Origin of the sequence: Nonomuraea sp. NPDC050540 (assembly GCF_044457485.1) — a bacterium.
Lineage (GTDB): Bacteria > Actinomycetota > Actinomycetes > Streptosporangiales > Streptosporangiaceae > Nonomuraea.
Map to the genome: position 1 here is coordinate 56,457 of NZ_JBITHA010000021.1, position 115,343 is coordinate 171,799.

General features: G+C 71.9%; 80 protein-coding genes and 1 pseudogene (2 of these 81 cut by a window edge). 33 read left to right on the forward strand and 48 right to left on the reverse strand.

Annotation, left to right across the window (positions count from 1 at the left end; genetic code table 11):
* The 3 genes in view from ACIBI5_RS45960 to ACIBI5_RS45970 are tightly spaced (at most 11 nt apart) and all read left to right on the forward strand, a layout consistent with a single transcriptional unit that may run on beyond the window.
* A protein-coding gene (locus ACIBI5_RS45960; protein ID WP_397257045.1) for a hypothetical protein crosses the window boundary here: on the forward strand, positions 1 to 3,301 show its 3' portion. The gene continues 311 nt to the left of window position 1, outside the view; 3,301 of the gene's 3,612 nt are visible here — the last part of the coding sequence; the start codon falls outside the window, past its left edge; its stop codon occupies positions 3,299 to 3,301.
* A gap of 11 nt (positions 3,302 to 3,312) precedes the next feature.
* Positions 3,313 to 4,128, forward strand: a complete 816-nt coding sequence (locus tag ACIBI5_RS45965; RefSeq protein WP_397256843.1) for a PIG-L family deacetylase — start codon at positions 3,313 to 3,315, stop codon at positions 4,126 to 4,128.
* Entirely contained in the window at positions 4,128 to 4,670 is a 543-nt protein-coding gene (locus ACIBI5_RS45970; RefSeq protein ID WP_397256845.1) for an RNA 2'-phosphotransferase, read from the forward strand. Before ACIBI5_RS45965 ends, ACIBI5_RS45970 begins: the two co-directional genes overlap by 1 nt.
* A gap of 151 nt (positions 4,671 to 4,821) precedes the next feature.
* On the opposite strand, the gene ACIBI5_RS45975 is transcribed toward ACIBI5_RS45970, so the two are convergent.
* Positions 4,822 to 5,637 carry a sugar nucleotide-binding protein gene (locus tag ACIBI5_RS45975; protein ID WP_397256847.1) on the reverse strand — a complete coding sequence of 272 codons (816 nt, stop codon included), beginning with the start codon at positions 5,635 to 5,637 and terminating at the stop codon, positions 4,822 to 4,824.
* A gap of 93 nt (positions 5,638 to 5,730) precedes the next feature.
* Positions 5,731 to 6,603 carry an RNA polymerase sigma-70 factor gene (locus tag ACIBI5_RS45980; protein WP_397256849.1) on the reverse strand — a complete coding sequence of 291 codons (873 nt, stop codon included), beginning with the start codon at positions 6,601 to 6,603 and terminating at the stop codon, positions 5,731 to 5,733.
* A gap of 142 nt (positions 6,604 to 6,745) precedes the next feature.
* Here ACIBI5_RS45980 and ACIBI5_RS45985 point away from each other — a divergent pair, with 142 nt between their 5' ends.
* The 5 genes from ACIBI5_RS45985 (at position 6,746) to ACIBI5_RS46005 (ending at position 12,969) form a co-directional block, all read left to right on the forward strand.
* Positions 6,746 to 8,476: an L-aspartate oxidase gene (locus ACIBI5_RS45985; protein WP_397256851.1), complete on the forward strand. Its 1,731-nt coding sequence runs from the start codon at positions 6,746 to 6,748 to the stop codon at positions 8,474 to 8,476.
* A 99-nt stretch (positions 8,477 to 8,575) separates the two neighbouring features.
* The gene (locus tag ACIBI5_RS45990) at positions 8,576 to 9,334 is read left to right on the forward strand and encodes an SDR family oxidoreductase (protein ID WP_397256853.1); all 759 of its coding nucleotides are present in this window, start codon (positions 8,576 to 8,578) and stop codon (positions 9,332 to 9,334) included.
* A gap of 185 nt (positions 9,335 to 9,519) precedes the next feature.
* A complete protein-coding gene (locus tag ACIBI5_RS45995; RefSeq protein WP_397256855.1) occupies positions 9,520 to 10,173 on the forward strand; it encodes a hypothetical protein in 654 nt (217 codons plus the stop codon).
* Positions 10,174 to 10,795: 622 nt separating this feature from the next.
* Entirely contained in the window at positions 10,796 to 11,248 is a 453-nt protein-coding gene (locus ACIBI5_RS46000) for a DUF485 domain-containing protein (RefSeq protein ID WP_397256857.1), read from the forward strand.
* Complete coding sequence (locus ACIBI5_RS46005; RefSeq protein WP_397257047.1) at positions 11,248 to 12,969, forward strand: cation acetate symporter; 1,722 nt, start codon at positions 11,248 to 11,250, stop codon at positions 12,967 to 12,969. The genes ACIBI5_RS46000 and ACIBI5_RS46005 overlap by 1 nt, the downstream gene beginning before the upstream one ends.
* Positions 12,970 to 13,080: 111 nt before the next feature.
* Here the strand turns inward: ACIBI5_RS46005 and ACIBI5_RS46010 are convergent, their stop codons facing one another.
* Entirely contained in the window at positions 13,081 to 14,211 is a 1,131-nt protein-coding gene (locus tag ACIBI5_RS46010; RefSeq protein ID WP_397256859.1) for a methyltransferase, read from the reverse strand.
* Positions 14,212 to 14,258: 47 nt separating this feature from the next.
* On the opposite strand from ACIBI5_RS46010, the gene ACIBI5_RS46015 reads away from it, so the two are divergent.
* From ACIBI5_RS46015 to ACIBI5_RS46025, 3 genes are read left to right on the forward strand one after another with little or no spacing between them, the layout of a single operon-like run.
* Positions 14,259 to 15,656: a dihydrolipoyl dehydrogenase family protein gene (locus tag ACIBI5_RS46015; protein ID WP_397256861.1), complete on the forward strand. Its 1,398-nt coding sequence runs from the start codon at positions 14,259 to 14,261 to the stop codon at positions 15,654 to 15,656.
* Between the two features lie 41 nt (positions 15,657 to 15,697).
* Positions 15,698 to 16,549, forward strand: a complete 852-nt coding sequence (locus ACIBI5_RS46020; RefSeq protein ID WP_397256863.1) for a PmoA family protein — start codon at positions 15,698 to 15,700, stop codon at positions 16,547 to 16,549.
* 5 nt (positions 16,550 to 16,554) lie between these two features.
* Positions 16,555 to 16,980 (forward strand): hypothetical protein, encoded by a 426-nt coding sequence (locus tag ACIBI5_RS46025; RefSeq protein ID WP_397256865.1) that lies wholly within the window; start codon positions 16,555 to 16,557, stop codon positions 16,978 to 16,980.
* On the opposite strand, the gene ACIBI5_RS46030 is transcribed toward ACIBI5_RS46025, so the two are convergent.
* The 12 genes from ACIBI5_RS46030 to ACIBI5_RS46085 all read right to left on the reverse strand — a co-directional run bounded on the left by ACIBI5_RS46030 (position 16,977) and on the right by ACIBI5_RS46085 (position 49,243).
* Positions 16,977 to 17,975 carry a T3SS effector HopA1 family protein gene (locus tag ACIBI5_RS46030; RefSeq protein WP_397256867.1) on the reverse strand — a complete coding sequence of 333 codons (999 nt, stop codon included), beginning with the start codon at positions 17,973 to 17,975 and terminating at the stop codon, positions 16,977 to 16,979. The genes ACIBI5_RS46025 and ACIBI5_RS46030 overlap by 4 nt on opposite strands.
* 31 nt (positions 17,976 to 18,006) lie before the next feature.
* Positions 18,007 to 30,555 carry a hemopexin repeat-containing protein gene (locus tag ACIBI5_RS46035; RefSeq protein ID WP_397256869.1) on the reverse strand — a complete coding sequence of 4,183 codons (12,549 nt, stop codon included), beginning with the start codon at positions 30,553 to 30,555 and terminating at the stop codon, positions 18,007 to 18,009.
* A gap of 76 nt (positions 30,556 to 30,631) precedes the next feature.
* Positions 30,632 to 31,294 (reverse strand): potassium channel family protein, encoded by a 663-nt coding sequence (locus tag ACIBI5_RS46040; RefSeq protein WP_397096177.1) that lies wholly within the window; start codon positions 31,292 to 31,294, stop codon positions 30,632 to 30,634.
* Positions 31,287 to 32,651 (reverse strand): TrkH family potassium uptake protein, encoded by a 1,365-nt coding sequence (locus ACIBI5_RS46045; protein ID WP_397256871.1) that lies wholly within the window; start codon positions 32,649 to 32,651, stop codon positions 31,287 to 31,289. Before ACIBI5_RS46045 ends, ACIBI5_RS46040 begins: the two co-directional genes overlap by 8 nt.
* A gap of 85 nt (positions 32,652 to 32,736) precedes the next feature.
* Positions 32,737 to 33,969 (reverse strand): MFS transporter, encoded by a 1,233-nt coding sequence (locus ACIBI5_RS46050; protein WP_397256873.1) that lies wholly within the window; start codon positions 33,967 to 33,969, stop codon positions 32,737 to 32,739.
* Between the two features lie 43 nt (positions 33,970 to 34,012).
* Positions 34,013 to 35,239, reverse strand: a complete 1,227-nt coding sequence (locus ACIBI5_RS46055; protein ID WP_397256875.1) for a hypothetical protein — start codon at positions 35,237 to 35,239, stop codon at positions 34,013 to 34,015.
* Positions 35,236 to 36,213 carry a methyltransferase gene (locus ACIBI5_RS46060; protein ID WP_397256877.1) on the reverse strand — a complete coding sequence of 326 codons (978 nt, stop codon included), beginning with the start codon at positions 36,211 to 36,213 and terminating at the stop codon, positions 35,236 to 35,238. Before ACIBI5_RS46060 ends, ACIBI5_RS46055 begins: the two co-directional genes overlap by 4 nt.
* A gap of 11 nt (positions 36,214 to 36,224) precedes the next feature.
* Positions 36,225 to 36,956 (reverse strand): thioesterase II family protein, encoded by a 732-nt coding sequence (locus tag ACIBI5_RS46065; protein ID WP_397256879.1) that lies wholly within the window; start codon positions 36,954 to 36,956, stop codon positions 36,225 to 36,227.
* On the reverse strand, positions 36,953 to 37,987 hold the full coding sequence (locus tag ACIBI5_RS46070) for a Gfo/Idh/MocA family oxidoreductase (RefSeq protein WP_397256881.1): 1,035 nt from the start codon (positions 37,985 to 37,987) through the stop codon (positions 36,953 to 36,955). Before ACIBI5_RS46070 ends, ACIBI5_RS46065 begins: the two co-directional genes overlap by 4 nt.
* On the reverse strand, positions 37,984 to 38,979 hold the full coding sequence (locus tag ACIBI5_RS46075) for a saccharopine dehydrogenase (RefSeq protein ID WP_397256883.1): 996 nt from the start codon (positions 38,977 to 38,979) through the stop codon (positions 37,984 to 37,986). Before ACIBI5_RS46075 ends, ACIBI5_RS46070 begins: the two co-directional genes overlap by 4 nt.
* Positions 38,976 to 44,339, reverse strand: a complete 5,364-nt coding sequence (locus tag ACIBI5_RS46080; protein WP_397256885.1) for an amino acid adenylation domain-containing protein — start codon at positions 44,337 to 44,339, stop codon at positions 38,976 to 38,978. Before ACIBI5_RS46080 ends, ACIBI5_RS46075 begins: the two co-directional genes overlap by 4 nt.
* A gap of 50 nt (positions 44,340 to 44,389) precedes the next feature.
* Complete coding sequence (locus tag ACIBI5_RS46085) at positions 44,390 to 49,243, reverse strand: amino acid adenylation domain-containing protein (RefSeq protein ID WP_397256887.1); 4,854 nt, start codon at positions 49,241 to 49,243, stop codon at positions 44,390 to 44,392.
* Between the two features lie 141 nt (positions 49,244 to 49,384).
* Between ACIBI5_RS46085 and ACIBI5_RS46090 the strand changes: the two genes are divergently transcribed.
* The 5 genes from ACIBI5_RS46090 to ACIBI5_RS46110 are packed head-to-tail and all read left to right on the forward strand — an operon-like array spanning position 49,385 to position 56,451.
* Positions 49,385 to 50,935: a (2,3-dihydroxybenzoyl)adenylate synthase gene (locus ACIBI5_RS46090; RefSeq protein ID WP_397256889.1), complete on the forward strand. Its 1,551-nt coding sequence runs from the start codon at positions 49,385 to 49,387 to the stop codon at positions 50,933 to 50,935.
* On the forward strand, positions 50,935 to 52,296 hold the full coding sequence (locus ACIBI5_RS46095) for an isochorismate synthase MenF (RefSeq protein ID WP_397256891.1): 1,362 nt from the start codon (positions 50,935 to 50,937) through the stop codon (positions 52,294 to 52,296). The genes ACIBI5_RS46090 and ACIBI5_RS46095 overlap by 1 nt, the downstream gene beginning before the upstream one ends.
* On the forward strand, positions 52,293 to 54,053 hold the full coding sequence (locus ACIBI5_RS46100; protein WP_397256893.1) for an ABC transporter ATP-binding protein: 1,761 nt from the start codon (positions 52,293 to 52,295) through the stop codon (positions 54,051 to 54,053). The genes ACIBI5_RS46095 and ACIBI5_RS46100 overlap by 4 nt, the downstream gene beginning before the upstream one ends.
* Positions 54,050 to 55,762, forward strand: a complete 1,713-nt coding sequence (locus tag ACIBI5_RS46105) for an ABC transporter ATP-binding protein (protein WP_397256895.1) — start codon at positions 54,050 to 54,052, stop codon at positions 55,760 to 55,762. Before ACIBI5_RS46100 ends, ACIBI5_RS46105 begins: the two co-directional genes overlap by 4 nt.
* Before the next feature lie 14 nt (positions 55,763 to 55,776).
* Entirely contained in the window at positions 55,777 to 56,451 is a 675-nt protein-coding gene (locus tag ACIBI5_RS46110) for a TetR/AcrR family transcriptional regulator (RefSeq protein WP_397256897.1), read from the forward strand.
* Between the two features lie 360 nt (positions 56,452 to 56,811).
* Here the strand turns inward: ACIBI5_RS46110 and ACIBI5_RS46115 are convergent, their stop codons facing one another.
* Together ACIBI5_RS46115 and ACIBI5_RS46120 are read right to left on the reverse strand one after the other, a co-directional pair.
* Complete coding sequence (locus tag ACIBI5_RS46115; RefSeq protein WP_397256899.1) at positions 56,812 to 57,468, reverse strand: HAD-IA family hydrolase; 657 nt, start codon at positions 57,466 to 57,468, stop codon at positions 56,812 to 56,814.
* Complete coding sequence (locus ACIBI5_RS46120; protein ID WP_397256901.1) at positions 57,435 to 57,779, reverse strand: hypothetical protein; 345 nt, start codon at positions 57,777 to 57,779, stop codon at positions 57,435 to 57,437. The genes ACIBI5_RS46115 and ACIBI5_RS46120 overlap by 34 nt, the downstream gene beginning before the upstream one ends.
* A 186-nt stretch (positions 57,780 to 57,965) precedes the next feature.
* On the opposite strand from ACIBI5_RS46120, the gene ACIBI5_RS46125 reads away from it, so the two are divergent.
* On the forward strand, positions 57,966 to 59,177 hold the full coding sequence (locus ACIBI5_RS46125) for a helix-turn-helix domain-containing protein (protein WP_397256903.1): 1,212 nt from the start codon (positions 57,966 to 57,968) through the stop codon (positions 59,175 to 59,177).
* 51 nt (positions 59,178 to 59,228) lie between these two features.
* Here ACIBI5_RS46125 and ACIBI5_RS46130 read toward each other — a convergent pair whose 3' ends face one another.
* Positions 59,229 to 62,294: an amino acid adenylation domain-containing protein gene (locus ACIBI5_RS46130; RefSeq protein WP_397256905.1), complete on the reverse strand. Its 3,066-nt coding sequence runs from the start codon at positions 62,292 to 62,294 to the stop codon at positions 59,229 to 59,231.
* 85 nt (positions 62,295 to 62,379) lie between these two features.
* Between ACIBI5_RS46130 and ACIBI5_RS46135 the strand changes: the two genes are divergently transcribed.
* Entirely contained in the window at positions 62,380 to 65,307 is a 2,928-nt protein-coding gene (locus ACIBI5_RS46135; RefSeq protein WP_397256907.1) for a type I polyketide synthase, read from the forward strand.
* A 494-nt stretch (positions 65,308 to 65,801) separates the two neighbouring features.
* On the opposite strand, the gene ACIBI5_RS46140 is transcribed toward ACIBI5_RS46135, so the two are convergent.
* The 3 genes from ACIBI5_RS46140 to ACIBI5_RS46150 form a co-directional block, all read right to left on the reverse strand.
* On the reverse strand, positions 65,802 to 65,942 hold the full coding sequence (locus ACIBI5_RS46140; protein WP_397256909.1) for a hypothetical protein: 141 nt from the start codon (positions 65,940 to 65,942) through the stop codon (positions 65,802 to 65,804).
* A gap of 342 nt (positions 65,943 to 66,284) precedes the next feature.
* Entirely contained in the window at positions 66,285 to 66,530 is a 246-nt protein-coding gene (locus tag ACIBI5_RS46145; RefSeq protein WP_397256911.1) for a hypothetical protein, read from the reverse strand.
* A 168-nt stretch (positions 66,531 to 66,698) separates the two neighbouring features.
* A complete protein-coding gene (locus ACIBI5_RS46150) occupies positions 66,699 to 68,078 on the reverse strand; it encodes a MarR family transcriptional regulator (RefSeq protein ID WP_397256913.1) in 1,380 nt (459 codons plus the stop codon).
* 633 nt (positions 68,079 to 68,711) lie between these two features.
* On the opposite strand from ACIBI5_RS46150, the gene ACIBI5_RS46155 reads away from it, so the two are divergent.
* Positions 68,712 to 69,668: a helix-turn-helix domain-containing protein gene (locus ACIBI5_RS46155; protein ID WP_397256915.1), complete on the forward strand. Its 957-nt coding sequence runs from the start codon at positions 68,712 to 68,714 to the stop codon at positions 69,666 to 69,668.
* A 473-nt stretch (positions 69,669 to 70,141) separates the two neighbouring features.
* Here the strand turns inward: ACIBI5_RS46155 and ACIBI5_RS46160 are convergent, their stop codons facing one another.
* Together ACIBI5_RS46160 and ACIBI5_RS46165 are read right to left on the reverse strand one after the other, a co-directional pair.
* A complete protein-coding gene (locus ACIBI5_RS46160; RefSeq protein ID WP_397257049.1) occupies positions 70,142 to 71,212 on the reverse strand; it encodes a polysaccharide deacetylase family protein in 1,071 nt (356 codons plus the stop codon).
* Between the two features lie 222 nt (positions 71,213 to 71,434).
* Positions 71,435 to 72,094 (reverse strand): phosphotransferase, encoded by a 660-nt coding sequence (locus tag ACIBI5_RS46165; RefSeq protein WP_397256917.1) that lies wholly within the window; start codon positions 72,092 to 72,094, stop codon positions 71,435 to 71,437.
* A 308-nt stretch (positions 72,095 to 72,402) separates the two neighbouring features.
* On the opposite strand from ACIBI5_RS46165, the gene ACIBI5_RS46170 reads away from it, so the two are divergent.
* Together ACIBI5_RS46170 and ACIBI5_RS46175 are read left to right on the forward strand one after the other, a co-directional pair.
* Entirely contained in the window at positions 72,403 to 72,702 is a 300-nt protein-coding gene (locus ACIBI5_RS46170; protein ID WP_397256919.1) for a hypothetical protein, read from the forward strand.
* The gene (locus ACIBI5_RS46175; protein WP_397256921.1) at positions 72,699 to 74,825 is read left to right on the forward strand and encodes a carbon starvation CstA family protein; all 2,127 of its coding nucleotides are present in this window, start codon (positions 72,699 to 72,701) and stop codon (positions 74,823 to 74,825) included. Before ACIBI5_RS46170 ends, ACIBI5_RS46175 begins: the two co-directional genes overlap by 4 nt.
* Here ACIBI5_RS46175 and ACIBI5_RS46180 read toward each other — a convergent pair.
* From ACIBI5_RS46180 to ACIBI5_RS46195, 4 genes are all read right to left on the reverse strand, one after another.
* The gene (locus ACIBI5_RS46180; RefSeq protein WP_397256923.1) at positions 74,805 to 76,331 is read right to left on the reverse strand and encodes a glycerol-3-phosphate dehydrogenase/oxidase; all 1,527 of its coding nucleotides are present in this window, start codon (positions 76,329 to 76,331) and stop codon (positions 74,805 to 74,807) included. The two genes, ACIBI5_RS46175 and ACIBI5_RS46180, sit on opposite strands and share 21 nt — an antisense overlap.
* On the reverse strand, positions 76,328 to 77,764 hold the full coding sequence (gene glpK / locus ACIBI5_RS46185; protein WP_397256925.1) for a glycerol kinase GlpK: 1,437 nt from the start codon (positions 77,762 to 77,764) through the stop codon (positions 76,328 to 76,330). Before glpK ends, ACIBI5_RS46180 begins: the two co-directional genes overlap by 4 nt.
* A 74-nt stretch (positions 77,765 to 77,838) precedes the next feature.
* Positions 77,839 to 78,534, reverse strand: a complete 696-nt coding sequence (locus ACIBI5_RS46190; RefSeq protein ID WP_397256927.1) for an IclR family transcriptional regulator — start codon at positions 78,532 to 78,534, stop codon at positions 77,839 to 77,841.
* Positions 78,535 to 78,572: 38 nt separating this feature from the next.
* The gene (locus ACIBI5_RS46195) at positions 78,573 to 79,748 is read right to left on the reverse strand and encodes an erythromycin esterase family protein (RefSeq protein WP_397256929.1); all 1,176 of its coding nucleotides are present in this window, start codon (positions 79,746 to 79,748) and stop codon (positions 78,573 to 78,575) included.
* A gap of 78 nt (positions 79,749 to 79,826) precedes the next feature.
* Between ACIBI5_RS46195 and ACIBI5_RS46200 the strand changes: the two genes are divergently transcribed.
* A complete protein-coding gene (locus ACIBI5_RS46200; RefSeq protein ID WP_397256931.1) occupies positions 79,827 to 80,516 on the forward strand; it encodes a TioE family transcriptional regulator in 690 nt (229 codons plus the stop codon).
* Here ACIBI5_RS46200 and ACIBI5_RS46205 read toward each other — a convergent pair.
* The 6 genes from ACIBI5_RS46205 to ACIBI5_RS46230 all read right to left on the reverse strand — a co-directional run bounded on the left by ACIBI5_RS46205 (position 80,495) and on the right by ACIBI5_RS46230 (position 84,361).
* On the reverse strand, positions 80,495 to 81,148 hold the full coding sequence (locus tag ACIBI5_RS46205) for a hypothetical protein (RefSeq protein WP_397256933.1): 654 nt from the start codon (positions 81,146 to 81,148) through the stop codon (positions 80,495 to 80,497). The two genes, ACIBI5_RS46200 and ACIBI5_RS46205, sit on opposite strands and share 22 nt — an antisense overlap.
* Before the next feature lie 20 nt (positions 81,149 to 81,168).
* Positions 81,169 to 81,816: an HD domain-containing protein gene (locus tag ACIBI5_RS46210; protein ID WP_397256935.1), complete on the reverse strand. Its 648-nt coding sequence runs from the start codon at positions 81,814 to 81,816 to the stop codon at positions 81,169 to 81,171.
* The gene (locus tag ACIBI5_RS46215) at positions 81,803 to 82,069 is read right to left on the reverse strand and encodes a hypothetical protein (RefSeq protein WP_397257051.1); all 267 of its coding nucleotides are present in this window, start codon (positions 82,067 to 82,069) and stop codon (positions 81,803 to 81,805) included. The genes ACIBI5_RS46210 and ACIBI5_RS46215 overlap by 14 nt, the downstream gene beginning before the upstream one ends.
* A gap of 5 nt (positions 82,070 to 82,074) precedes the next feature.
* Positions 82,075 to 82,521 carry a hypothetical protein gene (locus ACIBI5_RS46220; RefSeq protein ID WP_397257053.1) on the reverse strand — a complete coding sequence of 149 codons (447 nt, stop codon included), beginning with the start codon at positions 82,519 to 82,521 and terminating at the stop codon, positions 82,075 to 82,077.
* Positions 82,522 to 82,656: 135 nt separating this feature from the next.
* A complete protein-coding gene (locus ACIBI5_RS46225; RefSeq protein WP_397256937.1) occupies positions 82,657 to 83,127 on the reverse strand; it encodes a MarR family winged helix-turn-helix transcriptional regulator in 471 nt (156 codons plus the stop codon).
* Between the two features lie 22 nt (positions 83,128 to 83,149).
* Positions 83,150 to 84,361: an acyl-CoA dehydrogenase family protein gene (locus ACIBI5_RS46230; protein ID WP_397256939.1), complete on the reverse strand. Its 1,212-nt coding sequence runs from the start codon at positions 84,359 to 84,361 to the stop codon at positions 83,150 to 83,152.
* A gap of 229 nt (positions 84,362 to 84,590) precedes the next feature.
* Here ACIBI5_RS46230 and ACIBI5_RS46235 point away from each other — a divergent pair, with 229 nt between their 5' ends.
* Positions 84,591 to 85,721: an MCE family protein gene (locus tag ACIBI5_RS46235; RefSeq protein WP_397256941.1), complete on the forward strand. Its 1,131-nt coding sequence runs from the start codon at positions 84,591 to 84,593 to the stop codon at positions 85,719 to 85,721.
* Here the strand turns inward: ACIBI5_RS46235 and ACIBI5_RS46240 are convergent.
* Both ACIBI5_RS46240 and ACIBI5_RS46245 read right to left on the reverse strand, forming a co-directional pair.
* Positions 85,718 to 86,158: a DoxX family protein gene (locus tag ACIBI5_RS46240; RefSeq protein WP_397256943.1), complete on the reverse strand. Its 441-nt coding sequence runs from the start codon at positions 86,156 to 86,158 to the stop codon at positions 85,718 to 85,720. The genes ACIBI5_RS46235 and ACIBI5_RS46240 overlap by 4 nt on opposite strands.
* Positions 86,159 to 86,347: 189 nt before the next feature.
* Positions 86,348 to 87,553: an MFS transporter gene (locus ACIBI5_RS46245; RefSeq protein WP_397256945.1), complete on the reverse strand. Its 1,206-nt coding sequence runs from the start codon at positions 87,551 to 87,553 to the stop codon at positions 86,348 to 86,350.
* A gap of 69 nt (positions 87,554 to 87,622) precedes the next feature.
* Between ACIBI5_RS46245 and ACIBI5_RS46250 the strand changes: the two genes are divergently transcribed.
* Entirely contained in the window at positions 87,623 to 88,216 is a 594-nt protein-coding gene (locus tag ACIBI5_RS46250) for a TetR/AcrR family transcriptional regulator (RefSeq protein WP_397256947.1), read from the forward strand.
* Here the strand turns inward: ACIBI5_RS46250 and ACIBI5_RS46255 are convergent.
* The 3 genes from ACIBI5_RS46255 to ACIBI5_RS46265 all read right to left on the reverse strand — a co-directional run bounded on the left by ACIBI5_RS46255 (position 88,204) and on the right by ACIBI5_RS46265 (position 91,165).
* Complete coding sequence (locus ACIBI5_RS46255; protein WP_397256949.1) at positions 88,204 to 89,139, reverse strand: glucosyl-3-phosphoglycerate synthase; 936 nt, start codon at positions 89,137 to 89,139, stop codon at positions 88,204 to 88,206. The two genes, ACIBI5_RS46250 and ACIBI5_RS46255, sit on opposite strands and share 13 nt — an antisense overlap.
* 81 nt (positions 89,140 to 89,220) lie before the next feature.
* A complete protein-coding gene (locus tag ACIBI5_RS46260) occupies positions 89,221 to 89,631 on the reverse strand; it encodes a hypothetical protein (protein ID WP_397256951.1) in 411 nt (136 codons plus the stop codon).
* 64 nt (positions 89,632 to 89,695) lie between these two features.
* Complete coding sequence (locus tag ACIBI5_RS46265) at positions 89,696 to 91,165, reverse strand: helix-turn-helix domain-containing protein (RefSeq protein ID WP_397256953.1); 1,470 nt, start codon at positions 91,163 to 91,165, stop codon at positions 89,696 to 89,698.
* A gap of 238 nt (positions 91,166 to 91,403) precedes the next feature.
* Between ACIBI5_RS46265 and aceA the strand changes: the two genes are divergently transcribed.
* Positions 91,404 to 92,693: an isocitrate lyase gene (aceA, locus tag ACIBI5_RS46270; RefSeq protein WP_397256955.1), complete on the forward strand. Its 1,290-nt coding sequence runs from the start codon at positions 91,404 to 91,406 to the stop codon at positions 92,691 to 92,693.
* Positions 92,694 to 93,192: 499 nt separating this feature from the next.
* Complete coding sequence (locus tag ACIBI5_RS46275; RefSeq protein WP_397256957.1) at positions 93,193 to 93,570, forward strand: response regulator transcription factor; 378 nt, start codon at positions 93,193 to 93,195, stop codon at positions 93,568 to 93,570.
* A gap of 586 nt (positions 93,571 to 94,156) precedes the next feature.
* Here ACIBI5_RS46275 and ACIBI5_RS46280 read toward each other — a convergent pair.
* Positions 94,157 to 95,950, reverse strand: coding sequence for an alpha/beta fold hydrolase (locus tag ACIBI5_RS46280; RefSeq protein ID WP_397256959.1), 1,794 nt, complete (start codon positions 95,948 to 95,950; stop codon positions 94,157 to 94,159).
* A 114-nt stretch (positions 95,951 to 96,064) separates the two neighbouring features.
* A pseudogene (locus ACIBI5_RS46285) lies at positions 96,065 to 97,108 on the reverse strand (IS5 family transposase).
* A gap of 474 nt (positions 97,109 to 97,582) precedes the next feature.
* Here ACIBI5_RS46285 and ACIBI5_RS46290 point away from each other — a divergent pair.
* The gene (locus ACIBI5_RS46290; protein ID WP_397256961.1) at positions 97,583 to 97,807 is read left to right on the forward strand and encodes a hypothetical protein; all 225 of its coding nucleotides are present in this window, start codon (positions 97,583 to 97,585) and stop codon (positions 97,805 to 97,807) included.
* A gap of 1,226 nt (positions 97,808 to 99,033) precedes the next feature.
* On the opposite strand, the gene ACIBI5_RS46295 is transcribed toward ACIBI5_RS46290, so the two are convergent.
* A complete protein-coding gene (locus tag ACIBI5_RS46295) occupies positions 99,034 to 100,248 on the reverse strand; it encodes a hypothetical protein (protein ID WP_397256963.1) in 1,215 nt (404 codons plus the stop codon).
* 434 nt (positions 100,249 to 100,682) lie between these two features.
* Between ACIBI5_RS46295 and ACIBI5_RS46300 the strand changes: the two genes are divergently transcribed.
* The 3 genes from ACIBI5_RS46300 to ACIBI5_RS46310 all read left to right on the forward strand — a co-directional run bounded on the left by ACIBI5_RS46300 (position 100,683) and on the right by ACIBI5_RS46310 (position 103,365).
* Positions 100,683 to 100,952, forward strand: coding sequence for a hypothetical protein (locus ACIBI5_RS46300; RefSeq protein WP_397256965.1), 270 nt, complete (start codon positions 100,683 to 100,685; stop codon positions 100,950 to 100,952).
* Between the two features lie 373 nt (positions 100,953 to 101,325).
* Complete coding sequence (locus ACIBI5_RS46305) at positions 101,326 to 101,565, forward strand: hypothetical protein (RefSeq protein WP_397256966.1); 240 nt, start codon at positions 101,326 to 101,328, stop codon at positions 101,563 to 101,565.
* Positions 101,566 to 101,655: 90 nt separating this feature from the next.
* Entirely contained in the window at positions 101,656 to 103,365 is a 1,710-nt protein-coding gene (locus ACIBI5_RS46310) for a chondroitinase-B domain-containing protein (RefSeq protein ID WP_397256968.1), read from the forward strand.
* 206 nt (positions 103,366 to 103,571) lie between these two features.
* Here the strand turns inward: ACIBI5_RS46310 and ACIBI5_RS46315 are convergent, their stop codons facing one another.
* The 3 genes from ACIBI5_RS46315 to ACIBI5_RS46325 all read right to left on the reverse strand — a co-directional run bounded on the left by ACIBI5_RS46315 (position 103,572) and on the right by ACIBI5_RS46325 (position 105,236).
* The gene (locus ACIBI5_RS46315; RefSeq protein WP_397256970.1) at positions 103,572 to 104,102 is read right to left on the reverse strand and encodes an IS5 family transposase; all 531 of its coding nucleotides are present in this window, start codon (positions 104,100 to 104,102) and stop codon (positions 103,572 to 103,574) included.
* 166 nt (positions 104,103 to 104,268) lie between these two features.
* Positions 104,269 to 104,619, reverse strand: coding sequence for a hypothetical protein (locus ACIBI5_RS46320; RefSeq protein ID WP_397256972.1), 351 nt, complete (start codon positions 104,617 to 104,619; stop codon positions 104,269 to 104,271).
* The gene (locus ACIBI5_RS46325) at positions 104,616 to 105,236 is read right to left on the reverse strand and encodes a PASTA domain-containing protein (RefSeq protein ID WP_397256974.1); all 621 of its coding nucleotides are present in this window, start codon (positions 105,234 to 105,236) and stop codon (positions 104,616 to 104,618) included. The genes ACIBI5_RS46320 and ACIBI5_RS46325 overlap by 4 nt, the downstream gene beginning before the upstream one ends.
* Before the next feature lie 72 nt (positions 105,237 to 105,308).
* Here ACIBI5_RS46325 and ACIBI5_RS46330 point away from each other — a divergent pair, with 72 nt between their 5' ends.
* The 3 genes from ACIBI5_RS46330 (at position 105,309) to ACIBI5_RS46340 (ending at position 106,787) form a co-directional block, all read left to right on the forward strand.
* Complete coding sequence (locus ACIBI5_RS46330; RefSeq protein WP_397256976.1) at positions 105,309 to 105,437, forward strand: hypothetical protein; 129 nt, start codon at positions 105,309 to 105,311, stop codon at positions 105,435 to 105,437.
* 14 nt (positions 105,438 to 105,451) lie between these two features.
* A complete protein-coding gene (locus tag ACIBI5_RS46335) occupies positions 105,452 to 105,631 on the forward strand; it encodes a hypothetical protein (protein ID WP_397256978.1) in 180 nt (59 codons plus the stop codon).
* Positions 105,632 to 105,926: 295 nt separating this feature from the next.
* Positions 105,927 to 106,787 carry a S1 family peptidase gene (locus ACIBI5_RS46340; protein ID WP_397256980.1) on the forward strand — a complete coding sequence of 287 codons (861 nt, stop codon included), beginning with the start codon at positions 105,927 to 105,929 and terminating at the stop codon, positions 106,785 to 106,787.
* Between the two features lie 297 nt (positions 106,788 to 107,084).
* Here the strand turns inward: ACIBI5_RS46340 and ACIBI5_RS46345 are convergent, their stop codons facing one another.
* From ACIBI5_RS46345 to ACIBI5_RS46360, 4 genes are all read right to left on the reverse strand, one after another.
* Positions 107,085 to 110,294, reverse strand: a complete 3,210-nt coding sequence (locus ACIBI5_RS46345; RefSeq protein ID WP_397256982.1) for a protein kinase — start codon at positions 110,292 to 110,294, stop codon at positions 107,085 to 107,087.
* A gap of 471 nt (positions 110,295 to 110,765) precedes the next feature.
* Positions 110,766 to 112,232, reverse strand: coding sequence for a hypothetical protein (locus tag ACIBI5_RS46350; protein WP_397256984.1), 1,467 nt, complete (start codon positions 112,230 to 112,232; stop codon positions 110,766 to 110,768).
* Positions 112,229 to 113,077: an OmpA family protein gene (locus ACIBI5_RS46355; protein WP_397256986.1), complete on the reverse strand. Its 849-nt coding sequence runs from the start codon at positions 113,075 to 113,077 to the stop codon at positions 112,229 to 112,231. Before ACIBI5_RS46355 ends, ACIBI5_RS46350 begins: the two co-directional genes overlap by 4 nt.
* Positions 113,078 to 113,088: 11 nt before the next feature.
* Positions 113,089 to 115,343 carry the 3' portion of an Hsp70 family protein gene (locus tag ACIBI5_RS46360; protein ID WP_397256987.1) on the reverse strand. 229 nt of this gene lie beyond the right edge of the window, so only the last 2,255 of its 2,484 coding nucleotides appear in the window; the start codon falls outside the window, past its right edge; its stop codon occupies positions 113,089 to 113,091.

Here is a 115,343-nt window from a genome sequence, read left to right on the forward strand (position 1 = left end):
GACCCCGGGCGCCCATCCGCTGCGCGAGTGCGCGACCGGGCTGGGCGCGATGCTCGGCGTCGCGCCCGGCGATCCGCACAAGGACCTGGGCGAACGGCCCGCCGGCCTCGGCCTGCTGACCCGGCAGGTCGTGGCCAAGGAGGGCTCGGAGCAGGACTTCGTGCTGGTCGCCGACCAGTTCGAAGAGGTGTTCACCCTGTGCCAGGATCCCGCGGAGCGTGCCGCCTTCATCGCGGCGCTGGTGGCCGCGGCGGGCGATCCCGGCAACCGCACCCGCGTGGTCATCGGCGTGCGCACCGACTTCTACCATCATTGCGCCCAGCACCCCAGCCTGGCCGAGGTGCTGCAGGACGCGCAGGTCCTGGTCGGCCCCATGACGGCGGAAGAGCTCCACCGGGCGATCACGCAACCGGCCGTCGACCTGGGCTACCGGGTCGAGACCGCGCTGGTCTCCCGGCTGGTCGCCGACGCCACCGGCCAGGCGGGCGTGCTGCCGCTGCTGTCCCACACGCTGCTGGAGACCTGGCGGCGCCGGCGCGGCAACACCGTCAGCCTGACCGGGTACGAGGCCACCGGCGGCATCGAACGCGCCGTCGCCCAGAGCTCGGAGGCCGTCTACAACGCGCTCGGCCCTGACGGGCAGGCGCTGGTCCGGCAGATCTTCCTCCGGCTCACCGCGCTCGGCGAGGGCACCGAGGACACCAGACGCCGCATCTCGCGCGGCGAGCTCGACCACCCGAAGGCCGCCGAGGTGCTCGAAGCGCTGGCCCGCGCCCGGCTCGTCACCCTGCACGGCGACGCCGTCGAGATCGCGCACGAAGCGCTGATCAAGTCGTGGCCCCGCCTGCGCGCCTGGCTCACCGAGGACCGCGACGGCCTGCGCGTCCACCGCCAGATCACCGAGGCGGCCGAGGCGTGGGAGGAGGAGTCCAGGGACCACGCCGCGCTGCACCGCGGCACCCGCCTGGCCGTCGCCCTGGAATGGGCCGCCGCGCACCGTCCGCTCCTGTCGCCGGGAGAACGCGACTTCCTGGCCGTCAGCGCCACCGCGGCGGCCGAGGACCAGGCCGCGGCGCGGCGACGGGCCCGGCGCCTGCGGCGGCTCACGGCGCTGCTGGCCGTACTGGTGATGCTGACCACGGCCACCACGATCTACGCCGTCCGCTCCGAGCAGGCCGCCACGCGCCAGCGCGACCTCGCCCTGTCGCAGAAGGTCGCCGCAGCGGCCGACCGGCTCCGCCAGACGGACCCGGCGCTGTCCGCGCAGCTCAGCCTGGCCGCCTACCGCCTGTCGCCCACCGAGGACGCGCGCAACAGCCTGCTGCGCGTCTTCGCCACCCCGTACGCCACCCGCCTCACCGGCCACAGCGACCGGGTCAACTCGGTCGCGGTGAGCCCGGACGGCCGCAGCCTGATCAGCGCGAGCCGCGACCGGACCGCGCAGCTCTGGGACATCACCCACCCGCACCGGCCGCGCCGGCTGGCCGTGCTGACCGGACACCGCGGCAACGTCAACGCCGCCGCCTTCAGCCCCGACGGCCGGCTGGCCGCCACGGCGAGCTGGGACCACACGGTACGCCTGTGGAACCTCGCCGATCCCGGGCGGGCGCCGGCCGTCCTGCCGCACGACGCCAACGTGAACGCGGTCGCCTTCAGCCCCGACGGCCGGCTCCTGGCCACGGCGGGCGACGACCGCGTCGCCCGGGTGTGGGACGTCGCCGGGCCGCGGGTCGCGGCGAGCCTGCGGGGTCACGGCGCCGCCGTCGTGTCGGTGGCATTCAGCCCGGACGGGCGCACGCTGGCCACCGGCAGCTTCGACCGCACCGCCCGGCTGTGGGATCTGGCCGACCCCGGCCGGCCGCCTTCCTCCCTGCGCGGGCACACCGGGCCCGTGGCCTGGGTGGCGTACCGGCCGGACGGGCGCCTGCTCGCCACGGCGGGCAACGACGGCGACGTCCGCCTCTGGCAGGTCGACGGGACTCGCGCACGGGCGCGGGCGCGGGCCGGCGACCACCAGGAGATCGTGCGCTCGGTCGCCTTCAGCGCCGACGGCCGCACGCTCGTCAGCGCCGGGCACGACGACACCGTGCGCCTGACCGACGTCACCGACCCGGACGAGCCCCGGGCCCTGACCGCGTTCACCGGCCACACCGGCAACGCGGTCTCGGCCGTGTTCGCCCCCGGCGGGCGCACGCTGGCCTCGGCCAGCGACGACTACACCGTCCGGCTCTGGGACCTGCCCCATCCCGCGCTGACCGGGCACACCGGCGGCGTCCACTGGCTGGCCTTCAGCCCCGACGGCCGCACGCTCGCGACGGTCGGCGAGGACCGCGCGCTGCGCCTGTGGGACGTCTCCGAGCCCGGCCGCACCCGGCAGCGCGCCGTCCTGACCGGCCACGACGCCGCCGTCTGGGCGGTGACGTTCAGCCCCGGCGGCGCCGTCGCCGCCACCGCCGCCTACGATCGCACCGTCCGGCTCTGGGACGTCGCCGCCGCCCGCCCCGGCCCCCTCGCGACGCTCACCGGCCACACCGCCAACGTCAACGCCGTCGCCTTCTCCCCCGACGGCACCACCCTGGCCAGCGCGAGCCTCGACACCACCGTGCGGTTCACGGACGTACGCGACCCCCGCCGCCCCCGCCGCGCGGGCGCCTTCACGGCCGACGCGGAAGGCGTCAACACACTCGCCTTCAGCCCCGACGGCCGCATCCTGGCCACCGCCGGCTGGGACCACGACGCCCGGCTGTGGAACGTCACCGACCTGAGCCGCCCCATCCCCCTGTCCACGCTGACCGGCCACGCCGACGGCATCAACTCCCTCGCCTACAGCCCCGACGGCCGCACGCTCGCCACGGCGAGCTTCGACCGCACCGCGCGCCTCTGGGACGTCGCCGACCCCGCGCACGCCCGCGCGCTGGCCACCCTCGGCGGTCACACCGGCAGCGTCTCCATGGTCGCCTTCAGCCCGGACGGCCGCACGCTCGCCACCTCGGGCAACGACCGCTCGCTGCGCCTGTGGGATCTCGCCGACCGCCGCCGTCCCGTGGAGACGGCCTCGCTGGGCGCGCACGCCGACGGAGTCTCCTCCGTCGCGTTCGGCCCCGACGGGCACACCCTGGCGACCGGCAGTCACGACCGCACGGCGCTGCTCTGGGAGACCGGCACGGTACGGCTGGCCGCCCGGTTGTGCGAAGCCGCCTTCCCCCGGATCACCACGGCGGAATGGGCGGTGCACTTCCCCGGCCTGCCGTACCGGCCGCCGTGTGAGACCGGCGCGGGATTTGTCGGGCTTGCCGAGTAGGCTCCACCCTCATGGACCAACTGACGCTGATGGCCGTACACGCCCACCCCGACGACGAGGTCCTGAGCACCGGCGGCATCCTCGCCCGCTATGCCGACGAGGGCATCCGCACCGTCCTCGTGACCTGCACCAACGGTGAGCAGGGCGACGGCGTGGGCGGGGTGAAGCCGGGCCAGGACGGCCACGACGCCGCCGCCGTGGCCCAGCAGCGGCTGGCCGAGCTGCGCGAGTCGGCCGGGCACCTGGGCATCACCCACGTCGAGCTGCTCGGTTACCAGGACTCCGGCATGGACGGCTGGGACGCCAACCATGACGCCTCCTCCTTCGCCAACGTGCCGGTCGAGGAGGCCGCGGCCAAGCTGAGCGCGCTGATCGAGCGGTACCGCCCGCAGGTCGTCGTCACCTACGACGAGAACGGCGGCTACGGCCACCCCGACCACATCCAGGCCCACCGCGTCGCGGTCGCCGCGGCGAAGAGCACCGGCATCCCGGCGAAGTTCTACTACACCGCCATCCCCCGCGCGCGGATGCGCGCGATGTTCGAGCAGATGAAGGCGGCCGGCGTCGACTTCGGCGAGGACTTCGACCCCGACGCCGACTTCGGCACCCCCGACGAGCTCATCACCTCCGTCGTGGACGCCTCCGCGGTGGTGGAGCGCAAGCTGAAGGCGCTGCGCGCGCACGCCAGCCAGGGCGACAGCATCTTCGTCCTGCAGATGCCCGACGAGGCGCAGAGGATGGCCTTCTCCCACGAGGCCTTCATCCGCGTCAGCTCCACGGTCGAGGCCCCCGACCACGAGGACGACCTGTTCGCCGGGCTGCGCTGATGGACGAGCGGCGGCTGGTGCGCGTCTCGAAGTACCTGTCCAAGCACCTGCGGCACGAGCCCGGCCGGATCGGCCTGGAGCTCGACCCCCACGGCTGGACAGATATCGGCACGTTCCTGGCCGCCGCCGCGGCCCACAACTTCCCGATCACCAGGCAGGAGCTCGACGAGGCCGTCGCCCAGAACGACAAGCGCCGCTTCACCGTCGAGGACGGCCGCATCCGCGCCAACCAGGGCCACTCGATCCCCGTCGACCTGGACCTGCCCGTCGCGACGCCGCCCGAGGTCCTGTTCCACGGCACGGTGGCCCGGGTGCTGCCGGCCATCAGGGCCGAGGGCCTGCGCCCCATGAACCGCCACCACGTGCACCTCTCCCCCGACCGCGAGACCGCCCGGCGCGTGGGCGCCCGCCGCGGCCGGCCGGTCGTCCTCGCCGTGGACGCCGCCACCATGCACGCCTCCGGTCATGACTTCCACCTGACCGCCAACGGCGTCTGGCTCGCCACGACCGTGCCGCCGGCCTACATCCGCTTCCCGGACTGACCCGGCGAAGGGCGGATCAGCGTCCGCGCGCGTCGTCGCCGTGCCGATCGGCCGGGCGACGGTCCGCCTCACCTGCTACGCCTGCTCCTCGGAAGGGGGGGACGGCTGAAAGACCTCGGCAGGCCGATCGAGGGGGTCGGCGGTTTCGGAGTCAGCTCAGGAACTCGCGGGCACCGCGCAGCCGGGTGCGCAGCCGCGCCTGCGTGACGCGGCAGTCCAGCCGCACGTCGAGCGGCCCGCCCAGGTCCGTGGCGGCACGGCTGCCGGTCGGCAGGCGGTCCGGATCGAGCCCGTCCCGCCGCGCGACCAGGCATCCCAGCTCGTAGCGGCTCACGGCGTCCGCACCGGCGACATGGTGAACCCCCGCCGCGTCGTGGCCCGTGAGCTCCAGCAGCGCCGCGGCGAGATCGCCGACGTGCACGGGGCAGCGCACGTCGTCGGTGAACAACACGCCCTCCCGCCCCGCCGCCAGCGCGTGTACGAACGCCTCGTGCGACGAACCACCGTCCCCGATGATCAGGGACGTCCGCACGATCGCCGCCGAGGGGACCATCGCCCGCACGGCCACCTCCGCCGCCGCCTTCGCCGCCCCGTACGGGCTGATCGGGTCGGGAACGCACGTCTCCGCGTAGACGACCGCCCGACCGGAGAAGACGGCATCGCTGGACACATGGACCAGACGCGCGCCACTCCCGGCCACCGCGCCGGCCACATGAGCGGCGCCCACCGCCGTCGTCACCCAGTCCGCCGGCCGGTAGGCCGCGTTGACCACCACGTCAGGACCGAACGCGGCGATCCGGCCGGCGACGGCGGCGCGGTCACGTAGGTCGAGCCGCAACCACTCGGCTCCCCCGCCCTGGCCGGGCCGGGTCAGATAGGTGGCGGCCACCTGATGCCCGCCGGCCACGGCCCGCCGCGCGAGCTGACCGCCGAGCAAGCCACTGCCGCCGACGATGACGATTCTCATGGCCGACCACCGTAGAACCACCGGCCCACCGCGGGCACCCACCTGCGCCTCATGGTCCCGATCCTTGATGATCGTGGTCAAAGGCGGCGCGGGCTAGGCTTTGGGCTCCACGCCGCGGAGCTTGGCGGGGTTCATCAGCCACAACACCTGGTCGATACCGTCCGGTGTGGCGTTGATCGTGAGGACCGTGAACACCTGGCCGTCGCGGATCAGCATGGCCGAGGTCTGGCCGTTCGTGTTCGCCCATGCCACCTCCACCCCCACCCAGAAGTGGCCGGCGAAAGCCTTGACGTACTTCGCCACCCGAGCCGCGCCCACCACCGGAAACCGGGACGCGCGCGCGGCCCCGCCCCCGTCGGAGTAGCTGGTCACGTCGGCCGCGAGCAGTTCCTCCAGCGCCTCCAGCTCCCCGGAGCGGGCGGCGGTGACGAAGGCCGCCAGCAGTCTGCGCTGTTCGGCCGCGGTGACGGCGGCGCGCCGGCCTTCGCGCAGGCGTTTGCGGGCGCGGCTGACGTGCTGGCGGACCGCCGGTTCGCTGAGCTCGACGATCTCGGCGATCTCCCGGTACGGGTAGTCGAACGCCTCGCGCAGCACATAGGCGGCGCGTTCGGGCGGCGAGAGCCGTTCCAGAAGCAACAGGACCGCGAACTCCAGAGCCTCGCCCCGCTCGGCGCCCAGGTAGGGGTCGGCGGTGGTGTCGACGGGTTCGGGCAGCCAGGGGCCGAGGTAGGTCTCGCGGCGTACGCGGGCCGACTGGGAGGCGTTGATCGCCAGCCGCGTGGTGATCGTCGCCAGGAACCCGGCGGGGCTCTCCACCGTGGAGCGGTCGTAGGCCTGCCAGCGCAGCCAGACGTCCTGGACCAGGTCCTCGGCTTCGGTGACGCTGGCCAGCATCCGGTAGGCGATGCCGAACAGGCGCGGCCGCACACCGTCGAACACCGCCACGGCTTCGTCGAGATCCTCCACTTTTCTCCCCTCGGCCGCAGGCTAGCACTCGCCCGCGACGGCCGAGTGTGACCGTTCTCACCAGCGCCAACGTCACACATCACGCCGGCGTCAAGTCATTAGGTTAGGAACTGTTCTTCGCAGATGCGGTTAAAGGAGCGCCATGTATTCGCCAGAGAACCGGATCGCCACCTCGGTCTTGGTCATCGGCACGGGAGGGGCCGGGTTGCGGGCCGCGATCGAGCTCGCCGAGCGCGGTGTCAGCGTCGTGGCGGTGGGCAAACGGCCGAAGGCGGACGCGCACACCTCGCTCGCGGCCGGCGGCATCAACGCGGCTCTGGCCACGATGGACCCCGAGGACAGCTGGCAGCAGCACGCCGCCGACACCCTCAAGGAGAGTTACCTTCTCGCCAACCCGCACACCGTCCAGATCGTCACGGAAGGGGCCGCGCGGGGCATCGAAGATCTTCAGCGGTACGGCATGCCGTTCGCCCGTGAGCAGGATGGACGCATCTCGCAGCGGTTCTTCGGCGCCCACACCTTCCGGCGCACCGCCTATGCCGGCGACTACACCGGTCTGGAGATCCAGCGCACCCTGATCAACCGGGCGGCGCAGCTCGACATCCCCGTCCTCGACACCGCCTACATCACCCGCATCCTGGTCAAGGACAACGCGGTCTTCGGCGCGTACGGCTTCGACCTGAACGACGGCATCCGCTACGTCATCCACGCCGACGCGGTCATCCTGGCGGCCGGCGGCCACACCCGCATCTGGCGGCGCACCTCCTCGCGCCGCGACGAGAACACCGGCGACTCCTTCCGCCTGGCCAGCCTCGCCGGGTGCCGTATCCGCGATCCCGAACTGGTGCAGTTCCACCCCTCCGGCCTCATCGCCCCCGAGAACGCCGCCGGCACCCTCGTCTCCGAAGCCGCCCGCGGCGAAGGCGGCATCCTGCGCAACCACCTCGGTGAGCGCTTCATGGCGCGCTACGACCCGGACCGCTTGGAGTTGTCGACGCGTGACCGGATCGCGCTGGCCGCGTACACCGAGATCAAGGAAGGACGCGGCACCCCGGACGGCGGCGTCTGGCTCGACGTGTCGCACCTCCCCCGACAGACGATCATGGAACGGCTGCCGCGCGTCTACCAGACGCTCATGGAACTGCAGATGCTCGACATCACCAAGGACCCGATCGAGATCGCGCCCACCGCGCACTACTCGATGGGCGGCGTCTGGGTGCGGCCCGAGGACCACGGCACCGGGGTCGACGGCCTGTACGCGATCGGCGAGGCCGCCAGCGGGCTGCACGGCGCCAACCGGCTGGGCGGCAACTCGCTGATCGAACTGCTCGTCTTCGGCCGCATCGTCGGCCAGGAGGCGGCCGCCTACTCCGCCGGCCTGGCCGCGCAGCGCCGTTCGGCCGAGGCGCTCGACGAAGCGCGGACAGAGGTGGACACGCTTCTCGCCGCCGACGGACCCGAGAACGTGCGGGCCCTGCAGCGCGCCCTGCGCGACATCATGACCGAGCACGCCGGCGTGGTCCGCGACGAGGCCGGGCTGCTGAAGGGCCTGGACGAACTCGCCGCGCTGGAGGCGCGCATCGGCGAGGTCGGCGTGCACCCGGACATCGCCGGCTTCCAGGACCTGGCCCACGCCTTCGACCTGAAGTCCGCCGCCCTGTCCGCCCGCGCGACGATCGAGACCGCGCTCGAACGCCGCGAGACCCGCGGCTGCCACAACCGCTCCGACTACCCCGACCTCGACCCGGCCCTGCAGGTCAACCTCGTGTGGTCCGGCCCCGGATCGGTGGAGAGGGAGGCCATCCCCGCGACTCCCACCGAGATCGCCGCGCTCATGCGCGAGGTCTCCAGCGAGGGGAAGCTCGTCGAATAGAAGAAGATTCTTCGCGGCGGCTGTCACAACGCCGGAGGCTGCCCGGTCTTAGCCGGTGACCGGGGCGACGGGCGCCTCCGGCGTACAGGAAGGCGTGCCATGAAGATCGTGGTGATCGGCGGGACCGGGCTGATCGGGTCCAAGGTCGTGACGAGGCTGACGGAGCACGGCCACGACGCGGTGGCCGCGTCGCCGGGCACCGGGGTCGACACGCTCACCGGGGAAGGGCTGGCCGAGGTGCTGGCCGGTGCGCGGGTGGTGGTCGACGTGTCGAACTCGCCGTCGTTCGAGCGGGCGGCGGTGATGGAGTTCTTCGAGACCTCCACCCGCAACCTGCTGGCCGCGGAGGCGGAGGCGGGCGTCGGCCACCACGTGGCGCTGTCGGTGGTGGGCACCGAGCGGATGCCGGACAACGGGTACTTCGCCGCGAAGATCGCCCAGGAGCGGTTGATCGAGGAGTCGCCGATCCCGTTCTCGCTGGTGCACGCGACGCAGTTCTTCGAGTTCGCCCGCGGCATCGCCGACGCCGCCACGGTGGAGGGGACGGTGCGTGTGGCGCCCGTGCGGTTCCAGCCGATCGCGGGTGACGAGGTCGCCCAGGCGGTGGGCCGGGTGGCGGCCGGGCCGCCGCTGAACGGGCGCGTGGAGGTGGCCGGGCCCGAACAGTCCCGGATGGATGAGTTCTTCCGCGAGGCCCTGGCGGCCTGGGGCGACCCGCGCGAGGTGGTCACCGACCCGCGGGCGCGCTACTTCGGCAGCGTGCCCGGCGAGCGCACGCTGGTGCCCGGCGACGACGCCGTCCTCGGCCGGATCCGCTACCGCGACTGGCTCGCGGCCCAGGCTCAGGAGACGACCTGAGCGGCGACGACGAGTTTCTGCGCGAACGTGAGATCGAGGTCGAACTGGCCGAGGCCGTGGCCAGCCGTCCGGAGGAGGAGTACGCGCTCCCGATCACCGGGCGATATCCGCTTCCAAGAGGGGCCATGAGCGAACGGCCGCCCGGGGCGGCCCGGTGATCAACCAGGCCCGGCATACTCGCCTCTGTGCGGACCGAACAGGAGGACCGGCCTGAGCCGGTGTGGAGCTGCTGGAACTACTGGATCGCGGTGCCCACGGGTGATCAGGCGGGTGTCATGGAGACGCTCGGGCTGACCGAGTCACGGCCGATGACCTTCGCCCAAGCCAGGGAGATGATCGACACTGCTGTGCACGGCGGTCTGGACCATCAGGTCTACGTCAGTCCCGAAGTGGACGGTCGCACCTTGGTCATCGGGCCATGGTGTGACCCGTGCGACGACGAACGCCACGAAGGCGTGCTCAGGTCGTGCCTGGCGCTGAGCGCACGGTATGCCCGCTGCCAGGCCTACTATTTCGGCGAGCAGGGCGATGGTTCGGCGTGGCTGGTGGCCGAACACGGCAGCCTCGTCCGCCGATACGCGGCGACAGACGATGACCTCCCGGCCCTGGGCGACCCCTTGCCACGGGAAAGGGCGCGGTTGCTCCGTCTGGGGCTCCCGGCCGATCTCGCGACGGCAAGTGCCGAGGACCTCGACGAATGGGCGGTCGAAGCCGTGTGGCTGGCCCCCGAGATCGCCGCCTCTTACGGCGTCACCCCTCACACCCTGACGGAGGACACTGTGGTGCGAGGGACAGGCAAGCTCGCCCTGACACCCGACCCCACTGATCACCAGAACTGAAACCGCGGCATTACCTCTTCGCCCGTGCGGAACGCCTCAAAGACGACAAGCGCCACTCGTGTGGCTTCCCATCTGCTTGACCTGATCCGGATCGGCCCTTCGGTTGATCATGCCGCCTGAGCAAAAGGGCCGCCAGCGTGCTAGAGCCCCTGACGGGCGAGCGGGCGGTGAACGTGCTCGGGGCCACTTAGGTGACCATCATCCTGCTGCGATACATCGCCGCTCACCCAGCCGAAACGCGGCAACAGGTCGTGGCGGCGCGTTCGATCATCGTCCAGGCCGGCTCGGGTGGGACGCGAACACCGGACCAGTGATGCGGAAGGGTCCTGGACACCTCTGGGCGCGAGCGGTTGACCGGGGTTTGGGGCGGAGCCCCAAGGAGACACAGCCTGAGCTCCACGGCGCGAAGCGCCCCCTCTGCGAAGCCCATGCCTTTCGGGCGGGGCTTGGGGCGGAGCCCCAAAGGGACACAGCCTGAGCCCCGCAAGCGCGAAGCGCCGCTACGCGAAGAACGTGCTCTTGGGCAATCCCGCCAATCGCCGGACTAACCAGCCTGGGGCCCCTATCGTTCGTATCACTGTGGAGTCAACTCGCCACAGAATGTCACAACCAGGTAGGAGTGATGGTGGGGGAGGCGCGGCATCGCAGCGCCGGGGCTCCGCGGGGGTGGTACGCGGGCCTGGCGCAAGACCGGAGGTTCCGGTTACTACGGACGAGGTTCTATCGGCTGGCCATCGGGATCGTCGCCTCGTTCCTGGGCTGGTACTTCCTCTACATCTGGCTGTCGGCCTTCGCGCGGGAGTTCATGGCCCGGCCGGTGGTCGGCAACATCAACGTGGCCCTGCTGCTGGGCGTGTTGCAGTTCGTGTCCACGTTCGCCCTGGCCTGGCGGTATTCACGCTATGCCCGCCGCATGCTCGATCCCCTGTCCGAGCAGCTCCGGGAGGAGGCGGCCGCCATGGAAGCGGAGCGCGAGCACGCCGAACGGCTGGCGGCCGAGCGCCGGCGGATCGAGAGCTGGGCGCCGCCGCGCCGTACCCCCGCCCATCGCAGGACCCGGGGAGGCCGCCCATGATGGGCCCGGCGCTGACGTTCACCCTGTTCGTGCTGTTCATCGCGATCACGCTGGTCATCACGTTCTGGGCCAGGGCCAACACCCGCGGCACCGACGACTACTACGCCGGTGGCAGAGCCTTCTCCGGCGCCCAGAACGGCCTCGCGCTGGCCGGCGACTACATGTCGGCCGCCTCCTTCCTCGGCATCGCGGGCATCATCGCGCTGTCGGGCTACGACGGCTTCCTGTACTCGATCGGCTTCCTCGTCGCCTGGCTGCTCACGCTCCTGCTGGTGGAGCTGATGCGCAACGCGGGCCGCTTCACCATGGCCGACGTCCTGTCCTATCGGGTACGGCGCCAGCCTCGCGTCAGAACGGCGGCCGTGGCCTCGACCGTCACCGTGTCCGTCTTCTACCTGCTCGCCCAGATGGTCGGCGCGGGCGCGCTCGTATCCCTGCTGCTCGGCGTTTCCACCGACACCGCCAAGATCGTGACGATCGTCGCGGTCGGCGCCATGATGATCGTCTACGTCATGTTCGGCGGCATGAAGGGCACCACCTGGGTTCAGATCATCAAGGCGGTGCTGCTCATGGGCGGCACCACCGTGCTGACGGTCATGGTCCTCAGCCGGTTCGGCTTCAACCTGAGCGACATGCTCGGCGCCGCCGCCCGCAACAGCGGCCACGCCGGGTTCCTGCAGCCGGGCGGCCGGTTCGGCAAGGAGGTCGCGGGCGATCCGCTGCGGACGCTGGTCAACAAGCTCGACTTCATCAGCCTGGCGCTCGCGCTGGTACTGGGCACCGCCGGGCTCCCCCACATCGTCAGCCGCTTCTTCACGGTGCCGGACGCGCGGGCGGCGCGTACCTCGGTGAACTGGGCCATCGGCCTGGTCGGGGTCTTCTACCTGATGACGCTGGCGCTGGGGTTCGGCGCGACCGCGCTGGTGGGGCAGGACGCCATCGCCGCCCAGGATCCGGCGGGCAACGCCGCCGCGCTGCAGCTCGCGCGGGCGCTGGGCGGTGACGTGCTGCTGGCGTTCATCGGCGCGGTGGCCTTCGCGACGATCCTGGCGGTGGTGTCGGGGCTGGTGCTGGCCTCCTCGACCTCGCTGGCGCACGACTACTTCGGGCACGTGCTGATGTTCGGCCGGCCGAGGGAGTCGCAGGAGGTGGCGGTGGCCCGGTTCTCCTCGTGTGTGATCGGGCTGCTGGCGATCGGGCTGGCGGTGATCGCCCGCCACCAGAACGTGGCGTTCCTGGTGGCGCTGGCGTTCGCGATGGCCGCTTCGGCGAACCTGCCCGCGATCGTGTTGTCGCTGTTCTGGCGGCGGTTCAACTCGAGCGGGGTGGTGGCCGGGATCTACGGCGGGCTCGGGGCGTCGGTGCTCCTGGTCGTGCTGTCGCCGGTGGTCTCCGGCAAGGTGGACCCGGTGTCGGGACGGTCGCTGTCGCTGCTGCCCGCCGGGGTGGACTTCCACGTGTTCCCGCTGGAGAACCCGGGGCTGGTCTCGATCCCGTTCGGGTTCCTGTGCGCGGTGCTGGGAACGCTGCTCAGCGACGAGAAGGTGGATCCGGAGCGCTACCAGGAGCTGTCGGTACGCTCGCTGACCGGCACCGGCTCCCACCGCGCCCCCGCCCGGCGCAGTCGCAGGCGGCGGAAGGACGCCGGAAGGAGGACGGCACCGGGGCTCCGCCGTCCCGAAGGCACCCAGACCGACACCCCGCAGGGGGACTCGTCCTGACGTCAGCGCGGGCGTGCGCGTGCACGACATCGGTGTCCACACGACCAAGCCGCTCGCACGGTGAACCGACGAGGCCGATGTCGAGACGGTCGTCGCCCAAGCCGAGGGGCGCTACCGCCGGCCCTTTCTCGCGCGTAGCACCACGAACTTCGGATCGCTGGCCATCACCTCGCAGTTGCCGAAGATCCGGCGCAGTTTGACGTGGTAGCCGAGGTGCCGGTTGCCGATCACCCACAGCTCTCCCCCGGGCCGCAGGGCCCGCCGCGCCCCGGTGAACATCCGCCAGGCGGTCGCGTCGCCGACGGCCTGGTGGGTGTGGAAGGGCGGATTGTTGAGTACGAGGTCGACCGTTCCCGGCTCCACACCGGTCAGGCCGTCGGCGAGCAGGAAGCGCGCGGCCCCCGGCGGGGCGTTGACCCGGGCCGAGGCGATGGCCTGGTGTGACTCGTCGGCGTAGACGATCGTGGCCTCGGGGTTGTCCAGGGCCGCCGACATGCCGACGACGCCGTTGCCGCAGCCCAGGTCGGCGATGGTGACCGGGCCGGTGGTGCGGGGCAGGTGGGCGAGGAAGAAGCGGGTGCCGACGTCGAGCCGGTCGGCGCAGAAGACCCCGGCGTGGTTGACCACGGTACGCCCGGAGGCCGGCCCGATCCCGCCCGGCAGCGCGTAGGACAGCGGCCACGGATTCGCGGCACCACCCGCAGGGGCGGAAAAGGTGCTGAAGATCAGCCGGGCCTTCTGCTGGGCCGGCGACGTCCGCGTGGGCCCGATGATGGTCTCGAACAGCCGCAGCGTCGAGGTGTGGATCTCCTTGACCATCCCGGCCCCCACGACGACCGTGTCCGGACGCAGTGACGGCGCCAGCCGGTGGAGCTGGTCCTCCAGCAGGGCCAGGCTCTTGGGCACCCGCACGAGCAGTGTGTCGGCGCGCGGCGGCGGGTCGTCGCGCGTGGACAGCAGCCGGACCGCGTCGGCGTCCACGCCGTTGCGTTTGAGGTTGGCGCGCGTGGCTTCCTGGGCGAGGTGGGAGTCGGAGATCTGCGCCGGGCGGTGCGCCGCCAGCGCGGTCGCCAGGGCGCCCCACCGGTCGAAGGCGATCACGACCTGGCCGGGGTCGGCCGGCTCGCCGAGGTGGCGCAGCAGGTAGGCGTCGGCGGCGTCCCACGCGCGCAGCGGGTCGCGTGGGTCCTCTGGGTGGCGGGTGAGCTCAAGCTCGCCACGTGACGTGGTCAAACGGTTCATCGTGCGTTTCAGGCTAGCGTGGGTGGCCGACGAGAGGGGAGACACGCGTGGACGTGGACGTGGTGGTCATCGGCGCCGGACCGGCCGGGGAGAACGTGGCCGGGCGGGCGGTGCGCGGCGGGCTGAGCGCCGCGGTCGTGGAGGAGCACCTGGCCGGAGGCGAGTGCTCCTACTACGCCTGCATCCCGAGCAAGGCGCTGCTGCGCCCGATGGAGCTGGCGGCCGAGGTGTCGCGGGTGCCGGGCCTGAGCACCGGCCCGGTGGACGTCGCCGCGGTGCTCGCCCGGCGTGACGAGGCGATCTCCGGCCTGGACGACAGCGGCCAGGTGGAGTGGGTGGAGAAGCTTCCGGCCGCGCTGGTGCGCGGCCGCGGGCGGCTGACGGGCCCGCGCGAGGTGGAGGTCACCGGCTCCGACGGTACGGTGACCCGCCTGCGTGCCCGGCACGCGGTGGTGCTGGCGACCGGGAGCGTCCCGGTGGTGCCCGGGATCCCGGGCCTGGCGCAGGCGCGCCCGTGGTTCAACCGGGAGGCGACCACGGTTCGGCAGGTGCCCGAGCGCCTGGTCGTGCTGGGCGGCGGCGTCGTGGCCTGCGAGATGGCGCAGGCGCTGCACGCGCTGGGCGCGCGCGAGACGACACTGCTGGTACGCGGCGGGCTGCTGGGCAGGATGGAGCCGTTCGCCGGGGAACTGCTGGCCGATTCGCTGCGGAAGTCGGGCATCGACCTGCGTACCGGCGTCTCGGTGGAGCGGGTGGAACGGCCGGTGGACGGCGGGCCGGTCACCGTGCACCTGGCGGACGGCTCGGCGGTGGAGGCCGACGAGCTGCTGGTGGCGACCGGGCGCGAGGCGGCCGTCGGCGACGTGGGGCTGGAGAGCGTCGGCCTGGCGGCCGAGGGGCCCGTCGAGGTGGACGACAGCATGCGGGTGCCGGGCTTCGACTGGCTGTACGCGGTCGGCGACGTCAACGGGCGCAACCTGCTCACCCACATGGGCAAGTACCAGGCCCGGGTGTGCGGCGACGTCATCGCGGCGCGCGCGGCGGGCAAGCCGGACGACGGCCCGGCCCTGCGTGACAGCGCGGACGGGCGCGGGGCGCCGCAGGTGGTCTTCACCGATCCGCAGGCCGCCTCGGTGGGCCTGACCGCGCAGGCGGCCCGGCGCCAGGGGATGGACGTGCGGGTGGTCGACTACGACATGGCCTCGGTCTCGGGCGCGTACCTGCTCGGCGACGGATATGTCGGGCGGGCCAGGATGGTCGTCGACGAGTCGCGCAAGGTGCCGGTCGGCGTGACGTTCGTCGGTCCCGGCGTGGGCGAACTGCTGCACGCGGCGACGATCGCGGTGACGGCCGAGGTACCGCTGGAGAAGCTGTGGCACGCGGTCCCGTCCTTCCCGGCGGTCAGCGAGGTGTGGCTGCGCCTTCTGGAGGAGTACGGGCTCTAGAAACCTTGGAAACCGCTTTCCCAACGGATAGCATCACCGCCGTGAAGGACACCGGTTCCGAGCTGATCCACGAGGCGGGCGGCGTTGAGATCCTCCGCTACGTCTACCGTCCCGACATGCCCGTCGAGGAGTCCCCCAAGCCGTACTTCCACCCGCTGCGCACCCTGGACGGCGACGTCGTCACGGGCTACCGCCCGCACGACCACCGCTGGCACAAGGGCCTGCAGATGACCGCATCCCACCTGTCGGGGCAGAACTTCTGGGGCGGCGGCACGTACGTCCACGACCAGGCCCGCTACATCCAGCGGGACAACAACGGCACCATGCGGCACGAGGAGTGGCTCTCCCCCGGCGTCGAACGGCTGACCTGGTGGACGCGGGCCGGCGAGCGGTGGGTGGAGGAGACCCGCCGCTTCCTGGTCACGGTGGAGGAGTCGTGGTGGCGGCTCGACTTCGCCACCTCCCTGCGCAACGTGCGCGGCGCGGACCTGATGTTCGGCAGCCCGACGACGCACGGCCGCCCCCTCGCCGGCTACAGCGGCCTGTTCTGGCGCGGCCCGCGCGACCTCACCGGCGGCACGATCCTGTCCTCGGACGGCCGGTCGGGCGAGGACATGATGGGCCAGAACGCCCCCTGGCTGGCCTACACCGGCAGGCACGACGAGGTGGACCGCGCCTCGACGCTGCTGTTCCTGAGCGAGCCGGGCCAGACGTGGTTCGCCAGGAACGCGTGGTTCCCGGCGGTCAACCCGTCGATCGCCTTCCACGACGAGGTACGGCTGCCGCCCGAGGCCACTCTCGACCTCGCCTACGCCCTGGTCGTCGGCAACGGCGCGTGGGAACGCGAACAGATCGAGGAACACGTGAGCCGGGCGGCGCCGCCGCGCGTCTAAAGGGTATGAAGATCTGGCGCCTCATCCTCTTGCCGGTGCTGCTGCTGGGCCTGGTCGCCGGGCTCGGCCTGCCCGCGCAGGCGGTGGCCGTACAGCAGAAGAAGCTGCTCGTGGAGCTGCGCAGGGAGGGCGGCTTCGCGGGGTTCAGCGACCGCGTGAGGGTTTACACCAACTCCTGCGTACGGCTCAGCCGCCGCACCGGCCCAACCGTCGACAAGTGCCTGACCAGGGCGGAGTGGCGCACGCTCAAGGCGCACCTGAAGCGGCTGAAGCTGGGCACGTCGCAGGCCCGCCCACAGGGGGCCGACTTCCTGAAGTACACGCTGAGGTACCGCGGCCACCGCGTCGTGAAGTACCGGCTCACCAAGACCTGGTCCCCGGTGGTCAGGGACCTGGAGAAGGTCCTGGAGAAGTACTGGGCGCCCGACTAGCTGCCCTGGCGGTGCGGCCGGCTCGGGTCGACCTTGGCGTTGAGCAGCGCGGCGTTGATCATGTCATAGAACTCCTGCGCGGTCTTGACCTGCGGGTGGGCGAGCATGGCGTTGGCGATGACCTCCGAGCGCGCTTCGGTGAAGCTGGCATTGCCCCTCCCCAGGCCCTTGAGGTAGCGGGAGGGTTCGTGCGACCAGCCGATGCCCGGGGCGATGCGGCGGTAGAAGGGCGCGAGCCGGTCGTCGAGGTCGTCGGGGCCGACGGAGTTCTCCAGCACCTCGACGATGCGGTCGCCGACGTGGTCGGTGGGCGCGTTGTTGCCGCGCATCGCGTAGTAGATGACGATCTTGTCGTGCTTGGTGGGGACGCCCTGCTGGTCCTGGCCGGAGACGTACATCTTGAACTGGCGGAAGTACCGTGAGACCGCGGGGTCGGTGTAGAGCTGGGTGAGGTTGCGGGCGATGCGCAGCGCCGCGTCCTGGTTGTTGACGTTGACGACGATGCGCCGCGCCTTGCCGTCCAGGGTGGCGTCGTCGCGCGCGGCGTTGCGGTTCTCGACGCGGAAGTAGTTGCCGGAGGAATCGAGCTGGGCGTCGAAGTCGCCGCCGCCCTGGGGGGCGACTTCATAGACCCGGCCGCCGTCGGCCTTGAACCTGCGCATCGCGTCCTTGTCGACGCTCCGGTTCAGGTAGCCGTTGTCGGCCTCCGCGACGAACTTGTAGACCTTGGTCGTGGTGACGCCGTCCTGCAGGGAAAGTTTGCGGTCCTGGCCCTGGTAGAAGCGGTTGTAGACGGCCCGCAGCGCCCGCTTGTCGGCGTCGGAGCTGAGCGTCTGGCGTTCGGCGTCGGTCCAGGCGGGCACCGAGGTGAGGCGCTTGGTCTTGGTCACGCCGCCGCCGCGTGGGCGGCGCAGGTTGGCGGCGGGCGTGGTCCCGCGGCCGCGGGCGCGCGAGTTGTTGTTCTGCCGGTTCCTGGCGTTGCCGTGGGCGGGCATGGCGTGCCTCCTTCTACGGTGCCCGGTGGATCTACAGTGCCCGGTAGGTCAGGACGAGGCCGAGGCCGGCGAGCGCGTTCTTGTCGCCCTCCAGCACCAGCGCCCAGGGCGCGCCGAGGCCGAGGCCCGGGGTGCGCACCGGTTTGCCGTGCTCCAGCGCGAAGCGCGGGTCGCCGTTGACCAGGAAGCGGGCGGCGCCGCCGTCGAGGTCGTAGCGGGCGTAGACGCCGGTGATCTGGCGGCCGCTCATCCCGGGGAACAGCTCCGGCGTCAGCGGCAGCGTCAGCCCGCGCGTCTCCTCATCGGCCAGGAAGTCCTCCCACACGGCGGGGAAGTCGGCGGGCACGTCGAAGAACCGGGCGGCCGGGTAGGGGCGCAGCATGCCCCTGACCGCGTTGGCGAAGACCTCCCCGCCGGGCAGGGCCGTGTAGCGCAGGGTGATCATGACGTCGGCGAGGTCGGCCGGACGCCGGCCGGACAGCTCCAGCCGCCAGGTGGACACCGCGCCACAGCCCTCGAAGGGCAGGTAGCGGTCGTCGTCGTAGCGCAGCTCGAACAGGCCGTTGTTCTCCGTCCCCGGCTGCACGTGCGACAGCGCGACCTGCTGGCCGGGCCGCCAGTCCGCGCGCAGCGTGGCGGGCGGCGCGCCCTTGGGGTCGAGCAGGTACGCGACCGCCTTCGGGTCGGGCTCCTGCACGGTACGCCCGGACAGCTGGGCGAGGGTGGCGTTGACCGGCTCCGCGGCGTCGAAGGTGAGCGCGATCGTGCGCACGCGCCGCCGGTAGTGGCCGGGGAAGTCGCGGTCGAACATCGCCTCGCCGAGCGAGAACTCGCACCTGCCGGTGTCGCGCAGGCTGAGCAGCGCGAGCGGGTCGAGGTCGAGCAGGGACACCTGCCTGGTGATCTCCAGGTCGCGGCCGGCGCCGTCCAGGTAGGCCTTGCCGAGGCGGTCCAGGTCGAAGGCGAGGCTGTCGCCCGCCATCAGGCCGCCGCGCCTGCTGTCCCAGTAGACGGGCCGGATGTACGGCTCGCCCTCCCCGCCCTGCTCGTACCAGTAGGCGCGCTCGGCGGCGCGGCCCAGCTCGTGGGCCAGGTGGTAGGCCTGGAAGTACATGCCGGCCAGTTGCCCGGACATCCACTGGTACAGCTGCGCCCCGGCGAACTTCCCGGTGAGGAAGGACGCCACGGCCCGCTGGTGGGCGAGGTCCTGTTCGAGGATCTCCAGTTCGCGGCGCGCGGCGCCGAGCCTGAGCTTCTCCGCGGCGATCTGGTGCCCGAGCTGGGTCAGGTCGCTCTTGGCCAGGCCGAGCTGCAGGCGCCAGTCATCGCTCGCGCTCTCGTGCTCGGCGCGGACCCCGAGCAGCTCGCCGACCACGCTGAGTCCCTCGCCGAGGGTCGTGGAGATCTCGGCGGTCTGTTCGAGCGCGCCGCCGAGCTGGTCGCCGCCGTACTCCATGCCCATGATGAACGGGCCCACGAGCGCCTGCGGCGCCCCGGAGACCAGCGCGGCGGCGATCTTCAGCCCGCTGCCGGCGAAGTGCATGGCCGCCGCCGCGGCCATGACGTCGAGCTGCGCCCGCTGCGTCGGCGTGAGCCCGGTGGCGAGCAGCCGCTCGTAGTGGGTGGCCCGGTCCTTGGCGGCGGCCTTGCCCGCCTCCAGCTCGTTCAGGGTCTCGGCGGCGATGCCGACCTCCGCCTCCTTGATCGCGCGGGTGAGGTCGAGGATCGTGCCCTGCTGCCGGTTCTGCAGCAGCGCCAGCTCCTCGGCGTCCCGCCGTTCGAAGGCGCCGAGCAGGTCGGCGCCGAACTGGCGCAGCCTGTCGGCCAGCTCCTGCGCCTTCCTGAACACCACGGGGAAGCGGTGGTGCGGCACCGGAACCGTGAGCGCCGCCGCCCCGGCCCCGGCGGCCGCGCCGTTCGCGGCGGCGCCGCGCACCAGCGCCATGACGTCGGCGGGCGGCTCGAACAGCGGCAGCGGCTGAGCGATCCCGTGGATGTTCAGCGACCGCCTGATGTTGCGCAGCCGATCCTCCACCCGCGTCCAGTACGCGCCGAACTCGGCGTTCTCCGGCACGTGGAAGTACGGCTCCGCCACGCCCGCGTGCACCTCCCCCGCCTCCTTCAGCAGGCTGCCGCCGGCGGTGAGCTCGGCCGGCGTCGTGCCGTTCCGTGCCACCGGCAGCCGCGCGTACGGCAGCGCCGGCGACGGCGCCCCCGGCCCGTAGCCGAAGTCGCGCTCGCCGAGCAGGTCGTGGGCGAAGACGTAGAGCATCCTGGCCTCGTCGACGCTCTCCGCCGTGTGCCGGCCGAACAGCAGGTCGCCCCAGTCGAGCAGGTTGTCGACGTAGGCCATCACGACCCAGCGCCGGTAGGCGGAGGGCCGCAGCTCGGCGATGGCGTGGGGGTCGCACGGGTCGTCCATGTAGGCCTTCATCAGCGCGCCCCGGTCGCCCATGAGCGCGTACTGGCGGCCGAGGCGGCCCAGCATGCCGATCCGCTCGCGCAGCCGCCGCGCCGCCTCACGGGTCTGCGGCGTGGTGCCCTCCGGTACGGCCGGCCGTACCGTGGACAGGGTCGCGAGGAAGTCGAGCTCGCGGCCGTCGAGCTCGCGGTGCTGCAGGAAGGCCTCGTGCAGCGGTTCCAGGCGGAGCAGGTGCGGCTCCAGCTCGGCGGCCACCGCGTCCGCGGGCGTGCCGAGTTCGCGCAGGTCGGCGCGGCAGCCGTCGACGAGCGCGCGCACGTCGGCGGCCAGGAACGGCACGAAGCGCCAGTGCCCGCCGGGCTCGGTGGGGTCGAAGACGTATTCGTACCAGCGGCGGGCCTCCTCGAAGTTCTGGGCGCCGTTGAGCGCCTGCGCGATGAGCATGGGCGCGTGGAAGAAGATCTCCCAGTAGTACAGGCCGTTGGCGCTCTGGAAGTCCAGGTGCGTGCTGGCCGGCACGCCGGAGGGGAACACCTCGCCCTTGACCTTGATCGTGGTCGCGGTGGAGGCGTCGTCCGGGTCGGCGCTGAAGGCGGGCAGCTCGTCGATCTCCTGGGTCTCGGGGTCGAGCAGTGCCGGGACGCCGCCGGCCAGCAGCCGCCGGTTGAGCTCGTAGGCGGTGCTGGAGGTCAGGCGGACGATCTCGTGTGGCAGCGCCGCCCACTCGTACGGGCGCGGGATCGGCACGCCCTTCGGGTAGGCGGCGTAGGACTCGCCGGTGAAGACGTAGAGCAGGTCCTCGGTGTCGAGCACGCCGGAGATCGGGCCGGCGGGCAGCGAGCGCCAGTTCTCGCTGACGGGCAGCAGGGGCCGGAGCGTGCCGAGGTCCTGGCCGGGGCGGAGCCTGCCGTAGAGGGGGCCGGAGAAGACATAGCGGCGGAAGACGGCGTTGACCCGCGACGGGATCGGCTTGGGGTAGCCGGCGTCGACGTACTCGGGGACGCCGCCGTCCGCGGGCAGCGTGTAGCGGACGACCTCGAGCTGGGAGGTGAGGTAGAGGAAGTCGCCCTCGACGTGGGCGGACTCGACCGTGCCGCTCGAGTCGACGGCGGTCACGACGCGGCCGAGCTCGCGGGTCGGGCGGGTCCGGTCGCCGTCGGTGTAGGTGCCGGCCGCGTTGTCGAAGACGTACGTGCGGCCGCCGAAGGTGAAGGCGACGCGGTCGTCGGTGTCGTCGCGGCCGCTCACCGCGCGCAGGAAGCGCTTCACCGGCGCCTCCGCGCGGCGGCCCGGCAGCGGGATGAGCGTGCCGAGCGCGCCGGATCGGGCGTACCCGTCCTGCGACAGGAAGTGCTCGGTGTCGCCGGGGCCGCTGAAGGCGGCTTCGACCTTGCGCCACTGCGGGAGGTTCTCGATGTTGCCCGCCAGCGGCAGGGGGTAGCGGGGGTCGAGGGTGCCGAACGTGCGGCCGGTGTAGCGGTAGTACTGGTCGCCGGAGAAGAGGAAGACCTGCTCGCCGCGTACCAGCACCGCGTCGACGACGCCGGTTCTGAGCAGGTTGGTGGCGACGACGCCCCACCGGCCGGAGGTGGGCTGCGGGCTCGCCTCGCCGTTCCCGGACAGGACTGTGTAGCGCTTGGCGCCGTTGTCGAAGAAGTAGCGGTCGCCCGAGGAGGTCACGAAGCCCGCGTCGATCCGGTTCCAGGAGGGCAGCTCGCCGGGGGCGGAGCCGATCGGCCGGAGCTGTGGCTCGTCGCCCGGCACGGCGGTGATCGGCCGGCACAGGAAGCTGCCGCCCTTGTGGTCGACGCTCAGCCACGGGCCGTCCTGCGACCCGATGGGCATGTTGAACGGCACGACGCCCTCGGCGGCGACCTGCTCGTCGAAGATGTTCACCGGTTCCGCCGCCTTCGGGGGTGGCGCGACCGGCACGGTGGCGCGGCTGGCGTACAGCTCGGGCGTGAGCACGAAGGACGAACTCGTGGCCAGGCCTCCGGCCTGGTAGAAGCAGGTGATCACGATCGTGTCGTGCTCGCCCTCCGCCTGCCCCGGCACCGTACGCGAGGCCTGCACGGACAGGGACACCCCGGTGACCGGCTCGTCCCGCAGTTCCTCGACCGGCAGCTCCTGCGCCGCGACCCACTCCTCGGTGAGGTTGGAGAAGGAGTAGCGGATCCTGATCCGGTAGGAGGGCGGCGGCGCGCTCACCTCCCGCTTGCCGTCCTTCGTCTCCTCGGCGATGGTGGTCGTCGCGGTGACCGGCGGGGAGACGGTCTCGACGACCGGCCAGAACACGAAGATCCGGCCGAAGGCGTGCACGGGGTAGACCTTCTCGACGTCGATCTGCACGCCGGCCTTCTGCCAGGGCTGCCAGGTGGCCGAGAGCCGGTCGCGGTCCCTGAACTCCGCGGTCCGGCAGTAGTAGCGCATCGGAGCGGTCCTCGTGCGGCCGAACAGCACCAGCCGCCGCTCGCCGGGCAGCGCGCCGTCCGCGGTGTAGACGTAGCCGCCGGCGATGGCCAGCCGCGAGACCTCGGTGTACTCGTCCAGGTAACGCTTGTAGGCGCGCCGTACCCCGTCGTCGGTGATCTCGCCCTGGAGCAGCTCGTCCTCCAGCACGCGGAAGGCGGGAGTCTTGCCGCCGCGCAGCTCGGGCCGCAGGTAGTTCTCCGGGTGCAGGAAGACCTTGCGGTTGGCCTCCCAGAGCCGGTAGTTGCGCATCCAGGCCCACCACGTCCTGATCCGCCGCCTGACGGTCTCGGGCTCGCGCCCGGCGGGCAGGCTCACCCGCTCCAGGTCGAGCAGGTAGCGATGCAGGTAGAGCTGGGTGGCCGCGATCGCCTCGCGCACGGGCGAGGTCCTGCCCGCCGCGCCCATCTCAACGTCGATGAGCAACCGCTCGAACAGCTCCTTCGGGGTACGGCCCGCCGCGACGCAGGCCAGGAGCGCGTCCCGCCGGAGCACGTTGAGCTCGTCGCGCACGGTCGCCGACAGCGTGGCCCAGCCGGGCCGCCGGGCCAGCAGCCGTTCCAGCGCGTCGCCGGCGGCGCCGAGCCGTCCCGTGCGCACCGGCTCCCAGACCTCGGCGTGCAGCCGCGACGGCGGCGTGCCCATGCGCCCGGCGACGGTGAACAGCGTGTCCAGGCGCAGCAGGAACTCGATCTCGAAGCGCGACTCCTCGGCCGTGACCGCGTGCAGGAGCGCGGTGTTGCGCCGCGCCCAGCGCACCTCGTCGAGGTCCCAGCCGAACAGGCCGGACAGGAACGTGTACGGGTCGGCCCCGCCCTTCTCCAGGAAGTCCGCCAGGCCGGGGCGGGAGCCGGCCAGCCGGGCGAAGGCGGCGATCGTGTGCAGGTCGCTCAGCCGGTAGTCGGCCGCGTCGGCCCAGCGGTGGCGTACCTCCTGCGGGAAGGTGCGGTCGATCCCGGCGAAGCCGGGGCCGGAGTAGCGGACGAAGCGGCCCTGCTGGAGCAGGTAGGTGCGCTCGTGGAAGGAGAAGGCGGCGTCGGGGCCGCGCTCGAAGGCGCCGGGCAGGTCGCCCCAGTCGTCCTGGACCGTGCGCGGGTAGCCCGTCTCCACCTGGTCGAGCACGCCGGGGGCATAGCGGACGTACTGTCCGGCGCGGAAGGCGTAGATCTCCCCCGCCGGGGTGGCGAAGGCGGCGTCTATCGCGCCGGTGAAGGCGTTGCGCACCCGGCCCCACGTCCCGGCGACCGGGCGGACCCGGCCCTTGTCCAGGTAGTTCCTGCCCTTGAACAGGTGGACGCCGGCCGGCGCGGCGAAGGCGGCGTCGATTCCGTCCTGGAAGTCCGGCGGCAGGTCGCGCAGGCCGGGCAGCTCGCCGGGGAGCCCGGCGGCGATCGTGCGCGGATAGCCGTCGTCCACGTGGGCGAAGGCGGTGCCGGTGTAGCGGACGTACTGGTCGCCGGAGAACAGGTAGGTGCGCCCGCCGCTGACCAGCGCCGCGTCCACCCGGCCCCGCTCGGCCAGGACGTTGCGGACCCGGCCGAGCTGCCCGAGGCCGTCGGCGGCCGTCGCCGTCCTGGCGGCCACGTGGCAGGCGCCGCCGGCGAAGACGTAGACGTTGCGCGGATTGGCCAGCACCGCGTCCACGCGCTCGATGTCGTCGAACGCCTCGGGCAGGGCGGCGAAGGCCTCCTCGGCGCGCAGGTTCCCGGCGATCGGCCTGGGGTAGCCGGGGTCGGCGTAGCGGTACTCGGGGCCGGTGTAGCGGACGTAGCGGGGGCCGGAGAACAGGTAGGTGTGGCGGCCGGTCACCACGGCGGCGTCGATCGTGCCGCCCGCGGCCACGAACGGGTTGCGGGACCTGCCCCACCGCTCGCGGATGGGGGCGGGCGGCTCGCCGTAGCGGGTGTAGTGCTCCTTGAAGAAGAAGTACGTGGCGCCGTCGGCGGCGGTGAAGGCGGTGCGCAGGGCGTCGCCCGGTTCGAGGTCGCGGTCGTAGCCGGGCCAGATGCGTTCGACGGGGCGCGGGTAGGACCAGTGGCCGGCGCGCTCGTCGTACTGGACGCACTGCTCGCCGTACAGCAGGAGCATGGTCTGGCCCTGGAACAGGACGGCGTCGGGGATCGGGTGGCCTTCGACGCGGTAGTGGTCGGGGACGTCCCAGAAGCCGGAGTCGGCGGTGCCCGGGTAGCCGAGGTCGGGTTCTGCGTAGCTCGTGCCCGAGTAGGCGAGGTAGCGCGTCTTGCCGCCCTGGTCGGGCTTCTCGAACAGGTAGGTGGTGCCGTTCCTGACGTAGGCGAGGGCGACGCCGGTCAGGCCGCCCCAGTGGGCGGCGATGGGCTGGGGGTCGGCGTCGGTGACGGTGGCGGCGCCGCTGTAGGAGACGAACTGGTCGCCGCTGAAGAGGTACGTCTTCCCGTCCCGGCCGACGAAAGCCGCATCGACCGTGTTGTCATGATAAATGCGGTTATAGGGGTGGCCCCACTCCTCCGCCAGCGGGTACTCCCTGCCCAGCCGGACGTTGAGGCACGCGGTCCCCTTGAACAGGTACGTCGTGCCGTCGGCACCGTTCAGCACCGCGTCGAGGCCGCCGCGGAAGGCGTCGGGGACCGGGCGCAGCGTCCTCGGGCGGGCGAGGTCACCGTCTCCCGCCGGCCCCGCCTCGATCGACGGGAGGTGGCGCCACACGCCGTCCCGCTCGGCCATGATCGCGCCGTCCTCCAGGAAGGCGCAGGTCACGGGGACTCCGTCGTAGCGGCGGTAGAGGGTGTCCGAGACGACGTGGCACCGGTCGCCGTGGAAGAGGTAGACGTTGCGCCGGTCGGCGAAGGCGGCGTCCAGGCCGTCGAGCGGCGTCCGCAGGCCGGACAGACGCGGCTCGCCGGACAGCGCCGACAGGGCGCGCGGGTAGCCGTCGTCCACGACGTCGAAGCGGTCGTCGGTGTAGCGGACGTACTGCCCGCCGGAGAACAGGTAGGTGTGGCGGCGCGGTGTCTCGACGTCGCCGACCCGTTCGACGACCTGCGTGACCAGCGTCGCGTCCACCCGCCCGGTCCTGGCCAGGGTGCAGTCCACGTTGCCCCAGAAGGAGGCGACCGGCGCCGGATAGCCGTCGTCCGCCTGGGTGTAGTCGGCGCTCGAATAGCGCACGTAACTACGCTCGCCGAAGACGTAGGTGCGGCCGTCCATGCCGACGAACGCCGCGTCGACCTGGCCGAACGGCAGGCTGTCCCAGTGCTCGCGCAGCCCGCGCGGCTCCGACCACCAGCGCCGCTTGTTGTCGTGGACCACGAACCGGCCGCCGGAGAACAGGTAGGTGAGGTTGTCGCGGCCGGTGAACACCGCGTCCACCGCCATCGGCTGGGGCAGGTTCCACCAGTTGTCCGACACCGGCTTGGGGAAGCCCTCGTCGGGGACGGTGTAGTCGCGCCCGGAGTAGCGGACGTACTGGCCTTCGCCGAACAGGTAGGTCTTGCCGTCCAGGACGAACGCCGCGCCGACCCGCGTCAGGCCGCCCCAGTCGCCCGCGACGCGCCGGGGGTAGCCGAGGTCGATCGTGGTGTAGTCGGCGCCGGAGTAGCGGATGTACCTCTCGCCGCCGAACAGGTACGTCTTGCCGTCCAGGCCGACGAAGGCCGCGTCGACCCTGCCGTCGCGAAGCGCGGGCTCGATCACGCCCCATCGCTGCGCCGCCGGGACGGGCCGGTCGCCGCCCGAGACGGCCATGCCGTCCCTGAACCGGTGCAGGGTGCCGGAGGCGTCGGCGAAGGCGGCGTCGAACTGCTCCTCGGCGCGGCGCGGGTAGCCGTCGTCCACGTGGACGCCGTCGTTCTCGATGCTGTCGGTGTAGCGCACCACCTGGTCGCCGCGGAACAGATAGACCTTGCCGCGGTCGGTGTAGGCGGCGTCGACGCCGGCGGCGCCGTCGAAGGCGTTGCGCACCAGGCCCCACGTCCCTGCCACCGGTGTGCCCTCGCCCTGCTCCTCCTGGCTCACGGGCTCGGCGTCCCCGGTCGTGACGTGCCAGGTGCCGCCGGTGAAGGTGTAGGTACGGCCGTCGCCGCCGTAGAACTGCGCGTCGATCCCGGGCGCGGCGGCACGCGGGAAGCCCTCGTCGGCGAAGCCGTAGTCCTGGCCCGAGTAGCGCACCCGCTGGCCGCCCGCGACCAGGTGCACCCGGCCCGCCGCGTCCACGTGGGCGCTGTCGATCCTGGCCGGGTCGTCGAAGGCGTTCGCGACCTTGCCCCACTGCTGTTCCCTCGGCACCCAGCGGGTGCTGCCGTGCCCGCGGGTGAAGGAGCGGGAGACGCGGTCGGGGCCGTGGGCGACGATCCACTCCTCGCCGTCCGGCAGCGCGAAGGCGGCGTCCACCTCGTCCAGCCCGGCGAAGCGGGGCGACAGCTCGCTCAGCGGGTGCGTCACCTCGTCGGTCCTGGCCAGGGTGCCGGCGGAGTAGAGCAGGTAGTGGTCGCCGACGAAGACGTAGACGTGGCCGTCGGAGCTGTCCAGGAGCGCGTCGACGCGCTCGGTGCCGGGCGGCAGCACCAGCGGCTCGGGGAACTTGCCGACCAGGTCCTGGTCGTGGAAGGCCACGGCCACCTCGGCCGGGTCCAGGCCGAGCTTGGCCGCCAGCAGCGCGAACCGCCGCACGCGCCGGTGCGTCAGCCGGAACCGGGTGTCGGCCGTGCCCTCCAGCGCGGGCGGGACCAGGATGTCGAGCGCCTCGTCCATGCCGCCGGCGACGGCCGCGCAGATCGCCTGCGCGGTGTCCGCCGGGACGCCGAGCGCGTCCTGGAGCACGTCCGCCAGCGCCGCCCGCTGCCGCCCCGCCTGCCTGGCCAGCGCCGCGCCGACCTCGGCCATCGCGGCCGCCGTTTCCGTCGCCGCCGTGTGCAGCAGGAAGAACACGTCCTTGGCGTAGTCCTCCAGGCCCTCGATGGTGAAGTCGAGCGCCGCGGCCACGTTGCCGAAGAAGTCCAGCCGCTCCAGCGGTACGGCCAGCCCGTCGTCCAGGTCGCCCCGCTCGACGAGCAGCCCGATCAGGCCGTCGCGCTCGCCCTCGTCGAACCCCAGCTCCGCCAGCGCGGCCGGATCGAGCCGGTAAGGCCGCTGCCCGGCCCGGATCTCCTCCAGCCGCGTCCCGGCCGTCGCCACCTCGGCCGCCGTGAACCCAGCCGTGAACCCAGCCGTGAACCCGGCCGTGAGCCCTGTCGTGGACCCAGCCGTGAGCCCCGTCGTGGACCCGGCCGTGGTCGCCGCCGTGGACCCCGGCTGCCCGTCCGCCGGAGCCGCGCCCCCGGCGTCCAGGACCCACAGGGGCAGGCCGTCGTCGGGCGCCGGAGGCTCTCGCAGCGCGGCGGTGAGGGCGCCGAGCACGCGCCGGGCGACGGCCTCGTCGGCGACCGGGGCGAAGTCATCGGCGGTGAAGGTGAACAGCTCCGCCCTGAACGCCGCGATCTGCCCCTGCACGGCGTCGAGGATGGCCCGCCGGTGCGGGTAGAACTCCAGCGCCAGCGTGAAGTCCGCCGGCCGGAGCCGGGCCAGCGCCGCCTTGTCCACGTAGACGCCGTCCTCGTCCAGGTAGCCGTTGAAGCGCAGGCTGGGGAGGGGGTCGTGCCCGCCGTACAGGCCGAGTTCGGCGGTGAGGGGCTCGGCGGCGAACCGCTCGGCCCGCTCGCGCAGGACCCCGAGCACGGCCGCCTCCACGTCGCCGAGCCCGGCGTTGACCTCGACCGGCCCCAGCACGCTCCCCTCGGCGTCGACGACGCCGTTGAACAGCAGGTTGTCGTACAGCTCCGCCCGCTCCGCCTCCGACAGGCCGGGCAGGCCCGCCAGGTCCGACGGGTACAGCCGTCCCCCGCCCGCCTCGGCCAGCGCGGCGACGGCCTCGGCGTGCGCGCCGAAGTCGCGGGCCAGGGGCCGGTCATCGACCGGCCCGGCCAGCAGGCCGCCGTCGGCCAGGCGGCCGGTCAGGACCAGGTTCGCGAAGATCTTCCCGGCCAGCCGCTCGCCCAGGCCGAGCCCGGTGAAGTCCTCCTTGGTGATCACCGCGAGGTCGTGGACGGCGTCGTAGGCGGCGGCGCGTACGGCGGCCGGGTCGAGCTTGAGCAGGCGGGGGTCGTGGCGGGAGACCACGCCGTCGTCGTAGGCGGCGAGCACGTCGTGCACGACCTGCGCGGCCCGCTCGCCGAAGCGCTCTCCGGCGAAGATCTTGGGCTCCAGCGCGACCCGTGCGAAGCGCTGGGCGAGCGCCGCGAGCAGCGCCTCCCGTTCGGCCGCCTCTTCTGGCGGCCCGTCGAGCACGTCCTTCAGCTCCCGGCCGCCGAACCCGGTCTCCCGCATCCAGGTCGCGAGCGCGTGGAGCGTCTCGACCAGCCAGAGCGTGTCGGCGGGCGCGCCGCCCTCCAGGACGCGGTGGAGGTTCTGCGTGCCGGGACCGCGGCCGCTCAGCACGGGGAAGGCGGTGTGCCGGTCGAGGGCGGGGTCGCTTTCGAGGGCGTCCAGCAGGTCGAAGAGCTCGGTGACGGAGACGCCCAGCGCGCCGGCCAGCAGACCGGCCCGGTGCGGCAGCGTCAGCGCCCGCCAGGTCTCCTGCGGCCGGTCGAAGGGGCCGGGATCGGTTTCGCCGTGGCGGGCCCGGTAGCGGGTGACGATCTCGGTGAGATCGCTCTCCGGCAGGCCGGCGGCGTGCGCGAGGTCGTGCCGGTACTGCTTGTTGTGCGCGCCCAGCAGGTCCCCGGTCCATGCTCCGAGCCCGGCCAGCGCCGCGCCCGCCGCGTACTCCTCGCGGGGTTCCGTGCGGATCGCGGCGGGCGACACCAGGACGCAGAGCTCCTCGACGCCGAGCCCGAACGCCTCGCGCAGGCGGGCGAGCGCCGCGACGACGCGCACCGCCGCCGCGTCCACCCGCGCCTCGTTGCAGGTCCGCAGCGCCAGGTCGAGGTCCGTCAACGTCCATCCGGTACGGCGGGCCAGCCGCACGAACCGGTTCACCAGATCCAGCCACTCGACCGGCAGGGCCCCCTCCGCCCCGTCCCACAGCAGCCGGGTCCGGGTGGCGTCGGCCGAGACCCGCGTCCCGGGCAGCCCCAGCAGTTCCCCGAGTTCGGCGGTGCCGAGCCCGAGCGCGCGCCGGAAGCGCTCGGGCTCGTGCAGGTTCGCGACCGGATCCCGGTTCCCCAGCCCGTACAGCCCCTTGACCCCGTTCGCGCCGGTGACCGGCGTGATGATGACCTCGACATCCTCGGCGGACAGCCCGAGGTGGAGCCGGGCGGCGAGACTGTGACCGGCGGCGCCGGTGAACAGCCGCGCGAACTCGACCGGGTCCACCCCGAGGTGGCGCAGGTGGTTCTTCACCCGCTCGTGGTCGATCGAGAACGGCAGCGCCAGGGGGTGGCGCCGGTCCAGCAGTTCCTCGTACGGCGGCTTGCCCTCGACCAGGCGCTCCAGCACCCGGTTGACGATGTCGAGGTACGGGACCGGGGTGAAGGTGTTGCCCGCGTCCAGCGGGATCTCGCCCAGGTCGGGTCGCCGGTCCAGGATCGGGACGCGGCCGAAGGCGCCTTCCATGAGCCGGAAGAGCTCGACCAGGTAGGCCGCGGGCGAGCTGACGGTCCGCGCCTCCTCCCCCTCCCGGAAGTCGAGCTGTCCGAAGAGCTGGGCATAACTGGGCAGCGATCCGTCTGCGCGCACGCGATCCCCCTACGTCTGACGCCCGGTGGTCGGCCGACTCATGTTCCGTCGCGGCAGCGGGGAGGGATACTGGCGTTTACGGTAGTTCGGCGAACCGTTCGACGTCCTCGGTGCGGCCCGACACCAGCACCACGTCGCTGTAGACGAGTTCGGTCTCGGCGGTGGCGTAGGTGAACTCCTCGTTCTCGCTCTTGACCGCGACGACGGTCACGCCGTACTTCTTGCGCAGGCTGGAGCGGCCGAGCGGGACGCCGGTGTACTCCTTCGGCGGCCTGCTCTTGATGAGCGCGAAGTTCTCGTCGACCTGCATGTAGTCGAGCATCCGGCCGCTGACCAGGTGGGCGACGCGCTCGCCCATGTCGTGCTCGGGGAAGACCACGTGGTGGGCGCCGATGCGGCGCAGGATCTGGCCGTGCTGCTCGCTGACGGCCTTGGCCCAGATGTCGTCGATCTCCAGCTCGGCCAGCAGCGAGGTGGTGAGGATGCTGGCCTCCAGGTCGCCGCCGATGGCCACGACCGCGCGGTAGAAGTCGGGGACGCCGAGCTGGTTCAGCGTCTCCATGTCGGTGGCGTCGGCGGTGGCGATGTGGGTGATGCGCCCGGCCAGCGACTGCCCGACCTTGGGCCGGTTGTCGATGGCCAGCACCTCGGTGCCGCGCCGGGTGAGCTCCAGCGCGATGGCGGTGCCGAAGCGGCCGAGGCCGATCACCACCACCGGGTCGCTGTTCTTGTCAGCCAACGAGAACCCTCTCCTCCGGGAGTTCGTAGCGTCGGGTGCGCTCCTGCATGGCCAGGGCGGTCCCCAGGGTGAGCGTGCCCGTCCTGCCCATGAACATGAGCAGGGTCAGGACGATCTGTCCGGCGGGCGAGAACTGCGCGGTGATGCCGGTGGACAGGCCCGTCGTGGTGAAGGCCGAGATCACCTCGAAGAGCACCTGGTCGAGGGCGAACGGGCTGATCACCAGCAGCACGTACGTGGCGACCACGACGACGGCGACGCTGAGCAGGCTGATGGCGATGGCCTGACGCTGCACGGAGTCGGGCACCCGGCGGTGGCCGATGTTGACCCTCGGCTCGCCGCGCAGCTCGGCCCAGATGACGAACGCGAGCACGCCGAAGGTGGTGACCCTGATGCCGCCCGCGGTGCTGGCGCTGGCGCCGCCGATGAACATGAGGACGTCGCTGACCAGCAGGCTGGAGGTCTCCATCTGGCCGATGTCGACCGAGTTGAGCCCGGCCGAGCGGGTCATGGTGGAGGCGAAGAAGGCGGCCAGCAGCTTGCCGCCGTCATCCAGCGGGCCGAACGTCTTCGGGTTGTCCCACTCGGCCACCAGCAGGAACAGCGTGCCGATCGCCAGCAGCGCCAGCGAGATCCAGACGGTCAGCCTCGTCATGATGGACCACGAGCCGGGACGCCGCCAGGTGCGCATGAGCTCGAAGACCACCGGGAAGCCGAGCCCGCCGACGATGACGGCGGCCGAGGCGGTCAGGCTGATCCACGGGTCGGCCACGAACCTGGTCAGGCTGTCGGGCCACAGGGCGAATCCGGCGTGGTTGAAGGCCATGATGCTGTGGAAGACGCCGTAGTAGGCGGCCTGGCCGAACGACTCGCCGTACCCGATCATCCAGCGCCCGGCGAGGACGGCGGCGAAGACCGCCTCGCAGGTGAGGCTGAAGACGACCACGCGGCGCGCGATCGAGCGCACGTCGGCGACGCTCAGCATGCTGGTCTCGGCCTGGGCGAGCAGCCGGAAGCGCAGGCCCACGCGGCGGCCGACGATCACCGCGAACAGGGTCGCGAACGTCATGATGCCGAGGCCGCCCACCTGCACGAGCCCGGCGATGACCACCTCGCCGAAGACCGACCAGTGCGACTGGGTGTCCACGATGGCCAGGCCGGTGACGGTGACCGCGGAGGTGGCGGTGAACAGCGCCTCGACCGCGGTGGCGTCGGCGCCGACGGTGGAGATCGGCTGCATGAGCAGGAACGTCCCGGCGAGCACGAGCAGGCCGAAGGAGGTCACCACGACCTGGGCCGGGTGATGGAAGCGGGAAAGGACGGCGGCCGTCCAGCGGGCACGCCTGCTGAACGCCATCACGGCCGGCTTCTCGCCCCGTGTACGCCCGGCCGGCCTCCCGTCGCCACCATGGCGCCGATCCTAGCCACTCCCCGGCCATCCTCTAGCGCTGGGTGAGGCTGTCCTCGGGCTCCTCCGCCCCGGCGCCGCCGCGTCGCAGCAGCCTGACCACGTACGGCCCGGCCAGCACCGCCAGCACGATCACCCCGGCGGTTCTGGCCAGCCCGGCGTACCCGAGCCACGACACGATCGTCCCGGCGGCCAGCGCCCCGGCGGCGGCGGTCAGCTGCATGAGGAAGTCGGAGGCGCCCTGGGCCATTGGGCGGCGCGGCACCGGGATGGCCGTGGTCAGCACGATCGACCCGGCGATGAACCCGGCCGACCAGCCCGCGCCCAGCAGCACGAGCCCGGTTCCGACGAGGACCGGCCCGTCTCCCGACTGCAGCACGACGGCCGCGGCCACCTGCAGCAGCAGTCCCGCCGCCAGGAGCCGTCCGGGCCCGATGCGGTCGGCCAGCAGGCCGGCCAGCGGTCCAGGCAGGAACATCGCGGCCACGTGGAAGCTCACGACGACGCCGATCACCTGGAGGCCGGCGCCGCGGTGGTACAGGTGGATGCCGGCCATGTTCATGAGCGCGATCATGACGGCGTGCACGGTCACCAGGCCCACCAGGCCGTGCCGGGCGGCCGGGATGGCGAGGACGGTGCGCACCGCGCTCCGCAGGGGGATCCGTTCCGGCGCGGCGACCAGGCTGAGCGGGTCGGGGCGCAACCCCAGCGCGACGACCAGGGCCCCGAGGACGAGCAGCACGGCGGTCACGACGAACATCCCGGTCATCGGCGGCAGTCCCGGGATGACCCGGTCGGCGAGCGGGATGAGCAGCGGCCCGGCCACGCCTCCGGCCAGCGAGGCCCACTGCAGCAGGCCGAGCGCCCGGCCCGGCCGTTGCGCCAGGTCGGTGGCGGCGAAGCGGGCCTGCAGCCCGGCCGCGATGCCGCCGCCGGCCAGCAGGCAGCCGGCCAGGAACAGGGGGAAGGCGTCAAGGTGGTGGCCGGGCACGATCAGCAGCACCCCGGCCCCGCTCAGCAGGGAGCCGGTGGCGATGCCGGCGCGGCGGCCGTGCCGTACCGCGAGGGCGGCCAGCACGATCGTGAACACCATCGCCCCGGAGGTGACGAGCGCCTGGGAGAGTCCCGCGAGCGTCTGCGATCCGGTCATCTGCTCGGCGAGCAGAGGCAGGACGGGGCTGAGGACACCCATGACGATGGTGCCGATGACCTGGGAGAAGAGCAGGACGACGAGGGTTCGCCGCTGGACGAGCCTGATGTCGGTCATGTCGTCCATGCTGGGGTGTGGCGCGCCTTGGGGCATAGGTGCCTTAGGGGGTGGCGGTGGTGAGCTCCTCGGCGGGCCGGCGCAGGCGCCGGAAGGCGGGGACGAGGACCGGCAGGAGCAGCAGCCCCAGGGCCCCGGCGATCATGAAGGTGGGCCCGAAGCCGAGCGCTCCCGCGATCGCCCCGGCCAGGCCGCCGGCCGCGGCGTTGCCGAAGGCCTCGGCGCAGTAGAGCAGCGTGTAGTCGGTCCCGGCCTGGCCCTGGTCGGACACGGCCATGAACAGGGCGTACACGGTGACCGCCGCGGACGTCACGAACAGGTAGCCGAGCGCCTGGGCGACGATCGGCACCACGATGCCGTCCCCGGCCAGCAGGAGCCAGGCGCCGAGCCCCAGCCACACCACCGCCGACAGCGCCAGCGCGGTGAACAGGTACCGGTGGAAGCCGAGCTTCACCGTCAGCCTGGGCGCGACCACGGCCCCGGCGATCGAGACGGCCGTGACGGCGGTCGCCGCCGTCACCGAGATCGTGGTGTACGAGGCCCCCTGGTGAACCAAGAGGCTGCTGACCAGCCCGTAGCCCATCATGAGCGGCAGCTTGTAGGCCGCCGACAGGGCCAGCAGCCCCCAGGAGCCCTGGCGGCGCAGGAAGCGGCGGATGGAGGCGCGCTCGGCGGCCGGCTCCCCCGCGTCGGCGCCGAAGTGGGCGCGCGACAGCCACAGCGGCGCGAGTCCGGCCAGGAGCAGCAGCACCAGGCAGGCGACCGTGCCGGGCCAGCCGAGCAGCGCGTAGGCCAGCAGGGTGCCGCTGCCGCCCGCCACCAGGCCGACGGAGAACGCGCCGCCCTGGACGGCGTTGGCGCTCAGCCATCCGCGTCCGGCCAGCCGGGTGACGGCGAGGGCGTCGGTGGCGATGTCCTGGGTGGCGAACAGGATGTTGAGCACGAACAGTACGGCCAGCAGCCAGGTGAAGTCGCGCACCGGGTCGACCGCGAGCAGGACCGCGGCCGCGGGAACGGCGGCCAGCTGGCAGGTCAGGACCCAGCCCGCCCGCCGGCCCGCGCCTAACCGCACCGGCGGCGTGCGGTTGTCGATCTGCGGCGCCCACAGGAACTTCAGCGCCCACGGCATGATGAGCACGCCCAGCATGCCCAGCTGGCCGAGCCCGACGCCGGCGCCGTAGAGGATCGCGGGCAGGGCGACGAGGGAGAAGCCCACGGGCACGCCCTGGGCGAAGTAGAGGCCGGCCAGGACGGGCAGCAGTCGGTTCACGTGGTCTCCATGACGGCGTTCAGCAGGCTCATGCCCAGGGGCAGCTCGGTGACGTACTCGATGGTCAGCCCGGCCTGGCCGAGCAGGGCGCGGTACTCGGGCAGGGTGCGTTCGCGGCCGTCGGTCATGACCATCATGTGGAGGTCGAAGGCGGCGGGCAGCAGGGCGTCGGCGCCGGCCACGCGCTCGATGACGAGCAGCCGGGCGCCGGGCGGCATGGCCTTGGCGCAGTTGGCGAGGATGGCGGCGCACTGCTCGTCGTCCCAGTCGTGCAGGACGCGGGAGAGCATGTAGACGTCGCCGCCGTCGGGCACGGCGGCGAACAGGTCGCCGGCCACCAGTTCGCAGCGCTCCAGCACGCCTTCCAGGTGCGGCCCGGCCGTGGCGATCACCTCGGGCACGTCGAACAGCACGCCGCGGGCCTCCGGTACGGCACGCAGCACCTCGGCCAGCAGGGCGCCGGTGCCTCCCGCCAGGTCGACCACGGTGCGGGCGCCGGTGAAGTCGTGCTTCTCCGGGACGCGGCGGAAGTACAGGGTCCCGGCCGCCATGCCGGCGTTGAACTCGGCCGCCTTGTCCGGCTCGTCCGCCAGGTAGTCGAAGACGGGCCGGCCGTACACGTGGTGGAAGCCCTGCTCGCCGGTGGTGACGTTGCTCTCCAGCGCGGCCCAGGAGGCGGTGAAGTAGTCCGAGGCGTACAGGGCGGCCAGCGGGCCGAGCTGGTCGCGGCGCAGCAGGGCGCCCATCTCGGTCAGCGCGAAGCGCTCGCCGCGCCCCTCCAGGATCCCGGCCGCCGCCAGCAGGCGCAGCAGCCGGGTGAGGGCGCCCGGGTGCACCTGCAGGGCCTCGGCCAGGTCCGCGGCGGTGCGCGGGCCGTCGGCCAGCGCGTCGGGGATGCCGAGCCTGGCCGCGACGTTGGTCGCCTGCGCCACCCACCCGCCGGTGAGAATGCGCATGAGCTCGTTCTCGATCATGGTGGTGCTCCTCAAGGAGTGGACGGCGGCGCGGCGGCGAGCATGGCCCGCATGACGTCCTCCCGCCGGTCCTGCAGGTAGAAGTGGTCGCCGGGCAGGGTGCGCAGGGTGAAGCCGCCGCTGGTCAGCTCGGCCCAGCGCGCGGCCTGCTCGGCGCTCACCTCGGGGTCGTCCGCGCCGACGAGGGCGAGGACGGGGCAGTCGAGCGGGGCGTCGTGGCGGTGCCGGTAGGTCTCCTCCAGCCGGTAGTCATGGCGTACGGCCGGCAACACCAGCTCCCTGATCACCGGATCCTCCAGCAGTTCCGGGTCGGAGCCGCCCAGCCTGCCCAGCTCGGCGGCCAGCTCGTCGTCGGAACCCAGGTGGGCGCCGACGGCCACCCGTTCGTGGGCGGCGTGCCGTCCGGAGACGACCAGGGCGGCGACGCCGCGGCCGCGGGCGCGCAGCTCGCGGGCGCTCTCGTAGGCGATGAGCGCGCCGAGGCTGTGCCCGAAGAGCACGGCGGGCCGGTCGAGCAGCGGCGTCATCGCCTCGGCGACCTGCTTGGCCAGCAGGGCGACGCTCTCGGCGAACGGCTCGCCGGACCGGTCGGCCCTGCCCGGGTACTGCACGGCGCGCACCTCGGCCCCGGGCGAGCCGCGATGCCAGAGCCGGAAGAAGGCGGCGCCGCCTCCGGCGTGCGGGAAGCAGAACACGCGCAGCGCGGCGCCGGGGCGGACGTCGTAGCAGTGGAAGGGGTTCATGCGATCTCCTCGGCGGCCAGCGGCCTGGGCGGTTCCTGCGTGAGCAGGTCGGGGCGGCCGATGGTCCTGGTCAGGTCGAGCCAGACGCGGCCCAGCGTCAGGTGGTACTGGCCCTGGCTCAGGGGGTCGCCGTCGCCGGTGACGGCGTCGTGCAGGCCGGTCAGCGCCCGCCGTACCCCCTCCGGCCACAGGCGGGTGACGACGTCGCGGAAGGCGGGCGCCTCGGCGGGCCCGAGCACGGTGGCGCTGGGCAGTTCCAGGCCGGGGCCGCCGGTGGCGAAGCGGCCGTCGTCCTCGCGGCCGACGTACATGCGGGGGCTCCACACCAGCGGGCCGTGGGTGTTGACCAGCGTGAGGCTGCCGCCCTCGGCGCCGAGCGTGATCCGGTGCAGCAGGTGCAGGTGGGCGTCGGGGTCGTTGGGGGCGATCTGGTTCTGCACGCGCAGTGTGAGCGGCACGCCGCCGAAGCTGCCGCTCACGCTGGTGAACGGCGCGCCTGGCGTGGCCGCGGCGAACGACCAGGGGCGCGGCGAGCCGAGCGCCTGCCCGAGGATGTCGAGCAGGGCGTAGGCGACGTGGACGCTGCAGGCCGCGTCCACGTACAGCGGCTGCTGGAGGGCGCGCAGCCTGCGGGCGGCCTCGACGAAGCGGCGGACCGGCTCCAGGTGCGGGTAGAGGGTGTTGAGGTGGTGCACGACCCCGGCCGACCTGGCGGCGCGCAGGACGCGGGCCAGCTCGTCGGGGTGCACGGGGTGCTCCTGGAGCACGTGCACGCCCTGTTCGAGCAGCGCCGCGGTCAGCTCCGTGCCGTCGCCGCCGACCACGCCCGAGCGCACGACGACGCAGGCGGCGTCGGCCACCTCGGGAACCTGGCCGGGGCGGGTCAGCAGCGGGACGCCGTGCTCGCGGGCGCGGGCGGCCGACCTGGCGCTGCCCTTGGCCAGGATGCCGGTCAGCTCGAACGGCCCTTCGCGCAGCGCGTCCAGGTAGACCTGGCCGAACGTGGTGCCGCAGACCACGATCCGCTTCACAGCTCGCCCTCCTCGATCGGCGGAGCGTGCGGGTCCAGGGGCGCGACCGTCGTGCTCAGCTCGGCCTGGGCCACGGGCGCGATCGCGCTCAGCACGGCCGCGGGATCGAGCACGTCCGCCGCGTAGTGCGTGCCCGGTCCCGGCCCGCCGGCCAGGACCGTGCGCGCCGCGTGTGCCGCGACGGCCGCGGTGAGCGCGGAGGTGTCCGTGGTGCGCAGGGCGAGAGTGCGGATGCCCCCCTGAGCATCACTCCCTTGAAAAAGCATGACATAGTACGGTGTACGTCCCGCAAGTTCGAGAGCCGCGGCCCGCTCCAGGTCGGCGGCCGATCCCTGCGCGAGGGCCAGCACCCGCTCCCGCGAGGTCACCGTGTACCAGCGCGACTCCCCCACCCCGAGCCGGCGGGCCACCCGTTCCGCCTCGGTGGTCAGGTAGGGGTGCAGGTTCACCCGCTCGGGGAAGTACGGCAGCTCCACCTCCTCGGCCGGGCTCAGCGCCCGCGAGACCCGTACACCGCCGCGCCAGGCGGCCAGCGCCTCCCCGTACCCGCCGGACAGCAGGACGTCCTCGGCCGCGGCCGGGGTGAGGCGGTCGCGGCCGCCGGTGAAGACGTCCAGGCGGGCGGCCGTGCCCGGCTCGGCCAGCAGGCGCGGGAGCAGGCCGGACAGGCCGGGCAGCATTCCGGCGGACACGATCGCGGTGCGGCCGGCCGTACCGGATCGGGTGAGCAGGTCGTGCAACGGGTCGTCGCCGGCGGCGTCGACGTAGTCCGCGCCCGCCGCGAAGGCGGCCCGCGCGACGCGGTCGCCCAGCCGGTGCGAGGGGCCCGCGCAGTTGACCACGACGCGGCAGCCCGTGCAGAAGGCGGCCAGCGCGTCCGGGTCGTAGGCGTCGGTGCCGCCCGACCTGCTGCCCCGGCGGACCTCGTGGTCGTCCAGCAGGGCGGCGACGGTACGGCCGACGGCGCCCGATGCGCCCAGCACGCCGATCACCGGGCGATCCTGCGGGCGACGGCGGCGGCGTGGGCGGGGTCGAGGCAGGTGAAGTGGTCGCCGTCGACGTCCTCGACGGTCAGGCGGCCCAGGCACAGCTCGCGCCAGAAGGCGGTCATGTCGTCCTGCAGAGTGGGCACCAGGTTCGTGACGCCGCGCTGGCGCAGGAAGGTCAGGTCGCCCGCGTACGGCTCGGGGTCGTAACGGGTGACGGCGGCGAAGCTCTGGCGGAAGACGCGCAGCGCGCCGTCCACGTCCGTGCCCGCCTCGCGGGACAGGGCGGCCACACGCTCCTCGCGGGGCGTGGCGGCCAGGGCGGCGAAGGAGCGGCCGGTCTCCCCGCCCAGCCCGGCCAGCGCGCCCTGCCCGACCAGGCCGGGCGAGCCGGCCAGCACCTCGCGCAGGGCCCCGGCCAGGTCGAGTGGCGGGTAGCCCAGCCGGGCCGGGTCAATGCCACTGGCCTGAGCGAAGCCGTACTCGATCATGAGATCGTCCTCGACCCGGTAGGGGAAGCGGGAGCTGCTGATCACGGTGAGGCGCTCGACGCGCGCGCCGCTCTCGGTGAGGTGGCGGGCCAGCTCGGTGGCGATCAGGCCGCCCATGCAGTAGCCGATCACCTCGAAGCGGGTGGCGCCGTCCTTGAGCAGGTGGCGGGCGTAGGCGGCGGCGAGCGTCCCGACGGCGGTGGCCGGGTCCAGTTCCAGGTATCCGGCGAGGTCGGCGACGGCAACCCCGACGAGGGGCGCGCCGTCGCCGAGTTCGCGGATCAGCGCGCGGTAGGGGGCCAGCGTGCCGGAGCCGTCGTGGACCAGCACGCGGGTCGCACCGCTCCCCTCCGCCAGCCTGACCAGCGGCGAGGCCGCCGTCGTGCCGCGCTCCCGATCCTCCTGTTCCTCCCTCAGGTGTACGGCCAGCGCCGCCACGGTCGGCTGGTTGATGAGCCGCCTGACCAGGCTGTCCCAGTAGAGGCCGGGCGCGAGCGTCTCCCTGATCCGCCCGGCCAGCTTGGTGACCAGCAGCGAGTCTCCGCCGAGCAGGAAGAAGTCCTGGTCGCGGCCGACCTCGGGCAGGCCGAGCACCTCCGCCCACAGGGCGGCGAGGCCGCGCTCCAGCTCGTCGCGCGGCGCCTCGCCCGCGGCGGCCGACGGCCCGGCACGGCCGGGCACGAGGGCGGCCAGCGCGGCCCGGTCGAGCTTGCCGTTGCCGGTCAGCGGCAGCGTGTCGACGACCTGGACGGTGGCCGGGATCATGTACTCGGGCAGCCGCTCGGCCAGGAACCCGCGCAACTCCGCCAGATCGACCACGGCGCGGTCGGCCGGGAAGCGGGCGGCGAACACGCACTGCCCGAGTGCCGCCAGCGGCTCGTCCCGGCCGGGCAGGCAGGCGTAGGCGGTGGCGCCGGCCTCTTCGAGCAGTGCCAGCCACTCCTCGCGGGTGGTGAACGTCCTGGGCCGGTCGTGCGGGTCCATGAGGAACTCCATCGAGGCCATGATCTGCGCGTGGTCGCGCGTGGTCTCGATGAACACCAGCCAGCCGCCCGGTGTGAGCAGTTCGCGGAAGCGGGCCAGGACCGCGGCCCGGTCGTGCGCGTTGTGCAGGACGTTCGCCGCCACCACGACCTCGAACGCGTTCGGCGCCAGCCCCTGGGCGCGGTGGTCGGCGTTCAGGTCGAAGATCCCGTAGCGGACCCACGGGTGCTCGGCGAAACGCTCGGCCGCCTCGTCCAGGAAGAAGCGGGACAGGTCGGTGAACAGGTAGTCCACCTCGTGTCCCGCCAGCTCGGGGATGAGCTCGGCGCTGGTGCCGCCCACGCCCGCGCCCACCTCGAGCACGCGCAGCGCTCCCCTCCCGCGCTGCGCGTGCTCGCCGGCAAGATGGCCGAGGACGTGCCTGGCCACGCCGTTGACGTAGCGGCTCAGGACGTTGTCGCGGTAGGCGCCCTCGGCGGTGCGGGTGGCGGCCTCGGGGAAGAGCAGGTCCCTGGCCTCCAGTTCGCCCCGCATCAGCTCGGGCAGGCGGGCGGTGCCCTGCTTGAGGAAGGCGATCAGCTCGTCGCCGTAGTCGAGGTCCTCGGTGAGCTCCTCGACCCGCCGCCAGGCCGTGTCCAGGGCTGGGCCTTCGCGCAGGCGGTGGTAGCGGCCGGTCACCGGGTCCAGGTCCAGGCGGCCGCGCTCGTGCAGCGCGGCCAGCCAGCGCCGGATCAGCCCGTGGTGCCGGGGAACGACCCCGGCCCGCTCCAGCACCTCCCTCACATCATGGCCCGCACCCTGCCCGCCTGTGCCCTGGTCGTCGAACAGGCCGGCCGTGCGCAGCGCGGCGGCCATCGCGGTCATGGCGATCTCCTCCAGCGTGGCGGCCACCTCGACCACCGCGCCGGTGTCCACCCGCTCGGCTGCGGGCGGGGCGGGCAGCGACGCCTGCTCGTCGTCCTGCTTCCGTACGGCCTGCGCGAATCCCAGCAGGCGGCGCTCCATCGGCCCGTCGCCGTCGGCGATGACGGCCGCGGCGGCCAGCGACGGGTGGGCCAGCAGCGCCGCCTCCACCTCGGCCAGCTCGATGCGGTGGCCACGGACCTTGACCTGGAGGTCCTCGCGGCCCAGGAACTCGATGTTCCCGTCGGGCCGGTAGCGGCCCAGGTCGCCGGTCCGGTAGAGGCGCTCGCCGCCGTGGTGGACGAACCGCTCGGCCGTTCTCGCCTCGTCGGCCCGGTAGCCGAGCGCGAGTCCGGCGCCGCCGATGTACAGCTCGCCCGGCACCCAGTCGGGGCACGGTCGCATCGCCGGGTCGAGGACGTGGAAGCTCTGGTTGGCCAGCGGCCTGCCGTACGGGACGCTGGGCCAGCCCGGCGGTTCGCCGTCGATCGGGTGGAAGATCGACCAGACGGCCGCCTCGGTGGCGCCGCCCAGGCTGATGAGGCGGAATCCGAGCAGCCGGCCGCGTACCAGGCCGGGGAGGGTGAGCGGGATCCAGTCGCCGGACAGCAGCCCGAGCCTCAGGGACGGCAGGTCGAGCGCGGGCTCGGCGTCCAGGTAGTGCTGGAGCATCTGGAGCTGGGCGGGCACCGAGTTCCACACGGTCACGCCGTGCTCGGCGATACACGCGGCCCAGTGCGCGGGGTCGCCCCTGCGGGCCGGGTCGGGCAGCACGAGGGCGGCGCCGGTGGCCAGCGTGCCGAAGACGTCGTAGACGGACAGGTCGAAGCCGAGCGCGGCCAGGCCCAGGACGCGGTCTTCCTCGTGGACGCCGAAGCGGGCGGTGATGTCGTCGAGGGTGTTGCGGGCGGCCCGGTGGCTGACCACGACACCCTTGGGCGTGCCGGTGGAGCCGGAGGTGTAGATCACGTAGGCGGCGTCATCGGGATCACCCGGGGTGTTCACGACAACGCCGTTGTCCTCAGTGAGGCTGGTGTTTCCTGTGACAGCGGTGGTTTCGGTGGTCGCGGTGGTCGCGGTGGTTTCGGTGGTTTCGGTGGTCGCGGTGGTTTCGGTGGGGAGCAGGACCAGGCGGGCTCCGGCGTCGGCGAGGATCCGGTCGCGGCGGGCCTGGGGCTGGGTGGTGTCGAGGGGCAGGTAGACGCCGCCCGCCAGGAGCGTGCCGATGACGGCGGCCACCTGCTCGACGCCCTTGTCCATGGCCACCGCCACGGTCTCGCCCGGTGTCAGGCCGCGTTCCCTCAGCGCCCCGGCCACCTCGGCGGCCCTGCGCAGCAGTTCGCCGTAGGTCACCCGCTCCGCCGGAGTGATCACGGCGGTCCGGCCGGGCGCCTGGGCGGCCTGGCGCAGGAACGGCTCGTGGAGCAGGCCGTCGGGCAGCGGGGCCGCGGTGGCGTTCGCCTCGTCCCGCCGCCGGCGCTGGGCCGGGGGCAGGTCCACGGGCGAGTACGCCGCCCAGGTCTCCGGCGCGGCCAGCCGCGGCAGCAGGCCGATGAACGCGGCGAACATGTCGTCCACCACCCCGTCCGGCAGGATCCCCTCGCGGACGTCCCAGTTGACCAGCAGTTCGCCCCGGTGTTCCTTGACCTGGCAGTCGATCCACACCTGAGGTGTCTGGCTGATGCCGTAGCCGGGCCGCCCGCGCTCCGCCTCGTCCTGGCCGAGCCCGATGGCGCTGGTGAACACGACCGGCATCAGGCTGGCGGCCCTTCCCCGCCGCCTGGCCAGCTCCCTGATGACCTCGATGCCGGTGTGCCGCCGATGCTCCAGGTCGTCGAAGAGCTGCTGGCCGACGGCCCTGGCACGCTCGCCGAACGGGGCGCCGGGCGTGGTGTCGACGGCCAGGAGGTTGAGCGAGGTGAAGTCGCCGACCACCCCGCCGATGCCGGGGTGCAGCTCGGGCCGGTCGAGGAGGGTGAGGTTGAGCGTGAAGCGCGGACGGCGGCTCCACCGGCCGACGACCTCGGCGTAGGCGGCCAGTACGGCCTGCGACGCCGTAACCCCCTGCCCGGAGGCCCGCTCCCGCACCGCGGCCCAGACCTCGGCCCCGACCACGCTCTCCCACCGCCGGAACCGCCCAGGCCCACCGCTCAGCGCGGGCAACTCGGGCAGTTCGGGCGCGGCGGGCAGGTCGTCCAGCCGGGCCTGCCAGTAGGCGCGATCACGCTCGTAGCGGGTGCTCTCCCGCCGCGCCCGCAGCGCCAGCACACAGTCACGGAAACTCACCGGTACGGCGGGCAGCCCCGCCTCCGGATCATCATGCAACCCCTGAAACTCCCTCAAAAGCACCTGAATGCTGACATAGTCAGAAATAAGAAGATCAATGGAGGCGTGCAGGACCGCGCCCTCGTCCGTCAGCGTGATCCGCAGCTCGAACAGCGGCCACGCCCCCGCCGGGTAGACGGTGTGCCCCATCTCCTCGCGGATCGCCGCGATCGCCGCCCCGGGATCCACCCCGCGCAGGTCCGTCACCCGGATCTCGTAGTCGGGCACCTCCGGCAGCACCTGCTGGTAGCCGTCGGCGTGCACCACGGCCCGCAGCATGTCGTGCCGCTCGATCAGCGCCCGCCACGCCGCCTGCGCCCGCACCGGGTCCAGTTCGGCGAAGGTCACCTCCACGTACCCGTGACAGGCGACCCCGCCGTACCCGAACGCGTCGTTGCGCCCCAGCAGATAGGCCTGCTGCACGTCCGTCAGCGGGAACGGCTCGAAGCGCCCCGCCGGATCGGCCGTCAGCACCTCCGCCGCCGCCTCGCGCCGCAGAATTTCCAGGAGTTCCCCCTTGACGGCCTGGACCGCCGCGCGCCGCTCGGGCGTCAGCGCGCCCTTCGGCGCGCGGAACCGCAGCCGTCCATCGTCCTCCCACAGCCTGATCCCCGCCGTCTCCAGCTCGGCGATCAGCTCGTGCACGGCAGGCGGCCCGCTCACGGCGCCCCCGCCTCTCACAGCGGCACCTCCACTCACGACGTCCCCACCTCTCACAGCGTCCCCTCCTCGATGTCGTCCATGGCCCGCGCGCACCCGGCGAGCGTCGGGTCGGCGAAGAAGCGCCGCAGCGGCACCTCCACGCCCAGCCGTTCGGCGGCGATCGCCGCCATCCGCGTGGCCAGCAGCGAGTCGCCGCCCAGCGCGAAGAAGTTGTCCACCCGGTCCATGACGGGCGTGCCCAGCAGTTCCGCCCAGACGGCGGCCAGTTCCGTCTCCAGCCCGCCCCGCGGCACCCCCGCCTCGTGCCCGGCCGCCAAAGCCTCCGACGGGGCCGGACGGACTTCCGCCGCGCCGGTGGCGTAGTGGGCGAGCGGGTCGGGCGGGGTGGCCCAGTCGGCGGTGGCCAGCCACTCCAGGACCCGCAGGTACGTGGTGAAGGCGCTGTCCAGGGCGCCGGGCGGGAAGAGGGACTCGACGGCGTCCCAGCGGACCAGGAGCTCGCCGTCCACCTCGCCCACCTGGCAGTCGAGCCACACCTGAGGCGTCTGCGAGACGCCCCACACCGGGCGGGCGAAGGACGGTCCCGCGGTCAGCGACGGGTCGGCGACGCCGAGCGTGCTGGTGAACACCACGGGCATGGTCATGGCCGCGGCGGCGGCCCGGCGGGCCAGTTCGCGCATGACCCACACGGCCGACACCTCGCCGTGCTCAAGCCCGCGCCACACCTCCTCCTGCAGCCCGCGCGCCCCCTCCAGCCAGCCGCCGCCCGCGCGGTGGGCGACCAGCATGAGCGAGGTGAAGTCGCCGAGGACGCGGTGGATGTGCGGGTGCGCTTCGCGCCGGTCGAACAGGGTCAGGTTCAGCGTCAGCTCGCGCTGCCCGCTCCACGCCCCCAGCACCTCACCGAACGCCGCCGCCAGCACCGTGGACGGCGTCAGGTCGTGTCCCCGCGCCAGCCCGCCGACCAGCCGCCACAGCCGGGCGGGCAGCCTGGCCTCGCGGCGCGCGAACCTCGGCCGCTCCACCTCCTCGGGCCGCCTCGCCAGCGGCAGGCGCGGCGCGGGCGGCAGGCCGGGCAGGCGGGCCGACCAGTAGTCCTTGGCCCGTTCGAAGACCGCGGGGTCGGGGTGCTGGGCGAGGAGGTAGTCGCGGAAGGTGACCTCGACCGGGGGTAGCTGGGCGCCGGGGTCGTGGTAGAGGCGGTCGAGCTCGCTGAGGAAGACCATGGTGCTGAGGGCGTCCATGGCGATGTTGTCGAAGCTGACGCCGAGCCGTACACCCTGCTCGTGGGGTACGGCGCGGGCGTCGAACAGCGGCCAGACGGCGGGGTCCAGGACCTGGTGGGACATGCGTTCGCGCAGCTCGTCCACGGAGTCCTCGCGCCGGATGGTGAAGCGCGGCACCTCGGGCAGGACGCGCTGCAGGCCGTCGGCGCCGAAGACGACGCGCAGCATCGGGTGGCGGGCGATCAGGCGGTTCCAGGCCTCTTCCAGGCGGTCGAGGTCGATGTCGCCGTCGTACTCGGTGTAGAAGTGGCAGCCGACGCCGCCCAGGGTGAAGTGCCCGGCCCGGCCCAGCCAGTAGGCGCGCTGGACCTCGGTGGGCGGGAACGGGGTGTGGCGGTGCTCCTCGTCCGCGCGGATCTCGGGGGCGAGGCCTGCCGCGTCGCCGAGGGTGAGGGTGGCCGCGAAGGCGCTCAGGGTGGGGCGCTGGAACAGGACGCTGAGCTTGGCGTCGGCGATCCCGGCCGCGCGCAGGCGGGCGATCAGGCGGGTGGCCAGCAGGGAGTCGCCGCCCAGGGCGAAGAACCCGGAGTCCCTGCTCACCTCGGGCACCTCCAGGAGGTCGGCCCAGATCGCGGCGACCGTCTCCTCCACCTGACCCTCCGGAGCCCGCCCGCCTGCCATCTCCTCCGGTACGGGCCGGCGCGCGAGGGCCGCCAGGGCTCCTCTGTCGACCTTGCCGTTGGCGTTCAGCGGGAGGCTCTCCACCAGGGTGACGGCCGACGGGACGGAGTGGCCGGGCAGCAGCCGCGCCGCGTGGGCGCGCAGGTCCTCCTCCGCCGGCGTGGGGCCGGCCGCCAGGGCGAAGGCGTGGAGGTGGCGGTGGGTGCGGGGGCCGGTGGCGACCGCCACGGCGCGGGCGACCCCCGGGTGCGACTCCAGGGCCGCCTCGACCTCGCCCAGCTCGATGCGGTGGCCGCGGATCTTGACCTGCTGGTCGGTCCGGCCCAGGAACTCCAGGGTGCCGTCGGGCCAGTAGCGGCCGAGGTCGCCGGTGCGGTACCAGCGCTCGCCGTCGTGTTCGACGAAGCGCGCCGCCGTGGTCTCGGGGTCGCCCCGGTAGGCGGTGGCCAGGCCCGCGCCGCCGATCCACAGCTCGCCGGGCACCCAGTCGGGGCGGTCGGCGCCGGTGGGGCCGGCGACGCGGTAGCGCTGGTTGCGCAGCGGCCGGCCGTACGGGATGGAGGTCCAGTGCGGCGGCACGCCGGTGACGTCGTGCGCGTTCGACCAGATGGCGGCCTCGGTGGCGCCGCCGAGGGCGACCAGGCGGCAGCGTCCGCCGCTCTGGGCGGCGAGGCGGCCGGGCAGGTCGAGGCCGACCCAGTCGCCGGAGACCAGCGCCAGGCGCAGGGACGGCGGCAGCTGGGGGGCGGTGACGAGCAGCATGTCCAGGAGGGTCGGCACGGTGTTCCAGAGGGTGACGCCGTGTTCGGCGCACAGGCGGGCCCAGGCCTGGGCGTCGCGGCGCTGGTCCTCCTCGACGAGCACGAGCGTGCCGCCCGCGCCGAGGACGCCGAACAGGTCGTAGACCGACAGGTCGAAGTCGAGGGCTGACAGGGCGAGCACCCGGTCGTCGGGGCCGACACCGTAGCGCTCGCCGATGTCGGCGACGGTGTTCAGGGCCGCCCGGTGGGCGACCTCCACGCCTTTGGGCTCGCCGGTGGAGCCGGAGGTGAAGATGACGTACGCGGACGAACCCGGATCCACCCGGACGGGCGCGGGCAGGGGGTCGGCGGGCGTGTGCGGCCAGGCGGCGTCGATGACGTGCGCGGCGGCCGACCGGGTGAGGATGCGCTCGCGGCGGGCGGGCGGCTGCTCGACGCCGACCGGCACGTACACGCCGCCCGCGGCCAGGACGCCGAGCACCGCCGTCACCTGTCCCGGTCCCTTGGGCAGGGTCACGGCCACCGCGTCGCCCGGCCGTACCCCCTGGGCGCGCAGCCGTCCGGCCACCCGCAGGGCGTCGGCGGCCAGCTCGCCGTAGGTGGCGGCGCCGAAGTCGCCGGCGAGGGCCGGGCGGGCGGGCTCGCGGGCGGCCCGCTCGAAGAACGCGTCGTGCAGCAGCCCCTCCGGTACGGCTGCCGCCGTGTCGTTGACCGCCCGCCGCACCCTCCGCTGGTCCTCCGGCAGCGGCAGGGGCGAGGGAACCGACCAGTCGGCCCGCGCCAGGTGCTCCAGCAACGCCCCATAGGTGCCGAACATGGCGTCGAGCACGCCGGGCGCGAACAGCTCCTCGACGGCGTCCCAGGCCAGGTGGAGCCCGTGGTCGTACTCGTTGATCTGGTGGTCCAGCCATACCTGCGGCGTCTGGGTGATCATCCAGCCGGGTTCGCCGAACGCCTCGCGCACCTCGGGGGCGATCAGCTCGGTGCCCAGGTTGCAGGCGAAGACGACGGGCGCCGCCGCCGGGCTGCCCCGCTTGGCCAGCTCCCGCAGCACGTCCACGCCGGAGTGCCCGGTGTGGCGGGCGTCGGTGCGGAAGCGCCGTTGCAGGGCCCGCGCGCGGCCGGCGAACGACTCCCCCTCGGTGAGGTCGGCCTCCAGCAGGATGAGGTTGGTGAAGTCGGCCACCAGGTGCGGCACGGACGGGTGCACGGTCTCGTCGCGGTCGAACAGCGGCACGTTCAGCAGGAAGCGCGGCTCGGCGCTCCAGGCGGCAAGCACCTCGCTGTAGGCGGTGGCCAGGACCATGGCCGGGGTCAGGCCGTGCTCGCGTGCCTGCTCCTTGAGCAGTTTCCAGGTGTCGATGTCGAGCCAGCGCTCGCGGCGTACGAAGCGCGGCGCGATGATCGCGGCCGGGTCGGCGGCGAGCGGGAGCTGGGGCGGGCCGGGCAGCTCGGCCAGGCGGCCCTCCCAGTGGAGGCGGTCGGGCTCCGGCGGCGCCGGCCTGGCGGCCAGGTAGCGGGGGAAGGAGCAGTCCAGGCCGGGCAGGTCGCGGCCGAGGTAGAGCCTGGCCAGGTCGCGCAGGAAGATCTGCAGGCCGAGCACGTCGGCGGCCAGGAAGTCGACCTCGACGTGGACCCGCGTGGCTCCGCCGGGCAGCAGCGACAGCCGTACGTCGAACAGCTCGCCGCGCGCGGCGTCGAAGCGGCGGTGCGACAGCTCGGCGCGCACGCTCTCGGCCCCGGAGGAGTAGACGGTCAGTCCCGGCCAGGCGCCGGTCTCGGTGATCTGCTGGGTGCCGTCGTCGTGGAAGACCGCGCGCAGCATCCCGTGGCGGCGCACGAGCGCGCGCACGGCCGCCTCCAGCCGTTCCGGCTCGACGTCGCGGCCGTCGAACTCGAGGTAGGCGTGGCAGCCCACGCCGCCGAGCACCTGCCCGTCGGCCCGCCCGATGGCGTACGCGAGCTGGACGGGTGTCAGCGGGAACGGCGCGCCCTCGTCCACGGGCGCGGCGGCGGCGGCCGGCGGCGCGCTCAGGCGGGTGGAGACCAGGGCCCACCAGGCGGCCAGCGTGGTCTCCCCGGCCAGGTCGGCGAAGGCGATGCGGGCGCCGGCCCGCCGCCACCGGCCGGCCAGCCGCATGGCGCGCAACGAGTCCAGGCCGAGCCCGATCAGGTCGGCGTCGTCGGAGATGACGGAGGGGGAGATGTCGAGCTGCGCCGCGATGTCGGCACGCATGGACTCCAAAGACAGCACAGATTTCCCTTATCGGTCAGCTTGCCGGGGCCACCGCGACAATAGTTAGGTAACCCTTGCCTAATCAAGACTCCCTGTAACAAAATCGGGAACCCCGTAGACATCGGGCGAGAGGACGGTTCTGTGCTGGACGGGTGCGTGCCCTGGCCGGAGGAGTTCGCGGAGCGATACCGCGCCGCCGGGTACTGGAAAGACGAGACGCTGGGCGAGATGTTGCGCGCCCGGGCGCGCGAACGCGGCGAGCGGCCCGCCCTGGTCGTGGGACAGGAGAGATACACCTACGCGGAACTGGACGCCTGGGCCGACCGGGTCGCGGCCGGCCTGCTCGCGCTGGGCATCGGACCGGGCGACCGGGTCGTGGTCCAGCTGCCCAACACCGCCGGCTTCGTCGCGCTGATCTTCGGGCTGTTCCGGCTCGGCGCGCTGCCGGTGTTCGCGCTGCCCGCCCATCGCTCCAGCGAGATCGGGTACTTCTGCGCGTTCACCGGCGCGGTCGCCTACGCCATCCCCGACGAGCCCGAGTACCGGCAGCTCGCCGAGGAGGTCCGCGCGGACCTGCCCGCGCTCAAACACGTGCTGACGACGATCCCGGAGGCCGGCCCGGTCGAGCTGCCCCGGCCCGACCCGGCGGACGTGGCGCTGTTCCTGCTGTCGGGCGGCACCACGGGCGTGCCCAAGCTGGTCCCCCGCACCCACCAGGAGTGGGCCTACAGCGGGCGGGCCGTGGCCGAGGCCTGTGACTACGACGCGAGCACGGTTCACCTGGTGAGCCTGCCGCTGGGCCACAACTGGCCGCTGACCCACGGCCTGCTGGCCACCGTCCACGCCGGCGGCACGCTCGTGCTGGCATCCGGGCCGAGCCCCGACGAGACGTTCCCGCTGGTCGAGCGGGAGGGCGTCACCGAGACCGGGCTCGTGCCCGGCGTCGCGCTGCTCTGGATGGAGGCCGCCGAGTGGGGCGAGCACGACCTGTCGAGCCTGCGGCGGGTCACGATCGGCGGCTCCAAGCTGAGCGACGAGCTCGCCACCCGGGTCGAGCCCGCGCTCGGCTGCCGACTGCAGCAGGCGTTCGGCATGGCCGAGGGGTTGTGCGGCTTCCACCGGCCCGCCGATCCGCCCGAGGTAGTGCTGGTCAGCCAGGGGCTGCCGGTCTCGCCGGCCGACGAGACGCGCGTGGTCGACGAGGAGGACAGGGACGTGCCGCCGGGCGAGATCGGGCAGCTGCTGGCCCGCGGGCCGTACACGATCCGCGGCTACTACCGCTCCCCCGAGCACAACGCGCAGTCCTTCACCTCCGACGGCTTCTACCGCACCGGCGACCTGGTCCGGCTGCTGCCGACCGGCCACATCGTCTTCGAGGGACGGGTGAAGGACCAGATCAACCGCGGCGGCGACAAGATCGCGGCCGAGGAGGTCGAGAACCACCTGCTCGCCCACCCGAAGGTCCGCCAGGTCGCGCTGGTCGGCGTGCCCGACGAGGTGCTCGGCGAGCGCGGCTGCGCCTGCGTGGTGCCGCGCGGCGAGCCGCCGACGCTGGCCGAGCTGGCCGCGTTCCTGCACGAGCGCGGGCTGGCCGCCTTCAAGGTGCCCGACCGGCTGTGGATCATGGCGGAGTTCCCCCTCACCCCTCTCGGCAAGGTCAGCAAAAAGGCCCTGACCGCCATGGTCGGCTGATGCACGCCGAGTTCGAGGAGATCTGCGCCAAGGCCGCGGCCGAGGCCAGGAACGCCGGGCACCCCGTCCTGGCGTTGTGGCGCGAGGAGATCGAGCGGGTGGAGCCGCTGCTGCCGTCCGCGCCGTCGCGCAGCACGTTCTTCTGGTCCTCGGGGGACCTCACGATCCTGGCCATGGACCGCGCGATCGCCTTCCCCGCCGAGGGACCGAACCGCTTCGCCGAGGTGCGCCAGGCGTGGGAGCGGACCGCGCGCACGATGGTCTGCGGCGGCCCCGGCGAGCGCGCCACGCCCGCGCTGGTGGGCGCGTTCTCCTTCGGCGAGGGCCCCGGCTCGCTCATGTGGGTGCCGCGCGTGCTGGTCGCGCAGCGCGCCCGCGGCCCGGCCACGCTGTGCCTGGCCGCCCGCGCCGATCCGGTCCACGGCGTCGAGGACGATGCCGCCCGTACGGCCTGGCGCGCCGTCAGCTGGCTGGCCGGCACCGTCGTACGGCCCTGCCCGCCGCTTCCGGTCACCGGCGCCGCGATCGAGGAACTGCCCACGGCCGGGGAGTGGAAGGCGATGGTGGCGCGGGCCGTCGGCCGCATCGAGGCGGGCCGGTTCAGCAAGGTCGTGCTCGCCCGCCGGCTGCGGGTGCGCCTGCCGTACCCGCCGGACCTGGGCGGGCTGCTGCACACGCTCGTCGGCGCCCAGCCCGGCGCCACCGTCTTCGCGGCCGGGACCGGCACGCGGACCTTCGCCGGCGCCACTCCCGAGCGGCTGGTGGCGGTGCGCGGCGGGCGGGCCGAGACGATGAGCCTGGCCGCCACGCTGCCGCGCGGGAGCACCGGCGGCGATGACGCCCGGCTGCGCGCGGAACTGCTCGGTGACGCCAAGTGCCGGCGCGAGCAGGCCATCGTCACCGACATGTTGCGCGGCGCGCTGGCCGAGGTGTGCCATGAGGTGGAGGCGCCGGACGAGCCGGAGGTGCTCGACCTGCCGCACGTACGGCACCTGCACAGCCGGGTGCGCGGCCGGATCGCCGACCCGGAGACGACCGGTGTGCTCGATCTCGTGGAGCGGCTGCATCCGACGCCCGCCGTCGGCGGCCACCCGCGCGCGGAGGCGCTCGGCTGGCTGCGCGCGGCCGAGGGGTTCGACCGGGGCTGGTACGCCGGCCCGATCGGCTGGGTGAACGCCGACCACGAGGGCGACTTCGCGGTCGCGCTCCGCTCGGCGCTGCTCGACGGCGCCGTCGCGACCCTCTTCGCCGGCTGCGGCATCGTCGCCGGTTCCGACCCGGAGCGGGAGCTGGCCGAGACGTGGCTGAAGTTCCGCCCCATGCTGTCCGCTCTCCTCAACGACCAGGGAGGCCCCCGATGAGCGATCGCGCGGCGCTGATGGAGCTCATGGCGCCGATCCGCGGCCGGGTGGTGGCGGCGTCGGCGCTGCAGGTGGTGTACGCGGTGTCGGCGCTGGTGCCGTTCGTGTGCGTGGCGGAACTGGCCAGGGAACTGCTGGCTCCGGGCCCGCCCGACGGAGGACGGGTCTGGGCCATCGCGGCGGTGGCGATCGGCGGCCTGCTGGTGCGCTTCCTCGCCTTCGGCGCGGCCGGCGCGATCATGCACTTCGCCGACGCCGACCTGCAGCTGCACCTGCGCAGGCGGATGGCAGCGCATCTGGCCAGGGTGCCGCTCGGCTGGTTCACCGACCGCAACTCCGGCCAGGTCAAGAAGGCCGTGCAGGACGATGTCAGGGAGATGCACCACCTGGTCGCGCACGCGCTGCTCGACCTGCTGGCGGCGGTGGTGACGCCGCTGGCGGCGCTGGCGTACCTGCTGACCGTGGACTGGCGGCTCACGCTGGTCACGCTGCTGCCGGTGCCGCTGTTCGCGGTGGCCTTCGCGGTGATGATGCGCGGGTTCGGCGAGCAGATGAGCCGCTGGGCGGAGGCCAACGAGCGGATCAACGCGGCGGTCGTCGAGTTCGTGCGCGGCATCGCGGTGATCAAGACGTTCGGCCAGACCCAGCGCTCCTACCGGCGCTTCGCCGAGGCGGTGGACGACTTCGCCGACTTCTTCGGCGCCTGGGTACGGCCGATGCTGCGGCTCAGCGGGCTCAGCATGGCGCTGATCTCGCCGCCGACGATGCTGCTCGTCGTGCTGGCCGGCGGCGCGCTGTTCGTCTCGCGGGGCTGGCTGGCCGCGCCGGACGTGCTGCCGTTCGCGCTGGTCGGCGTGGGACTGACCGCGCCGTTCCTGACGCTCGACATGGGCTCGATGCGGCTGCGCAGGGCGGCGGAGTCGGCGGGGAAGGTCGCCGCGCTGCTGGACAGCCCGGTCCTGCCCGAGCCGGAGGAGCCGGTCGCGCCGGAGGGCCACCGGGTGGAGTTCCGCGGCGTGGGCTTCTCCTACGACGGCGAGGCCCAGGTGCTGCGCGATATCGACCTGGTCATGGAGCCGGGCACGGTCACCGCGCTGGTCGGCCCGTCGGGGTCGGGCAAGTCGACGCTGGCCAAGCTGCTGCCCCGCTTCCACGACGTCACCGAGGGCGCCGTCCTCATCGGCGGGCGGGACGTGCGTGCGATCGGCTCCGACCGGCTCTACCGGCACGTGGGCTTCGTCTTCCAGGAGGTGCAGCTGCTGCGCGCCCCCGTCGCCGCCAACATCGCGCTCGGCCGTCCCGGCGCGAGCGCGGAGGAGATCGAGCGGGCGGCGCGGGCGGCGCAGATCCACGATCGTGTCCTGGCCCTGCCGCGCGGCTACGACTCGGTGATCGGCGAGGACGCCCACCTGTCCGGCGGCGAGGCCCAGCGGGTCTCGATCGCCCGCGCGCTGCTGGCCGACGCGCCCATCCTGGTGCTCGACGAGGCCACCGCGTTCGCCGACCCCGAGTCGGAGTCGGCCATCCAGGACGCCCTGTCGACCCTGGTCGCCGGGCGCACGCTCCTGGTCATCGCGCACCGGCTGTCCACGATCACCGGGGCCGACCAGATCCTCGTGCTCGACGGCGGCGCCGTGGGCGAGCGCGGGGTGCACGCGGACCTGTTGGCCCAGGACGGGCCCTACGCCCGCCAGTGGGCCGCCTACGCCCGCGCGAGCGAACGCGACTGGACCCACGACGAGGAGGTCGTCCGATGATCCGCAGCCTCACCGCCCTCCTGGGTGCGAGCTTCCAGCGGCAGCTCGCCATCACCGCCGTCTACGCCGTCCTGCAAGGGCTGACGTTCGCGCTGCTCGTGCCGGTCCTGCGGGCGCTGCTCGACGGCCAGTCCGCGACGGGCTGGCTGGCCGTCTTCGCCGCCGTCGTCGCCGCCACCGCCGTCGCGCACTACATCCAGTCCCGGTACGGCTACGCCGTCGGCCTGTCGGCCATGCGCGGCCTGTTCCACCGCATCGGCGACCACGTGGCCACGCTGCCGGTCGGCTGGTTCGGCGGCGACCGCGTGGGCCGGCTCGGGCAGCTGGCGGGAAAGGGCGTCATGGACGTCATGAGCGTGCCCGCCCACCTCATGCAGGTGCTGGTGACCGCGGTCGTGACACCGGCGACCGTCCTGGTCTGCATGCTCTTCTTCGACTGGCGGCTGGCCCTGGCCGCGCTGGCCACGGCGCCGCTGATCTGGCTGGCCTTCCGCTGGACCGCCGCGCTCGTGCAGCGCAACGACGCCGCCATGCACGACGCCGCCGCCGAGGCCGGCGACCGGGTCGTGGAGTTCGCCCAGCAGCAGGCGGTGCTGCGCGCCTTCGGCCGTACCAGCGAGGGCTTCGAGCTGCTGGACACGGCGCTGTCGCGGCAGCGCACCGCGCTGCGCAGGCTGCTCGGCACCGCGCTGCCCGGCCTCGGCGCGGTGGCGCTGTCGGTGCAGCTCGCCTTCACCGTCACGCTGATCGCCGGGTGCGCGCTCGCGCTCGGCGGCTCGGTGGACGTGCCGGAGCTGGCGGGCGTGCTCGTCCTCGCCGTGCGCTTCACCGAGCCGCTGCTGGCCGCCGCGGACGTGGGCGCCGAGCTGCGGCTGGCGCGGGGCAGCCTCGCGCGCGTCAACGAGCTCCTGGACACGCCCGCGCTGCCCGAGCCCGGCTCGCCGAAGGAGCCCGCCGTACCGTCGGTCGAGCTGGAGGACGTCGGCTTCTCCTACGGCGACGCGCCCGTCCTGCGCGAGGTCTCCTTCACCGTCGCCCCCGGCACCATGACCGCGCTCGTCGGCCCGTCCGGCTCGGGCAAGACGACGCTCACCCGCCTCATCGCCCGCTTCTGGGACACCGGCTCGGGAACCGTGCGCGTCGGCGGCCAGGACGTGCGCGAGCTGTCCACCGAGCGGCTCATGGGCATGGTCTCCATGGTGTTCCAGGACGTCTACCTCTTCGAGGGCAGCGTCGAGGAAAACATCCGCCTCGGCCGTCCCGCCGCCACCGACGAGGAGGTACGCGCGGCCGGGCGGGCGGCGCGCGTGGACGAGATCGTCGAGCGGCTGCCCGGCGGCTGGCAGGCCCGGGTCGGCGAGGGCGGCGCCACCTTGTCCGGAGGCGAACGCCAGCGCGTCTCCATCGCCCGCGCCCTGCTCAAGGACGCCCCGATCGTGCTGCTCGACGAGGCCACGGCCGCGCTCGACCCCGAGAACGAGGCGGCGCTCGTGGACGCCCTGTCGGCGCTGGCCCGCGAGCGCACGCTGCTGGTCATCGCGCACCGGCTGCAGACGATCGCGCGCGCCGACCAGATCGTGGTCCTGGAGGCCGGGCGGGTGGCAGAGCTCGGCACCCACGACGAACTGCTCGCGCGCGACGGGCGCTACGCGGCGTTCTGGCGGGAACGGTCGCGCGCGCGGGGGTGGAGGCTGGCCGGGCGGGCGTAGGGGACAATGGGGCCATGGCCGAGGAACGACCCCAGTGGCGAGTACTCGGCCGCCCCCGCGGGCGGCCGCCCCGCATCACGCGCCCGGCCATCGCCGACGCCGCCCTCGCCGTCGGCTTCGACAACCTGACGCTGGCCACCGTGGGCGAGCGCCTGCACGTCAGCCACTCCGCCCTCTACCGGCACGTGACCGACCGGCAGGAGCTCGTCATCCTGGCCATCGACCGGGCCATGCAGCGGGCCGAGTGGCCGCGGCCCACCGGCGACTGGCGGGCCGACCTGCGCGCGCAGGCGTGGGCGATCTGGCGGCTGCTCGACGCGCATCCGGGGCTCATCCAGGAGTTCCTGCGGCTGACGCGCTTCCCCTCGCAGATCATGATGCGGTTCGGGGCGGCGGTGCGGCTGCTGGTCTCGTGCGGGTTCACGCCGGAGCGGGCCTTCCTCGCGGTGGACACGGTCTTCGACCTGACGGTGGACGTGTTCGGGCGGGGGCAGCAGATGGACCGGCCCGCGGCGGACGGGCCGGTGCGGGTGGCGACGGCGGACGCGTGGGCGGACGGGGTGGGACCCGAGATCGAGGCCCTGATGCGCGCCGCGCTCAACGAGCCGGCGGCGACCTGGTTCGACCGCAAACTCACCCTCGTCCTGGACGGCATCACCGCCTCCCTCGCCCCCGGCGCCCCCACCTGATCCTCACTCCACGACGGCCGCGGCAGTTCCTCGGAAGCGTCCGCCGCGCCCCCCCGGCCCGGCGGCGGCCGGCCGGGGAGGCGGCCACGCGGAAACCCCGGCAGACGACCGGCCGCGCTGCCGAGCCGGCGCCTTCGGGGTCGCCACGCTCTCACCGGGGTTCGCGCGAAAGCCTGCGGGTTTCCGGGTGGCGAGGGACACCGGGCCATCCGTGACAGCAGGTCGAAGGGCAGCGTCGGATACATCTCACTTGGGACCTCCTTCTGAAGATCATTCCAGGCTGGCGACCAGCGTCGCCGCCGCGCATGTCGGCGAGTTCCGCCCGGCCGTAGACGTCCAGGCGAGCCTCGTCCTCCCTGCTCAGCCCATCCGCCGGCCACGAGGCCACGCAGGCGCGGACCTCGTCCGGCACCTCGGCCAGGCGCCTGGCCGGCGCGCGGGCGTGGCCGGCGGGCAGCAGGAAGCCCCGTGTCGGGGTGCGCTCGTGGCGCGAGAGCGGCGCCGCCCGGCGGAACAGGTAGGAGTTGCGCGGGGCCGCCGCTGCTGACGGAGAGGGCGATGCCGTGGCCGGGCGGGCCGGCGACGAGCCGGGGTGAAAGCTCCGCGCGCTGCGCTGCGAGCGCCTTGGCGGCCGTTTCCCGGCTCGGGTGATACATGAGCGCGACGCTCAGCTTCAGGCCAGCCAATTGTCGGCCCCTCTCGTGCCAACTCCATTTCGCCCATGGCGGTGCGCATCAGGTCGGCGTGCTTTCCGGCGGCCGGGTGAACGGACACGGTACGCATTCCGGCGGCACCGGCGGCCGAAATTCCCGGCGCCGAATCCTCGAAGACAACGATGTCTTCGGGGCGCAACCTCGGGACTATTTCGGCGCGGCGCTCCATCGCCGTGATATATCCCTCCGGGTGTGGTTTTCCGAGAACGGCCGCGAACAGGTGGGCGAGTCCCGCGAGGACCGGCGGCAGGTGGACGGCGAGGCGCCGGATCAGGACGGCCGCGTCGGGCCGGACCGGCGACACCGCGCGCAGGCGAGCCAGGTGGCGCGCCAGGCGGGCCCGGCCCGGCCGTTCGAGCTGTTCGGGCGCCGGTGGCGGCAGGCGGAAGGCACGGTGGATCTCATGGACAGGTCCCGGTCGCTCGGGCCGCCGAGCCTGGCGCGGAAGAAAGGGCGGTCGAGCTCCACGCCGAGCTCGGCGGCGGTTTCGGCGTACAGGAGATATCGCAGTTCGTCGTCGCGGGTGATGGTGCCGTTAAAGTCGAAGGCGACCGCGCGTACTCCACAAAGACCGGCAATGGCCGGCGACGCCCCCGCTATCCCCGTGAGTGTCATGACTTACACATTTACCGGCATACCACCACCCCTGCAGCATCTGTGTGCGGCAGCATGTGCCCATTGCAGCGTGTTGCCAAGGTCACATCCCGTCATCGATGACCGACATCACGTTGCCATTTCTGGCACAATGTGATTAGTTTCTGACACAATGCACACGCCTCATAATGTCTGCTGAGAGAAGGAATGCTCGCTCAACCGGCCTTCGGCCACCGCCTCAGGGCGCTCCGTCTCGAACGCGGGCTGTCTCAGGCCGCGCTCGCCGCCGGCGGGCTGTCCACCGGCTATCTCTCCCGGCTGGAGTCCGGCGCCCGCCCGCCCACCGCCCGCGTCGTCGAGCACCTGGCGGAGCGCCTCGGCGTGCCGGTGTCGTCCTTCGACGCCGCGCACGAACCGCAGTCGCTGGCGCAGGTGCTGGCCTCGGTGACCTCAGCGGAGGAGACCGGCGACCCGGGCGAGGCCCTGGCCGACGCCCTGCGCGCCGACGACCGCGTCAACCCGGCCCTGACCTGGCAGGCGATGTGGCTGCTCGCCCGCATCCGCGGCGGCCAGGCCCGCCACGACGAGGAGCTGGAGCTCCTGGGTGAGCTGGTCGCGCTGAGCGACAGCCTGGGCTCGCCCGAGCTGCGCGCCCGCTCGCGTACCGAGCTGTCGCGGTGTGTGCAGGCCCTCGGCGACAGTACAACGGCTCGCGACCACGCCCACGAGGCCTACACGCTCTCCCCCGACCTGTCCGCCGCCGACCGGGCCGGCGCGCTCCAGGCGCTGGTCTCGGCCGAGGCCGAGGCCGGCCGGCTGGCCGAGGCCAGGGCCCACGCCGACGAGTTGTGCGAGGTGACGGAGCAGGCCGGCGGCACGCTGTTCATCAAGGCGCTGTGGGCCTCGGCCACCGTCCGCATCCGGCAGGGCGACTACTCAGGCGCCCTGGAGGCTCTGGAGCGCGCGCTGCGGGGCCTCGACAGCCGGGTCGACCTGCAGCTGTGGACGCGGCTGCGGCTGGCCGCCGCCTCGCTCTACCTGCAGATCACCCCGCCACTGACCGACCGGGCCGCGGCCAGGCTGGACGAGGTCGGGCCGGTGCTCGCCCTGGTCGGCACCGACCTGCACCAGCAGCAGTTGCTCACGCTCCGCGCCCACCTGGCCTTCGAGGAGGGCCGGATCGAGCAGGCCCGCGAGCTGGTCGAGCGGATCGGCGAGGCGGGCGAGCTGCTGCTGTCCTTCCGCGACCGCATCAGGTTCCAGGCGCTAAGCAGCCAGCTGCTCATCCTCGACGGCCAGGTCGAGGAGGGCAACACCGCGCTGCGCACCCTCGCCACGCAGGCGCAGGAGGCCCTCAACGTCGAGCTGGCGGCCGAGATCTGGAAGATCCTGGCCACCACGCTCTACAGCAAGGCCTGACCGCTGACGCCGGGGCGGCGGGCTCGATCGTGGGCGCCGTCATGGCCGGGCTCATGACGGAATGGTGTGCAGACGGTCGGTGAAGCGCTTGGCGAACTCCTCGGCGGTGCTCTCCGCGACCATTTGCGGCCGGTAGGAGACGACCATCCGCAGGCCGCCGTCCGCGCGCGGCCACAGCTCCGTGTGCAGCTCAAGCGGCAGTTCCAGGTACGGCTGCCGCACGAAGGCCGTCCTGAGCCCGCTCAGCGCGAGCCCGGCGGGCGCGTTGTCCTGCAGGGCGAAGAGCGTCTGGTAGATCGGCGGGCGGCCGGTGCGCGGCGGGTTCACCAGCCGCAGCACCTCGGGGAAGGGCACGTCCTGGGCGGCGAACGCTCTGGCGACGACGTTCCCGGTCTCCCTCACCGCGGCCGGGCCGCCGTCCAGCGCGCCGCCGCGCAGGCGGACGCCGAGCATGTTGATGTGGCAGCCGACGACCCGGTCGAGGGCGGGGCCGTACCTCTGGGCGATGGGGACGCCGACGGCGAAGTCGCGCTGGCCGGTCACCTCGGCCAGGCTGCTCGCGCACAGCGCGAGCAGCGCGGCGAAGCGCGTGACGCCGAGCCGGGCGGCCAGTTCGTCGACCCCGGCCACGACGGCGGGGGCCAGCGGGCTCTCCAGGTGGCGGGGGCCGCGGGCCAGCGGGTCCACCTCGTCGGCGGGCCAGCGCAGCTCGGGGACCGCGGTGAGCTCGTCGAGCAGGTAGTCGCGGTGGTCGGCGAGGTCGGCGGCGACCGGGTGGCGGCGCGGGCGGGGCGGGCGGGGCGCGGGGCCGCAGTGGCCGTGGTTGTAGGCGTCGGCCAGGTCGGCGGCCAGGACGGACTCCGACCAGCCGTCGAAGGCGATGTGGTGGACGGCGGCGCCGAAGACGGCCAGGTCCGGCGCCACGGGAACCAGCGCGGTGCGCCACACCTCGCCGCCGGTCAGCTCCAGCGGGCCGGCCAGGGCGGCGCGTAACGCGCCGGCGGCGGCCTCGACGTCCGGCCGCGCCGGGAGCACCTCCAGGGGTGGGGGCGGGATGTCGGGCGAGGTCCAGGCGGCGGGCCTGGGGTCGGCCAGGTAGACGGCGCGTAGCGGCTCGTGCCTGCGGTGCACGGCGACCACGGCCGCCTCCAGCGCGGCGCGGTCGAGCTCGCCCTCGACGGTCCAGGTGAGCAGGCAGTGGGCGGTGCGGTCGCCGGGTGAGGCCAGGTGCTTGGTCAGGTAGACGACCTGCATGGGGGTCAGGGGGACGACGTCGCAGGCGGCCGGGGCGCCGTCCCGGCCGTCCTGGCCCTCGGTGGTGCGCAGCCAGGCGGCCAGGGCGGCGACGGTGGGGTGGCGGTAGACGCGCGAGACGGGGACGGGCCGGTCCAGGCGGGCCGACAGCCGGGCGCAGACCCGCCCGGCGGCCAGCGAGTCACCGCCCAGCTCGACGAGGGGGACGTCGCGGGGGACGTCCCGCCCGCCGAGGACCTCGCGGAAGACGGCGGCCACGAGCCGGTCGACGGGATCGTCGGATGCCGCCTCGATGTCGGCTCCGGCCTGATCGGCGGCGCTCGGCGCCATCGACAGGAGGGCGCCTTCGTCGAGCTTGCCGCGTTCGGTCACCGGGAAGGCGGGCACGCTCACCACCGCCGCGGGGCGGTGGTAGGGGGCCAGGACCAGGTTCAGGGCGCCGAGCGCCGCATCGAGCGGGTCACCGGAGGTTTCCGGCACGCAGAACGCCACCAGGTCGCGGGCGGCGGCGCCGTCGCCGGGCCGGGGCAGCACGCGGCAGTGCCGTACCGCGGGCAGGAGGCGTTCGACCTGGCGCTCGATCTCGGCGGGCTCGATGCGGTGGCCGCGGATCTTGACCTGGCGGTCGGCGCGTCCGCGGAAGTGCAGCAGGCCGTCGGGGCTCCAGACGCCGAGGTCGCCGGTGCGGTAGACGCGGGTGCGGCGGCCGCCGACCCGTACGTGGGTGAACCTGGCGCGGGTGAGCTCCTCGTCGCCGAGGTAGCCGAGGGCCAGGCCCTCTCCGGCGATGCAGATCTCGCCGGTCTCCCCCACCGCGCAGGGGCGGACGCCGTCCAGGACATGCACCTGGGTGCCGGGGACCGGGCGGCCGAGCGGGATGCCGCCGGGGCGTTCGCAGTCGGCGGCGGTGACGCGGTGGGTGGTGGCGAAGACGGTGCTCTCGACGGGGCCGTAGCCGTTGAGCAGCACGATCACCGGGTGCCTGGCGACGAACCTGGCCACGTGCCCGGCCGACAGCCGTTCGCCGCCGATCATGACCTGGCGCAGGCCCTGGAAGGCGTCGACGTCCTCGTCGACGATCATGTTGAACAGGCTGCCGGTGAGCCAGACCGTGTCGGTGCCGTGGGTCTCGACGGCCGCGCGCAGGCAGCCCGCCGACAGGTAGGGCTCCTCGACGACGAGCGAGGTGCCGCCGTTCAGCAGCACCGACCACAGCTCCAGCGAGAAGGCGTCCCAGGGGGCCGGCGCAGCCAGCGGCATCACCGTGTGGGCGCCGAAGCGGGCGAACCCGTCGTGCTGGAAGAGCCGGGCCGTGGCCCAGTGCGGGGTGAGCACGCCCTTGGGCCGTCCCGTCGTGCCCGAGGTGAAGAAGACGCACGCGGGGTCGCCGCCGCCGACGGCGGCGGGCCGGTACCCGTCCGGTACGGTGACCGGCCCCTCCGGCGGCGACCACACCGGCAGCCCGAGGTCGGGGCAGCCGGCGTCCGGCCAGCACACCACCAGCCCGGCGGCCAGGTCCTCGGCCGCCTCGGTGATGCGGCGCGCGGGCCAGGCGGGGTCGAGCAGCGCGTAGGCGGCCCCCGTCTTCAGTACGGCCAGCAGCGCGATCACCAGTTCGACGCTTCTCGGCAGCAGGATGGGCACGCGGGCGCCCCGGGTCACTCCGGCCTCCGCCAGCCGGGCCGCCCACGCGTCGGCGGTCCGGTTGAGCTCGCCGTACGTAACGGTGGTGTGTCCCGACACCAAGGCGGGCGCGTCCGGTCGTGACAGTGCCGTCCGCGCGAGCACCTCGTGCAGGCCTTCGCTGAGCGAGGCGCACGGGCGCCCCGTCGTCCAGCTCGGATCTGGCTGCACGGTTTCCACTCCCCTCACCATTCTTGTCAAAAGATTGCCACATGGTTGGCAAATCAGGCAAGCTGTTGCCCGACAGTTCCCGGGAGGTGCGCTCATGGCCCGCGACCGATCGCTCGACATCGCCGTGACGGGAATCTCCGGCAGGTTCCCCGGCTCGAAGGACCTCGACGCGTGGTGGGCCGCGCTGACGTCGGGGAAGGTGCTCACCACGCGCTACGACAGGGCCGCGCTGCTGGCCGCCGGAGTGCCCGCCGCGCTGGCCGACGACCCCGACTACGTGCCCGTGCGCGGCCACCTCGACGGCGCCGACCGCTTCGACAACACGCTCTTCCGGGTCAGCGCCCGCGAGGCGCAGCTCATGGACCCGCAGCACCGCCTCATGCTGGAAGCGGCATGGGCGGCGCTGGAGGACGCCGGGGCCGGACGGCCGGGCGAGGGCCCACGCACCGGCGTGTACGCCTCCAGCAGCGGCAGCGGCTACCTGCGCAGCCTGGTCACCGGCCGTACGCTCGACCCGGCCACGCTCGACCAGGTCATCCACGGCACCGAGCCCGACTTCATGGCCGGCCGCGTCGCCTACAAGCTCGGCCTGACCGGGCCCGCCATGGCCGTGCAGACCGCCTGCTCGTCCTCGCTGGTCGGCGTCCACCTGGCCGTGCAGGCGCTGGTCTCCGGCGACTGCGACCAGGCCGTCGTCGTGGCGGCCGGGCTCGGCTTCCCGCAGGCCGGATATCTGTGCATGCCGGGCGGGATCCAGTCGGCCGCCGGTTCCTGCCGGCCGTTCGACGCGCGGGCCGACGGCGTGGTCGCCGGGTCCGGGGTGGTCTGCGTGGTGCTGCGGCGGCTGGCCGACGCCTTGGCGGACGGGCCTTCGCCGTACGGGATCATCCTCGGCACGGCGATCAACAACGACGGCGCGGCCAAGGCCGGCTACCACGCCCCCTCCGTGGCCGGGCAGGAGGCCGTGATCAGGTCCGCGCTGCGCGCGGCCGGCGTCGGCGCCGAGTCCGTCGGCTATCTGGAGGCGCACGCGACCGGCACCCGGGTCGGCGACCCCATCGAGTGGTCGGCGGCCTCGGCGGCGCTCAAGGGCATGGGCGCGGCGCCGGGGCAGGTGGCGGTGGGGGCGCTCAAGGCCAACATCGGTCACCTCGACGCCGCCGCCGGGCTCGCCGCCCTGGTCAAGGCGTTGCTGGTGGTGCGCGAGGGCGTCGTGCCGCCGGTGGCCGGGTTCACCAGGCTCAACCCGCTGCTGGAGAACGGCGACTCGCCCCTTCGGGTCCCGGAGGAGCTCTCCGCCTGGACCGGGCCGCTGCCGCGCCGCGCGGGGGTCAGCGCCTTCGGCATCGGCGGCACCAACGCCCACGTCATCATCGAACAACCCCCCGCCCTCTCCCCCCTCGACGGCTCCGACGGGGCGAGCGCGCACCTCGTGCTGGTGTCGGCGGCCGACCCCGAGGCGCTGGACCGGGCGGCGCGCCGGCTCGCGAGCCACCTCGCCACGTGTGAGCCCGATCTGGCCGACGTGTCCTACACGCTGGCCGCGGGCCGGGCGGAGCTGCCGGAGCGGCTGGCGGTGTCGGGGCACACGACGGCCGAGGTGGCCTCGGCCCTGTCGGACGGCGCGGCCCGGGGGCGCCGGCCGGCGGACGGGCCCGCTCCGGTCGTCTTCCTCTTCCCCGGCCAGGGCAGTCAGCGTCCGGGGATGGCGGTGCCGTTCGCGCGGTCGCTGCCGGGATTCCCCGCCGCGCTGGCCGCGTGCCTGGACTGCTTCGCACCGGAACTCGCCGAGCGGGTCGAGCGGGCGCTGCTCGATCCCGCCTTCCCCGCCGCCGGCCTGCGGGAGACCGAGCTGGCGCAGCCGTCGCTGTTCGCGCTGGAGCACGCCGCCGCCACCGCCCTCATGGCCTTGGGGGTACGGCCGGCGTCCCTGCTCGGCCACAGCCTCGGCGAGATCACCGCCGCCTGCCTGGCCGGGGTGTTCACCCTGCCCGACGCGGCCCGGTTCGTGGCCGTGCGGGGCAGCGCGATGCAGGGCTGCCCGCCCGGGGCCATGATCGCGCTCGGCCGCCCGGAGGCGGAGGCCACGAAACTGGCCGCCGAAGCCGGGGTGGACCTGGAACTGTCCGCGGTCAACTCGGCCGGCTCCTGCGTGCTGGGCGGCACCGTCGCCGCGGTCGAACGCTTCGAGCTGGCCCTGGGCGACAAGGTCGTCCATCGCCGGCTGTGTACGAGTCATGCCTTCCACACGCGCCTGGTCCAGCCCGCGGTGCCGGAGCTGGCGATGGAGCTGACCGACATCCGGCTGCGCCGGCCCGTGCTGCCGTACGCGGCCAACAGCACCGGGCGGGTGATTCCCGCCGGGGTGGTGGTGAGCCCGGAGTCGTTCATCGAACAGGCCCGCCACCCCGTACGCTACGCCGAGGCCATGGCCTCCACCGCCCTCTCGCTGCCCGGCGCGGTCGCGGTCGAGATCGGCCCTGGCACCACGCTGTCGGACCTGGCCGCGAACCTGGTCACGGTCCCGCTCTCCCCCGGCCGCCCCGCTTCCCGCCCGGCCGACGAGGTGCTGAACGCACTGGGCCGGCTGTGGACCCTCGGCCAGCCCGTCGATCCGCGTGCTCTGTGCGGGACCGGGCGGCGCGTCCATCTGCCCGCCTATCCGTTCGCCGGGCCTCGATGGGTGGCTCCGGAGGCCGCCGCCAAGGAGCTCGACCTCGCCCTGCCCGTTGTCGAGAGCCCCTCCTGGGACGGCGTCCCGGTGGATCGGGCCTCGGAGGCGCCCGCGGTGCTGGCCGGGCTCTGGGCGGAGTTGCTGGGCCAGTCGGATCTGACGGCCGAGTCCGACTTCTTCCAGCTCGGCGGCGACTCGCTGCTCATCACGAGCCTGGCCAGGAAGGTCAACCAGGAGCTCGGGATCCGGGTGCCGATCCGGTCGATGCTGGCCGGCCGTACGCTCGGGCGGCAGACCACCATCGTGCTCGACCTGCTGGCGGAGCCCGTGGCCGCGGCGGGCCCATGACGGGTGCTCCGGCATCGCGGCGGCGCCTGGTTCTCCCCTGGGACCAGGCGCCGGTTCGATGCCGCTGCGGGCTTTCCATGCCACCGCGGGCTCGGGAGCTCTCACCGCGCCCGCCCCGGCGCCCCACACCGCGGTCCTGTCGTGCGGCGGTCTTGCCCTGCGTGTGCCCATGACCTTGCCACGTGGGTCGCCTCCGGCTGGGCTTGGTCTTGCCGTGTGGGCGCGCTTCGGACCCTGGCGGGGCGCGGTTCCGGTGGTCTTGGGCAGGACAGCGCCCGCGCGGCCTGGGGGTGGCGGCGCGGGCGCTGGGTGGATGGCTCCGCAGGACTGCCTGCGCGAGCGCGTGGGCGGGTCGACGCGGGCGTGCGGCGTCGGCCTGCGAAAGCGATCCAGGTGTGGCGACGATCCAGGTGCGGCGGTCATCCAGGTGTGGCGGTGGTCCTGGTGTGGCGGTGATGTGCGGCCGGCCGGGGAGGAACACGGCCGGGCCGGGCCTACGGCCAGTCGATCTCCACGCCTTCTGGCAGCGTGGCGGCGACCCGCGAGAGGTCGGGTTGTACGGCGGGCACCCTGGAGGCGCCCGGGTCCCGCGACGGGTCGGCGTGCGTGTCGGCCGGAGCGATCCTCGTCTTCATGTTTCTGCTCCCTCGGGCGAAGACTCCTGTGAGGAGCGCCATGAGGGCGGTGGCCATCGCGATACCGGAGTATCCCCCTGAGGACACGCGATGCTCCCGGGTACGGCTACCTGCCGTGGCGGCGGGGAAGGCGCAGGAGTCCTGGACACGGATCCCGGTCGCGGAATGCGGCTTGTGCGGACCTTCCATCGGAACCCCCGAATGGCAACTGCACCCGAATTTCACAGGAAAAGTTCAGTTTTCTCGCGCCCCCGGCGCGCGAGCCCGGGATCCGATCAGCGATGCGCATCGTCCCGGGCCCTTTCACGAATGCGACGGCGTTCTGCCGGCGATTCCGAAAGGTCAGCCCCAGCCATTGGTGTCTTTGTCGGCGGTGCTCGTGTTGGGCGGCGCCGCGGCGTACGCGGCGGAGGACACCGCGGCGACAGAAGAGAAAGCGGCGGCGCTGATGATGATGGGAAGGGCGATCCGCTTGGCCATCGTGCTGATCATTGTTCTTCCTCCTTCTTGCATTTTCCTGAAGCCCTTGCTTCGCTTTCGATTCTCGACCGCCGCAATGCCGAAATCGAGGACTTCAGGTGTCAGCACCCTGCAATGGCAGGACCGTGTCAATGAGCCCGATAAAAGGGCATGCGAATATCCCGGGTCAATTGAACGCGCACTTAACGCAAGGCGAAAGCGCGCCCAATGGCCCGGGAACGTCCTGCCGTCCCGGCAGGACGGACACCCGGCGAACCGAACGGGGTTCGGAAACCGCTATCCACGACCGAGGTCGTCGAGTATGGAATTCCACGCGAGGTCGAAGCCCTCGGCCAGGCATCCGTCCAGGACGGCCTCGCCCCGTCCCGTGCCGACCTCCATCTCGGGCGACATCCAGGCGGCCATGGCCGCCAGCTCGGCGCTCACCCGGTCGGGAAAGCCCGGCAGGCCGGCCAGCCTGCCGACGAACACCACCAGTTCCGGCCGGGTGATCGCGGAGAGCGCGACGAGGAGCCTGGCGGTCAGCACCGCCATCTCCGCCACGATCCGCAGTGCGCCCTCGTGTCCCCGCTCGGCGCCTTCCACCAGGCCGTCCAGCGACAGTTCGCCCAGGCCACGGGTGGTCAGGATGCGTTCGAGATCGGTCTGGACGGGGCCGTCGGCCGGCCGTTCGCACACCCGCCGTTCGGCGGCGCCCGACATGCGGCCGGCGAGCGTCAGCGCCTCGGGGACGCAGACGGGCACGGGCGACGCCTGGAGCCGGCCGTCCACGATCAGGCCGATCTCGATGGAACGGCCGACCGCGACGTAGGCCATGTCCCTGGCCGCACGCCGGTCGCTGTTGCGGTACTTGTAGAGCATCTCCATCTCCACCGCCTGCCTGGCCAGGTAGTTCGGCCCGAACAGGCGGCTGAGCGCGCGGTCCACGGCGGCGTGGCAACTGGTCCCCTGCGGGCTGGGCGCCACCTCGCACGGTGGCGCGGAGAAGCCCGCCACCACCCACGTGAGGTCCTCGCGGGCGATCCCGGCCTGCTTGCAGACCAGGTCGACGGTGCGCATGAGGTCGTCGAAGCACTCGGCCTCGTTCTCGCCGCGCAGCGCGGAGACGCGGGTGATCCGCGTGTCGCCGTCGAGCCGGGAGACCGCCCACTTCGCGACACCGTCGCGGACGTCGACGCCCATGACCCAGCCGGCCTCGCGCCGCACGCGGAAGAGGGTGGCGGCCCGTCCGGGACCGCCATCCTGCTTGCCGTGGCGCTCGACCAGGCCGTTGTTCTCCAGGTTCATGACCGCTGAGGAGACCGTCGGCTTCGACAGCCCGGACACCCTGGCCAGTTCGGCCCGTGAGACCCGGCCGAAGTGGCGGATCAGGTCGAGGACGTAGCGCTCGTTCACCTGGCCGATCACACTGGGGCCGACGCCGCGCACCCTGGTCGACGGACGCTCCGTGGCGCCCTTTTCAGGGAACTGCGGGACCGGCACGGCCGCCCAGTCCGAAATGATGATGTCCTCCGCCTGGTCGACGATCGTGGCCATGCACTGCGTTATGACCCAATCGCCGCGGCCGGCCGAGTCCAGCGCCTGCTGGCAGATCTCGACGGCCTTGGCCTCCGCTTCCAGAAGCGTCGCCTGCAGGAGAAAAAAGACCACGTTCATGCCGTCAGGCTCTGCTCTGACGTGGAAATGCTCCAAGCCGCTCGCGCGGCCGACGAAGCTCCGCAGGGAGAGTTCGAACCGTTCTGCGTTCGCTCCAGGTGACCGCCCGCTCAATCGGGCCGTGACGATATACACTATTCATCAATCCCTGATCAAAACCGCAGCGCTTTCTCCCAATCGATCTCCATAAGTATATGGGGTGAATATTCGAAGGGCAGCATGCTGTCGTGTCATGAAGCTGCGGTGGCAGGGTGCTGCCAGCCTCCCCGGCCCCTGACCGCCCTGCCGTACTCGTACGAACACACTCTGTGACGATGAGCGGGTAGAGGATGACATCAGCCCCACGGCGGGCCTGACGGGTCCGGCGCGTGGCGCGTCGGCAGGGCGGTGGATCAACGGCTTACCAGCGCAAACGGAGCCCGCGGCCACCGGCTTATCTGGACCTCCTATTTCTCACCGCGGTAAAGCACGAGCCGGGCTCGCCAAACTGAGAAAAAGTGGCCAAAGGAAAGGGCCATGTCAAGATTGCCAAAGTAGAATCCCCACGGGAGACTCAACGTCCAACGATGCCCGTTGGCAGCTTCGGGAGGCGGCGTGTTCGAGTCCATCGGTTTGGGCCCAGACGCAGCTACGTTGTACAGCGCAATCCTTGACAACCCCCAGTACGGAGTGAACGACCTGGCGGACCTCCTCGGCTGGCCGCCGAGACGAGTGCGCCACATCCTCGACGAGCTGGCCGAGTTATCGCTGGTACGCCCGTCGTGGGAACATCCGGAGACCCTGCTGGCGGTGACCCCCGCGGTGGGGTTCTCCACTCTCCTGGCCCGCCAGGAGCAGGAGCTTCTCCAGCGCCAGCAGGAACTGGCCGCCAACCGGCGGGCGGTGATGGAGCTCATCGAGCAACATTCGAGACAGCGTGCGGCCCAGCACCCCGAGGTCGACCATTTGACCGGCCTCGACGAGATCCGCACCCGCATCGAAGAGCTCGCCAACACCTGCCAGACCGAGCTGATGGCCTTCGCGCCCCGCGGCGCGCAGACCAGGGAGGCCATGGAAGCCAGCCGCCCGCTCGATCAGGCCGTCCTTGACCGCGGCGTCCTCATGCGGACGATCTACGTGCAGAGCATCTACAACGACAGCTTGACCCTCGAGTACGCCCACTGGCTGACCGAGGCCGGCGCGCTGGTGCGCACCTACGGGGCGCTCTCCCAGCGGCTGCTCATCTACGACAGGGAGAGCGCGCTGGTTCCGGTCAACCCGGAGGAGGAGACCATGGGAGCCGTCCTGATCAGAGGGACGGGGATCGTCAACGCGCTGTGCGAGCACTTCGAGTCGGTGTGGGAGCACTCCGCCGAACTCGGGGCCGGGCAGCCGCGCCGCCAAGGAGAGGAGCTGACCGCGCAGCAGCTGGCCGTGCTGCGCCTGCTGGCCGACGGCCACACCGACGAGACCATCGCCCGCCGCCTCGGCGTGTCCATCCGGACCACGCGCCGGATCACCGCCGAACTCATGACACTCCTGGGGGCCCGCAGCCGCTTCCAGGCCGGCGTCCGCGCCACAGAACGCGGCGTCCTCCGCTCCGACCCCTGACCCCACCCGAGGCCCGGCCCTGCGCCTCACGCCAGACCGCGTCTCGCACCCCACCCGGAACCCCGCTCTCCCGGTCTTCGCCTCACCGGGTCGGCGGCGGATCCCCTTTTCGCCGGGTCCTCGCCGCACACCGGGTCCTCGCCGCACACCGCGACCACCCCAGCCCATCCGCCCCGCCCCGGGCTGCCGCACGCCCACAGGGAACCCCGCCGCCGCCCCGGGCTGCCGCACACCCGCAGGGACCGCCCTCGCCGCCGCCCCGCGCCCCCACAACGGGCCCCACCGCCATGCCCGAAGCCCCCTGGGGTGACAGCCTCGCGGCACACTGGCCGGCCAACGCGGGCATCCATCGGTCGTTGCGGGCCGGCGTGTTCACCAGAAGCCTCTGCTCGTACGGCGCGCCCGCGAGGCCCGGATGCCGGCCGATCGTCAGCAGGTCCGCTGGGTGGCCCATGTGCCGCTCGCCTCGATGCTCAGGCCGGCTCCTCCACCGTCTCGGCCAGGGGCCGGGTCACGGGCTGGGGCAGTTCGTCGACCGGCACGAAGCGGTGCCCGCGCTCCAGCAGGCCCTCGATCAGCGCCGGAAGCGCGGCCACGGTGTTCGAGCGGTCGCCGCCGCCGTCGTGCAGCACGATGACCGAGCCGGGCCGGGTGCGCTCCAGCACGTCGGTGGCGATCTTCTCCGGTTCCGGCATCGCCCAGTCGGCCGCGCCGGCGTCCCACAGCACGGTGGTGACGCCGTGGTCGCCGAGCCAGCCGACGACCTCGGGGCTGCGCGCGCCGTACGGCGGGCGGAAGTAGCGGGTCGGGGTGCCGCCCGCGCCGTCGATCGCCTCGTCGGTGCGCTCGATCTGCTCTTCGAGCTGCGAGCGGGTGAGGTCGGGCAGGAAGGCGTGCGACCAGGTGTGGTTGCCGATCAGGTGACCGGCCTCGGCCGTCCGGGCGATCTCCTCGGGGTGCGCCCCGGCGAGCAGGCCGACGCAGAAGAAGGTGGCGGGCACGCCGTACCTGTCCAGGACGTCGAGTACGCCTCCGGTGTACGGCGGGTGCGGCCCGTCGTCGAAGGTCAGGGCGATGTCGGTGTGCTCGCGCGAGCCGTTGCCGAACCAGCGGCCGGCCCGCTTGAGCGGTTGTTCGGCGGCGACGCTGCGCGCGATGCCGGCCCGGAGCTCCTCCAGGCGGCCGGTGAGCGTGCCGTCGGAGATGCCGAGCCTGGTCAGCTGTGTCAGGTCGCGCCTGGCGGTGTCGGCCAGGGCGCGCGCGGGCACCGAGGCGAGGACCGGCCGCCGCGCGAGCATCCAGGGGTCGGCGCGGTACACCTCGAGCCCGGCTGCCATGAGGCTGCCGTCGAGGACTCCGTTGGTGCTGTCCACCACGGCCACGAGGGGCTGCTCCGGCGCTTGGGACAGGCGGCGCAGGTAGGCGACGATGCCGTCGCGCTCGTCCGCGGCGAACCTGGCCGCGGATCGCGCCACGCGCCCCGTCTGGTCGACGACCTCGACTTCGTAGCCTGCGGAATTCCAGGAGACTCCGGCGTAGAGCATCACTTTTCTTCCGTCCTCTAGCTTTCCTGCCTTTGCCAAAAGGTTGTCATAATTTGCCAAGACAGGCAATATTGCCGTCACGTTCTGGGAGGAATCGACGATCGAGGAACTCCTGGCCCTTCGCCGGCGCTGAGCGCCACCGCGCGCATGACGCGCGCCGGCCTCACCGCCACCGCGCGAGCGGCGTCTACGACGAGCGGGGACCGGCGCCCCGGTGGCGCGTCACAGCCGAAGCTCCTCCAGCTCCCTGACCGCCTGGTCCATGTCATCGGCGACGCCCTGGCTGAGCAGCCGCTTGTACAGGGCCTCGCCACCGACGCCGAAGCGGCGGATCTCCCTGGCACGGGCGCTCATCCTGGCCCGGATCTCCTCGACGATCGGGCCCGCCTCCCCGGCCCAGCCGTACGACTCCAGGAACATCCGCAACCGGTGCGGCCGCGCGGCGAAGTCGGTGAAACCCTCCGAGGCGGCCACGCGGCGGGCGTGCAGCGGCACCCACCCCAGCGCCGTCCACGCCAGGTCCGACTGGGCGGTGGTCGGACCGGCGAAGTCCCAGTCGAAGAACCCGACCAGCCGTCCCGCCGACCAGGCGGCGTTGAACGAGCTCGCGTCGTTGTGCGCGATGATCATGCCGGGCGACCAGCGCACGCCCGTACGCCATTCGGCGTCAGGGGGCGGCACGAAGTCGGCGACGGCCTCGTGGTAGTCACGCAGCCACCAGGCGACCTGGCGCAGCGTGTCCTCGGTGCGCGTCCACTCGGGCCAGACCCGGCGCACGCCCATCGTCTCGCCTTCCAGATACGTGAGGACTTCGCGGCCCTCGGAGTCGATTCCCAGGACGCGCGGCGCCCCCTCGAATCCCTTGCCTTCCAGATGTCTCAACAGCGCGTGAACCGTCCGGGTCCAACGCCTGACCGTCCTGCGAACCGTGCCCCCCACACGAACAGCACCACCGTCATTGCCGCCCTCCAACAGACCTCCCCTCAGGAACACCCAGACGATTGTCCGTTCCGTCACCACGCGCGACAAGAGCAACGCGGCGCGCGTTCGCGCGGGTGATCGCCCAGGTGATCGCGGGCGGCCTTCAGGTGGCGGACCTGCGGCGTCCGGCGCGCGAAGATCCGGCCGGTGCTTTACGTGAGAGTGCCAGGGGGCTAGCGTCGAAAATGATCCTGCAACAGGAGTGAGGGATGTTCTCGATCGCACTCACCGCCGCGGCGCGAGACGCGCTGCGCCCGGATGAGGTGATCTTCTTCGAGTGGCACGGCATCGGCGTGTGCTGCGCGCACGACGGAGAGTTCTCGGCCCGGCCGGTACGCCGGGCCAGGCTCCCCCGCCGCGCACGGCAACTCGGCGACGCTCCCGCCTTCGCTCTTCCCGTCGCCTGGATGCACCTCGCCGGGCACGCAGTCACGATCGACTGCCGCACGTGGGGGCGCTGGCGGCGCTTCACGACCGACCTCCCCTGCCTAGGAGGGACCGTCCGGTGAAACTGCGATCCATACTCATCTGGACAGCCGTCGCCGTCGTCGGCGCCGTCGGCTGGGCCGTCCTCGCCCTGTCGCGGGGCGAGAACGTCAACGCGATCTGGCTGCTGGCCGCGGCGCTGGGCTCCTACGCCATCGCCTACCGCTTCTACGCCCGCTTCATCCTGCGCCGTGTGCTCGGCGCCGACGCCCGGCGCGCCACGCCGGCCGAGCGGCTCAACAACGGCATCGACTACCACCCGACCGACCGGCGCATCCTGTTCGGCCACCACTTCGCGGCGATCGCCGGGGCGGGACCGCTGGTCGGGCCGGTGCTGGCCGCGCAGATGGGCTACCTGCCCGGCACGATCTGGATCGTCGCCGGCGTCATCTTCGCCGGCGCCGTCCAGGACATGGTGATCCTGTTCTTCTCCATGCGCCGCAACGGCAAGAGCCTCGGGCAGATGGCCCGCGACGAGATCGGCCCGATCGGCGGCGCCGCCGCGCTGATCGCGGTCTTCGCCATCATGATCATCCTTCTGGCGGTGCTCGCGCTGGTCGTCGTGGGCGCGCTGGCACGCTCGCCCTGGGGCACCTTCTCGATCGCGATGACCATCCCGATCGCCTTCTTCATGGGCTTCTACCTGCGCAAGCTACGGCCGGGCCGGGTCGTCGAGACGACGGTCATCGGCGTCGGCCTGTTGCTGCTGGCGATCGTCGCCGGCGGCTGGGTGCAGGAGTCGAGCTGGGCGGAGACGTTCACGCTCAGCCCGTCGGCGCTGTCGCTGTGGCTGATCGCCTACGGCTTCGTCGCCGCCGTGCTGCCGGTCTGGATGCTGCTCGCGCCCCGCGACTACCTGTCGACGTTCATGAAGATCGGCACGATCGTGCTGCTCGCGATCGGCGTCGCGATCACCATGCCGGTGATGCGGACGACCGCGTTCACCGACTTCGCCTTCAACGGCAAGGGCCCGGTCTTCGCCGGGTCGCTGTTCCCGTTCGTCTTCATCATCATCGCCTGCGGGGCGCTGTCGGGCTTCCACTCCCTGATCTCCTCGGGCACCACGCCCAAGATGATCCAGAAGGAGACCCAGGTCCGGATGATCGGCTACGGCTCCATGCTGATGGAGTCGTTCGTGGCGGTCATGGCCATCACGGCGGCCTGCATCCTGAGCCCCGGGCTGTACTTCGCCATGAACTCGCCCGCGGGGGTGGTCGGCGCCACGGTCCAGACGGCCGCCGAGGCGGTGTCGAACATGGGCTTCGTCATCACCCCCGAACAGCTCCAGGCGGCGGCGCAGGCCGTACAGGAAGAGACGCTCATCGCCCGGACGGGGGGTGCGCCGACGCTGGCGGTCGGTTTGTCGCAGATCTTCTCCGACTTCATCGGCGGGCCGGGGCTGCAGGCGTTCTGGTACCACTTCGCGATCATGTTCGAGGCGCTGTTCATCCTCACCACCGTCGACGCCGGCACCCGCGTCGGGCGCTTCATGCTGCAGGACACGCTCGGCAACGTGTGGAAGCCGATCGGCCGCGTCAGCTGGTGGCCCGGACTCGTCGGGACCAGCGCGGTGGTCGTGGCGGCCTGGGGCTACTTCCTCTACCAGGGCGTCAACGATCCGCTCGGCGGCATCAACCAGCTCTTCCCGCTGTTCGGCATCGCCAACCAGTTGCTGGCGGCGGTGGCGCTGACCGTGGCCACCACGCTGCTCATCAAGAGCGGGCGGCTGAAATGGGCGTGGGTGACCGGTGTGCCCCTCGCCTGGGACGTGGCGGTGACGCTGACGGCCAGCTACCAGAAGGTCTTCTCCGCCGATCCCGGGCTCGGCTTCTTCGCCCAGCGCAACCGCTTCCAGACGGCGATCGACCAGGGTCAGGTCCTGGCCCCGGCCAAGACGCCCGAGGCCATGCGGCAGATCGTCGTCAACTCGACCGTCGACGGGATCCTGGCGGCGTTGTTCGCGGTGCTCATCATCATCGTGCTGCTGGACGCGATCCGCGTCTGGGTGCGGGCGATCAGGTCGCCCGAGCCGCTGCCGAGCACCGAGGAGCCGTTCGTGGAGTCCAAGCTCGTCGAACCGGCCGGGCTGATCGCCACCCGCGAGGAGAAGGAGCTGATGGCCGCCTCAGCCGCGGAGAAGGGTTGAGACCCGGTCGCGGATCCCGGGGGTGTCCAGGCCGCGGATCGTGAGGGTGGTGCGGCGCCGTACGACGTCGTCGACGGTCGCCGCCCACTCGCGCTCGCGCGCGTAGACGACCTGCGCCCAGATGTCCGGCCCGTCCGCATGGATGCGCTCGCCCAGCACCGGGTCCTGCTGGATCAGCCGGGCCAGGTCGAAGGCGAGCGAGCCGTAGTGCGTGGCGAGGTGGCGGGCGATCAGCGGGTCCATCCGCGCGTCCGGCTCGCGGTCGGTGAACAGCCGCATCGCGACCGCGTCGGGACTGGCCATCCCCGGCAGCGGTACGGCCGGCAGCACCTTGGCGTGGTCGCCGCCCAGCACCTTGGACAGGGTCTCGAACACGTGCCTGCCGATGTGCCGGTAGGTCGTCCACTTGCCGCCGGCCACCGACAGCATGCCGCCCCTGCCGTAGGTCAGGACGGTCTCCCGCTTGGCCGCCGTGACCCCGCCTGGCCCGCCGGGCAGCACGCGCAGCCCGGCGAAGGTGTAGGTGATGTCCTGCCTGGACAGCCCGGTGACCGCGTGGCCGGCCTCGTCGAGGATCTGGTCCACGTCGGCGTCGGTGGCGCGTACCTGGCCGGGGTCGCCGGTGTACTCCTCGTCGGTGGTGCCCAGCAGCAGGTGGTCCTCCCACGGGATGGCGAAGGACACGCGGTACTTGTCGATCGGCGTGGTCAGCGCCGCCTTCCACGGCTCGCGCCGGCGCATGACCACGTGGGCGCCCTTGGACAGCCGGATGCTCGGCTCGGCGGCTTCGTCCTCCATCCGGCGCAGCTCGTCCACCCAGGGGCCGGTGGCGTTGAGCACCAGGTGGGCCTGGACGCCGAACTCCGTGCCGTCGAGCCGGTCGCGCAGCTCCGCCCCGCACACGCTGCCCCGGCTGAAACGCAGCCCGGCCACCTCGGCGTGGTTGAGCACGACCGCGCCCGCCTCCACCGCCGCGCGCACGGTCATGACCGCGACGCGGCTGTCGTTCATCTGGTGGTCGCCGTAGACGGCGGCGGCGCGCAGGCCGTCCATGCGCAGTTCGGGCACCAGTTCCTGGGCCTTGCGCGGGCCGACGATCCGGCCGAGCGAGGCCGACAGCGCCGAGTACAGGAACACGCCCGCGCCCAGCTTGGCCGCGCCGTGCGGCCCGCCCTTGTACACGGGTACGACGAAGTCGAGCGGCTTGACCAGGTGCGGGGCGATGTCGGCGGCCAGGGCGCGGCGTTCGCGATGGTTCTCGGCGACGAGCTTGAGATTCCCGGTCTGCAGGTAGCGCAGGCCGCCGTGGACCAGCTTCGACGACGCGCTGGAGGTGGCGCCGGCGAAGTCGCCCGCGTCCACCATGGCCACGCGCAGTCCCGCCTGGGCGGCCATCCAGGTGACGGAGGTGCCCAGGATGCCGCCGCCGATGACCAGCAGGTCGAACACGGCCCTGGAGAGCTCCTCCCGCGTCTGCTCGCGGCCGGCTCCCGTGACGATCATCATGACTTCTCCACCCAGTCGAGCGTGCGGGCGACGGCTTTGTTCCAGTCTCGGTACTCGCGCTCACGCCGGCCGGGATCGATCCCCGGCCGCCACTCGGCCGCCTTGTGCCAGTTGGCGCGCAGGGTCGCGAGGCCGTCCCAGTAGCCGGTGGCCAGGCCCGCGGCGTAGGCGGCGCCCAGCGCGGTGGTCTCGGCGACCACCGGCCTGATGACCGGGACGTCCAGCACGTCGGCGAGGGTCTGCATGAGCAGGTTGTCGGCGGTCATGCCGCCGTCCACGCGCAGGCCGGTCAGCGCGAGCCCGGCGTCGGCGTTCATCGCCTCGACGACCTCACGGGTCTGGAAGGCCGTCGCCTCCAGTACGGCCCGCGCCAGGTGCCCCTTGTTGACGAAGGCCGTCAGCCCGGCGATGACCCCGCGCGCGTCGCCGCGCCAGTGGGGCGCGAACAGGCCGGAGAAGGCGGGCACGAAGTAGCAGCCGCCGTTGTCGTCGACCGTCTTGGCGAGCGTCTCGATCTCGGCGGCGCTGGAGATCAGGCCGAGGTTGTCGCGCAGCCACTGCACGAGGGAGCCGGTGACGGCGATGGCGCCTTCGAGCGCGTAGGTGGCGGGGCCGTCGCCGAGCTGGTAGCCGACGGTGGTGAGCAGGCCGTGCCGGGAGACGACGGGTTTGGCGCCGGTGTTCATCAGCAGGAAGCTGCCCGAGCCGTAGGTGGACTTGGTCTCGCCCGGCTCGAAGCAGGTCTGCCCGAACAGGGCGGCCTGCTGGTCGCCGAGCGCGGCGGCGACCGGGATGCCGCGGAAGTGCCCGTAGACCTCGGACGACGGCCGGATCTCGGGCAGGATCGCCCGCGGCACGCCGAGCGCGGCGAGCAGTTCGTCGTCCCAGGCCAGCGTGTGGATGTTCATCATCAGCGTACGGCTGGCGTTCGTCACGTCGGTGACGTGCCGGCCGGTCAGCTTCCAGATGAGCCAGCTGTCCACCGTCCCGAACAGGATCTCGCCCCGCTCGGCCCGCTCGCGCAGCCCCCGGTCGAGCATCCAGCGCACCTTGGGCCCGGAGAAGTACGTGGTCAGCGGCAGCCCCGCCCGCTCACGGAAGATCTCGCCGTCCATCCCGGCGATGAGCTCGTCGGTGCGGGTGTCCTGCCAGACGATCGCCGGGCAGACCGGCTCGCCCGTCCGCCGGTCCCACAGCACGGCGGTCTCGCGCTGGTTGGTGATGCCGAGCGCGGCGATCTCCAGCCCGTCGACCGCCTCGGCCAGCACGCCCTGGACCGCCGCCCAGATCTCGGCGGCGTCGTGCTCCACCCAGCCGGGGCGGGGGAAGATCTGGCGGTGCTCGCGCTGGGCGACGGAGATGATGTTGCCGTCGTGGTCGAACACGATGCACCGGCTGGAGGTGGTGCCCTGGTCGATGGCGGCTGCGTACACGGGGAAGCCTCTTTCCACGATGTTCGACAATGCCGAACGCTCGGGAGAATCGTATGGGGTCGGGGGCCGATGTTTCAACGGGCCAGATCGCGGGTGATGGCGCGGGCGGCGTCGCGCACGTAGGAGACGTAGCGCATGTCCAGCGCGCCGTCCCTGGTCAGACGCTCAACGGCGCCGCGGATGCCGATGGCGCCCACGACGACGCCGCTGGGATCCTTGATGGGCGCGGCGACGGAGACCTCGCCCTCCTCCAGCTCCTCCAGGTCGGCGGCCCAGCCCTGGGATCTGACCAGGTCGAGCCCGTTCTCGTCGGACTCCTCGTAGGGGTCGTGGGCCAGCAGGACCTTGCCGAGCGCGGTGGTGCGGGCCGGCAGGTACGCGCCCACCTGCAGGACCTGCATGCTGTCGTCCGGCCGGAAGACGTGGTGGATCACCAGGACCTGGCCCTCGTGCAGGGTGCCGATCCACACGCTCTCCCTGCTGCGCCCGGCCAGGCCGTCGGCCCAGTTGAGCGAGCGGCCGCGCAGCTCGTTGACGTCGAGGTAGCTGCTGCCCAGGTGGAGCAGGGTGGCGCCGAGCCGGTACTTGCCGGTGGCGGCGTCCTGCTCGACGAAGCCGACGTGCACGAGGGTGCGCAGGATGCCGTGGAGCGTGCCCTTGGGCAGGGCCGTGGCCCTGGCCAGCTCGGCCACGCCCAGCTGACGCGGCCCCGCGGCCAGGAGCCTGAGGATGGCCGCGGCCCGCTCGACCGACTGGATCGTCTCTCCCACGGTGCCGACGATAGCGCCTGTTCGGGATTGTCGAACAGCTAGCCCGCATTCTTGATGAAGACGATCCCCTCGGCATCGTGGTACGGCTCCAGCGGAATGTAGCGGTAGTCGGTGCTGATCCGGGGCACCGGCTTCACGCCCGTCGCCGCCAGCGCCCTGGCGTCCACGACCAGGCGGTCCCCGGGCACCGCGGACAGGATGCCTTCGAGCGTGTCCGGCCCCGGCGGCTCCATACCCGGCCAGTGACCGGCTCCGGTGGCGAGGAAGGCGTAGCCGTCGCCCAGCCGCGCCTGCGTCATGGCCCCCGCGCTCCACCACTCCACCGGCGTCTCACCCAGCCGCATGGTGCTCATCTCGCGTTGCAGGTGCCGGTTGTGGGCGTAGACGAGCGTCGGGCCGCGGCGGGCCTCGTACTCGGCGATCGCCAGCAGGTTGTCGGCCATCATGGCGTCGCGCAGCCCCGTCAGCCGCGGCAGCCGGTCGGGGGTGTCGTCGGCCACCGCCGCGTGGTAGCGCAGCAGGCCGGTCGCCGTCCTGCCGTACAGGCGGGCCCGCCACCAGTCCCGCCCGGACGCCCGGGCCAGCCGGGGAGCCTCGGCGTCGAGGTAGCCGGTCAGGTCGCCGGCGAGCAGGCGCAGCCGTACCGCGTCGTCGGAGCGCCCGATCGAGCGCGCGGGATCCATCGTCGCGTCCAGGTTGTCCCAGCGCTCGTCCGCGCCGAACAGCCCGGCGAAATCCGCGATGTCCCACGGCAGCCGCAGGTGGGCGGCCAGCGCCGCGTGCAGCCGCAGGAGCGCGTCGCGGGGACTGGCCGCGCCGCTCAGCTCCATCGGCGCGTCGAACCCGTGGAAGCGCAGCCGATCGTCCTCGCCGCGGCCGCGGTTGTACTCCCGCATCCAGGCCACGAGCTCCCGCCCAGCGGCCGACCCGCCGAGCCCGTGGCTGAACCCCTCGCGCATGACCTCGTCCAGGTCGCCGTCGCCGCCCGCCACGTAGTCGTCGACGACCAGCCCCTTCAGGCAGTCGCTCTCGACCGTGATCGAGCGGTACCCGGCGTGCTCGACCAGATACCGGAAGAGCTCGTTGCGCAGCCGGGGGAAGACCTCGACGCCGTGCGTGGGCTCCCCCAGGCCCAGCAGCCGCGTGCGCGCCCCGGCCAGCTTCAGCACCGCCGCGCCCAGGTCCCGCGCGTCCGCCCATGTGACGTCATCCATGCTTCAACGGTATCGTTGAACTTTCTGGTGAAACTCCGGAGATTTCATCCGGTACGGCGAGGCCGTAACCTTCAACTCATGAGGCAGCTCCGCCCGATCGACCTGGCCCGCGAGCACGGCATTTCCTCGCAGGCCGTACGCAATTATGAAGAGGCGGGAATCCTGCCGCGGGCCGCGCGCACGCCGAGCGGGTACCGGGCCTATACCCCGCTGCACGCGCAGGCACTGCGCGCCTTCGTCGCCCTGACCCCCGCGCACGGGCACCACACGGCCACCGCGGTCCTTCGCGCGATCAACGAGGACGCGCTGGAGGAGGCCCTGCGGCTCATCGACGAGAGCCACGCCCAGCTCCTGGAGGACCGCCGCACGCTGACCGCGGTCGAGAACGCGCTGCGCGACCTGGCCCCCACCCCGGCCGAGCACGGCGTGACCCACATCGGCCCGCTGGCCCGCAGGCTGGGCGTGCGCCCCGCCACGCTCCGCAAATGGGAACAAGCCGGCATCCTGCGTCCCGGCCGCGACCCCCGCACCGGCTACCGCGTCTACGCCTCCGCCGACGTGCGCGACGCGCAGTTCGCCCACCAGCTCAGACGCGGCGGCTACCTGCTGGAGCAGATCGCCCCCCTGCTCACCCAGGTCCGCGCGGCGGGCGGCATCGCGCCGCTGGAGGCCGCGCTGTCGGGCTGGCGCGAGCGGCTGTCGGCCCGGGGCCTGGCCATGCTCAGCGGCGCCGCCGCCCTGGACGCCTACCTGTCCGCCCGCGGCTGAGCCTCCTCGATCCAGCCGCGGTCGATGCCGGGGTTGTCGTCGTGCACGACGAACTCACGCTCGGACTCCAGTACGGCGAAGCCGTCGGCGCCCAGCGCCCGTACCAGCGCGTCGAGCCGGTGTCCCGCCACGGACAGGCCGACGCCCCGGCACCGCTGGGTCACGTACCGCTCGGCGGAGCCGTCCGGGCGTACCCGCCGGGCGTTGCGCGACAGGTGCGCGGAGTGCCGCTGCGCGATCTCGGCCAGCTGCTCCGTGCGCGCGGGGTCGATCACCGTGACGTGGTGCTCGAAGTAGCAGCCGTCGAGTTTCGCGGCCGCGGCGGCGGTCCAGGGCACGTCCCGGTTCCACGGCGCCGCCTCGATCTTCACCCTGACCACGCGGAACCCCGCCTCCCGCAGCCCCGCCGCGCACGTCGCCGCGGCGGCCCGCTGCTCGGGCAGGGTGCCGCGTCCGGCGAGCGTCAGCGTCGGCTGGCAGGTGACGGCGCCGCGCGCCAGCACGACGTGGGTCAGGGTGGCCTGGTTGCCCGCCGCCCAGGCGTCCAGCCGTTCCACGTCGTCACCTGGCGCAACGGTCAGATGGATGTCGAATACCCCCGCGAAGTCCACGAAGGCCATGATCCACCACATCGCGGGTTTCTCCGCTTTTCTTATGAAACCCCGTCGTAGTCACCCCACCCGGCCATCTCGCGCCACGTGGGCCAGGTCTGGCCGGTGGCCTGCCGTACCAGCTCACCGGGAAGGCTGAACGGCGGCGCCTTGCGCGGGTCGGCGAGCGCCTGGGCGAGGATCTCGTCGTGCAACGCGGCGGCGGCGCGCAGCCGCGGCAGCACCGCGTGGACGCGCTCGGCGTAACCGGCGGGCAGCGGGGGCCCGTCCCCGCCGATGTCGTACCCGGCGCCGGCGGTCACCAGCGCGATCTCGGGGCGCTTGCGAAGGGCGATCGCGGGGCTGAGGTGCAGGGCGACGGCGTCCCAGACGACCTCGGCCCTGTCGCGCGGCAGGCCGCGCTCGACGAGCCAGTTCGCGGCCAGGTCAGCGCCGTCGATCTCGAAACTCCGCCGCCCGTTGCCCGGCTCGCTGAGCCCCACGTCGTGCAGCACGCAGGCCAGGAAGAACAGCTCGTCGTCGTAGTCGCGGCCCGGCAGCACGCCCTGCGTCTCGCCGGTGAAGCGGCCGTACAGATAGGTGCGCATGCTGTGGTTGAAGATCGGCGGGCTCTCGATGGCGCGGGCGTGGCGCGCGGCCTCGATCGCGAGGGCGGTCCTGGGGAACGGCAGGCCGTCATACGTTTCCATGCCGGATCCCTTCCGCACGCAGGTTGCGCAGGGCGAGCAGGCCGCCGATGCCGGGGACGAAGGCGCGCCACATGGTCCCTCGCAGGCCCGTGGACGGGGCGAGGGAGGCGGCGGCGATGACGGCCACGTAGGAGATGCCGTGCAGCGGGCCGCCGAACGTCGTGATGACCTTGGCGTGCACCGTGAACAGGTTCGTGAGCAGGACCGCCAGCGAGAGCAGTTCGGCGGCCGAGGCGATCCGCAGGAGGCGCATCCGGCTCACGCCGCCTGCCCGGAGCCGGGCCGTACGATCATCAGGACCACCACGATCGCCCAGGTCAGGTTGTAGACGCCGGCGAACATCGACAGCTGCCGCAGCCGCGCCGGGTCGCCTTCGCCCTGGTCGGCGAGGGCGTCGCGCTGGCGGGGGTAGATCTGGGTGATGAGCAGCAGGGCCGCGGCGGCGGTCAGGAGCATCGACACGATGATCCAGATCTCGCCCATCCGGCCCTGGATCCCGGCCAGGATCATCCCGGCGAGCGGGACCACGAGGCCGAAGGCGGCGTACCCGCGGGTGACGCGGTGCAGCGCCACGGCCACCGACCGGCTGCGGCCCTCCCCTGCCGGGGCGGGCGCGTAGCGGGGGAACAGGCTCGTCGCCACGGCCGAGCCGCCGACGAACACGATGGCGGCCAGCACATGCACCGACAGCAGGACATGTTCCAGCATGTCTTCTTCTCCAACCTTCAGGGTGGCTGAAGCTTAGGGCACACTTCAGTCGCCCTGAAGGTTGGGGTGCTCCACCGGAAGACGCTCGCCATCAACGCAGGCCGGACACCTCGGCGCGGAACGTCGGGCGGCTCAGCGCGGGTCGGGGGCTTGAGCGGGGAAGCCGGGCGCCGCGGCCAGGAAGGCGGCGAGGACGGCCTGGCCGACGCCGCGCTGGACCGGGTCGGCGTCCGGCCCGAACAGGCGCTCGTCCGCCTCGGCCACCGCCTTCCTGGCCGCCCGCAGCAGGTTCACACCGTCCGGCGTCACCTCGATCGCGGAGGCCGAGCCCGCGCGCGCCGTGTGGTCCCGCACCAGCCCCGCCGCCTCCAGCGACTTCACCGCCGCGTGCACACTCTGCACGGTGACCCCCTGCATACGCGCCAGATCACTGAACGACGCCCCGGGCACACCCGCGATGTGCCCGAGCAGCCCCAGCCTCCTGACCGTCAGATCGAGCGGCGCCAGAGCGGCCGTCAGCTCATTCTCAACCCGCCGCGCCAGGGTCAGCACGATGATGGAGGCGCTGGTCACGGGCGGGCCCAGGCGGTCGTCGTCACTCACCCCGCCAGTTTCCCACCGGCTCTCACCGCACCGGCAACCCCGTGACGGCGCGGCCGATGATCAGGCGCTGGATCTCGGACGTGCCCTCGAAGATGGTGTAGATCTTGGCGTCGCGGTGGAAGCGCTCCACCGGGTGGTCGCGGGTGTACCCCGCCCCGCCCAGGATCTGGATGGCCTGCTCGGTCACCCACACCGCCGTCTCGCCCGCCACCAGCTTCGACATCGACCCCTCCGCCTGCTCGAACTGCCGCCCGTTGCGCGCCATCCACGCCGCCCGCCAGGTGAGCAACCTGGCCATGTCCACCCGGGTCGCCATATCGGCGAGGAGGAAGGCGATCGCCTGGTTCTCGCCGATCTTGCGGCCGAACTGCTCGCGTTCCGTGGCGTAGTCGCGGGCGTACTCGTAACCGGCGCGGGCGATGCCCACCGCCATCGCGGCCACGGACGGGCGGGTGGTCTCGAAGGTGCGCATCGCGGCCTGTTCGCCCGAGCGTTCACCGTTGCGGACGCGGGCCAGGCGGGACTCCAGCCTCTCCTGCCCGCCGAGCAGGCAGGCGGCGGGGACGCGTACCCGGTCGAGGACCACCTCGGCGGTGTGCGAGGCGCGGATGCCGTGTTTCCTGAACTTCTGGCCCATGGACAGGCCGGGCGTTCCCGGCGGGATGACGAACGAGGCCTGGCCGCGGGTCCCGAGCGCCGGGTCCACGGAGGCGACGACGACGTGGACGTGGGCGATGCCGCCGTTGGTGGCCCAGGTTTTGACGCCGTTCAGGATCCAGTCGCCGGAAGGGTCTCGTTCGGCGCGGGTGCGGATGGCGCCGACGTCGGAGCCGGCGTCGGGCTCCGAGGCGCAGAAGGCGCCCAGCTTGACGTCGTTCTCGGTGCCGAACATCTGGGGCAGCCACTCCCCCATCTGCTCGGGCGTGCCGTTCGAGGAGAGCGCGGCGGCGGCCAGCCCGGTCCCGACGATCGACAGGCCGATCCCGGCGTCACCCCAGAAGATCTCCTCGAACGCGACCGGCAGCGCCAGCCCGCTCTCCTCGAACCATTGGGTGGCGAAGAAGTCCAGCGAGTACAGCCCGATCTTGGCGGCTTCCTGGATGACGGGCCAGGGGGTTTCCTCGCGTTCGTCCCATTCGGCGCCGGCGGGGCGGATGACGTCGCGGGCGAAGGTCCGCACCCATTCACGCACTTCGCGCACATCACCACTGAGCTCCGGACAAAAGCCGCTCATCTCGCTGCTCCCTGAGATTTCCTGGTACGGCGTAGCCGCATGGATGCCGAAAGCCCGCATGTCCGGAACAGGCATGCGCACCCGCCCGCGGATCCCCCAGGCCGAAAAGTTACCGCCGGTAACACCCTACCGGCCGGTAGTCAGCGCCGCCAGGCCGGAAAGCCCCCGCGAATGTCAGTCACCCTCGGTAGCCTTTCGCTCACCATCCCACCCCCGTCGAAAGCCCCCCATGAACCGCTGGCTCGCCGCCCTCCTGGCCGCCCTCCTGGGCGCGGCCGCCTTCCTGCTGCTCCAGCCCGCGTCCACCGTGCGGGCGAGCGTGCACTTCGAGCGGGTCGTGGGCCTGTATCCCGGTTCCGACGTGCGGGTCCTGGGCGTGAAGGTGGGCGAGGTGACGGCCGTGACGCCGGTCGGCGACCGGGTGCGGGTGGATCTGGCCTACGACGCCGGCCGCAAGGTGCCCGCGGACGCGCAGGCCGTCATCGTGTCCAGGTCGGTGGTGGCCGATCGGTATGTCCAGTTGGCTCCGCCGTACACGGGAGGTGCGGTTCTGCGGGACGGCGCGACCCTCGCCGCGGGACGGACGCCCGTCGAGATCGACGAGGCGCTGCGCAGCTTCAACACGCTGACCAGGGCCCTCGGCCCCGACGGCGCGAACGCCGACGGCTCGCTGTCGCGGCTGCTGAAGGTCTCCGCCGACACCTTCGGCGGCCAGGGCGCGACGGTCGGGGCGAGCGTGCGCAGCCTGTCCGACGCCGCCGCGGCGCTGGCGGGCAATCGCGATGAGTTTTCCCGGACCATCCGCAACCTCGCCCTGATCACCGGCACGATGGCCGAGGACGACGCGCGAATCCGCGCGTTCATGCGCGACCTGGCCACGGCCTCGGGCCAGCTCAACGCCGAACGTGACGAACTACGCGCCGTCTTCAAAGGCCTGTCCCGCACGCTCATCCAGGTCGCCGGCTTCGTCGACGACAACCGCGCCGAGATCACCGCGAACACCCGCGACCTCGCCCACCTCACCAAGCTTCTGGTACGGCAGCGCGCCTCGATCGAGACGTTCCTCCAGACCGCCCCGCTGGCCGTGAACAATGCCGGTAACGCCTACGACCCGCGCTCGGGGACGTTCCGCGCCCGCATCGACCTCAACGGCCAGAGCGACGACCTGGCGATGTGGTTGTGCTCACTGGCGTACTCGATGGGCACGCCTCCGGCCCAGTGCGAACCCCTCCTGAAGCCCCTGAACCCCCTCGGCAAAGCCCTCGGCCACGCCGGCCTGGACGCCTCCGCCCTGTTACCGGACGCCCGCGTCGAGCGCCCGGACGTCACCGTGGGCGGCCTGCTCCCCCGCCGGCGTTAGGCCGCGGGGGCGCTCGGTCCGGCGTTCGTGGCGGTACGGCCCCGCTGCCACAGGCTGTCGAGGGCGAGCGCGCCGCCACCGGTGAAGCCGACGGCCAGGGCGCCGGCGGCCAAGGCCAGGACGAACTCGAAGCCGCCCTTGTCGATGAAGAAACCATTGGCGAAGTGCACGAACACCGCGGCGCCGAGCATGTCCAGCGCGAGGAGAACGCTCACTATCGGCAGTCCGGCGCCGAGGATCAGCGCGGCGCCGCCCAGGACCTCCACGACGGCGACCACGGGCGCGGCCAGTCCTGGCAGAGGTATGCGTATCTGTTCGAAGAAGGCGATGGTGCCGCCTATGCCGCCGGTGAACTTGACCAACCCGTGGACGAGGAAGATCGCACCTATGGCTATGCGGGCGAGCAAGAGAACGATGGGACGGACCTGGTCGACCATGACTCCTCCTTCCCTCCTCTCTTGACAGTAGTTGTCCAATCACAAGCGCACAATGTTGGGGCCCTCGGACGTGGACCTTCCCGGGGGCCGGGCCGCGGGGATCGCCTTGCCCACCGGCCACAGAGGAGCGCCGGCCGGAGGCGGGCCTCCAGAGCGCTGCAGGGCCGGGGCGGGGGTGTGGCGGAGGGGTCAGGGGGAGTGGGTGGTGCGGCGGGTCGAGGCCAGCACGGCCAGGGCGGCGAGGGTCATGGTGGCGGCCACGCCGTACAGGAGCGGGGTGAAGGAAGGGAAGGCGGCGGCCATCTGGGGGCCGATGGCGCTGCCGGCCGCCAGCGAGAAGGAGAACAGGGCCAGGGCGCTGCCGCGGGCGGGGCCGGCGGTGGCGGAGATGGCCTCGTTCAGGCCGGGCAGGGCGCCGGCTATGGCGGCCACGTACAGGGCCAGGAGGAGGGCGAGCCAGGTGGAGGAGGGGGTTGTGGCGGCCACCGCGGTAACCGATAGGGCGGCTATCACCAGGAAGGCGGCGGCTCGGGCCGGAGCGGGCATGCGGCTCAGCCAGGGCATGAGGATCGGGATCAAGATGATCGCGGGCAGGCCGGCGGCGCGCAGGGCGAGGAGTTCGGAGGGGGAGGTGGTGACGCCGTAGAGCTGGAGGGCGGTGTAGACGGCGACGAAGCCGATCATGAGGACGAGGGTGGCCAGGTAGCGCGGGAGCAGGGTGCGGTGGAGCAGGAGGCCGGGCAGCGCCCGGTAGGCGCCCAGGATGGAGGCCGCGGCGGGGCGCGGGGCGTCGGGGAGCATGATGGCGCGGATGACCGGCATGGACAGAGCCAGTCCGGCGGCGGAGACGAGGAACGGGGCGCGCCAGCCGGTCAGGGGGACGAGGAGCTGGGCGCCGACCTGCAGGAGTACGGCGGAGACCAGGAAGGCGGCGGTCACCGCGGAGATCGCGATGGCCCGGCGCCTCGGGTCCACGCGTTCGGCCAGGTAGGCCAGGGCCGCCGGGGGGAAGGTGGCCACGGCTATGCCCTGGACGAGGCGCAGGACCATGGCCGCCTCCGGGGTGGGGCTCAGGGTGACGGCGGCGGTGGCCAGGGCGGCGATCGGCAGGCCGTACAGGAGGAGCCTGCGGCGGCCGAGGCGGTCGGACAGCGGGCCGAACAGCAGGAACCCGATGCCGTAGCCGATGGCGAAGGCGGTCACCAGCCAGGCCAGGGACGCGGTGGTGGTCGTCCAGGCGGTGGCCATGTCGTGGAGCAGGGGGATGACGATGTAGAGCTGGCCACTGACCAGGATGGCGGCGAGGGTGAAGGCGGTCACGGTGGGAGCGAAGGGGGCGTAACGCCGGGGTGCGGGCTCGGCCGCCGCCTCCGGTGGGATGCCGAGGAGAGTCATGGGATCGGACCGTAGCCAACCAACTAGTTGGATGTCAACCAACCAGTTGGATGCTGTAAGATGCCGGGCATGGCACCCAACGTCTCGACCGCCGCCACCCGGGCCGCCCTGATGGACGCGGCGCGGGAGGAGTTCGCCGCGTACGGCATCGCGGGGGCGCGCGTCGATCGCATCGCCGAGCGGGCCGGGGTCAACAAAGAGCGGATCTACGGGCATTTCGGGAACAAGGAGAAGCTCTTCGACGCCGTCATCACCGAGGCGCTGGACGAGCTGACCACCCAGATCGCCCTGCCCGGCGCCGACCCGGCCGCGTACGTCGACCGGTTGTCGGCCTACTACGCCGAACACCCCCAGCTGGTACGGCTGCTGATGTGGGAGGCGCTCAACTACCGGGGCCAGGAGCTGCTGGCCGGCCAGGAGGTCAGGGTCGAGCGGTGCGCGCGCAAGAACGCCTCCCTGGCCGAGGGCCTCGGCCAGGCGCCCTCCACCGGCACGGCCAGGACGATGTTCCTGCTCACGGGGCTGGCGCTGCTGCCGTCCATGCTGCCGCAGCTGGCCCGGATCATGCTGGGCGAGGAGGCCTCCGCGCACAAGGACATGCGCGAGCACGTGGCCGCGTTCGTCGCCGCCGCCCTCCCCGGAGCCGGGACTCAGGGGCGGTAGCCGTCCACGGTGAGGATGGGCGGGCGTTCGGAGATGGTGACGTCGCGGTCGGCGGTGTGATGGCCGGTGCGGGTGCGGCGGAACTGGGTCAGGCGGGTCGACGGCTCGTGCGCCGCCTGGATCTTGGCCTCGCGCTCCAGCCGAGACCAGGCGGCGAGCATGATCTGGGAGGCCATCGCGCCCAGCGCCTCCGTCGACTGGTGGGAGTGCTCGCGGGCGCCGAGGTCGACCTGGGCGAGCGCGTCCAGACCGGCCAGCGACAGCAGGTCGATCAGCAGGCCCAGCTCCACGCCGTACCCGGTGATGAAGGGCACGCGCTCCAGCGCGCTGCGGCGCCCCGCGTACTCCCCGGCCAGCGGCTGCATGAACCCGGCCAACTCCGGCCAATGCAGGTTCAGCAGGGGGCGGGCGACGAGCTCGGTGACGCGCCCGCCGCCGGTCGGCGCGCCGCGCAGGGGGCGGTCGTAGCAGCCCTTCACGTACGCGAGGCCGGGGTCGGCGAGCAGCGGCCCGAGCAGCCCGGCGACCAGGGACGACTGGAAGTTGCGGATGTCGGAGTCCACGAACGCGACGAGGTCGCCGGAGGTCACCGCCAGCGACTTCCACAGCGCCTCGCCCTTGCCGTCCAGCGGCTTGAGCGCGGGCAGAATCTCATCCTGCGCGTGTACGGCGGCGCCCGCCCGCGCGGCCACCACGGCGGTGTCGTCGGTGGATCGCGAGTCGATCACCACCACCTCGTCCACCAGATCGGGCAGTTCCCGCAGCAGCACGCCGACGATCTCCCCGACGGTCTCACGCTCGTCGCGGGCCGGCAGGACGACGCTGATGGACGTGCCGCCCTTCGCCTCGATCAGGCGCCCCAGGGGCCAGTCGGACGCGGAGAAGGTACGGCGACGCCACCAGGACTCCACCTCAGGCAGCACGCGACCCCTCCCCCGTCGACCACACGCCTACCAGCTTAAGGCGCACGATTTCCGGCGTAGCCCCCCAGGGCGGCAGGGTCGCTAGACGTCGCACCCCACGGTGTTGGCCGGCACCCACTGGACCTTGATCGGATCGAGGGGGAAATCGAACCGGGTGATTCCGGCCGACACGTTGCCGGGCTCGGCGACATGGATACAGATCGTCTGCTCGCGCGGCTCACCGTTCCAGGTGTACCGGATCGTCAGGTTCACGTGGTCGAAGCCGCCCATGGTCCCGTTGTTGAAGACCGCCCGGGTCGCGCTGTAGGTGCCGGAGCCCTCCCAGTTCCCCGTCTGTCCCGTCGAGATCTTCCTGGTCAGCCCCGAGTCCTCGTAGAAGCAGATGTCCCCGACGGCGCAGCCGTACTTGGGCCCTCCGGCGTCGGCGGCGGCGGGCGAGGAGGACAGGAGGCCGGCGGCGACCATGAGCCCGGCAAGAGCGACACGCTTCACGAAACACTCCATTCACGGCGAAAGAGAACGGCGTGACGGTATCGGGGAGCGTTATCGATCGGCTTTACGGCGCGGCGTGCCGTTCCAGGAAGGTGAAGACGTCGGCCTCGTCCACGCCCGGGAACGAACCGGGCGGCAGCGCGGCCAGCACGTGGGAGTTGGCCCGCGCCGACGGCCAGGCGTAGCCCTCCCAGCGTTCGGCCAGCTCGGCGGGCGGGCGGCGGCAGCAATCGCCGTTCGGGCAGTTGGACTTGGTGCGGCTGGTCGTCTCCCGTCCGCGGAACCAGCGCGACTCCCGGTACGGCACGCCGAGCGTGATGGCGAAGTCCCGCTCCCGCGAGGGGTCCACGTGCGCGACGCAGAAGAAGGTCCCGGTCGGCGAGTCGGAGTACTGGTAGAAGACCGAGAAGCGGTCCGGCGACAGGAACACCTGCCGTCCCGACCACTGCTGGCACATGCGCTGCCCCTCGATGGCGCCCTGCTCGTCGGCGGGGAAGACGATGCCGTCGTTCTCGTAGGCCTTGTAGATGATGCCGCCGGCGTCGTTGCGGACGAAGTGGCAGACCAGGTCGAGGTGGTGGGTGGCCAGGTTGGTGAAGCGGTGGGCGGCCATCTCGTAGGAGACGGCGAACACGTCGCGCAGGTCCTCCACCGACAGGGCCCGGTCCTGTTTGGCCTCGAGCAGGAACGGCGCCGCCGCGCGCTCGGGGACCAGGACGGCGGCGGCGAAGTAGTTGGCCTCGGTGCGCTGGCGCAGGAAGTCGGCGAAGTCGCGCGGCTTGTCGTGGCCCAGCGCGAGGTGGCCCAGGGTCTGCAGCAGGATCGTGCGCGGGCTGTGCATGCCGAGCTGCTCGTGCTTGACGTAGATGCGGCGGTTGCGGAGGTCGGTGATGGAGCGTACCGATCGGGGCAGGTCCTGGGCGGTGTGAACCGTGTAGCCGAGATGGGTGACGAGGGCCTGGATGAGCGACTGTGACAGGGCGCCGGTGCGGTACCCGACGGCCGACAGCGCCTCGGCCGCCGACTTCTCGATCTCCGGAAAGTAGTTGCCCAGCTCCCGCTGGCGGCGCCGGAGCTCGGCGTTGGCGGCCCTGGCCTCCTCCGGTGTCGCGGTGCCCCTCGCCTGGCGGGCGCGCAGCTCGCCGTACAGGCCGAGGAGGTGTTCGAGCACGTCGTTGGGTACGCGCGCGGAGACCTTCAGCCGCGGCAGGCCGAGACCGGCGTAGATGGGGTCGCGCTGCGCCTCCTCCAGCTGGATCTCCAGCTGGGCGCGCCGGTTGGGGGCCTGGCGGCGCAGCAGCTCCTCGACGGGTACGCCGAGCGCGGTGGCCAGGGATTTGAGCAGCGACAGCTTGGGCTCGCGCTTGCCGTTCTCCAGCAGGGAGAGCTGGCTGGGGGCCCGGCTGACGCGCTCGCCGAGGTCGGAGAGCGTGAGGCCGCGTTGTTTGCGCAGGTGACGGAGCCGCTGCCCGAAAGCGAGGAGATCGAGCTCCTGAGTCAAAGACAGCGGTTCTTCGCGCACCAGCGAGGCCATGGGCTGAGCTTAGACAGAAAAACGCCGGTTCTTCTAGGGGTTGCGGCAGCAGATCCCAGCGCCTCGCGATTGGTCTAGGCCAAAGGAAAACTTCGCGAACTTTTCTGCATCGAATACGCCTCAGTATTTTCTATAGCAGAAATCTGAGCCTTCTTCGCTGAGAAAAACCTCTATGGAAGCGGTACGGCGGGGCACAGACTCAGCAGCAAGCACCCAGGGGACGACATAAGGAGCGAACATGAACGATCGCCTCAAGGGAGCGGCTGAGGAGCTGCGGCAGGACTGGGAGAACAACCCCCGCTGGGCGGGCGTCGAGCGCACCTACAGCGCCGACGACGTGGTCCGGCTGCGCGGGTCGGTCCAGGAGGAGCACACGCTGGCGCGGCTCGGCGCCGAGCGGCTGTGGAACCTGCTGCACTCCGAGGACTACGTCCACGCCCTCGGCGCGCTGACCGGCAACCAGGCCGTCCAGCAGGTGAAGGCCGGGCTGCAGGCGATCTACCTGTCCGGCTGGCAGGTCGCCGCCGACGCCAACCTGGGCGGACAGACCTACCCCGACCAGTCGTTGTACCCGGCCAACTCCGTGCCCGCCGTCGTGCGCCGCATCAACAACGCGCTGCTGCGCGCCGACCAGATCACCTGGTCGGAGGGCATCGAGGCCCCCCACTGGCTGGCGCCGATCGTGGCCGACGCCGAGGCCGGCTTCGGCGGCGTGCTCAACGCCTTCGAGCTGATGAAGGGCATGATCGCCGCCGGCGCCGCGGGCGTGCACTGGGAGGACCAGCTCGCCTCCGAGAAGAAGTGCGGCCACCTGGGCGGCAAGGTGCTCATCCCCACCGGGCAGCACATCAAGACGCTCAACGCCGCGCGCCTGGCCGCCGACGTGGCCGGCGTCCCGTCCCTGATCATCGCGCGGACCGACGCACAGGCCGCGACGCTCCTGACCAGCGACGTGGACCCCCGCGACCAGCGGTTCACCACCGGGGACCGTACCGCGGAGGGCTTCTACCGGGTGCGCAACGGCGTGCAGGCCTGCATCGCCCGCGGCCTGGCCTACGCGCCCCACTCCGACCTGCTCTGGATGGAGACCGGCACGCCCGACCTCGACGTCGCCCGCGAGTTCGCCGAGGCGGTCAAGGCCGAGTACCCGGACCAGATGCTCGCCTACAACTGCTCGCCGTCCTTCAACTGGAAGAAGCACCTCGACGACTCCACGATCGCCAAGTTCCAGCGCGAACTCGGGCACATGGGGTACAAGTTCCAGTTCATCACGCTGGCCGGCTTCCACTCGCTGAACTACTCGATGTACAACCTGGCCCAGGGTTACGCGGCCGACGGCATGACGGCGTACGTCGAACTGCAGGAGGCCGAGTTCGCCGCCGAGACCCGCGGCTACACCGCCACCCGCCACCAGCGCGAGGTCGGCACCGGCTACTTCGACCTGGTCAGCACCGCGATCGCGCCCGACTCCTCCACGACCGCCCTGAAGGGCTCCACCGAAGAGGAGCAGTTCGCCGCCGCCCACTAGAGTCGGACATCATCCACCAATTCGGACACAGAACCGACGAGATGCTCACCTACCCTTGGTCACGACTCAAGTATCCATTGGCATCCGAATGTAGCGCTCAGTAGGGCTTCTCATGGGTTCTTCATGGGGTTCCATGTCGCCACACGAGGTCTGGATCATGGGTGGCCCATGAGTCATGGGCGACCCATGGCAGCGGCTTCTTGATGGGTTGTGCGCGGGGACCGACCCTTCGAAGCCCAAGAGAAGTCCTCTCCCCGAACACGAAGGCCCGGCCCTCTTCCACGTCGAGGGCCGGGCCTTCGTCTAACTCGCCTCTGTTCGGGAACCATGTGTCACATCGACGCGGGGCGCCCCTGCGAACGACAACACCCGGCAGGATGGCAGAGCAGCGCACCACCGCAACCCAACCGGCGCGGGCCGCGAGCATGGCGTAGGTCAGGCGCGCCCGGTGGCGCTGGGTGCGTAGCCATCGCGCGAGCTGGTCGAGTTGGGGTGCACGGTGCGATCGGCGACTCGGGTCAGGGCCAGCGGCTACGTCCTGAAGTCGGTCGCCGACCGCGACCTCATCGAGGCCCGCCGGGCGGCGACGCGCGGCGAGCCCTTCCTCTATCCGGGCGCGGTCACCGCCCTGATCCGCGACAATCTGCACCGCCACGAGCACGGCGATCCCCTGCCCGACAGCCTGCTGACCGCCCGCGAGAAGGAGATCGTCAAGCTCATCGCCGAGGGTCACTCCACCAAGGCCATCGCCGACACCCTGGTCATCAGTCCCAAGACCGTGGATCGCCACCGCACGAACATCCTGGCCAAGCTCGGCCTCAACGACCGCCTCGACCTGACCCATTACGCCATCCGGGCCGGCCTGGTCGAGCCCTGACCCCCCGACGTCCAGGTGGTGGCGACCGGCCGCGGCGACCGTTCCCACTTCGTGATCGTCGCCGGGCACCTTTTCGGTACCGTGGAGCCGCACCTGTCCGCCGACGGCCGCCGCTCCGGCTGGGATGCCCGCCACGGCGGCGGCAGCCATCGATGCGTTCCGGCACCAGTTGCACCTGGTAGCGGCCCGGCGCCAGCCGCTGCGCGGACCGTGCACCCCGCACCAGGCTTTCCTCAGCTACCACGGCGGCGTATCTGCCCCACGAGCGCGGATCGGCGTGACAGTTCACACTCACGTGGAAGGGCAGCGACGCGCTCATCGACACGCGGCTCCACCTGATACAGCGCCGACGCAGGCGGCCCATGGTGCTCGGCCACCCTCGCGTCGTCAGCTTGGCAGGCGCCAACTGCAGATGCTCCCAGCTCGGGCGGCGGCGCCGGGCTCGCCTGACGCGTTCGCGAACTTCGGGCGCGCGCAGCGCCAGCAGCGCCCAGGAGGCGAACCGTAGGCGTCCTTGTCGAGGCAGGGCTGGTACTCCTCGGGTCCATCAGGCACAGCCGGTAGGCGAGCCGCGCAGTTCGGCGAATCAACTGAAATATCCGAAGGAGGCGCCGTCGAACGTCCCGGCCACCTTGGGGTCGGTTGTGAACGGGTTCCAGGCCAAGGTCACCTCATGGGTGCGTCCGCCGGTCTCGGCCCGCAGGGTGGCGGTGGCGCTGCTGTGCGATGTGAGGGCTATCGTACCGGTGACCTGGACGTCCTCGACGTACCTGAGCTGGGTGAGCGTGATGTCCGCACCCAACGTGAGCTGTCCGCCGCGCAGGCCCGGGTGGTTCGGCGTGGAGGGCGGGAAGATGTTGGGGTTGCGGCGGGCGGTGGCGTCGGCGGCGGTGGCGAGGACGGCGGCGAGGACCCGCTGTTGCGTGGTGGTGAGCGTGGGCGCGCGGTGGGGCGCCACGTCGGCCAGGCGCCGCGGGAAGCGGCCCACGGCCCGGTAGTTCTCGGCGGTACAACCCTGGTCGGTTACGCGCTTGGTGGCCAGGAAGGCGCGCAACGTCTCGCGGGCGCAGTGGCTGGCGGCTCCGGGCCCGCTTGGGGGGATCGTCAGCGCGTGGTCGCCGAACGGCACCGTCAGGACGCTCACGTTCGGGAAGGCGCGCAGTGATCGGGCCACAGCGCCGGGTCCGCCGTTGAAGTCGAGTTCTCCCGCCATCGCCAGGACGGGGATGGACGGCGGCGTCTGTCCGGGCGGGCGGACAGGGCTGTGCCGTGGCGTCGGCCAGTCGATGCACGGCTCCGCGGTGTCGAACCCGGGGTAGATGTCGGTGACCTCGTACGGCGCCAGGGGGCGTTCCCGCTGGTAGTAGCGCTCGGCTTGGGCACGACGCCCGGGGCCTGGCGTGTGCCGGTCGAACGGGAAGGCGCCGTCGCCGCAGCGGAAGGCCAGGTATCCGGCGAAGTCCGGATCGGGCCTGGTCGGCAGCCCGGTCGGCAGGTCCCGCGCCAGGCGATACAGCGGGGCGGTGTCGCCACGTAGATAGGCGTCCGCCGCCGCGGTCGCCTCCCTGCCGTACAGCGGACGCTCCACATTCCGCAGGATGTACGTCTGGAACACCGACACGGCGGGATCCGGATGGCGGCGCAGCCGTTCCACCAGCCGGGTCCAGATGCCGGACGCCTTCCCGGGAAGGGCGGCGCACTCCTTGGAGCGGTCGCACACGGTGTCGAGGTGCGTCATCTGCGAGTGGGTGAAGTACTCCCAGCTCGCGTATCCGGTCGGCTCGACGACGACGGTGCTGTCCAGGAAGATCGCGTCGAGGCTACGCGGGTGGTGGGCCGCGTAGGCTTGGGCGAACACCGTGCCGTAGGAGTTGCCGTAGTAGCTCACCCGGCCCAGACCGAGCGCCCGCCGGACCGCCTCAAGGTCGTGAGACGCCTGGTCAGCGGTGTAGTACGCGGCCTTCGGCCCGATCTTCTTCGCGCAGGGCGCGATCGTCTCCGGCTTGTCGAGGGCGGCGCCCTCGCACACCAGCCGCGAGGATTCGCCGATCCCTCTCGGGTCCATGAGCAGCAGGTTCTTGCTCTTCAGCACCGGTCCGAGCGAGTCCTGGATTCCGTCGAGCGTCGAGATGACCGGTCCCGGACCACCCGGGTTGGCCACGATGGTGCCGTCGGCGGTGTTCTTGGCCGGGATGAAGGCGAAGGCGACCGAGATGCGTTGGGACGCGGGATCGTCCCAGTCGAGAGGCACCTGCACGCTGCCGTCGCAGCGTGTGGTCGCGCCCGCGCACTCGTGCGTGCCCGGTTGGGCGGACGCAGGCGCGGGCGCGCCGGGGAGCAGGGTGGTCAGCAGCGTGAGTGCCACGACATTGGTGATCATGCACTAGCCTCCGGCGTGTCGGTGACCGGGAGGAACCCGGTCATTCCTGGGTACCGCGGGCACCGAACGCCAGAAGGATCATGCAGAGATCGCATGGAAAGACCGCCAGAATGGTCAGGTCGTTCTAGGAGCTGTTCGGAGTTCGGAACATGTGGTTGAGAAGAGGAGCTTCAACCACATGACCGATCCTCGAAGGTGGAGCCCGGCTTCGTAGCTTTCAGGTGTCTTGTCATAGCGAGTAGCCAGGCCGCGCCAGGTCTTGATCTTCTGAAAGCAGCGTTCAACGGTGTTGCGCTGCCGATAGCGCTCCGGATCGAAGCCGACCGGCCGTCCCCTTCCTCTTGCGATTGGCCTGCTGATCGGCCTTCTCCGGGATCACCGCGACGATCCGGCGGCGGCGCGGATAACCCCGGTTGGCCTTGCAGGAGTAAGCCTTGTCCGCAGCCACCGCGCGGGGGCGAGTACGCGGGCGACCGACCGGACCGCACACGCGGATCTTGTCCAGCACGGTGATGAACTCCCGGCAGCCGGCCGCCTGTCCCGGCGTGAGCACGAAGGCCAGTGGCAACCCGGCCGCATCGACCGCCACATGGACTTTGCTGCTCAACCCGCCTCGGGATCGACCAAGCCCGGCCGCCTTCGCCCGGGCCTTGCGGCGCCGCCGGGTGCTTGCACGATCTTGGCCCGGCGATGCGTCCGCGAGGTGCGCGCCGGGTGTGGCCTGCGGCGCATCACCCGCAACACCGGCGGCTGCTCCGCAAGCGGAGTCCCCTTTTCCTCGGTCAACGCCTGCTCCAGCGCATCCAAGGTCTCCCCAGCGACCGCCAGCCCAGCCGATTCCCGATGCGCCCGCACGATCGTGGAGTCCACACTGACCAACTCCAGCCCGACCTGCCCGCGCGCTGCCGCCTCGGCGATCAGCGCGTCCATCAGCGCCTGAAACACCCCCGCCCCGGCCCACCCGCGAAACCGGGAATAGAGCGTGGACCAGGGCCCATAGCGTTCCGGGACATCACGCCAGCCCGATCCCGTACGAAACCGCCACAAGATCCCGTTGAACTCATCACGCACCCGCCGTGGCAGCGGCCCGGTAGCCGCCACCGGCAGATACTGCTCGATCAACGCCCATTCAGCATCGGTCACATCGAAACGCGCCACTGCCGAGTTCTATCAGCCACGGCCAGTCCACCGCCGAACTCTCCAAGATCCGAACCCCGAACAGCTCCTAGGATCAGGCCATGCCTGAGCAAGACCCTGAGCCGCAACCGGTCAAGATCCCGCCAGATGGAGCCGGTCGCCTGCATCGGCTACGCCTGGACGACGACGGCGAGCGCGAGGGTCTGGTCAGCTGGATCGAGGACGTCCGCGAGGGGTTCACCGGCGGGCTGAAGGAACGGCAGGAGCGGATGCCGCTGCTGGGCCTGGCCCCGATCGACGGCGTCGACGACACCCGCCTGCCCTGGGACGAACCGGCCACCACCACGCCGCCGGTGGCCGTGGACGATGGCGGCCGCCGGCTGCCCGATGCGTGGCCACCGGAGGTGCCCGCGCCCGGCGCCGACGGATGGCCGGACAAGGCGATCAGCTGGCTGCTGGAGGCGATTGCCACCGGGCTACCGTGTCCACCGCGCCGTGCTCGCCTCCCATCCCCTGCAGCCGGCCCGCTCCGCGTACGAGCACACCGTCCGCGCCCGCGACGCCGTACAGGACAGCTGTCGCGGCGCCGCCGTCGACCTGCGCGACCAGCTGCCGCCCGAGGCCATCGCCGCCGTGCTGGACGTGCACCGCGCCGAGCTCGCCCGCCTGGCCGCGCTGCAGCAGGCGATCGAGCATGTCGGCCGGCCCCTGCCGTCCTGAACCGTCGGCGTAGCTCGCGGCGCGAGGCCGCCGGCCGGGGCCACGGCTCGGGCGTGGCCCCGGCCGTAAGCTTGTTCTTTATCGTCCGGATTGTTGTAGGGCTGCGAGGGTGCGGCCGCGTTTGACGGTCTTGCCCACGTCGTAGCGGGGTGCGGGTCGGCGGCTGGGGATCCCGGGTGGACGTCCGGGGCCGGGCCGAGAGCGTTTGGGTGCGCCGGCCGGCTGGGCGAGTGCGGGACGCAGGTTCCGAAACCCGCGCCGGACTCGGGCGGGGTGAGCTGGCCTCGCGCGGCCGGTTTCTCCCACGGATGGCGTAGGTCCTCGGTCAGCCGGCGAGCCAGGCGCAGCTGGGTGTGAACGATGAGCAGTAGCCAGGTCCAGCGGTCGGCGGCTTGGGTGGCGCGCAGCTTGGGCTGGGTCCAGCCGAGGGTCTGCTTCCAGAAGCGACAGGTGTGCTCCAGATCGAATCTGCGCAGGAATGCCTGCCGGCAGCGATCCACGTCCGCGTTGGTGGCGCCGGTCTTGGAGGACCAGAGCCAGACCGGTGGGGCGTCACGGTCGCCGGGCAGGTGCTCAACTTTCAACCGGATCAGGGTGCCCTCGATGAGCGGCGGCGCACCCTGGTGATCGAGCCAGGCAGCGCGGTGCGTCAACCGGGGGTGGAGTCGGTCCCAGGCCTGGGTCTCGGCCTTGCTGGCGAGGATCGGCGATGAGATGCCCGCCCGGCTCATCGATTACGCCCGCACCCTGACCGGCCGCCTGCCGCACCTGCGACAGGCCCGGGGCTGAGGAACCCGCGGACAGCCGTCGAGCGGCAGGGTGCGTCGGTCTCGCGCCCGCGGGAATTCCCCGACAGGCTCAGCAATGTGAAATACCACCTGTGTTCGTTGAGTGGTTGAGCCTGGCCATGGCCACAGGACCTGGGCTTACTTCCTGAGATCCCTGGTTCTTTCGAGATTGATGAGATCTCAGAGATCGTGAAGGTCCATCGCCCTTGTCGTTCGTCTTGCAGGGATGGCGAAGACGAGGAGGCCAGAGTCGGCGCCGGCATTGGCGCGGGGACGTGGCGGCCGCCGTCACTCCGGGCGCGGTCGGCGCGCTGGTCGCCGCGACCGGATTCGCTTATGCCTTCGCCCTGGCCGGGGCCCTCGCCCTGGCGCCGCCTTCGCCGCTCCGTACGAACCGGCGTCTGCCATCTGATGGCGCGCTCCTCCAAACGGTGAAATTCAGCGGTAGCGGGCAATCATGGGGCCGAAGTGCTTGCCATAGGCGAGGCCGACTGCGTAGACCGTGCTCGTTCCGGGCACCGCGCTCACCGCGGAGACGTCGACCTCGCGTCTACGATTCGTCCCCGCCATCGGCGGTAGCTCGGTCCGGCTGCCATCGGGCGCGGCCTGAATGGTTCCGCTCAAGCCGCCCTCGTCGGCGTCCCAGTCGACCAGAACGATTCCGTCCCTGCCGTCGGAGCCGGACGCGCTGACGTCGGCCGGTCCCGGCACCCGAGACCAGGCCATGCCGTCCCAGTGCAGGATGATCGTGCTACTCCTGCTGCCGTCCTCGTAGTCGAACACGCTGCGGGTGCCGACCGCCCACACGTTGCCCGGACCATGGGCGACGACCTGGGTGAGCGTGATCGACGGGATGCTGCCGTCTGGCCGGCCCCGGCTGTTGATCTCGCTGCTTGGGGTGCGGTCCTCGGGCGCGGGGACCAACTGCCATGACTGGCCGTCCCAACGCATGGTCGCCGCCTGGGAACTGGAACTCCCCTGCGCGAGCGGCCGGCCGGTGCCACCGACCGCCCACACCTGGTCGGGCGCCGCGGCCGACACCGACGCCGCCCAGCCGGGCAGGCGCATGACCGTCCAGGCCCGCCCGTCCCAGTGCGCGGCGTGATCCCCAACCACCAGCCACACGTCGTCGGGCGCGAGGGCGGTGGCACCGGCCCGCTCGCCCGGGTTGTAGTCCATGTCCGGTAGCGGAACCCGGCTCCAGCGCTCGCCGTCCCAGTGGTGCGCGGCCAGAGCGGCGGTGGCGGCGAAGATCCAGACGTCGCGCGGTCCGGTCGCCACCAGCGCAGGAAACCTCTCGTCGTCTTTGGAGTCCCACGTCACCTCAGGTGCGCGGCGCTCACGCCACCGCTGACCGTCGAAGTGCAGGAGCAGCAGCCGACCAGTGCCTTCGTTCGGGCTGCCGAGCACCCACACGTCGCGCGCACCGCTGGCCGCGACCGCTTTCAGCCGGGTTCCGCGCTGGTCGCCGACGTGCTCAAGCCGCCACCCGCGGCCCCGGGCCGCACGGACTGGAGCGGGTTTTGGGCTCGCCGCGGCGACGCTGGTAGAGGTGGGGGTCGGCGCGGACGCACCTTGCGGCGGGGGCACGGCCGCGCACCCCGCGGCCAGGACGGCAGCCGCGCATAACATGGCCAGGCCCTTGGCACTCATGACACGAGATGCGCGAGACGGGCGAAGGCCTCGTTCACGGACTTTCCGTGAGACGATCGCGGCAGCATCGGCGACGATCTTCAGCTCGGGCATCTTCACGACCCTTCCATATCCTGCGCGGCTCCTCGACAGCGTACGCAGCGCCACGCACGCCCAAGATCCAATGCCGCGGCCAGTAGGAGCAAAGCGGTCGAGAGCGCCACCACCCCGGCCGCTCGCCTCGTTGTCGTCCTGGCCGTCGTCTACGCCCCCACCAGAGCGATCCGCGAGCTGCGACTGGACGGCGTCGACCGGGAACCGGCGGCTTCCCATCGCTGGAAGGCCCGCCCGATCGATGCGCTCATCCACCAGGTCCCGCTCGACTGGCTCCCCCATGGGCATAGCCGCTGGTCAGACACGGCGAACCGCATCTGACCATCAATCAGAAGAGTGCGATGGGCGCTCATTTCGTCAGCGCCCTGTGGGGCGACAAGGAACTCCGCGGCCGGGCCGCGACCCTGGAACGGCTTCGCGTGGACCGGCAACTCGAAGAGGCCCTGGCCCACGGAGCCGACCCGCTGCACCTGGCATCGGTGTTCGGCCTCGACCCCGAGACCGCGATCCACTACGCCGAAAACGCCGAGTGCTTCTGGCGACCGCTGCTGAGAAGCAAGATCCCGCCAGTTCCCGCGAACCCAAGGGTCAGTACGGTCCATGAAGCGTGAAGGCCCTTAGGTTCATCCTGAGGACCCTTCAGTTCGCGCGAACTCTGGGACTTCCCGGGGGTTGAGGAACCTGCGGACGGCCGTTGACGGTACCCACAAATATCTTCCGCCGCCAGATGCTCCGCCGTCGCCGAACACCTGCTCGCCGACGAACTCGATCAGAGGCCCAATCGTGATCCCCTGGGCCATGACGCCATGACCCCGACGAACTCTCCGCGTTTCAGATCTCACCAACCGAACTCGCGTGTGTTCCCGATGAGAGTCCTTCAGTCCGGCTGAACTCACTGCGGACGTGCCGTTAACGAACGTGTCACCAAGCCCCAAGCGCGGGTGATCATGACTGATGAGGCGGTTGTCATGGTGATGCCGTCCCGTGGCTCGACGTCTTCCGGCCAGGCGGTGTCGTCGCCTGCCGACCTGCTCGCCGCACCTGACCGAGACCAGCGTCGTAGTCGCCGACGTGCTCAAAGGCCGGGACGACTTCGAGCCCCTCGGCGCCCGCGCGTACGTGCCAGAGGTCGGAGGACTGGGCATCGGTCCTAGGGTGCAGTTCTGGCCCCACCGGCACAACGCCGACGCCATTTTCCTGGCACTTCTCCAGAACATTTCCTAGCGCAGGAGCCCTTGCCCTCACAGGCGTTTACCTCTAACCTCCGTGATCGTCGGGCGGATTGCGTAATCCTCCTATGTCTAGGGAGTGCGTGTGCGACGTTTGCTGGCTTTGTGCGTCCTGTCCACCATGCTCGTGGCGGCCCCGGCCCACGCGGAGGCGCAAACGCTGTACGAGGCAGAGGACGCGACGCTGGTCAAGGCGGTCGTCTCCAACAGGTCGCCCGGCTACAGCGGCTCGGGCTTCGCCGACTACGACTCCGCGACGGGCGCCTACGTCGAGTTCGTCGTCCCCGCCGACGCGCCTGCCGAGGTCGACCTGATCTTCAGGTTTTCCAACGGCAGCACCGTCGATCGCCCGCTGGACGTCGCGGTGAACGGCGTCAAGATCGCCACCCGGCCCTTCTCGCCCTCCACCGACTGGGCCACCTGGCGCTCCACGACCGTGCGCGCCACCCTGAAGGCCGGCGCCAACACCGTACGCCTGACCACCACCATCGCGAACGGGCCCAACCTCGACAAGGTGACAGTGCGCCCGGTGGGCGAGGAGCCGGGCGGCACCGTGGTCACCTCGATCGCCGCCCTCACCGAGGCCATCAGGATCGCGCAGCCCGGACAGCGCATCGTGCTGGCCAACGGAACCTACGTCGTCAACGCCGCCATCCCGATCGCCGGCAGGAGCGGCGTCACCATCGCCGCCCAGTCCGTCGGCGGCGTCACCCTCACCGGGTCCAGAACCTTCACCTTCGACAGCTCCGCGAACGTGGCCATCGAGGGCTTCGTCTTCAAACAGCGGACCGGCATCATCGTCCCGTCGAACTCCACCGGCATCCGCATCGCCAGGAACACTTTCCAGCTCGCCGAGGTCGACGGCGCCGAGACTCACTTCCTGGACGTCCAGGGAGACGACGCGGAGGTGGCCAACAATCTCTTCGCGGGCAAGACAGAGCACGGCGTTTTCCTGCAGGTCGGCGGCGCGACGATGCCGCTGCACGTGGCGATCAGGCGCAACCACTTCCGCGACAACACCTCCACCGTCAACGGCAGCGAGGGCATCAGGCTCGGCCTCAGCGCCCTCGGGCAGGTCTCGGCGCGCGCGGTGGTGGAGCACAACCTGTTCGAGAACGTCGTGGGCGACGACGAGGTGATCTCGGTGAAGGCTTCGGACTCCGTCGTACGGCACAACACCATCCGAGGTGGTGTCAAGGGTGTGCTGACGCTGCGCTTCGGCTCGCGCAACACCGTCGAGGGCAACCACATCATCGGCGGCGACAGGGGGATGCGCGTCTACGGCGCCGAGCACACCATCGTCAACAACCACATCCAGGGCGTACGGCGGGACGGTGTCTACCTCGGAGCCGGTTACGACGCCATCCACGACGCGGCCGTCAGAGTCAAGGTGCTGCTCAACACCGTCGTGAACGCCGGTGGCGCGGCCATCTCCGCGCAGGGCGGCTCCAACCCCGCCACCTCCCCGCTGGTCGCCGACAACCTGTTCGCCCGCGCCTCTCAGGGCACGCTGATCTCGCTCGGCAACGCCGTCACCCCCACCGTGCGCGGCAACCTGTCGTGGGACACCGTCTCGGGCACCAACCCCAAGCTGGTCCAGGACGCCAACGGGATCCTTCGTCTCAGCTCCGGCAGCCCGGCCGTCAACGCGGCCAAGGGCGGCTACCCGGCCGTCTCGCACGACCTGGACGGCCAGGCCCGCCAGGGCGTCGCCGACGTGGGTTCCGACGAGTACGCGCCGGAGATCGGCCCCGGCCCGCTGACCGCCGCGCAGGTGGGCCCCACGGCGGGCTAGCAAGCCGCCCTCAGCCTGGTCGGCGAGGTGCCCACCGGCAAGGTCCGGTATGACAACCTCGTGGTCGCGGTTGGCCTCGCTGGTGTAAGCCCGGTCGGCCAGGACACGATCGGGGCGCGTGCGGGGTCGGCCGCCGCCGAGCCGGGCGGTACGGATTCTGCCCAGCACCAGGATGAACTGCGGGCTGTCGCCGCGATGCCCAGCGGTCACCACCAGAGCCAGTACCTTACGGCCCTGCTCACAGGCCAGATGGTCTTGGTGGTCAGCCCGCCGCGGGAGCGGCCCAGGGCGTGATCGGCCGGTTCGACCTGCACGCCACCGGGCGATTGCTTCTGCGTCGGCCCGTCTCGGCGAGCGCCGACGGCGTGGTGGTGAGCACGGCTGGTGGTGGAGTCCACACTCACCGACCAGCCGACCCTTCCCGCAGCGTCCGCCTGCGCTTGCAGCGCGGAAAGGATCTGTGCCCAGGTCCCGTCACGCTGCCAGCGGCGGAATCTGCCATAGACCGTCGCCCAGGGAGCGTAGGCCTCGGGCACGTCGCGCCAGGGAGCCCCGGTCCGGATCCGCCATCGAATCCCATCGATCAGTTGCCGTCTGCTCCATTTCGGCGGACGACCCCGACCTGAGCCGGCGGGTAACAGCGGCTTCAGCGCTGCCCACTGCCCATCGGTCAGGTCGTGCCGCCTCGTCACCGCTACGCTGGCCACGAGGTCGCGCGCGAAAGGGTCACGGATCACCAGTTGCAGCGTCCACCTGGCGCAGCGTGGTCAGGGCTGTCCGGCACGGATACCCGTGCCGGACAGCCCTGCCAGATGGCTACGAGCAATCTCGAGCGGCTTATCGCCCTTCGGCAAGCTTCACCAGGCCGAACCCGAGACCCGTCAATGCCGCCAAGAAGCAGCCTCAGCCGGACGAGTCGGGCCTGGAGGAGGGCGGTGTCCCGAGGACGGTCACCGAGTCGAGGAACTTAACCCGTGCGGAGTTGAAGGCTTCAAGCGTCCAGGTACGGCTCGGCGTCAGGACGTTGAACAACGCCGAGCCCGACCGGAAGACCACCACGTCGTCCAGCTGCTGGCTCACACGGCCTTCGCAGTCGGCCGGCACGACCACCTTCCAGGTGATCCGCCACTGGTTCAGTGCGGGGGTTGGCGCCGCGGTGACCGAGCCGGTGGTGCGCAGCACGCAGAAGACGTCGGACGGGATCGTCGCCGGCCCTGCCGGGGCCATCAGGCTTAGGGCGAGCAGCCAGGTCATGGGCATGTGTCCGGCCAATCCGCGATGAAGATCCGCACGAGGGACCCCGGCGAAACCTGCGTCCCGCCGACGGGGGTCTGGCTGAGTACCGTGCCCGGAGTCGCGTTGCAGAACGGGTCGATCTTGATGGAGGCGGTCAGGGTCAGTCCCCTGGAGGTGATGGCCTGCCGCGCGGCGGCCGTGTCGAGCCCCACCACGTTCGGCACAGTGACCTGTTGTGGCGGGACGGTCACCTCACGGAACACGTTGAACTTCGTGGCCGTGCCGTAGGCGCCGCGCAGGAAGAAGGCCCTGGTGGCGAAGACCTGGACGGTCTTGCTGCCGACCTTGCCCACCGGGGATCCGTCAAGCGTCACCTTGTAGTTGCTCAGGGTGCACAGCGGATTCTCCGTGGTCACCGAGACGTTCCAGCTGACCGTGACGCTCTGGCCGGCGGCGACGGTTGTCGGCGAGACGGAGAAGGAGTTGAGAACGATCGAGTCGATGCAGCTGATGGGGTCGGGGCCGGGGTTGTCCGGATCCTTGTCCGGTGGGAGGGCGCCGGCTGGCCCGGCCAGGCCGAGGGTCAGCATGATCGCGACGATCCCGAGCAGGGTCGTCCACCATGAACGAGACATCCACTTCTCCTTTGGTCGGTTACTCCCTAAGGCGGGACATCTCGTTCCAGTTCACGTTCCGTTCCGTTCCAAGTGGCGGAACGTAACGAGCTCATCCTCGGCATCGGTGGGCTGTCCCCGCCGTACGTGCTCAGCGTGCTGGCCGTCGCCGGCAGCCCCTCTGCCTGGCGTTCTGGCGCCATTCCCTGGGCCGGGGCTTGATCATCATTAACCTCATGGCCCTCCTCAAGGTCGTCTGGAGCATCAGCGAGGGAGGCGACAGCGGCTGGGCGGTCCTGCTCCCGGCCGCGGCCGGACTCGCCGTGTGCGACCTGGCCATCATCTGGATCGCCCGGCGCCTCCACCTGCCCATCTCGCTGCGCCGCCCCCGAACCACCACAAGGCCCGGCTCATAGCGGAGCCGTCCGCACCGGTTCTTCATGGTGGTAGCCGCATGGCCGGCGGTGACAGGTCTTCGCGTGCGCGCTCATCGCCACCGAGAAGGTGAACTGGCACTGCCGCTGGGGCCGTACGAGCTGGTCACGAGTCTCGATGAGGGACGTGCGCCACTCATCCTCGCAAGCATGATCGCTTGCGTCGGTTCCAACGGAAATCGCAGGTAGCCTGGCGTGGCGGGCATGTTGACCTGGCAGAACGCCGCGCGAGGCGTCAGGCTCCCCCTCCCCGCACCTTCCGACCGACTGGAGACCTGTGTTCAAGGCAACCGGCAGACGATCAGTGGTGCTCGCCACCCTCATGGCCACCGGGCTCGCACTGACCACCGCGACCACGGCCGCGGCGGGCACCGGCCGTCCCGCGATCATCGGTGGAAAGGCCGCGACCGAGACCTACTCGTTCATGGTCTCCTTCCAGCTGCGGAAACTGCCCGAGCACCACTGCGGCGGCTCCCTCATCGCCCCGGACTGGGTCGTCACCGCCGCCCACTGCAAGGGACTCATGAAGCCCGGCAAGACGCAGGTGCGGGTCGGCTCACTTGAGCGTGACACGGGCGGAGCTCTCACCGGCGTCAAGCGCGTCGTCACCCATCCCAACCAGGACAAGCCCGGTATGCGCGGGGAACCCAAGGACGACATCCTGCTGGTCCAGCTGGATCGGCCGGTGGACCTCGAACCCATCCGCATCGCGGACGGCCCAGGCCGGGTAGGCGAGCCGAGCCGCGTCATCGGCTGGGGCATGACCTGTGACGACCTCGACGATCCGGCCTGCTCGAACGGTTCACGGCAACTGCAGGAACTCGACACCGTACGCGTACCCGACACCCGGTGCTCTTCCCTCAACCGCGGCGAGGAGCTGTGCACCGGTGAGCTCAACGGGCGTGCTGCCAGCGCCTGCAACGGCGACTCGGGTGGTCCACAGATCCGCGGGGCCGGCGGCCGGTGGGAGCTGGTCGGAGCCACCTCGCGCGACGGCGACGACATGACGGACGCCGCGAACGGCGACGCCGGCTGCTCCACCAACCCCAGGGGCGGGCCAGGAGTCGGCATCTGGACCGACGTGACCCACTACCGTTCCTGGATCACCGACACCATCAGGGCACACAGCGCCTCCTGATCATCTGCCGGGCGGCCCAGCGTGGTGCAGGCGTGCTGGAAGGTGCGACTGACGCAGTAGTTCTTGGCGCCTTACAACCAGCATCGCGGCTCATCAAGCCCTTCCCCAAGCGGCTTCGGTGCGTGCCGTCCCGGACCCGAACCGCCGAGCTCAAACATACGCGGACGCGTCCGGCTCGATGAAAGACCAGTTCCGGCCGCGTGGGCGAGTTCGAAGTGGTACGGGTTTCGACAGGCGCAGTGCTGAGATCCATGCTGTCGCCGCGCGGGTCCCCCGCCAGAGGTGCGATGGAGATCTTCATCCTTCCTTGCCGAGCACCGTGCGCCAGAGAGTCAGGTGGTCGGTGCGGTAGCTGCTGGATCGGCCGATGGCCACGACGTCGGCGCCGGAGATCGCGATCGTGTTCAGCCATTGCGCGCCGGCCCCGCTCAGATCGGGTTGGCTGAGCGGTTGGTCCCGCCAGTCCAGACCGTCCTGCGATGTCCAGACGATGCTGTCGCTCTCGCCGTTCGTTCCCTGCAGGCCAACCGCGACGAGCCCTTTCGCCGTCGCCACGACATCCTGTACCGCTGCCTCCCGCTCCGCGGGGAGCCAGGTGAACTTCCAGGTTCTCCCGTCGTCGGTGGAGACGACGGCGAAGGGCCGCTGCTCACCGGCCTTCGCCCGGCCGGATCCGACGGCTGTGATCTGGTCGCCGACGGCCACGACATGCTCCAGTTCCGCTGATTCGAGGCCTGGTGGCCGGGACCAGGGGCGGGCCGTCCACGCGCGGCCGTCCATCGACACCCACACCACGGCGTTCTCGTGACCCGCGCTTCCGGATCCGCCGACGGCCGCGTAGCCGCTAACGGTCGGCGCCACGTCGTGGATCCGTACGCTGGATTCGCTTGCCGGAAGTTCGACCGAACGGGTGAGCTTACGCAGGTCGGTGGTGAACAACAGAACTGGCCCGGCTGCGGTGCTGCCGGCGATCACATAGCCCGACCTGCCTGCGGCGAGCGCGTGAAGAGCCTGGACGGGATGCTCGGAACCGGCTGAAGCCGAATCGGTGATCTCGATCCGGCGCCAGGAGCGACCGTCGGCCGAGGCCAGCAGAAGCGGTCGCGTGGAGAGCCGCTTGTCCATGGTGAGGCCCGCGGTCAGCCAGCCCGCGCCACCGTATGCCACATCGCTCAACCGCTGCAGGTGCGCCCCGTCGATCTCGGGGCCTTCGACACGCGACCAGGTTCTGCCGTCGGCGCTGGTCCAGATCCCAGCATCCGCGGCGGCGGCGCCCACAGCGAGATACCGGCCGCCGGCGGCAGCCAGCCGGGTGACCTCGGCCGGGAGTCTGGTCCAGCCCGCCACCTTCTGCAGCGCCACCCGCGCGGCGGCCTCGCCTGGTCGCGCCGTCATCAGCACCGGCTCGCCGCCTGTGCTTGTGGACGGCCGGTCACCGCTGAGCACGAACGTGCCGGAATCCGTCACAGCCAATGCCCGCATGTCACCAGAGGTGGCACCCGTGGTGACGCTCTTGTTCCAGACACGTCCGTCCGCACTGGTGTAAACGGCGTACTGGTCCGGACCGTTCATATCACCCATGAGGGCGGCGACGCCCTTCGACGAGAAACTCAGTAGCCGCGCCACGCCGTGGTCGGCGTTGTCCGTCCCGATCCAGCCGCACGGGGACCACTCGACTCCCTCCGACGAGCAGGAGACCTCCACTCCCTTGGGTGTGGTCTCACTAGCCGGGACCAGGACAAAGGCGTCGGACGCCACGGACAGCAAGTAATCGTTGGCGAAGGGCGGTGTGCTGGGAAGCCAGGTACGCCCGGCGTCACGCGAGCGTAAAGCGACCGCGCCGAGGGCCCCCAGTGGGGGCTCGCCCACGGCCAGGACGGTGCTCCCCTTGGCGATCACACCGGTGAGCCTGCGCACGGCATCCAGCTTGCCGATGCTCGTGCTCTCCGTTCTGGCCCAGCTCACACCGTCGGCGGACGTCCAGGCGGCGGGTCGCTCCGTATCGTCGTCCAGGACGGTGGAACCGACAGCCACGAAACCGGACGAGGTCTTGGAGATGGCCATGATCCGGTCTTCGTCCCGGAACACGGTCAGCCCGCCGGCCGCTACGGCCGTCCAGGTATGGCCGTCGGCGCTGGTCCACATGCCTTTGCCGGCCGGGCCGTCGTCGTCCCCCACCGCCAGCCAGCGGCCGTCGCCCCTGACCACGCTGTTTACCGTGGCCGGTCCCCGTTCAGGTCCCCCTTGCCCGGCGACGTCGCCCAGCTGCCACGTCCTGCCGTCGTCGCGGGAGGACAGGAACAGCGGCCGAGGAACCGCGCCGGTCGTGTCACTGCCGGCCGCCACGACCACATCTCCCGAAGCGGCCACGGCGTTCAGAACCTGCTTCCCGCTCCTGTCCGGCGGGGCGGCGAACATCCGGTCCGCCAGGACGGCCGTACCGGCGGGCAAAGACGGATCCGCATCAGAGCCGAACAGCCGCACCCCGACCAGGATCGCACCCACGACGACAAGTGACATCACGACCGAAACGATCCGCCGTGCGGCGGGACGTGCTCCGGCCAGGGCTGACGCAGGACCCGGAGTCCGGCTCGCAAGGGCCTGTGGCGAAGGCGGTGAGGCGAGCATCCGAGCAGCGGCGGCGACGAGCTCTTCGGGGTCCTCTCCGTTGAGGGACATGGATGCGCCGGCCGAACCGCTCGGCTCCCCGACCAACGCCAGCAACACTTCGCGGGCGCTCGGCCGTTGCTCAGGCGTCTTGTCGAGACACCGTCCGACCAGTGCCTGCATCTGCTTCGGCAGGCCGGAGACGTCGCCAGGGTGGTTCAGGATCCGATGCACCGTCGCGGCGAGGTTGGACCGTCCGAACGGTGGATTCCCCGTCGCCGCAAAGATCATTGTGCCTGCCCAGGCGAACAGGTCCGACGCCGTCCCGACGCGCGCGTCGGAGGCCTGCTCGGGCGACATATAGGACGGCGTGCCGACGATGCCCGCCACGGAGGTGGTGGTCGTGTCCAGTATCCGTGCGATGCCGAAGTCGACGACGCGCGGTCCGTCCGGCCCCAGCAGGACGTTGGCGGGCTTGAAATCGCGGTGGATGATTCCGGCCCGGTGAATCGCCACGAGGGCCGCCGCCGTACCGATGGCCAGGCGTTCCAGTTCTCCAGGTTCGAGCGGGCCCGCGGACGCGACCCGCTGCTGGAGCGACGGCCCGTCGATGAACTCGCTGACCACGTAGGGACGGCCGTCGGCCATGGTGTAGTGCAGGACGCGAGCGGTGCAGAAAGGGGCGACCGTACTCGCCGCTTCGATCTCCCGCAGAAAGCGGCGGCGGGCTTCCTCGTCATCGGCGTGCTGGCCCTGTAAGACCTTGATGGCGACGCGTACGCCCGTGGGAGCCCGGGCCAGATAGACGATGCCCTGCCCACCTTCACCGATACAGCCGATCAGCCGGTAATCGCCCAGTTGGGCAGGCTCCCCTGGTCGTAACGGACGGGGCTCCGGCACGCATGCTCCTTTCCGCCACTCCGCGCAGACTGCGGCCTCCTGACATCATCGCGCACCGCCACCGCCGTCCTGAAGCAAATCAACGGGTCGTCCCGCTAGATGATTGATTCCTGGTGGTCGCGGGGCATCGTTCATTGGTCGTAGGCGATCAGGGAGCGCAGGATCGGCTGTCCGGTCTTGTCGTTCTGCCAGATCGCAGCGGTCAAGGCGAGGATCCGGGTCAGAACACGGACGGTGAGTCCGGCGATGGTTCGGCCACCGTGTCGTTCCAGGTCGAGCCGGCCTTGGGAAGTCTGGCGACAAAGCCCGCCTTGATGCCGCGCCGATATAGAGCGAATTCCACCAGGTTATGGCGTTCAACCCGACGCCGAGCGCGGCTATCTGGTCTGAACCCCGAAGAACCAGATCGGCCTCGAACGCCACACCGCCCGCACCAGCGACGGACTCTGGCCCCGGGTCAACCATCAGGGTCTAGCGTCCGGCCTCCGGCGGGCGGTTACCGGGCCGCCAACCCAGGGCGTACAACTCCGTGACGGGTCCGAACTCGGTGGGGTCGCGGCGCGGACCCGCGATCAGCCGGCTCGCCACGAAGAATCCGATCACGGTCAGGACGGCGCCCAGGCCGACGGCGTCCATCAAGAACGCGGCAACCGCTACCGCGGCCAAGGGGCCGATCAGCGCGCCGCAGGCGATTCTCCAGCCGCGCTTCCTCCTGCACCGACGGCAGCGCGGCACCTGGACAGTGATCGTCCGCCAGGTTATCCGGGTCTGGTAATAGTCGGTCGCGCGGTTGACGTCACCGTGCATGGGCAGGTGCAGCGCGCATGGCTCGTCGGCGTCCTGTCCGCAGAAGAAGCAGCAGGCGTAGGAGAGGTTGTCCGAAATGATGTCGACGTTCTCCTGCACGCGATCACGGACCGACTCCGAGTCCGCCAAGGTGAGGGCGTGCTGGAGGAGGTCCAAAGATCGCCGGTAGTCCTTGGCCGTGTTCACGTAGGCGACGACGCAGCCGAGAACCGTCAGGGCCATGTCGTCACCGGCCTCCCGCACCCCCCGGTGATCGTCGGGCAGTACGCTTGCCACCACGCTGAGAAGGGACTTGGCCTCGTCGAGGAACTGCTCGGCCAGCTCGTCCCCACGTTCAGGGGTCGCTCTGACGGCCTGCCCCACGTTCTTGCACAGCGTCTTGATCCTGGACGTCTCGTGCCCCACCGCGCCGTGCAAGGCCTCGTCGACCAGCCCGGTCGAGAATCCGGACGCTCGCATGCCGGTGATGTGCCCGCGTGAGTCCTTGAGCCGCCCGTCGTGTGCGGCCGCGACCGCCAGTTGGGCGTTGATGGCCAGCAGGGCAGCAGGAAGGTCCTCGCGCATCCGGCGGACGACGCCCGCCGTCAGTCGTGGATCGTCGAGCTCGTTGGCGCGTACCCGCATCAGCTCCCAGAAGGAGTCGTCGGCGATCACCTCGCCCCAGCACTTGTACGCTCGCGTCCACAGCCGGATGGCGTCGGTGTCCAGACTGTCCGTGTCGAGTGCCCAGACGTGTGACAACACCGCGATGTTGTGCACCGCGACGGTCCTGGCCGGCTGCTTCGTCGTGCGCTCCCACACGCGGAGCGCGTCGTGCGGCTCGCCCTTGAGCAGGGCGGTCATGGCGTCGTCGACCTCGCCATCGGGCATCGGCCACAGCCAGAAGAGCTCGTCCACCAGCCGGGACACCGGATCCTTCAGCCGCTGTGCGGCTCGTTGCCGCGTGTCCTCGTCAGGGGGCCGGGCGGGCGGCAGTATCCCCTCGCTCGCGCCTGACCTGCCGAGACGCTCCATGAGGCGCATCTTCTCTGTCTGCCTCCGGATGTCGCGTGTCGTCGCGCGCACCGGCAGCCCGGTGATCCGGAAGGCGTTCTCCCGGTACAGGTCCGGCCGCAGTCCCAGCAGCGTCATCCGGCGGCTCCGGAGATGCGCAGGGTGACTGTACGGTTTCGCGCGCCGTCGCGGTACGGCGGCATGACCCCGCCCAGGGACGACAGCGCGAACCTTGTCGTGGGGATCCGCGACGTGGCGCGGAGGATCTCGCGCACGTAGGTAGCCCTGGCCAGGCCGAGGTCGGCGTTGCTGACGTGGTCGCCGCCCGGCAGGAGCGCGTCGCGGTCCGTGTGGCCGACGACGGCCACCTCTATCTCGGTGGCGTACGGGCGCAGACGCCTGCCCAGGTCGCCGAGCACGGCCCGGCCGCGGCGAGTCAGCTCGGTGCCCTGGCTGAACAGGGCGCCTTTGAAGACGATGGAGATCTCCCCCGGTGACCGCCTCACCCGGATCCCCGGAACGTCGAGTCTCATGCGGGCCAGCACGTCGGGCTTCTCCGGCGGCGAGGTCGTCACGACCGTCAGCGGGGCCGTGAGCTGCCGGGGCATCGCAGGCGCGGCGGTTTCCCGGCGGATATCGACGAGCAGGACGAGCACCGCGCCTGTGACCAGCACCGCGCATGTGGCGAGCAGGCCCTTGCCGAGCCTGCGCCGCCGCGCGGCGGGACGCATGGACGCGATCCGCCGGCGTCCGGCGGCGATCTCCGCCCCGCCAGGAGCCAGCCGCTCCGCCTCTGCCCAGCACTGGTCCGCCCGGTCGAGGTCGCCCTGCTGAGCGTAGATGCGAGCCAGCAGGTCCAGCACGGTCACGCTGGGCTCCCCCTGGAGATCTTCCAGCAGTTCCGCGGCCTCTGCGCGGCGGCCGCTCCGCGCCAGGGCCCTGGCCTGGGCCAGGACCAGCTCGCGGGTGACGGATAGGGCCATGGTCACCTGCTTCATGACCCACGTACGACGGTGCTGGACAGATCGAGCGGTGGCGGCGCCGGCAGCATGTTCTCCAGTTCGCGGTTCACGTCGCGCACCGTCCTCATGTCGCCTCGCTCCATCGCCTTCCTACCGGTGTCGATGAGCTGAGTGGCCTCCTGCTTGTCCCGCATGTCCGGCAGCAGGCCCCTGAGATGCTCGAACCGGATGCGGGGGAGCTCGTCCGTCCTCTCCAGCACTTCCGCCGCCAGCCCGTAGGCGTCGGCGACACATCTCCTGACCAGGTCGGCGTCATGGGCGTTGATCGCCTCCCGCGTCGCGGACTCGAGCGTGGTCAGGGTCCGCTGGTCGTTCATGTCGCCCATGCCCAGCACGATGTCCCGGACGCCGGCCATCGTCTCCTTCGCCTCCTGGACCAGCTTGGGCCACTCCACCATCTCCTCTACCTCGTCGATGGCCACCTGGAGATCGAGCAGACGCCTGCCGCACTCCGTGGCGGCGTCCGGATCGGCGCGGGCCGCATCGACCAGCCGGTCGAGGTCCTTGGCGGTCCCCTCCGCGTCGATCCTGGCGACCAGTGTCCCGGCCCTGACGTCGCCGAGGTCCCTGGCTTCCGTGCGCAGTTCGTGCAGCCGGTGCCTTTCGGCACGCACTTTCTTGTTCAGCTCGTCGTGCGTGGGAGTCGTCTCGGTTCGCAGGTTGACGACGTGCTCGAACTCCTCATCAAGGAGCGGAATGTACGCACGCGCGACGACCAGCCGGGACTCGTCGACCACCACGGAGAACTCCACCTCGCTGCCCGCCGGCACGTCACGGGTGACCTGCCCAGGATCGATCTCCAACCGGCCGACCCGCCGGTTGCGGTCGGCGCGCGAATACTCGCCCTCCACGATCGGGATGCGGATGTAGCCTTCGAGCCGGCTGTTGCTGAGTGCGATCGTGGTACGCAGCGTGTGCCTGCGCCGCGCCGGGAGCGGCGTCCCCCTCGGGAGCAGCCAGGCCACATCGTGGTCCTCCAGCCATACGCCGATCGCGTTGGTGAGCGTGGGCTGGGAGTCGACGGCTCCGACCGTGTACGTCAGCTCGTCGGGGCTCACCTCGCGCCGGGTTCCCGAGCCGTCGGTGAGCTCGACGCGGAACGTGTTGGCCCGCCCGCGCTCTGCCCACAGCGTGGCGGTGAAGGTCCCGTCGGCGTCCAGCGCGATCTTGCCGCTCCGCCACTCCGGCCGGGCTTCCGCGTTGACCAGTTCGATCGCGAACCCCGCCGTGTCCGCCCCTGACACCCGGCCTCCGATGAGCGGCTCGGTGTCCGCCCCCACCGGCTCGTAGGCCAGAGCCACCACGTACTCCCCGGCGGGCGGGACGGCCAGTGCCGCCGCGGCGTCCAGGCGTTGGGTTCCGGCGAAGATGGCGGCGCCCGTGGCCACGGCCGTGATGGGATCCCTGCTGTGGTCGAGCGGGATCCCAAGCCCCTGCCGGGGGTCGGCAAGCCGTTCCCTGAGATACGGCGACAGTGTGGGACCACCCACCAGCAGGACCTTCTCGATGTCAGCCGCGCCGAGCCCGCGCTCCTCCAGGGCCTTCTTGCAGAGATTCACCGAGCGCACGATGAGCGGCTCGGTGAGCCGCACCAGTTCCGCCCGCTCCAGGTCGTAGAAGAAGTCGACGTCATCGCCACGGTCGTCCTTCAGCAAGAGGGAGATCGACGCGGACTCGCTGCGCGACACCTCGATCTTGGCCTCTTCCGCGGCCCGCTTGAGCTGACTGATGGTCGCGAGCGACCTCGGGTTGCCCCGGCTGAGATCGGCGAACCGGTACTCCCTCGTCAGGGCCGGGATGAACAGTTCCTCGACGATCTTCCAGTCGATCAGCTTCCCGCCGAGGGTGTTGTCGCCCCGGTGGTTGACGACGGTCAACTCGCCGTCCCTGAGGTTGACCACGGCCGCGTCGAACGTGCCGCCTCCCAGGTCGTACACCAGCCAGAAGGCATTGTCAGCCGTACTCTGGAACCCGTACGCCAGCGCGGCCGCGGTGGGCTCCTGCAGCAGCGGCGCGTGCTCCAGCCCGGCGAGCCTGGCGGCCTGCTTGGTCGCCTCGCAAGCACTGAGCTGGAAGGCCGCCGGCACCGTGATGACCGCCGCCCGCAGATCCTCGCCGGTCCGCTGCGCTACGTCGCCCTTGAGCGACTTCAGTACTTCAGCGGACATCTCCTCCGGCGTCATCGACCGGCCGCCGTCGGCGAAGACCTTGGGCTGGTCGGTCATGC

Excerpts from the sequence above, each read along its gene's own strand:
- ACIBI5_RS45965 (WP_397256843.1), top strand. The coding sequence starts at position 3,313 with ATGGACCAACTGACGCTGATGGCCGTACACGCCCACCCCGACGACGAG.
- ACIBI5_RS45970 (WP_397256845.1), top strand. The coding sequence starts at position 4,128 with ATGGACGAGCGGCGGCTGGTGCGCGTCTCGAAGTACCTGTCCAAGCAC.
- ACIBI5_RS45975 (WP_397256847.1), bottom strand. The coding sequence starts at position 5,637 with ATGAGAATCGTCATCGTCGGCGGCAGTGGCTTGCTCGGCGGTCAGCTC.
- ACIBI5_RS45985 (WP_397256851.1), top strand. The coding sequence starts at position 6,746 with ATGTATTCGCCAGAGAACCGGATCGCCACCTCGGTCTTGGTCATCGGC.
- ACIBI5_RS45990 (WP_397256853.1), top strand. The coding sequence starts at position 8,576 with ATGAAGATCGTGGTGATCGGCGGGACCGGGCTGATCGGGTCCAAGGTC.
- ACIBI5_RS46000 (WP_397256857.1), top strand. The coding sequence starts at position 10,796 with ATGGTGGGGGAGGCGCGGCATCGCAGCGCCGGGGCTCCGCGGGGGTGG.
- ACIBI5_RS46005 (WP_397257047.1), top strand. The coding sequence starts at position 11,248 with ATGGGCCCGGCGCTGACGTTCACCCTGTTCGTGCTGTTCATCGCGATC.
- ACIBI5_RS46010 (WP_397256859.1), bottom strand. The coding sequence starts at position 14,211 with ATGAACCGTTTGACCACGTCACGTGGCGAGCTTGAGCTCACCCGCCAC.
- ACIBI5_RS46025 (WP_397256865.1), top strand. The coding sequence starts at position 16,555 with ATGAAGATCTGGCGCCTCATCCTCTTGCCGGTGCTGCTGCTGGGCCTG.
- ACIBI5_RS46030 (WP_397256867.1), bottom strand. The coding sequence starts at position 17,975 with ATGCCCGCCCACGGCAACGCCAGGAACCGGCAGAACAACAACTCGCGC.
- ACIBI5_RS46045 (WP_397256871.1), bottom strand. The coding sequence starts at position 32,651 with ATGGCGTTCAGCAGGCGTGCCCGCTGGACGGCCGCCGTCCTTTCCCGC.
- ACIBI5_RS46050 (WP_397256873.1), bottom strand. The coding sequence starts at position 33,969 with ATGACCGACATCAGGCTCGTCCAGCGGCGAACCCTCGTCGTCCTGCTC.
- ACIBI5_RS46060 (WP_397256877.1), bottom strand. The coding sequence starts at position 36,213 with ATGATCGAGAACGAGCTCATGCGCATTCTCACCGGCGGGTGGGTGGCG.
- ACIBI5_RS46065 (WP_397256879.1), bottom strand. The coding sequence starts at position 36,956 with ATGAACCCCTTCCACTGCTACGACGTCCGCCCCGGCGCCGCGCTGCGC.
- ACIBI5_RS46085 (WP_397256887.1), bottom strand. The coding sequence starts at position 49,243 with ATGCGTGCCGACATCGCGGCGCAGCTCGACATCTCCCCCTCCGTCATC.
- ACIBI5_RS46095 (WP_397256891.1), top strand. The coding sequence starts at position 50,935 with ATGCACGCCGAGTTCGAGGAGATCTGCGCCAAGGCCGCGGCCGAGGCC.
- ACIBI5_RS46100 (WP_397256893.1), top strand. The coding sequence starts at position 52,293 with ATGAGCGATCGCGCGGCGCTGATGGAGCTCATGGCGCCGATCCGCGGC.
- ACIBI5_RS46105 (WP_397256895.1), top strand. The coding sequence starts at position 54,050 with ATGATCCGCAGCCTCACCGCCCTCCTGGGTGCGAGCTTCCAGCGGCAG.
- ACIBI5_RS46110 (WP_397256897.1), top strand. The coding sequence starts at position 55,777 with ATGGCCGAGGAACGACCCCAGTGGCGAGTACTCGGCCGCCCCCGCGGG.
- ACIBI5_RS46120 (WP_397256901.1), bottom strand. The coding sequence starts at position 57,779 with ATGACACTCACGGGGATAGCGGGGGCGTCGCCGGCCATTGCCGGTCTT.
- ACIBI5_RS46125 (WP_397256903.1), top strand. The coding sequence starts at position 57,966 with ATGCTCGCTCAACCGGCCTTCGGCCACCGCCTCAGGGCGCTCCGTCTC.
- ACIBI5_RS46135 (WP_397256907.1), top strand. The coding sequence starts at position 62,380 with ATGGCCCGCGACCGATCGCTCGACATCGCCGTGACGGGAATCTCCGGC.
- ACIBI5_RS46140 (WP_397256909.1), bottom strand. The coding sequence starts at position 65,942 with ATGAAGACGAGGATCGCTCCGGCCGACACGCACGCCGACCCGTCGCGG.
- ACIBI5_RS46150 (WP_397256913.1), bottom strand. The coding sequence starts at position 68,078 with ATGAACGTGGTCTTTTTTCTCCTGCAGGCGACGCTTCTGGAAGCGGAG.
- ACIBI5_RS46160 (WP_397257049.1), bottom strand. The coding sequence starts at position 71,212 with ATGCTCTACGCCGGAGTCTCCTGGAATTCCGCAGGCTACGAAGTCGAG.
- ACIBI5_RS46170 (WP_397256919.1), top strand. The coding sequence starts at position 72,403 with ATGTTCTCGATCGCACTCACCGCCGCGGCGCGAGACGCGCTGCGCCCG.
- ACIBI5_RS46180 (WP_397256923.1), bottom strand. The coding sequence starts at position 76,331 with ATGATGATCGTCACGGGAGCCGGCCGCGAGCAGACGCGGGAGGAGCTC.
- ACIBI5_RS46195 (WP_397256929.1), bottom strand. The coding sequence starts at position 79,748 with ATGGATGACGTCACATGGGCGGACGCGCGGGACCTGGGCGCGGCGGTG.
- ACIBI5_RS46200 (WP_397256931.1), top strand. The coding sequence starts at position 79,827 with ATGAGGCAGCTCCGCCCGATCGACCTGGCCCGCGAGCACGGCATTTCC.
- ACIBI5_RS46205 (WP_397256933.1), bottom strand. The coding sequence starts at position 81,148 with ATGTGGTGGATCATGGCCTTCGTGGACTTCGCGGGGGTATTCGACATC.
- ACIBI5_RS46210 (WP_397256935.1), bottom strand. The coding sequence starts at position 81,816 with ATGGAAACGTATGACGGCCTGCCGTTCCCCAGGACCGCCCTCGCGATC.
- ACIBI5_RS46215 (WP_397257051.1), bottom strand. The coding sequence starts at position 82,069 with ATGCGCCTCCTGCGGATCGCCTCGGCCGCCGAACTGCTCTCGCTGGCG.
- ACIBI5_RS46230 (WP_397256939.1), bottom strand. The coding sequence starts at position 84,361 with ATGAGCGGCTTTTGTCCGGAGCTCAGTGGTGATGTGCGCGAAGTGCGT.
- ACIBI5_RS46235 (WP_397256941.1), top strand. The coding sequence starts at position 84,591 with ATGAACCGCTGGCTCGCCGCCCTCCTGGCCGCCCTCCTGGGCGCGGCC.
- ACIBI5_RS46240 (WP_397256943.1), bottom strand. The coding sequence starts at position 86,158 with ATGGTCGACCAGGTCCGTCCCATCGTTCTCTTGCTCGCCCGCATAGCC.
- ACIBI5_RS46245 (WP_397256945.1), bottom strand. The coding sequence starts at position 87,553 with ATGACTCTCCTCGGCATCCCACCGGAGGCGGCGGCCGAGCCCGCACCC.
- ACIBI5_RS46250 (WP_397256947.1), top strand. The coding sequence starts at position 87,623 with ATGGCACCCAACGTCTCGACCGCCGCCACCCGGGCCGCCCTGATGGAC.
- ACIBI5_RS46265 (WP_397256953.1), bottom strand. The coding sequence starts at position 91,165 with ATGGCCTCGCTGGTGCGCGAAGAACCGCTGTCTTTGACTCAGGAGCTC.
- aceA (WP_397256955.1), top strand. The coding sequence starts at position 91,404 with ATGAACGATCGCCTCAAGGGAGCGGCTGAGGAGCTGCGGCAGGACTGG.
- ACIBI5_RS46280 (WP_397256959.1), bottom strand. The coding sequence starts at position 95,950 with ATGATCACCAATGTCGTGGCACTCACGCTGCTGACCACCCTGCTCCCC.
- ACIBI5_RS46295 (WP_397256963.1), bottom strand. The coding sequence starts at position 100,248 with ATGAGTGCCAAGGGCCTGGCCATGTTATGCGCGGCTGCCGTCCTGGCC.
- ACIBI5_RS46300 (WP_397256965.1), top strand. The coding sequence starts at position 100,683 with ATGGGCGCTCATTTCGTCAGCGCCCTGTGGGGCGACAAGGAACTCCGC.
- ACIBI5_RS46320 (WP_397256972.1), bottom strand. The coding sequence starts at position 104,619 with ATGACCTGGCTGCTCGCCCTAAGCCTGATGGCCCCGGCAGGGCCGGCG.
- ACIBI5_RS46325 (WP_397256974.1), bottom strand. The coding sequence starts at position 105,236 with ATGTCTCGTTCATGGTGGACGACCCTGCTCGGGATCGTCGCGATCATG.
- ACIBI5_RS46335 (WP_397256978.1), top strand. The coding sequence starts at position 105,452 with ATGGCCCTCCTCAAGGTCGTCTGGAGCATCAGCGAGGGAGGCGACAGC.
- ACIBI5_RS46350 (WP_397256984.1), bottom strand. The coding sequence starts at position 112,232 with ATGACGCTGCTGGGACTGCGGCCGGACCTGTACCGGGAGAACGCCTTC.
- ACIBI5_RS46355 (WP_397256986.1), bottom strand. The coding sequence starts at position 113,077 with ATGGCCCTATCCGTCACCCGCGAGCTGGTCCTGGCCCAGGCCAGGGCC.